At 66.6% G+C, this 115,343-nt stretch carries 83 protein-coding genes and 10 pseudogenes (2 of these 93 cut by a window edge); 37 read left to right on the plus strand and 56 right to left on the minus strand.

Annotated features, from left to right (window positions below; genetic code table 11):
* The 4 genes and pseudogenes from CQW49_RS21495 to CQW49_RS25765 all read left to right on the plus strand — a co-directional run.
* On the plus strand, nucleotides 1–1,981 hold the end of the coding sequence (locus CQW49_RS21495) for an SDR family NAD(P)-dependent oxidoreductase (RefSeq protein ID WP_099831922.1). Its footprint begins 3,779 nt before the window's first position; only the last 1,981 of its 5,760 coding nucleotides appear in the window; its start codon lies off the left edge, out of view; it ends in the stop codon at nucleotides 1,979–1,981.
* 122 nt (nucleotides 1,982–2,103) lie between these two features.
* Entirely contained in the window at nucleotides 2,104–3,540 is a 1,437-nt protein-coding gene (locus tag CQW49_RS21500) for a beta-ketoacyl reductase (RefSeq protein WP_157926096.1), read from the plus strand.
* Nucleotides 3,537–7,289, plus strand: a complete 3,753-nt coding sequence (locus CQW49_RS21505) for a MupA/Atu3671 family FMN-dependent luciferase-like monooxygenase (RefSeq protein ID WP_003614160.1) — start codon at nucleotides 3,537–3,539, stop codon at nucleotides 7,287–7,289. The genes CQW49_RS21500 and CQW49_RS21505 overlap by 4 nt, the downstream gene beginning before the upstream one ends.
* Before the next feature lie 26 nt (nucleotides 7,290–7,315).
* Nucleotides 7,316–12,616 (plus strand): annotated as a pseudogene (locus CQW49_RS25765) (SDR family NAD(P)-dependent oxidoreductase); the annotation flags it as partial.
* Nucleotides 12,617–12,832: 216 nt separating this feature from the next.
* Here CQW49_RS25765 and CQW49_RS25270 read toward each other — a convergent pair.
* On the minus strand, nucleotides 12,833–14,179 hold the full coding sequence (locus tag CQW49_RS25270; protein WP_024749416.1) for an IS4 family transposase: 1,347 nt from the start codon (nucleotides 14,177–14,179) through the stop codon (nucleotides 12,833–12,835).
* 107 nt (nucleotides 14,180–14,286) lie between these two features.
* On the opposite strand from CQW49_RS25270, the gene CQW49_RS21550 reads away from it, so the two are divergent.
* From CQW49_RS21550 to CQW49_RS21595, 10 genes are all read left to right on the plus strand, one after another.
* The gene (locus CQW49_RS21550; RefSeq protein WP_099831924.1) at nucleotides 14,287–23,142 is read left to right on the plus strand and encodes an SDR family NAD(P)-dependent oxidoreductase; all 8,856 of its coding nucleotides are present in this window, start codon (nucleotides 14,287–14,289) and stop codon (nucleotides 23,140–23,142) included.
* Nucleotides 23,139–23,660 (plus strand): acyl carrier protein, encoded by a 522-nt coding sequence (locus CQW49_RS21555; RefSeq protein WP_157926098.1) that lies wholly within the window; start codon nucleotides 23,139–23,141, stop codon nucleotides 23,658–23,660. The genes CQW49_RS21550 and CQW49_RS21555 overlap by 4 nt, the downstream gene beginning before the upstream one ends.
* Nucleotides 23,657–24,466, plus strand: coding sequence for an SDR family oxidoreductase (locus CQW49_RS21560; RefSeq protein ID WP_003614166.1), 810 nt, complete (start codon nucleotides 23,657–23,659; stop codon nucleotides 24,464–24,466). The genes CQW49_RS21555 and CQW49_RS21560 overlap by 4 nt, the downstream gene beginning before the upstream one ends.
* 29 nt (nucleotides 24,467–24,495) lie before the next feature.
* The gene (locus CQW49_RS21565; RefSeq protein ID WP_065083646.1) at nucleotides 24,496–35,403 is read left to right on the plus strand and encodes an SDR family NAD(P)-dependent oxidoreductase; all 10,908 of its coding nucleotides are present in this window, start codon (nucleotides 24,496–24,498) and stop codon (nucleotides 35,401–35,403) included.
* Complete coding sequence (locus tag CQW49_RS21570) at nucleotides 35,396–36,601, plus strand: beta-ketoacyl synthase N-terminal-like domain-containing protein (RefSeq protein ID WP_024750042.1); 1,206 nt, start codon at nucleotides 35,396–35,398, stop codon at nucleotides 36,599–36,601. The genes CQW49_RS21565 and CQW49_RS21570 overlap by 8 nt, the downstream gene beginning before the upstream one ends.
* Nucleotides 36,598–37,815: a hydroxymethylglutaryl-CoA synthase family protein gene (locus CQW49_RS21575; RefSeq protein WP_003614668.1), complete on the plus strand. Its 1,218-nt coding sequence runs from the start codon at nucleotides 36,598–36,600 to the stop codon at nucleotides 37,813–37,815. Before CQW49_RS21570 ends, CQW49_RS21575 begins: the two co-directional genes overlap by 4 nt.
* A complete protein-coding gene (locus CQW49_RS21580; protein WP_003614670.1) occupies nucleotides 37,812–38,585 on the plus strand; it encodes an enoyl-CoA hydratase/isomerase family protein in 774 nt (257 codons plus the stop codon). The genes CQW49_RS21575 and CQW49_RS21580 overlap by 4 nt, the downstream gene beginning before the upstream one ends.
* Complete coding sequence (locus tag CQW49_RS21585) at nucleotides 38,573–39,319, plus strand: polyketide synthase (RefSeq protein WP_003614677.1); 747 nt, start codon at nucleotides 38,573–38,575, stop codon at nucleotides 39,317–39,319. The genes CQW49_RS21580 and CQW49_RS21585 overlap by 13 nt, the downstream gene beginning before the upstream one ends.
* A 153-nt stretch (nucleotides 39,320–39,472) precedes the next feature.
* On the plus strand, nucleotides 39,473–39,727 hold the full coding sequence (locus CQW49_RS21590; protein ID WP_003614678.1) for a type II toxin-antitoxin system Phd/YefM family antitoxin: 255 nt from the start codon (nucleotides 39,473–39,475) through the stop codon (nucleotides 39,725–39,727).
* A gap of 3 nt (nucleotides 39,728–39,730) precedes the next feature.
* On the plus strand, nucleotides 39,731–40,147 hold the full coding sequence (locus tag CQW49_RS21595; protein WP_003614679.1) for a type II toxin-antitoxin system VapC family toxin: 417 nt from the start codon (nucleotides 39,731–39,733) through the stop codon (nucleotides 40,145–40,147).
* Between the two features lie 40 nt (nucleotides 40,148–40,187).
* Here CQW49_RS21595 and CQW49_RS24830 read toward each other — a convergent pair whose 3' ends face one another.
* Nucleotides 40,188–41,522: a cytochrome P450 gene (locus CQW49_RS24830; RefSeq protein WP_003614680.1), complete on the minus strand. Its 1,335-nt coding sequence runs from the start codon at nucleotides 41,520–41,522 to the stop codon at nucleotides 40,188–40,190.
* A gap of 90 nt (nucleotides 41,523–41,612) precedes the next feature.
* Here CQW49_RS24830 and CQW49_RS24835 point away from each other — a divergent pair, with 90 nt between their 5' ends.
* A complete protein-coding gene (locus CQW49_RS24835; protein WP_003614681.1) occupies nucleotides 41,613–42,491 on the plus strand; it encodes a class I SAM-dependent methyltransferase in 879 nt (292 codons plus the stop codon).
* 120 nt (nucleotides 42,492–42,611) lie between these two features.
* Here CQW49_RS24835 and CQW49_RS21610 read toward each other — a convergent pair whose 3' ends face one another.
* From CQW49_RS21610 to CQW49_RS21630, 5 genes are all read right to left on the minus strand, one after another.
* Nucleotides 42,612–43,988, minus strand: coding sequence for a PfaD family polyunsaturated fatty acid/polyketide biosynthesis protein (locus CQW49_RS21610; protein ID WP_003614682.1), 1,377 nt, complete (start codon nucleotides 43,986–43,988; stop codon nucleotides 42,612–42,614).
* Between the two features lie 209 nt (nucleotides 43,989–44,197).
* Nucleotides 44,198–44,515 carry a DUF6200 domain-containing protein gene (locus CQW49_RS21615; RefSeq protein ID WP_003614683.1) on the minus strand — a complete coding sequence of 106 codons (318 nt, stop codon included), beginning with the start codon at nucleotides 44,513–44,515 and terminating at the stop codon, nucleotides 44,198–44,200.
* Nucleotides 44,516–44,659: 144 nt separating this feature from the next.
* Complete coding sequence (locus CQW49_RS21620; protein WP_003614684.1) at nucleotides 44,660–45,079, minus strand: DUF6312 domain-containing protein; 420 nt, start codon at nucleotides 45,077–45,079, stop codon at nucleotides 44,660–44,662.
* 114 nt (nucleotides 45,080–45,193) lie between these two features.
* Complete coding sequence (locus tag CQW49_RS21625) at nucleotides 45,194–47,068, minus strand: ABC1 kinase family protein (protein ID WP_003614686.1); 1,875 nt, start codon at nucleotides 47,066–47,068, stop codon at nucleotides 45,194–45,196.
* A complete protein-coding gene (locus CQW49_RS21630) occupies nucleotides 47,065–47,859 on the minus strand; it encodes a 4'-phosphopantetheinyl transferase family protein (RefSeq protein ID WP_003614687.1) in 795 nt (264 codons plus the stop codon). The genes CQW49_RS21625 and CQW49_RS21630 overlap by 4 nt, the downstream gene beginning before the upstream one ends.
* A 58-nt stretch (nucleotides 47,860–47,917) precedes the next feature.
* On the opposite strand from CQW49_RS21630, the gene CQW49_RS21635 reads away from it, so the two are divergent.
* The 4 genes from CQW49_RS21635 to CQW49_RS21650 all read left to right on the plus strand — a co-directional run bounded on the left by CQW49_RS21635 (nucleotide 47,918) and on the right by CQW49_RS21650 (nucleotide 52,106).
* Nucleotides 47,918–48,862 carry an acyltransferase domain-containing protein gene (locus CQW49_RS21635; protein ID WP_003614688.1) on the plus strand — a complete coding sequence of 315 codons (945 nt, stop codon included), beginning with the start codon at nucleotides 47,918–47,920 and terminating at the stop codon, nucleotides 48,860–48,862.
* A complete protein-coding gene (gene fabD / locus CQW49_RS21640) occupies nucleotides 48,859–49,734 on the plus strand; it encodes an ACP S-malonyltransferase (protein ID WP_003614689.1) in 876 nt (291 codons plus the stop codon). The genes CQW49_RS21635 and fabD overlap by 4 nt, the downstream gene beginning before the upstream one ends.
* A 324-nt stretch (nucleotides 49,735–50,058) precedes the next feature.
* The gene (locus tag CQW49_RS21645) at nucleotides 50,059–51,051 is read left to right on the plus strand and encodes an NADPH:quinone oxidoreductase family protein (RefSeq protein ID WP_003614690.1); all 993 of its coding nucleotides are present in this window, start codon (nucleotides 50,059–50,061) and stop codon (nucleotides 51,049–51,051) included.
* A complete protein-coding gene (locus CQW49_RS21650; RefSeq protein WP_003614691.1) occupies nucleotides 51,048–52,106 on the plus strand; it encodes a zinc-binding dehydrogenase in 1,059 nt (352 codons plus the stop codon). The genes CQW49_RS21645 and CQW49_RS21650 overlap by 4 nt, the downstream gene beginning before the upstream one ends.
* Nucleotides 52,107–52,135: 29 nt before the next feature.
* On the opposite strand, the pseudogene CQW49_RS26370 reads toward CQW49_RS21650, so the two are convergent.
* The 7 genes and pseudogenes from CQW49_RS26370 to soxY all read right to left on the minus strand — a co-directional run.
* Nucleotides 52,136–52,252, minus strand: a pseudogene (locus CQW49_RS26370) (IS200/IS605 family transposase); the annotation flags it as partial.
* Between the two features lie 123 nt (nucleotides 52,253–52,375).
* On the minus strand, nucleotides 52,376–52,954 hold the full coding sequence (locus CQW49_RS21655) for a DUF302 domain-containing protein (RefSeq protein ID WP_003614692.1): 579 nt from the start codon (nucleotides 52,952–52,954) through the stop codon (nucleotides 52,376–52,378).
* A 29-nt stretch (nucleotides 52,955–52,983) separates the two neighbouring features.
* Nucleotides 52,984–53,418, minus strand: a complete 435-nt coding sequence (locus tag CQW49_RS21660; protein ID WP_003614693.1) for a DsrE family protein — start codon at nucleotides 53,416–53,418, stop codon at nucleotides 52,984–52,986.
* Between the two features lie 33 nt (nucleotides 53,419–53,451).
* The gene (locus tag CQW49_RS21665) at nucleotides 53,452–53,865 is read right to left on the minus strand and encodes a DsrE family protein (RefSeq protein ID WP_040567831.1); all 414 of its coding nucleotides are present in this window, start codon (nucleotides 53,863–53,865) and stop codon (nucleotides 53,452–53,454) included.
* A 77-nt stretch (nucleotides 53,866–53,942) separates the two neighbouring features.
* On the minus strand, nucleotides 53,943–55,628 hold the full coding sequence (gene soxB / locus CQW49_RS21670; RefSeq protein ID WP_003614695.1) for a thiosulfohydrolase SoxB: 1,686 nt from the start codon (nucleotides 55,626–55,628) through the stop codon (nucleotides 53,943–53,945).
* 65 nt (nucleotides 55,629–55,693) lie between these two features.
* The gene (gene soxZ / locus CQW49_RS21675; RefSeq protein ID WP_003614696.1) at nucleotides 55,694–56,023 is read right to left on the minus strand and encodes a thiosulfate oxidation carrier complex protein SoxZ; all 330 of its coding nucleotides are present in this window, start codon (nucleotides 56,021–56,023) and stop codon (nucleotides 55,694–55,696) included.
* 49 nt (nucleotides 56,024–56,072) lie between these two features.
* Nucleotides 56,073–56,489 (minus strand): thiosulfate oxidation carrier protein SoxY, encoded by a 417-nt coding sequence (soxY, locus tag CQW49_RS21680; RefSeq protein WP_099831930.1) that lies wholly within the window; start codon nucleotides 56,487–56,489, stop codon nucleotides 56,073–56,075.
* On the opposite strand from soxY, the gene CQW49_RS21685 reads away from it, so the two are divergent.
* From CQW49_RS21685 to CQW49_RS21715, 7 genes and pseudogenes are all read left to right on the plus strand, one after another.
* Nucleotides 56,466–57,137 (plus strand): IS6 family transposase, encoded by a 672-nt coding sequence (locus CQW49_RS21685; RefSeq protein WP_003616345.1) that lies wholly within the window; start codon nucleotides 56,466–56,468, stop codon nucleotides 57,135–57,137. The genes soxY and CQW49_RS21685 overlap by 24 nt on opposite strands.
* A 56-nt stretch (nucleotides 57,138–57,193) precedes the next feature.
* A pseudogene (locus tag CQW49_RS21690) lies at nucleotides 57,194–57,796 on the plus strand (IS6 family transposase); the annotation flags it as partial.
* A 42-nt stretch (nucleotides 57,797–57,838) separates the two neighbouring features.
* The gene (locus CQW49_RS21695; protein WP_003615611.1) at nucleotides 57,839–59,329 is read left to right on the plus strand and encodes a calcium-binding protein; all 1,491 of its coding nucleotides are present in this window, start codon (nucleotides 57,839–57,841) and stop codon (nucleotides 59,327–59,329) included.
* Nucleotides 59,330–59,711: 382 nt separating this feature from the next.
* The gene (locus CQW49_RS24840) at nucleotides 59,712–59,930 is read left to right on the plus strand and encodes a hypothetical protein (protein ID WP_003615613.1); all 219 of its coding nucleotides are present in this window, start codon (nucleotides 59,712–59,714) and stop codon (nucleotides 59,928–59,930) included.
* Between the two features lie 27 nt (nucleotides 59,931–59,957).
* Nucleotides 59,958–60,200, plus strand: coding sequence for a type II toxin-antitoxin system Phd/YefM family antitoxin (locus CQW49_RS21705; RefSeq protein WP_003615615.1), 243 nt, complete (start codon nucleotides 59,958–59,960; stop codon nucleotides 60,198–60,200).
* Nucleotides 60,200–60,616 carry a type II toxin-antitoxin system VapC family toxin gene (locus CQW49_RS21710; protein WP_003615618.1) on the plus strand — a complete coding sequence of 139 codons (417 nt, stop codon included), beginning with the start codon at nucleotides 60,200–60,202 and terminating at the stop codon, nucleotides 60,614–60,616. Before CQW49_RS21705 ends, CQW49_RS21710 begins: the two co-directional genes overlap by 1 nt.
* Complete coding sequence (locus tag CQW49_RS21715; RefSeq protein WP_003615620.1) at nucleotides 60,613–61,746, plus strand: site-specific integrase; 1,134 nt, start codon at nucleotides 60,613–60,615, stop codon at nucleotides 61,744–61,746. Before CQW49_RS21710 ends, CQW49_RS21715 begins: the two co-directional genes overlap by 4 nt.
* A 72-nt stretch (nucleotides 61,747–61,818) precedes the next feature.
* On the opposite strand, the pseudogene CQW49_RS21720 reads toward CQW49_RS21715, so the two are convergent.
* A pseudogene (locus CQW49_RS21720) lies at nucleotides 61,819–64,793 on the minus strand (Tn3 family transposase).
* On the opposite strand from CQW49_RS21720, the gene CQW49_RS21725 reads away from it, so the two are divergent.
* Nucleotides 64,792–65,577 (plus strand): recombinase family protein, encoded by a 786-nt coding sequence (locus CQW49_RS21725; protein WP_338065226.1) that lies wholly within the window; start codon nucleotides 64,792–64,794, stop codon nucleotides 65,575–65,577. The pseudogene CQW49_RS21720 and the gene CQW49_RS21725 sit on opposite strands and share 2 nt — an antisense overlap.
* On the opposite strand, the gene CQW49_RS21730 is transcribed toward CQW49_RS21725, so the two are convergent.
* From CQW49_RS21730 to CQW49_RS21740, 3 genes are all read right to left on the minus strand, one after another.
* Nucleotides 65,559–66,230, minus strand: coding sequence for an IS6 family transposase (locus CQW49_RS21730; RefSeq protein WP_003616345.1), 672 nt, complete (start codon nucleotides 66,228–66,230; stop codon nucleotides 65,559–65,561). The two genes, CQW49_RS21725 and CQW49_RS21730, sit on opposite strands and share 19 nt — an antisense overlap.
* Before the next feature lie 80 nt (nucleotides 66,231–66,310).
* Nucleotides 66,311–66,850 (minus strand): hypothetical protein, encoded by a 540-nt coding sequence (locus tag CQW49_RS21735; protein ID WP_003615675.1) that lies wholly within the window; start codon nucleotides 66,848–66,850, stop codon nucleotides 66,311–66,313.
* Between the two features lie 247 nt (nucleotides 66,851–67,097).
* The gene (locus CQW49_RS21740) at nucleotides 67,098–67,427 is read right to left on the minus strand and encodes a hypothetical protein (protein ID WP_155931332.1); all 330 of its coding nucleotides are present in this window, start codon (nucleotides 67,425–67,427) and stop codon (nucleotides 67,098–67,100) included.
* A 378-nt stretch (nucleotides 67,428–67,805) separates the two neighbouring features.
* Between CQW49_RS21740 and CQW49_RS21745 the strand changes: the two genes are divergently transcribed.
* Together CQW49_RS21745 and CQW49_RS21750 are read left to right on the plus strand one after the other, a co-directional pair.
* Nucleotides 67,806–68,186: a type II toxin-antitoxin system RelE/ParE family toxin gene (locus CQW49_RS21745; RefSeq protein WP_003615680.1), complete on the plus strand. Its 381-nt coding sequence runs from the start codon at nucleotides 67,806–67,808 to the stop codon at nucleotides 68,184–68,186.
* Nucleotides 68,170–68,493, plus strand: coding sequence for a helix-turn-helix domain-containing protein (locus CQW49_RS21750; protein WP_003615682.1), 324 nt, complete (start codon nucleotides 68,170–68,172; stop codon nucleotides 68,491–68,493). The genes CQW49_RS21745 and CQW49_RS21750 overlap by 17 nt, the downstream gene beginning before the upstream one ends.
* 39 nt (nucleotides 68,494–68,532) lie before the next feature.
* Here CQW49_RS21750 and CQW49_RS21755 read toward each other — a convergent pair whose 3' ends face one another.
* Genes CQW49_RS21755 through CQW49_RS21770 form a run of 4 tightly spaced genes read right to left on the minus strand, consistent with a single transcriptional unit; the run spans nucleotide 68,533 to nucleotide 72,771 of the window.
* On the minus strand, nucleotides 68,533–69,069 hold the full coding sequence (locus CQW49_RS21755) for a hypothetical protein (protein ID WP_003615684.1): 537 nt from the start codon (nucleotides 69,067–69,069) through the stop codon (nucleotides 68,533–68,535).
* A gap of 41 nt (nucleotides 69,070–69,110) precedes the next feature.
* Entirely contained in the window at nucleotides 69,111–70,496 is a 1,386-nt protein-coding gene (locus tag CQW49_RS21760) for a hypothetical protein (RefSeq protein ID WP_003615687.1), read from the minus strand.
* 10 nt (nucleotides 70,497–70,506) lie between these two features.
* Nucleotides 70,507–71,814 (minus strand): DotG/IcmE/VirB10 family type IV secretion system protein, encoded by a 1,308-nt coding sequence (locus CQW49_RS21765; RefSeq protein ID WP_003615689.1) that lies wholly within the window; start codon nucleotides 71,812–71,814, stop codon nucleotides 70,507–70,509.
* Nucleotides 71,815–72,771, minus strand: a complete 957-nt coding sequence (locus CQW49_RS21770) for a DotH/IcmK family type IV secretion protein (RefSeq protein WP_003615691.1) — start codon at nucleotides 72,769–72,771, stop codon at nucleotides 71,815–71,817.
* 199 nt (nucleotides 72,772–72,970) lie between these two features.
* Here CQW49_RS21770 and istA point away from each other — a divergent pair.
* Nucleotides 72,971–74,284 (plus strand): annotated as a pseudogene (istA, locus tag CQW49_RS21775) (IS21 family transposase); the annotation flags it as partial.
* Between the two features lie 53 nt (nucleotides 74,285–74,337).
* Here the strand turns inward: istA and CQW49_RS21780 are convergent.
* From CQW49_RS21780 to CQW49_RS26375, 7 genes and pseudogenes are all read right to left on the minus strand, one after another.
* Complete coding sequence (locus tag CQW49_RS21780) at nucleotides 74,338–75,009, minus strand: IS6 family transposase (RefSeq protein WP_003616345.1); 672 nt, start codon at nucleotides 75,007–75,009, stop codon at nucleotides 74,338–74,340.
* A gap of 515 nt (nucleotides 75,010–75,524) precedes the next feature.
* Nucleotides 75,525–78,020: a TonB-dependent siderophore receptor gene (locus CQW49_RS21785; RefSeq protein WP_003615874.1), complete on the minus strand. Its 2,496-nt coding sequence runs from the start codon at nucleotides 78,018–78,020 to the stop codon at nucleotides 75,525–75,527.
* 159 nt (nucleotides 78,021–78,179) lie between these two features.
* Complete coding sequence (locus CQW49_RS21790; RefSeq protein ID WP_003615876.1) at nucleotides 78,180–79,124, minus strand: FecR family protein; 945 nt, start codon at nucleotides 79,122–79,124, stop codon at nucleotides 78,180–78,182.
* A gap of 107 nt (nucleotides 79,125–79,231) precedes the next feature.
* On the minus strand, nucleotides 79,232–79,732 hold the full coding sequence (locus CQW49_RS21795; RefSeq protein ID WP_003615877.1) for an RNA polymerase sigma factor: 501 nt from the start codon (nucleotides 79,730–79,732) through the stop codon (nucleotides 79,232–79,234).
* Between the two features lie 598 nt (nucleotides 79,733–80,330).
* Nucleotides 80,331–81,298 (minus strand): annotated as a pseudogene (locus CQW49_RS21800) (ISAs1 family transposase); the annotation flags it as partial.
* Nucleotides 81,299–81,600: 302 nt separating this feature from the next.
* Nucleotides 81,601–82,221 (minus strand): transposase, encoded by a 621-nt coding sequence (locus CQW49_RS21805; RefSeq protein WP_081735791.1) that lies wholly within the window; start codon nucleotides 82,219–82,221, stop codon nucleotides 81,601–81,603.
* Nucleotides 82,222–82,280: 59 nt separating this feature from the next.
* Complete coding sequence (locus CQW49_RS26375) at nucleotides 82,281–82,484, minus strand: IS110 family transposase (protein WP_420845627.1); 204 nt, start codon at nucleotides 82,482–82,484, stop codon at nucleotides 82,281–82,283.
* 126 nt (nucleotides 82,485–82,610) lie between these two features.
* Between CQW49_RS26375 and CQW49_RS25775 the strand changes: the two genes are divergently transcribed.
* Both CQW49_RS25775 and CQW49_RS21820 read left to right on the plus strand, forming a co-directional pair.
* The gene (locus CQW49_RS25775) at nucleotides 82,611–83,042 is read left to right on the plus strand and encodes a hypothetical protein (RefSeq protein ID WP_003613796.1); all 432 of its coding nucleotides are present in this window, start codon (nucleotides 82,611–82,613) and stop codon (nucleotides 83,040–83,042) included.
* Nucleotides 83,043–83,523: 481 nt separating this feature from the next.
* Complete coding sequence (locus CQW49_RS21820; protein WP_003613797.1) at nucleotides 83,524–83,898, plus strand: response regulator; 375 nt, start codon at nucleotides 83,524–83,526, stop codon at nucleotides 83,896–83,898.
* 43 nt (nucleotides 83,899–83,941) lie between these two features.
* Here the strand turns inward: CQW49_RS21820 and CQW49_RS21825 are convergent, their stop codons facing one another.
* The 10 genes and pseudogenes from CQW49_RS21825 to CQW49_RS26385 form a co-directional block, all read right to left on the minus strand.
* Nucleotides 83,942–84,793: a ParA family protein gene (locus tag CQW49_RS21825; protein WP_003613799.1), complete on the minus strand. Its 852-nt coding sequence runs from the start codon at nucleotides 84,791–84,793 to the stop codon at nucleotides 83,942–83,944.
* A gap of 61 nt (nucleotides 84,794–84,854) precedes the next feature.
* A complete protein-coding gene (locus CQW49_RS21830) occupies nucleotides 84,855–85,091 on the minus strand; it encodes a hypothetical protein (protein ID WP_003613800.1) in 237 nt (78 codons plus the stop codon).
* Nucleotides 85,091–85,675: a chemotaxis protein CheW gene (locus CQW49_RS26195; RefSeq protein ID WP_338065221.1), complete on the minus strand. Its 585-nt coding sequence runs from the start codon at nucleotides 85,673–85,675 to the stop codon at nucleotides 85,091–85,093. Before CQW49_RS26195 ends, CQW49_RS21830 begins: the two co-directional genes overlap by 1 nt.
* Before the next feature lie 225 nt (nucleotides 85,676–85,900).
* A complete protein-coding gene (locus tag CQW49_RS26200; protein ID WP_338065222.1) occupies nucleotides 85,901–86,572 on the minus strand; it encodes a hypothetical protein in 672 nt (223 codons plus the stop codon).
* Nucleotides 86,573–86,852: 280 nt separating this feature from the next.
* Complete coding sequence (locus tag CQW49_RS25780) at nucleotides 86,853–87,080, minus strand: hypothetical protein (RefSeq protein ID WP_244593414.1); 228 nt, start codon at nucleotides 87,078–87,080, stop codon at nucleotides 86,853–86,855.
* A gap of 532 nt (nucleotides 87,081–87,612) precedes the next feature.
* Nucleotides 87,613–87,675 (minus strand): annotated as a pseudogene (locus CQW49_RS26380) (hypothetical protein); the annotation flags it as partial.
* A gap of 49 nt (nucleotides 87,676–87,724) precedes the next feature.
* On the minus strand, nucleotides 87,725–88,081 hold the full coding sequence (locus tag CQW49_RS21845) for a response regulator (protein WP_338065223.1): 357 nt from the start codon (nucleotides 88,079–88,081) through the stop codon (nucleotides 87,725–87,727).
* Nucleotides 88,082–88,106: 25 nt separating this feature from the next.
* Nucleotides 88,107–88,946, minus strand: a pseudogene (locus CQW49_RS21850) (CheR family methyltransferase); the annotation flags it as partial.
* Nucleotides 88,943–89,188, minus strand: a complete 246-nt coding sequence (locus CQW49_RS21855; protein WP_157926099.1) for a HEAT repeat domain-containing protein — start codon at nucleotides 89,186–89,188, stop codon at nucleotides 88,943–88,945. The pseudogene CQW49_RS21850 and the gene CQW49_RS21855, both read right to left, overlap by 4 nt.
* 651 nt (nucleotides 89,189–89,839) lie before the next feature.
* A pseudogene (locus CQW49_RS26385) lies at nucleotides 89,840–90,175 on the minus strand (chemotaxis protein CheB); the annotation flags it as partial.
* On the opposite strand from CQW49_RS26385, the gene CQW49_RS26390 reads away from it, so the two are divergent.
* Nucleotides 90,077–90,385 (plus strand): hypothetical protein, encoded by a 309-nt coding sequence (locus tag CQW49_RS26390; protein ID WP_244593419.1) that lies wholly within the window; start codon nucleotides 90,077–90,079, stop codon nucleotides 90,383–90,385. The pseudogene CQW49_RS26385 and the gene CQW49_RS26390 overlap by 99 nt on opposite strands.
* Nucleotides 90,386–90,496: 111 nt before the next feature.
* On the opposite strand, the gene CQW49_RS26395 is transcribed toward CQW49_RS26390, so the two are convergent.
* From CQW49_RS26395 to CQW49_RS21875, 4 genes and pseudogenes are all read right to left on the minus strand, one after another.
* Nucleotides 90,497–90,682 (minus strand): response regulator, encoded by a 186-nt coding sequence (locus CQW49_RS26395; RefSeq protein ID WP_244593415.1) that lies wholly within the window; start codon nucleotides 90,680–90,682, stop codon nucleotides 90,497–90,499.
* Nucleotides 90,683–90,692: 10 nt separating this feature from the next.
* Nucleotides 90,693–91,256 carry a chemotaxis protein CheW gene (locus CQW49_RS26465; RefSeq protein WP_476738598.1) on the minus strand — a complete coding sequence of 188 codons (564 nt, stop codon included), beginning with the start codon at nucleotides 91,254–91,256 and terminating at the stop codon, nucleotides 90,693–90,695.
* Nucleotides 91,257–91,520: 264 nt separating this feature from the next.
* Complete coding sequence (locus tag CQW49_RS26220; protein ID WP_338065224.1) at nucleotides 91,521–92,222, minus strand: chemotaxis protein CheW; 702 nt, start codon at nucleotides 92,220–92,222, stop codon at nucleotides 91,521–91,523.
* 14 nt (nucleotides 92,223–92,236) lie between these two features.
* Nucleotides 92,237–94,162: pseudogene (locus CQW49_RS21875) on the minus strand (methyl-accepting chemotaxis protein).
* 1,069 nt (nucleotides 94,163–95,231) lie between these two features.
* On the opposite strand from CQW49_RS21875, the gene CQW49_RS21880 reads away from it, so the two are divergent.
* The 3 genes from CQW49_RS21880 (at nucleotide 95,232) to CQW49_RS25810 (ending at nucleotide 98,990) form a co-directional block, all read left to right on the plus strand.
* Nucleotides 95,232–96,263 (plus strand): methyl-accepting chemotaxis protein, encoded by a 1,032-nt coding sequence (locus CQW49_RS21880; protein WP_157926100.1) that lies wholly within the window; start codon nucleotides 95,232–95,234, stop codon nucleotides 96,261–96,263.
* A gap of 125 nt (nucleotides 96,264–96,388) precedes the next feature.
* Nucleotides 96,389–97,090 carry a response regulator transcription factor gene (locus CQW49_RS25805; RefSeq protein WP_003613809.1) on the plus strand — a complete coding sequence of 234 codons (702 nt, stop codon included), beginning with the start codon at nucleotides 96,389–96,391 and terminating at the stop codon, nucleotides 97,088–97,090.
* 1,144 nt (nucleotides 97,091–98,234) lie between these two features.
* The gene (locus CQW49_RS25810; RefSeq protein WP_274541241.1) at nucleotides 98,235–98,990 is read left to right on the plus strand and encodes an ATP-binding protein; all 756 of its coding nucleotides are present in this window, start codon (nucleotides 98,235–98,237) and stop codon (nucleotides 98,988–98,990) included.
* A gap of 545 nt (nucleotides 98,991–99,535) precedes the next feature.
* Here the strand turns inward: CQW49_RS25810 and CQW49_RS21895 are convergent.
* The 8 genes from CQW49_RS21895 to CQW49_RS21935 form a co-directional block, all read right to left on the minus strand.
* Nucleotides 99,536–101,662: a TonB-dependent receptor gene (locus CQW49_RS21895; RefSeq protein WP_099831935.1), complete on the minus strand. Its 2,127-nt coding sequence runs from the start codon at nucleotides 101,660–101,662 to the stop codon at nucleotides 99,536–99,538.
* On the minus strand, nucleotides 101,659–101,967 hold the full coding sequence (locus CQW49_RS21900; protein ID WP_157926102.1) for an STN domain-containing protein: 309 nt from the start codon (nucleotides 101,965–101,967) through the stop codon (nucleotides 101,659–101,661). The genes CQW49_RS21895 and CQW49_RS21900 overlap by 4 nt, the downstream gene beginning before the upstream one ends.
* A gap of 151 nt (nucleotides 101,968–102,118) precedes the next feature.
* Nucleotides 102,119–102,349: a hypothetical protein gene (locus tag CQW49_RS21905; RefSeq protein ID WP_099831937.1), complete on the minus strand. Its 231-nt coding sequence runs from the start codon at nucleotides 102,347–102,349 to the stop codon at nucleotides 102,119–102,121.
* A 489-nt stretch (nucleotides 102,350–102,838) separates the two neighbouring features.
* Entirely contained in the window at nucleotides 102,839–103,093 is a 255-nt protein-coding gene (locus CQW49_RS21915) for a FecR/PupR family sigma factor regulator (protein WP_099831939.1), read from the minus strand.
* A gap of 88 nt (nucleotides 103,094–103,181) precedes the next feature.
* Nucleotides 103,182–103,682, minus strand: a complete 501-nt coding sequence (locus tag CQW49_RS21920) for an RNA polymerase sigma factor (RefSeq protein WP_003613814.1) — start codon at nucleotides 103,680–103,682, stop codon at nucleotides 103,182–103,184.
* A gap of 342 nt (nucleotides 103,683–104,024) precedes the next feature.
* Nucleotides 104,025–106,472: a TonB-dependent receptor gene (locus tag CQW49_RS21925; protein WP_003613815.1), complete on the minus strand. Its 2,448-nt coding sequence runs from the start codon at nucleotides 106,470–106,472 to the stop codon at nucleotides 104,025–104,027.
* A 124-nt stretch (nucleotides 106,473–106,596) separates the two neighbouring features.
* Nucleotides 106,597–107,571, minus strand: coding sequence for a FecR family protein (locus CQW49_RS21930; protein WP_003613816.1), 975 nt, complete (start codon nucleotides 107,569–107,571; stop codon nucleotides 106,597–106,599).
* A gap of 130 nt (nucleotides 107,572–107,701) precedes the next feature.
* Nucleotides 107,702–108,217 carry a sigma-70 family RNA polymerase sigma factor gene (locus CQW49_RS21935; protein ID WP_003613817.1) on the minus strand — a complete coding sequence of 172 codons (516 nt, stop codon included), beginning with the start codon at nucleotides 108,215–108,217 and terminating at the stop codon, nucleotides 107,702–107,704.
* A 309-nt stretch (nucleotides 108,218–108,526) separates the two neighbouring features.
* On the opposite strand from CQW49_RS21935, the gene CQW49_RS21940 reads away from it, so the two are divergent.
* Nucleotides 108,527–109,693: a PepSY-associated TM helix domain-containing protein gene (locus CQW49_RS21940; RefSeq protein WP_003613818.1), complete on the plus strand. Its 1,167-nt coding sequence runs from the start codon at nucleotides 108,527–108,529 to the stop codon at nucleotides 109,691–109,693.
* A 162-nt stretch (nucleotides 109,694–109,855) separates the two neighbouring features.
* On the opposite strand, the gene CQW49_RS21950 is transcribed toward CQW49_RS21940, so the two are convergent.
* The 5 genes from CQW49_RS21950 to CQW49_RS21970 form a co-directional block, all read right to left on the minus strand.
* On the minus strand, nucleotides 109,856–110,233 hold the full coding sequence (locus CQW49_RS21950; protein ID WP_024750031.1) for a hypothetical protein: 378 nt from the start codon (nucleotides 110,231–110,233) through the stop codon (nucleotides 109,856–109,858).
* A 235-nt stretch (nucleotides 110,234–110,468) separates the two neighbouring features.
* Entirely contained in the window at nucleotides 110,469–112,949 is a 2,481-nt protein-coding gene (locus CQW49_RS21955) for a TonB-dependent siderophore receptor (RefSeq protein WP_003613820.1), read from the minus strand.
* A 109-nt stretch (nucleotides 112,950–113,058) separates the two neighbouring features.
* Nucleotides 113,059–114,009 carry a FecR family protein gene (locus CQW49_RS21960; protein ID WP_024750030.1) on the minus strand — a complete coding sequence of 317 codons (951 nt, stop codon included), beginning with the start codon at nucleotides 114,007–114,009 and terminating at the stop codon, nucleotides 113,059–113,061.
* 94 nt (nucleotides 114,010–114,103) lie between these two features.
* Nucleotides 114,104–114,610 (minus strand): RNA polymerase sigma factor, encoded by a 507-nt coding sequence (locus CQW49_RS21965; RefSeq protein WP_003613824.1) that lies wholly within the window; start codon nucleotides 114,608–114,610, stop codon nucleotides 114,104–114,106.
* A gap of 669 nt (nucleotides 114,611–115,279) precedes the next feature.
* On the minus strand, nucleotides 115,280–115,343 hold the 3' portion of the coding sequence (locus tag CQW49_RS21970; RefSeq protein WP_003613825.1) for an NIPSNAP family protein. It continues 254 nt past the right edge of the window; only the last 64 of its 318 coding nucleotides appear in the window; its start codon lies off the right edge, out of view — the gene reads right to left on this strand; the stop codon is at nucleotides 115,280–115,282.

The raw sequence follows: 115,343 nt of genomic DNA on the forward strand, positions 1-115,343 counted from the left end.
CGCCTTCGATCCGCTGTTCTTCTCGCTCTCGCCGCTCGAGGCGGAGGCGATGGACCCGCAGGAGCGGCTCTTCCTCGAAACCGCCTGGACGACACTGGAGCAGGCCGGCTATGCGCCCGATCGCCTGCGCCGCGCCGCCGCGCGGCCGCAGGGCGGCGACGTCGGCGTCTTCGTCGGCGCCATGAATGTTCCCTATCAATGGGTGGCGGCGGAAGCGGTCGCGGCGGGGCACGCCAATGCGGCCTCGACCAATTTCTGGTCGATCGCCAATCGCATTTCCCACCTTCTCGATTTCTCGGGGCCGAGCCTCGTCGTCGACACCGCCTGCTCGGCCTCGCTCACCGCCATTCATCTCGCTTGCGAAAGTCTTCGCCGCGGCGAATGCGGCGCGGCGCTCGCCGGCGGCGTCAATCTCATCCTGCATCCGCGCCAGCTCGTGCATCTGTCGCAGGCGCGCATGGTCTCGCATGGGTCCGAATGCCGCGCCTTCGGGGCGGGGGCGGACGGCTTCGTCGACGGCGAAGGCGTCGGCGCCGTGCTGCTGAAGCCGCTGGAAGCGGCAATCCGCGACGGCGACCGCATCGAGGCCGTCATCCTCGGGAGCGCGATCAATTCGGGCGGCCGCAGCTCCGGCTTCACGGCGCCCAATCCCAAGGCGCAGGCGCAGGTGATCCGCGCCGCGCTGGCGCGCGCCGGCGTCTCGCCCGACACGATCGACGTGGTGGAGGCGCATGGCACCGGCACGGCGCTCGGCGATCCGATCGAGATCGGCGCGCTGCGCGAGGTCTTCGCCGCGCACGAGGGCGCGCCGCGCGCGATCGGCGCGCTGAAAGCCAATATCGGTCATCTCGAATCGGCGGCGGGGATCGCCGGCCTGACCAAGCTGCTGCTGCAATTGCGTCACGAGACGATCGCGCCGCTGCGCCACGCCGAAGAGCCCAATCCGCTGCTCGCTCTCGACGACGCGCGCTTGGTCCTGCCGGCCGCGCCGCTGCCCTGGCCAGCGCGCGAGACGCCGCGACGCGCAGGTGTCAGTTCTTTTGGCGCCGGCGGCGCCAACGCCCATCTCGTCATCGAGGATCATCCCGCCTCGCCGCGCGCGGCGCCGCGGCTGGGCGCGGAGCTCGTCGTCCTGTCGGCGCGCGACGCCGAGCGGCTGCGCGTGATGACGACGGCGCTGGTCGAGCGGCTGCGCTCCGACCCGCCGCGCCTCGACGATGTCGCGCATACGCTGCGGGTCGGCCGGCAGGCGATGGACGCGCGTCTCGCGGTCGTCGCCGCGGATGTCGCCGATCTCTGCGCGCGTCTGTCGGACTGGCTCGCCGGCGCGGCGGAGTCCGGCGTTCTCTTCGCTGCGGCTCCGGAGGCGTCGGGGGCGCGCTGGTCGGAAGGCGAGGAGGGCCGCGCCGAGATCGCGCGCCTCCTCGCCGCGGCCGATCTCCCCGAGCTGGCGCGCCGCTGGGTCGCCGGCGCGGAGGTGGATTGGAGCGATCTGGCGGGCGCGACGGACGCGCGCCTCATCGAGTTGCCGTCCTATCCGTTCCGCCGCGAGCGCCATTGGCTGCCGACGCCGCCGGCGCCCGAGCCGCGCCGCGAGAAGCAGGCCCCGCCGCGCAGCGCCGAGCCGGCGCGCATAGAGCTGCTCACGCGCGAATGGCGGCCGCGTCCAGCCGATCGCAGCGGCGCGGCGCGTCCGGTGGCCGTGCTGGCGCCGGACGGCGCACTGGCCGCGGCGCTCGCGCCGCTGTGGCCGGCGCCCGTCTATGTCCTGCGGCCGGCTTCGGCCTTCGCTGTCATCGACGCGCGGACGATCGAGCTGAATCCGCACGCGCCGGGCGATCTCGAGGCCGCGCTGGACCATCTCGCCCATCGCTGCCCGGACGGCTTCGCGATCGTTCAAGCGTCAGGACTGTCGAAGGCCGTGAACAAGCAGGATGAGGCGCTCCCACCTCCCCCTGGGGGGGGAGGTCGAGCGCCATAGGCGCTCGGGAGGGAGTGCTCCCCGAGTCTCGGGGATTCACCCCACCCCGTCCGGCTTCGCCGGCCGACCCTCCCCCTGAAGGGGAGGGTAGCGCGCTCAATCCTGCGCGCCGAGCAGGAGCTGTGACGACTCTGACGCTCACCCAGGCGGCCCAGCGTAGCGGCCGCGGCGCGCTGCGCATCCTGCATGTCTTCGACGAGGCCGAGGCGCGCCCGCTCGATAGCGCCGTCGGCGCATTGGCGCTCTCGGCGCATCAGGAGAGCCGCGGCGTGCGGCTGCGCGCCATCGGCGTCGCCGGGGCGGTCGAGATCGCCGAAGCGGCGCGCATCTGCCGCGAGGAGCTGCTCGCCGAAGACGACGCCGCCGAAATTCTGCGCGAGGCCGGGCGGCGGCTGCATCCTGTGGTCGCGCCGGCCGCGCCCGACGAAGCCGAGGAGACGATCGGCTTTCGCGTCGGCGGCGCCTATCTGCTCGCCGGCGGGCTCGGAGAAGTCGGCTTTGCGCTCGCCGAGCGGCTGGGGCGCGATTATCGCGCGCGCATCGCCATCCTCGGCCGCAGCGATCCGCGCGGCGCGGCGCGCGAGCGTCTCGAGCGGCTCGAGGCGCAGGGCGTCCGCGTCCATTATGTCGCCTGCGATCTCACCGACCCTGCGCGTCTGCGCGCGGCGCTCGACGAGATCGAGAGCCGCATCGGCCGACTGCATGGCGTCCTGCATCTCGCGCGAACCGTCGAGGACGGCCTGCTCGCGGGCAAATCGCCGGGCAGCGTCGAGCGCGTCCTCTCCGCCAAGGTGGACGGGACTCTGGCGCTCGACGCGGCGCTGGCCGATGCGGAGCTGGACTGGTTCGTCCTCTGCTCCTCGCTCGCCTCCTGGACCGGCCTTCCCGGCGGCGCCGATTACGCCTTCGCCTGCGGCTTCCAGAACGCTTTCGCCCGCCTGCGCGAGAACAAGCGGCGTAGCGGTCTGCGCTCCGGCCGCACCGTCGCGATCTGCTGGCCGCAATGGGAGCATGACCGCTTCCTCGACGACGCGAAGCGCGCGCGGCTCGCGGCCGAGGGACTCGAGACCATCGACGCCCGCGACGGCCTGCGCATTCTGCTGGATGCGGTGCGCAGCGGGTGCGCCGAGGTCGCCGCGCTGAAGGGCGGCGCCGAGGCGATCCGCCGCTTGACCGCCGCGCCGGCCGTCGAACCCGGCGCCGATATTCTCGCGGAGCTGCGCGAGCTGGACGAAGAGACTCTGCGCGCCTTCCTCGCTTATCTCGACACGCCCGCCGCCGAGACGCGGCCCGCGCCGCCGAGCGAGGCCGCGGCGACGCTGATCCGCGAGGCGATCTGCGATTTCCTCAAGCTGCCGCGGGACAAGCTTCTTCCGGAGTCCGCCTTCGCCGATCTCGGCCTCGATTCGATCAAGGCGCTGCATCTCGCCGAGCGCTTGCAGAAGCGGCTCGGCGTCGCCATCGATCCGGTGATGTTCCATGAATCGCCGACGCTGGCGCGTTTTTCCGCGAGCGTCGCGGCGCGTCTCGCGCGGCCCGATGCGAGGGTGGAATCATGAGCGCGCGCCGCGAGCTGGAGCAAAAAGCCTTGGCCCTGTGGCAGGCTCGCCGGGGCGAGGCCCTGCTGCGCCCGAGCGAGTTCGCGCGCCGCCGCGCGAGCGAGGTCCCGCAAGCGCCGGCGCCGCGCGCCCGCCGCGCCGAGGACCTCGACTTCAGCTTGATGTTCTTTTCCGCCACCGCCGGCGAGACGGCGCGGCCGAATCTCTATCGGCTGGTGCAGGAGGCGGCGCGCTTCGCCGATGCACGTGGATTTACCGCAGTGTGGATGCCCGAGCGGCATTTCCACCCCTTCGGCGGCCCCTATCCCAATCCGGCGGTGCTCGCCGCCTCGCTGGCTTCGATCACGCGCCACATTCGCCTGCGCGCCGGCAGCGTCGTGCTGCCGCTGCATCATCCGGCCGAAATCGTCGAAGCCTGGTCGATGGTCGACAATCTCTCGAACGGCCGCGTCGATCTCGGCTTCGCGCCGGGCTGGAGCCCCAATGATTTCGCCCTCGCGCCGCAGAATTTCGCGACCGCCCGCGAGCTGATCTGGAGCCGCTGCGACGAGGTGCGCAAGCTCTGGCGCGGCGACAGCCTCGATTGCGCCAATGGTCTCGGCGCCAGCGTTCCGCTGCGCGTATTCCCGCGGCCGCTTCAGCCGGAGCCGCCCATCTTCATCGCCACCACCGGCAACGCCGAGACCTTCGCCCGCGCCGGCGCGGAAGGCTTCGGCCTGCTGACCATGCTGTTCGGCGGCGTCATCGAGGACATCGCCCCGAAGATCGCGATTTATCGCGACGCGCGCGCGAAGGCGGGGCGCGATCCGGACGGCGGCAAGGTCGCCTTGATGCTGCACAGCTTCGTGCATCCCGACGGCGATCACGCGCGCGCCGTGATCCGCGAGCCCTTCCTCGATTATGTGCGCAATTCGGTGGATGCGCAGCGCCATGGCTCGGAGGAGGGGCGGGCCATGTCCGAGCGCCAGCGCGCGCAGATCGCCGATTACGCCTTCGAGCGCTATGTCCGCTCGGCGGCGCTGTTCGGCTCGCCGTCCGAGTGCCGCGACATGCTGGAGCGCGCCGCCGCGACCGGCGTCGACGAGATCGCCTGCCTCATCGATTTCGGCGTCGACGAGGATCTCGTGCTGCAATCGCTCGAGCACCTCGACGCGCTGCGGCCGCAACGCGCGCGGCGCCCGGCTCCAGCCGCCGCCGCGGCTGTCGACGAACCCATCGCCATCATCGGCATGAGCGGACGTTTCGCCGGCGCCGGCGATCTGGACCGGTTCTGGCGGGCGATCCGCGACGGCGAGGAGCTGCTGTCGCCGCCCCCGCCTGAGCGCGGCGGCGCCGGCCTGCCGCCGCGCGGCGGCTATCTCGCCGATGTCGAGGGCTTCGACGCCGCGCTGTTCGGACTGGCGCCCGCCGAGGCGGCGGCGATGGACCCGCATCAGCGTCTCTTTCTCGAGGAGACGTGGAGCGCGCTCGAGAACGCCGGCCTGCGTCCGAGCGCGCTCCGGGGCAGCCGAACGGGCGTGTTCGCCGCCGCCTATTCCACCGGCTATGAGGGCTTGCTGCGGGCGAAGGGCGAAGCGCTCGACGGGCTCGCGGCGGTCGGCGCCGCGCTCTCCATGGTCCCCAACCGCGCCTCCTTTCTGTTCGATTTCACCGGGCCGAGCGAGGCGGTCAACGCCGCCTGCGCCAGCGGCCTTCTCGCCGTGCATCGCGCCGCCGCGGCGCTGCGCGCCGGCGAATGCGACATGGCGCTCGCCGGCGGCGTCAGCCTGCTGCTCGCGCCGGAGGAGACGGCGGCGCTGGCGCGGCTCGGCGTGCTCTCGTCCGAGGGCGTCTGCCGCGCTTTCGAGGAGGGGGCGAATGGGCAGGCGCGCGGCGAAGGCGTCGGCGTCGTGGTGCTGAAGCGCTTGGCGGACGCCGAGCGCGACGGCGATTTCATCCACGCCGTGCTGCGCGGCTCGGCGGTCAATCACGCCGGCGCCCGCTCCGGCTCCGTCACTCTTCCGAACCCGCGTCTTCAAGCCGCCTGCATGGCCGAGGCGGTGCGCCGCTCCGGGCTCGCCGGCGCCGATATCGATTACATCGAGGCCCATGGCGCCGGCTCCAAGGCCGGCGACATGGCCGAGGTCAGCGCCTTCGCGCAGGCCTTCGACGCGCTGGAGCGGACAGGCGCGCCCTGCGTCGTCGGCAGCGTGAAGCCGCTCATCGGCAGCCTCGACGCGGCGGGCGGCGTCGCGGGGCTGATGAAGGCCATATTGGCGCTGCGCTGCGCCGTCCTGCCCGGCCTGCCGCGCCGGGTCGCGGGTCGTCCGATCGAGGCGGACCTCCGCCTTCGTTTCGTGGACGAAGCCAGCCCCTGGCCGACCGCGCCCGGCCGGCGCCGCGCGGCGAGCGTCCACGCCTATGGGCTCGGCGGGACCAACGCCCATCTCGTGCTCGAGGAAGCGCCCGCGCGCGCCGAGCCGGCGGCGCCCGCCCCGCAGCCGATCCGTATATCGGCGCGCAGCGAAGAGGGGCTGCGCGCGACGATGGCCCGGCTCCTCGCCTTCATCGACGCCAAATCGCCGTCTCTCGCCGACATCGCCGTCACCCTCGCGGAGGGGCGCGACTCCTTCCCCTGCCCCTGGTCGATGAACGCGCGCGACCTCGATCATCTCAGCGAGGCGATGCGCGGCTTCCTCTCGGGCGGACCCGCGCCGGAGCCGGCCGTTGGCGCGCCGACCTCGGGGCGACGCATTCCCATGCCCGGACTGATTTTCGAGCGCGCGGCTTCGAGCAGCGAGCCTGAAGGCTCGCGGCCCAGGAACGCCCTCGGACCGCGAGCCTTCAGGCTCGCCCCGGAAACTTTTCTTTCATCGACTCCCGCCGGCAGCGTCGTCGGGACCTTCTACGACGCCGTCTCTCGCGTCGAGGAGCGCGAGGGCGACATCTTCCTCACCCTCGCGCCTTTGCCCGAAATCGTCCCCGGCTTCTCCTGGCGGCGCACCTTTCAAGACCCGGACCGCCATCCGGCCCATTGGGCGATGGTGCAGGATGCGCAGCGGCAGATGCGCGAGGTCCTGTTCGCCGAGGTGGATTTCTCGCGCGTCGCCCGCGCGCTCGATTTCGGCTGCGGCGTCGGATCGGATCTCGTCGCGCTGGCGCGCCGCCGTCCCGGGCTCGAGGGCGTCGGCTACACCATCTCCGCCCGGCAGGCGCGCATCGCCGCGCGCCGCGTCGCCGCCGCCGGGCTCGAGGATCGCGTCGCCATCCATCATCGCGACAGCGCGAAGGACCCTTTCCCCGGCCTGTTCGATCTCGTCTTCGGCTTCGAGGTCGGCCATCACATCGCCGACAAGCCGAGCCTCTTCGGCAATATTTCGGGCCATCTCGCGGAGGAGGGCTGGCTCGTCCTCGCCGATTGCGCCTCGAGCACTTTGGCGCCGATCGTCCTGCCGGAGGTCGGCTCCTATACGAGCCCCAAGGCGGATTATGCCGAGCTGCTCGCCGCGCAGAATCTCGAGATCGAGGTCTGTGTCGACGTCTCCGCCGAGATCGCCAATTTTCTGCACGACCCCGGCCTCGAGGAGATGCTGGCGCAGGAGGCGGGCGGCGATGCGGCGGCGCTCAACGCCGCCGTGCAGCGCTCCTGGGACGGCTTCGGCAAGGCGCTGGCGAGCGGGCTCGTCTCCTATCTCCTCATCACCGCGCGCAAGCGCAGCGGCGCGTCCGGTCTCGTGACGACCAACCGGCGGCAATTGGGACTCGCATGATCTCCTATCAGCAGAAATTGCGGAATATGGCTGCGCGAAGCGAGGCGCCGGGCCGCGAGCATTCGCGCGTGCTGCGGCTGCTCGCAGAAACGCTGGGCGTCGCCCCGCAAAGCGTCTCGCCCGATGCTCCCTTCGCCGAGCTCGGCCTCAACTCGCTGCTCGGCGTTCGTTTTCTCGACGCGGTCAATCGCGCTTTCGATCTGCGGCTCGGCGTCGAGGCTTTGTTCGCGCATCGAACCGCCGCGGCGCTCGCCCGTCATATTGAGACGCTGGCGCCGCGCCCGGCGATCGTCGCAGCGCCGGAGCCGGCGCCGCTGCGGGACGACGATATCGCCGTCATCGGCATGGCCGGCCGCTTTCCCGGCGCGCCCGACGTCGCGGCCTTCTGGTCGCTGCTCGCGGAGGGACGCAGCGCGGTTGGCGCGGCCCCGGCCGATCGCCGTCCGGCGTTCGGCGACGAGATTCGCGCCGGCTTTCTCGAAGGCGTCGCGCAGTTCGACGCCGCCTTCTTCGGGATTTCGCCGCGCGAGGCGGCGGCGATGGACCCTTGCCATCGGCTGTTCCTCGAGGAGGCTTGGCGCGCCTTCGAGAACGCCGGCCTCTCCGCCGAGCGCCTCGCCGGCGGCGCCGTGGGCGTCTTCGTCGGCGCCTCCGGCTCGGGCTATGAGGCGCTGCTCGATGCGGACAGCAAATCGGCGCAGAGCTACGGCCTCACCGGCAATCTCGCCTCGATGATCGCCGCGCGCGTCGCTTACGCGCTCGATCTCAAAGGCCCGTCGCTCGTCGTCGACACCGCTTGCTCGTCCTCTCTCGTCGCGGTCGCTCTCGCCTGCGACGCACTGCGGCGCGGCGAGATCGATCTCGCGCTCGCGGGCGGCGTCGCTCTGTTCCTCGATCCGCTCGCCTTCGACGCGATGCGCCGCGCCGGAATGCTGTCGCCGAGCGGCGCCTGCCGCGCTTTCGACGCCGCGTCCGACGGCATCGCCGTCGGCGAGGCGGCGGCGGCCGTGGTGTTGAAGCCGCTGCGCCGGGCGCTGGCCGATGGCGACCGTATCGACGCGGTGATCAAGGCGACCGGGACCAATCAGGACGGCCGCAGCAATGGCGTCACCGCGCCCAATCCGCAGGCGCAGACCGATCTCATGCGCGCCGTGCATCGCCGCGCCGGCGTCGCGCCGGAGACGATCACTTTTGTCGAGGCGCATGGGACGGGCACGCCGCTCGGCGATCCGATCGAGGTCGCGGCGCTGCGCGAGGCGCTCGGCCCACGCGATCCCGAGGCTGCGCCCTGCTGGCTCGGCTCGGCCAAGGCCAGCGTCGGCCATACGGCGGAGGCGGCGGGAATCGTCGGGCTGATCAAGACGATCCTCTGTCTGCGCCACGGCGAATTGCCGGCTTCGGCGCATTTTTCGGCGCTCAATCCCAAGATCGACGTCGGGCGCTCTGGCCTTTCGGTGCTGACGGCTCGCCGGCCCTGGCTCGCCGCGTCCGGGGCGCCGCGGCGCGGCGCGGTCAGCGCCTTCGGGCTCAGCGGAACCAACGCCCATGCGGTGCTCGAGGAGGCGCCGGCTCTCGACCGCGCGCGTCCGACGCCGGCGCCGACGCTGCTGCTGCTCTCGGCCCGCGACGCCGAGGCGCTGGCGCGCAAGGTCGCCGATCTCGCCGCCTGGCTGCGCGGTCCGGGCGCCGACGCCGCGCTCGTCGATGTCGGCGCGACGCTGGCGCGCGGGCGGACGCATTTCGCGCATCGCCTCGCGCTCATCGCCGCGACCCCGGCCGAGGCGGCCGAGCGGCTCGCCGCGGGCGACTACCGCATCGCCATCGCCGATGGGGCGGGCGCCGCGCCGGCTTCGAATCGCGGCGATCTCGACGCCTTCGCCGCGCAATATTTGTCTGGCGCGGCGCCGGAGTGGCCTACGCTGTGGCCGGAGGGGCGCCGCGCGCTCGATCTGCCGGGCTATCCTTTCGCGCCGACCGAGCATTGGGCGGTGCGGCCGCCGTCCACGACCGAAAGCGGGCTGCGCGTCCGGCTCCGCCCGGACGATCCGCTGGTTCGCGATCATATCGTCGACGGCGCCGCCATCCTCCACGCCGCCGTCTTCCTCGATCTCGCCTGCCGCGCCGGTGAAGCGATCTTCGGCGCGGCGCCGCGCGGCCTGCGCGACATCGCCTGGGAGCGGACCATCGCCGTCCCCGAGAGCGGGATCGAGCTGCGGATCGACACCGCGCCCGCCGGCGTCGATGTGGCGGCGAATCTCCGCCCGCAGGGCGGAGAGGTCGCGGCCCGCTGCCGGCTCACGCGAGCGGCGGCGCCCGCGCCGTCGCGCCTGGACATAGCGGCGTCGAAAGCGCGCGCCGATCTGCATATGGATCGCGGTGCGCTCGTCGGCCTCGATCGCGGCGCGGCGCGTCTCGGACCGAGCTTTGCCGGGCTCGACGCGCTGTGGCTCGGCGAAGATGTGGCGCTCGGCCGGATCGACAATCTCGAAATCGAGCCTGGGCGTCTGCTGCCCTTGCGCCTTTCGGACGCCATCATCCAGACCGCCGCCGCTCTGCTGGCGCGCGCCGACGGGCCGGCGCCGGCGCTGCGCTATCCGGTCGCTGTCGCGGCGATCGACCTGCACGCGCCACTGCCGCGGCAGGCGTCGATTCTGGCGCGCCGCGCGGGACCGGATCAAATCGATGTGACTGTGGCCGACGACCAGGGCGCGCCCTGTCTGCATTGGTCCGGCCTGACGCTGCGGCGCGCCGGAGCGCCGGCCCCCGTCGCGCGCGCCTTCCGGCCGTTCTTCGCCGAGGCGCCCGCCGCGCTCTTGCCCCGGCGCCGGCTCGACGCCGCGATCGGCGGCCCGGCCTTTGCCGCGGCTTTCGCCGATCTTTCGCCGCTGGCGGCAGATCCGGCGGAGCCGCGCGAGATCGCCGAACTGGTCCGCCGCCTGCCATCCGGCGCGCTGATCCTCTATGGCGCCGCGGAGCGGCCGGCGCCCGAGCATCTGCTCGCCTTGCTGAAGGCTCTCGCCGCCGATGGGCCGGCGCAGATCGAGCTGCGCATCGCCGTCGCCCCGATGCGGCGCGTCGACGGCCGAGAGCGCGCGGTCGATCCGGCCGGCGCCGTGCTCGAAGGCCTCGCCAAGGCGGCCGGGCGCGAGCATCCCGGCTGGACAATGATCATCCTCGATGTCGACGCGCTGGAGCCGAGCCGCGAGCTATTGCTCGCGACGCCGGCCGAGGCGAGCGGCGAGCCCGTGGCGCTGCGCGGCGGGCGCCGATACGCCCGGCGCCTCTCTCCTGTGGAGTCCCTGGGAGCGCAGGCCTCCGGCCTGCGAGAAGGCGGCGCCTATCTCATCACCGGCGGAATGGGCCGCATCGGTCGTGAAATCGCGCGCCATCTCGCCGAACATTGGCGGGGAAAGCTCGTCCTCGTCGGTCGCCGGCCCCTCGACGCCGAGCGCGGCGCCTTTCTGGAGAGCCTGCGCCGCCTCGGCGCCGAAGCCGATTATCACGCGCTCGACATCGCCGAGCCTTCAGCGCTCGACCCCGTCATCGCCGCGATGAAGGCGCGTTTCGGCGCCGTGCATGGCGTCATCCAGGCGGCTGTCGATCCGTTGTTCGCGCGCATTGCGGAGACCGGCGCGGCGGACTTCGCCGCGGCTCTGCGCCCGAAGGTCGCGGGGCTGCGCGAGATCGCGCGCGCGACGCGGAACGAGACGCTGGATTTTCTCGCCGTCTTCTCGTCGATCGGCGCCTATGCGGCCTTTCCGGGCAATGTCGGACAGGCGAGCTATTGCGCCGCCTGCTGTTTCGAGGAGGCCTTCGCGGCGGAGCTGAGCGCGGCCGGGCGGCCCGTCCGGCTCATCCAATGGGGCCTCTGGCGCCATGACGCCTTCGCCGGCGACGGCGTGGCGCGGCTCGCCCGCCAGGGCGTCGAGGCGATGGCTCCGGCCGAGGCGGTGCGCGCCTTCGAGCGCATCGTCGGCGGAGCGGAGAACCGCATCGTCCATGCGGCGCTCGGCGACGCGGTCTGGCAGGCCATGGGTGCGCCTGCCGCGCCGGGTGCGGCCTTCGCCGCGGCCGCGGAGGCCGCGCGCGCGGCGTCTTCGGGGGCGGTCGGGAGCATCGCTTCGATCGAGGCCGTCGACGCCTATGGCCGTCATGCGGCGCGCCGCCGACTGCAGGAGCGCGGCGTTCTCGCCGCGGGCGAGCCGGCGCCCGCGGCCGAAGATCTCGGCCGCCGTCTCGGCGCGCTGCCGCGGCATGCGCGGCTCGTCGCCGCCCTCGCCGAACTGCTCGCGCGCTGCGGGGAGACGGCGCCCGACCGCGCGGCGCTGCTCGCGCTCGAGCCGCGCCTGCGCGACTCGCTCGATCTGCTCGACCATTGCGTCGCCGCTCTGCCGGATGTGGTCGCCGGCGAGCGCCAAGGTCCGGACGTCCTCTTTCCCGAGGGCTCGATGCGGCTCGTCGAGGCGATCCATCGCGACCAGCCCGTGCTCGCCGCCTGCAATGTCGTGATGGCGCGCGCGGCGCAAGCGAGCGGGAGCCTGCGCATTGTCGAGATCGGCGCCGGCGCCGGCGCCACCACCCGAGCCGTGCTCGATGCGCTCGGCGACGCGCCTTTCGACTATTCGTTCACCGATGTCTCGGCGGCTTTCGTGAAGCGCGCGCGCGGCCTCTTCGCCGATCCGCGCCTGCGCTTCGGCGTGCTCGACATCGAGCGCGATCCCGGCTCCCAGGGTTTTGCGGCGGGCGGCTTCGATCTCGTCCTCGCCACCAATGTGCTCCATGCGACGCGCGACATCGCCGAGAGCCTTCGCCACGCGTCCTCGCTGCTGAAGCCGCAAGGGCTGCTGCTGCTCGATGAGATGACGCGCGCCGAGGATTTCGCGACGCTCACCTTCGGCCTGCTAGACGGCTGGTGGCGCGCCGAGGATGCGGCGATCCGGCTGCCGCACAGTCCGCTGCTCGATGTCGCCGGCTGGCGGCGCGCCCTCGAGGCGGCCGGCCTCGCGCATGTCGTCGCCGCGCCGGCGCCGGGATTCAATGCGAGCGCCAGCCCGCAGACCGTGCTGCTCGCCGAAAAGCCGGCGGCCCCGTCGCCGGCGCGCGCCGCTCCGGCTCGTGCGAGCGAGGGAAGCGCCGAGGATTTTATCCGCGCAATGGTCGCCGCCGGGCTCGACATGGCGGCGGAGGCGATCGATCCGGAGCGACCCTTCGGCGAGATCGGCGTCGATTCGATCGTCGCACCGCAGATCACGGAAGATATCAACCGCGCAGCGGGGATCGAGCTCAGGGCGACCGATCTCTACAATTTCCCCAATGTCCGCCGGCTCGCGGCGCATATCGCCGAGCGCTTCCCGCAAGTGAGCTTTTGTCACCCCGGCGAGGAAGTGAACCAGCTACGATCGAGCGCGACTCCTTCTCCCATAGGGAGAAGGTGGCCCGGCGAAGCCGGGTCGGATGAGGGGAACGCCGGCGCGAACATCGGCGAGAAAGAACCCCCTCACCCGGCCGCTCCGCGGCCACCCTCTCCCTTTGGGCTACGGGATTCACGGAAACGCTTTGGCTGTTGCGATGGCGTATCCGGCGAGCATGGAGGCGAGGCGGTTCCATCCGTCTCGCATCGTCTTGGGGCCGGGCGGCTTGTAGTAGCAGTTCCAGCCTCCCAAACGGGCTGTGATCCAAGCGAGCCATGCGAGCGAGCCCTTCTCATGCGGGTTCTTCTGCCGTTCCGTCTTGCCCTCCAAGGTCTTGCCGATCGCCTCGAGCGGCTCGACCAGGGCCTCGTCGACGACGTCGCCACAGGAGCGCGGGCCGCCGTCGCGCGCGTCGACCAGTTGAATGATGCGAGCCGCCGCTCCGAGGGCCACCGCCGAGAGCCGCATCAACCGCTCGGCGTCGACGATCTGGCTGTCCTCGAGCGCGAGCCCGTCGCTTTTGAGGGTGCGGAACAATTGCTCGATCCGCCAGCGCAAGCGATAGCAACGCACGATCTCGCGCGCCTGTTCGGCGGTTTCGGCCGCATGGGTGGTCAGGAGCCGCCACAGCAGCGAAGCGACGCCTTCCGGCGGCTCGATCTCGCGCGCCTCCACCAGCGTCAGCTCGACAGCCGGCGCGCCCGTCTTTTCCTTCGCGGAGAGGGAGGCCGGGGCGAGGAGGCGGACGCGGACCGCGCGCAGCTCGACCCTGGCGAGGCGCCCTTTGTCGCCCGGCCCGCGCGGCGCGACCTTGGTCATTGTCGTCGTCAGCGGCGCGGCCGCGGCGGCCGCCTCGAAGAGAGAGCCGCCTTCGATACGGCGATCCTGGGCGGCGCGCACGACGAGATGGACGCCCTCGGGACGCCGCGCGAAAAGCTGGAAGATGTCGCTCTCGCGGTCGCCGACGACGGTGACTTCGGCGGCCGCGCCGAGCTGCTCTGCGGCGCTCGCGCAGCCTTCGAGCCAGCGCGCCGATTCCTTGTCCTCGAAAGCGCGGCCGCGCCGCGCCGGCGCCTTCGTCTGCGGACGCGTCCAGATCCGCGCGTCGACGAGGCCGACTACGGCCTCGTCATCGGCGTCTATGGCCAGCACCGGATGGATGAAGAAGCCAGGATCGCATCCATTGCCGGCGGGCCCCAGGCCGCGACGCTTGGCCGAGCGGCCGGCGAAATTGATCTCGCTCGTATCCTGTGCGGCCACCACCCGGCGACCGGCGCAGCGCTCCGCGGTGCGCGCGCCCAGCGTCTCCATGATCGCCTCGACCGAGGCGAAGCCGGACGACAGGAAGCGATGGGCGCGCATCTCGCCGCTGCGCGAGGCCCCGACCTTACGCAAGGTCAGCGACCCCGTCGCCGCGATCTGCTCCATCAGCCAGTCGCCGCTGCGCTCGACACGAATGTCGCCGACCCCAAACCCCATGACCCGCCTCCGATCCGATTCGCTCGGACCTGTGAAGCGCAAATGCAACGCTTTGGGAATCGCTTCCGTGAACTCCGTAGCCCTTTGGGAGAGGGGCGCGCCAGTGCTTGCAAGAGATTGGCGACGGCGCCATCGCCATCATCGGCATGGCCGGGCGTTTCCCCGACGCGCGCGATCTCGACGCCTTCTGGGACAATATCGCCGCTGCGCGCTGCTCCGTGCGCGAGATCGACCGTTTCGACATCGCGCCCTTTTTCGACGCGACGCGTGGCCGGCCCGGAAAGACCTACGCCAAATGGGCGGCGACGCTGCCGGATCATGACCGTTTCGATCCGCTGTTCTTCGCCATCTCGCCCGCCGAGGCGGAAGCGATGGACCCGCAGCAGCGCGTGCTGCTCGAGGAGGCCTGGCACGCGCTCGAGGACGCCGGCCTGACGCCGGAAAGCCTCCAGGGAGCGCGTTGTGGCGTCTTTGTCGGCGCCTCGGCGAACTCCTATCGCGCCGACGCCCCGCCGAGCCTGCAATCGCTCGGCGGGTCGATGGCGATCCTCTCGGCGCGGCTCTCGTATCTGCTCGATCTGAAAGGCCCGACCTTTCCGGTCGACACCGGCTGCTCGTCCTCGCTGACAGCGCTGCATCTCGCCCGCCAGAGCCTCGCCGCGGGCGAGAGCGATCTGGCGCTGGCGGCGGGCGTCTCCTGCAATCTGCTGTCGCCGGAGATTTTTCTCTATCTCGCCGACGCCGGCATGGCCTCGCCCGAGGGGCGCTGCAAGAGCTTCGACGACGGCGCCGACGGCTTCGCGCCGGGCGAGGGCGTCGGCGTCCTGGTGCTGAAGCGGCTCGACGACGCGCTGCGCGACGGAGACCGCATCCATGCGTTGATCCGCGGCACGGGGATCAATCAGGACGGCAAGACCAGCGGCCTCACGGCGCCGAGCGCCACGGCGCAGACCGACCTCGAATGCGAGGTCTATCGCGCGGCGAAGGTCGATCCGGCGACGATCGGCCTCGTCGAGGCCCATGGCACCGGGACGAAGCTCGGCGATCCGATCGAGATCGCGGCGCTGACCGACGCCTTCGCCGCCTTCACGGGCGAGAAAGGCTTCTGCGCCATCGGCTCGGTGAAGACCAATATCGGCCATGCGATGGCCGCGGCGGGAATCGCCGGAGCGCTGAAAGCCGTGCTGGCGCTGCGCGAGAAAGTGCTGCCGCCGAGCCTGCATTTTTCGAAGCCGAACCGGCATATCGATTTCGCGAGCAGCCCGTTCTTCGTCAATGTCGCGGCGCGGGTCTGGGCGAGCGCCGGCCCGCGGCGGGCGGCGGTCAGCTCCTTCAGCTTCAGCGGCGCCAATGCGCATATCGTGCTCGAGGAGGCGCCGGCGGCGGACGTCGCACGGGATGTCGGCCCGTGGCTGTTCGCGCTCTCCGCCAAGAGCGAGGCCGCGCTGGCGCGACGGCTCGCCGATCTCGCGCGCTGGCTCGAGCGCCATTCCGACGCGCATCCGGCCGATGTCGCCTTCACGCTCGGCCGCCGCGCGCATTTCCGCTTTCGGCGGGCTTTTGTCGCCGGCTCGCTCGCCGAGCTTGCCGCCGCGCTCGGCGGCGCGCCGGCGCCCGCATCTGCGCCGGGCGATCTCGCGCGGCGCTATGAGGCGGGCGAAACCCTCGATTTTGCGTCGCGCGGCCGGCTGCTGAGCCTGCCCGGCTATCCTTTCGAGCGCGAGCTCTATTGGCGCCCGCAGGCGACCGCCGCGGCGCCGGCGCTCACCGCGCTCGCCGCGCATTGGCTGACGCGCGATCACGTCATTCGCGGCCGCAAGCTGCTCCCTGGCGCCGCCTTCCTCGAACTCGCCCGCGCCGCGGCGGGCCTGGAGACCGGCGTTCTGCGCGATGTCGCGTGGCGCGCCGTCGTGGATGTGACGGAGCGCGACCTGCCGTTGCGGCTCGACGTCGATGGGACGCGCTGCACGCTGCGGGCGGAGGGGACGATTTTCGCGACCGCCGTCGCCGAGGCCGCGTCGCCGGCGCCGCGGAGCCTCGACCTCGCGGCCATTGGCGCGCGCTGCGCAGTGCGGCGCGACGGCGCCGAAATTTATGCGGCGGCGGCGCGCGGCGGCTATGACTATGGCCCGGCCTATCGCGTGATCGCCGATGTGGCGCTCGGCGAGGGCGAGGCGCTGGCGCGGCTCGCGGCGCCGGCCGATGGCGGCTGGCGGCTGCATCCGGCGCTGCTCGATGGCGCTTTCCAGACCGCCGCCTGCATCGGCCTCGCCGACGAAACCGATGGGCGCGCCTATGTGCCCTTCGCGCTCGAGAGCTTCGAAATTCATGCCGCGCGCGCGCCCCGCTTCGTTCATGCGCGGCGCGTCGGCGCCGGCGAGGGGCTGCATCGCTTCGATGTCGCGCTCTGCGATGACGCGGGCGTGACTCTCGCTTTCTGCCGCGGGCTCGAGGCGCGCGCGCTGAAACCCGCCGCAGCCCAAGAGACGCTGCTGCTCGCGCCGGTTTCTCGTCCGCTCGCGCCGCCCGCCGCCGTGAGGCCCGCGGACACGATCCTGGCCTTCGCTTCCGAAGAGATCTGCGCGCGGCTTCGCGCGAGCGGCGCGCGCGTCATCGGCGTGCGGCCCGGCGACGGCTTCTCGAGGCTCGCGCCCGATCGCTTCGCGATCGATCCCGGCGCGGCGGAGGATTACGAGAGGCTGCTCGCGGAGACGGCGCCGCTCGCCGCCCTTGTCGCTCATCTCTGGACGATCGACGCCACGACGGCGCCGGCTTGCGCGCCGAGTCTTTCGGCCGCGCTCGACGCGCTCGGTCCCGAGATCGGCGCGCGATCCCTGTGGCTGACCGCGCGCGCGGCGGTGCGCTCCGATGCTGTCGCGCGTCTCGTGTTCGCGACGCGGCCGGGGCCGATCGCGAGCGCCGCGGCGGGTCTCGCGCGAAGCGTGCTGCGCGAGAGCTCCCGTGTCGCCTGCACGGCGATCGAGAGCGAGGACGGCGATCTCGACGCGCTCGCGCGCGAGCTGACGCTCGATCCGGCGCCGCCCGTCGTCTCGCTGCGCGAGGGACAGCGCTTCGAGATCCGTCTCGAAGAATGGGCGCCGCCGGCGTCTCATGTCGCGCGCGAGGATGGCGCGATTGTCATCACCGGCGGCGCCGGCGCGATCGGCCTGCGCGTGGCAAAGCATCTCGCGAGAAGCGGCTATTCCAAGCTCGCGCTGATCGGCAGACGCGCGCCCGACGCCGCTCTGCAGGAGACGATCGGCGCGATCGAATCCGCCGGCGCCGATGTGCTGCATCTCGTCGCGGATGTCTCCTCCGGCGCCGCTCTGCGCGCCGCGCTCGACAAGGCGCGCCGCCGCTTCGGCTCCATTATCGGAGTCATTCATGCGGCCGGCGTGCTGCACGACGGGCGCATGGCGGAACAGGAAGCGGAGAACTTCGACGCTGTGTGGTCGCCGAAAGCGCGCGGCGCCGTCGCGCTCGATCATCTCACCGCTTCCGATCCGCTCGATTTCTTCCTGCTCTTCTCCTCGACCGCGGCGCGTTTCGGCTCGGCCGGGCAGGGGGCCTATGCGGCGGCCAATGGCTTTTTCGCCGGCTTCGCCGCATGGCGGCGGAGCAGCGGCCGTCCTGGCCGCACGGTCGCGATCGACTGGCCCTTGTGGGAGAATGGCGCGATGGCGCCGGCGCCGGAGGTCGCGGCGGAGCTGGAGCGCGTGATGGGCCTTTCGCCCATGCCGGACGTCGCCGCCTGCGCCGCGCTCGACGCCGCGCTTCACGCCGATGTCACCGAGCTCGTCGTGCTGCATGGGCGCGGCGAGGCGTTGCGCGCCTTCGCCGCCGCGCCGTTTCGCGCGCAGGATGCGCGCGCCCCTTCGGCGCCGGGCGCCCGCGCGCCTGTGGAGGATTATCTCAAGAGCGTCGTCGCCGAGGCCACCAGGCTCGCGCCCGCGCGCATCGACGCAGCCGAACGCTTCGAGGCCTATGGCGTCGATTCGATGATGATCCTGCGCATGAACGCGCGACTCGAGCAGGATCTCGGGGCGCTGCCGAAGACTTTGTTCTTCGAGCATCAGACCATCGCCGATCTTGCCGCGCGCCTCCTCGCAGATCATGGGGCGGCGCTCGTCGCCCGCTTCGGCGAGCCGCTGGTGAATCCGCCGGAGCCCATGCTCGCCGCGGCGCCGATCGCCGCATCCGCCGACGCGCCGATCGCGATCATCGGAATCGCCGGGCTCTATCCGCAGGCGCGAACGCTGGGCGCCTTCTGGCGTAATCTCGCCGAGGGGCGCGACTGCATCGTCGAGATACCGGAAGACCGCTGGCCGCTCGGCGGCTTCTATGATCCCGATCGCCAGCGGCCCGAGACCAGCTACAGCAAATGGGGCGGCTTCATCGACGGGGTCGACGAGTTCGACGCGCCCTTCTTCAACATCTCGCCGCGCGAGGCCGACGCGCTCGACCCGCAAGCGCGCAAATTTCTGGAGATCGCCTGGGCGGCGATGGAGGATTCCGGCCTCACGCGCGAAACCTTGTTCCGCAATGATCCCCAGCGGCGCGGCGGCGTCTTCGTCGGCGTCATGTATGGCGATTATCAGCTGTTCGGCCCACAGGAGGCGGCGCGCGGAAAACTCATCGCGCCCAACGCCGCTTATTGGAACATCGCCAATCGCGTGTCCTTCTGGCTCGACATGCATGGGCCGAGCATGGCGGTGGACACCGCCTGCTCCTCCTCGCTCTCGGCCATTCATCTCGCCTGCGCGGCGCTGCGCAATGGCGAGTGCTCGGTGGCTTTCGCCGGCGGCGTCAATCTGACCATTCATCCGAGCAAACATTGGATCTTGAGCAAATCCGGCTTCGCTTCCAGCGACGGGCGCTGCCGCAGCTTCGGCGCCGGGGGCGACGGCTATGTGCCGGGCGAGGGCGTCGGCGCCGTGCTGCTGAAGCCGCTCGATCGCGCCCTCGCCGATGGCGACCGCGTGCATGCGGTGCTGCGTTCGAGCGCCGTCAATCACGGCGGGCGGACCAATGGCTACACCGTGCCGAATCCGGCGGCGCATGCCGATCTGATCGCCGAGGCGCTGCGTCGCGGCGGCGTGGCGCCGGACAGCGTCTCCTATATCGAGGCGCATGGCACGGGCACGGCGCTCGGCGATCCGGTGGAGGTCGCCGGCCTCGCGCGCGTGTTTGCGGGCGCGCCGAAATCGCTGCCGATCGGCTCGGTGAAATCCAACATCGGCCATCTCGAATCCGCGGCTGGAATCGCGGCGCTCACCAAGGTGGCGCTGCAATTGCGCCATGCGCAGCTCGCGCCGAGCCTGCATGCGCAGACGCTCAATCCCGCGATCGATTTCGCGCGCACGCCTTTCGTCGTGCAGCAGAGCCTCGCGCCCTGGCGGGCCCGCGACGCGGCGCCGCGGCGAGCGGGGATCAGCTCCTTCGGCGCGGGCGGCGCCAATGCGCATCTCGTGGTGGAGGAGGCGCCGGCGGTCGCCGTATCGGCGCCCTGGCGCGGCGGCGCGCTGCTGGCGCCGCTCTCGGCCGCGACGCCGGCGGCGCTGCGCGAGCAGGCGCAGCGTCTCGCCGATTGGCTCGACGGCGAGGGACGCGAGGCCGATCTCGCCGCCGTCGTCCGCACGCTGCAGACCGGCCGCGAGGCGATGCGCCATCGCGCCCTGTTCTCCACCGCCACCATAGCGGAATTGGCGACGGCGCTGCGGCGCTTTGCGGCTGATGGGGCGCCGCCGGTTGCGCCGGAGGCCGGCCGCGCATGGGTCGAAGGCGGGCGCATGGATTGGGAGGCGCTGCCGCCCGGCCCACGCCGGCCGGTTTCCTTGCCGACCTATGCGTTCGAGAAGCGGCGCTGCTGGGTGGAGCTGTCGCCGCGCGCCGGCGCGTCGGCGCAGACTCTGGCGCTGATCGCCGCGCCCGATGATCCACTGGTCGCCGATCATCGGCTCGGCGAGGCCGTGGTTCTGGCCGGCGCCTTCCTGCTCGAGGCGGCGCGGCGCGCGGGGGAGAGGACTCGCCCCATCGTTGCGGCCGAAGATGTCGAATTCCTGCGTCCGGTGCGGCCGCAGATGAATGCGACGATCGCGGTCGAGCCGGACGGACGCTTCGTGATCGCGGTCGGCGACACGCCCCATGCGCGCGGGCGACTCTTCTGCGATTCGCCGGCCGCGGCGCCGGAGCCGGCGCCGCTCGCGGCGGTCGCGCAGCGCTGCGCGGAGACGATCGAGCATGAGTCGATCTATGCCGCGCTCGCCGCCGGCGGCGCGCATTACGGTCCACGCTATCGGCGCCTCGCCCGGCTGCGGCGCGGGGCGGGCGAAATCCTCGCCGATCTCTCCGGCGCGTGGGCGGATGCGGGCTGGCCCGCCGACCTCGTCGACGCGGCCCTGCAGACGAGCTTCGCTCTGGTGAGCGAGCCGGGCGGCTTCGCGCCCTTCTCGATCGAGCGGCTGACGCGCTGGGCCGATGTTTCAGCGGCCGCGCATGTGCATGGCCGGCGCCGCGAGGCCGGGCCCGGCTTCGTGACGCTCGATCTCGACATCACCGACCGCGACGGGCGCGTGCTGCTCGCGATCGCGGGGATGACCGCGCGGCGCGTGAGCGAGACGCTTCCGCTCCGCCGCCTGCGGCCCTTGTGGACGCCCGTGGTGGCCGAGGCCGCATCGACCGCGAGCGGGACGCTCGCGGTCCGGGGCGGCGGCGTTCTCGCCGCCGCTGTGCGCGCGGCCTGGTCGGGCGAGACGCGCGATTTCGTCGAGGATATGAATTGCGAATCGGCATGGTGGTTCGTCGAGACCGATGGCGTCGCCGAGGACGAGGCGGTGATCCGCTTTTCCGCCGCCGTGCGCGCGCTCGCGGCGCGGCCACGCCCGCCGGCGCTCACGGTGGTGACGCGCGGCGCATGGGCCGTGCTGCCGGACGAGCAGCCGGACCCGGCCGGCGCGGCGGTGGCCGCCTTCGCGCAATCGGTGCGCCGCGAGCATCCGGAATTCCGGCTGCGGGTCGTCGACGTCGACGCCGATTGCACGGCCGACGCGCTTCTCCGCCTGCCCGTCGGCGAAGGCGATTTCGCGCTGCGGCGCGGGGCGCTGTGGCGCAAGAGCCTCGTCGAGACGTCGCTTCCCGAGCCGCGAGATCCGTGGCGGCGGGGCGGGCGCTATCTGATCGTCGGCGGCGCCGGCGGCATCGGGCTCGCGCTCGCCGAACATCTCGTCCGCCGCGCCGGCGCGCGAGTCGCGCTGCTCGGCCGCCGTCCGCTGCAGCCGGCGATCGCCGAGCGGCTGGCGGCGATCGGCGGCGAAATCGTCTACGTAGAGGCAGATGTCGCCGATGCGGCGGCGCTGGAGGCCGCGGTCGAGACCATAATAGCGCGCTTCGGCGGGCTCGACGGCGCCTTTCATCTCGCCCTCGCCATGCATGACGCACGCGCCGTCACGCTCACCGGAGAGCAGATCCGCGCGGTGATGGCGCCCAAGGCGCGAGGGACGCGCAATCTCTTCGCGGCGCTGCGCGGCCATGCGCTCGATTTCGTGATGCTGTTCTCCTCGAGCAACGCGCACACGACCAATCCGGGACAGAGCGCCTATGCGGCGGCGAGCGCGGCGCAGGACGCCATCGGCCTTCGCGCGGCGCCCTGGCCAGTGAAGGTGATCGACTGGGGCTTTTGGGGCGAGGTCGGCCGCGTCGCCGCGCCTGAGCATCATGCGGCGCTGGCGCGCGTCGGCGTCTATCCGATCGCGACGAGCGAGGGGTTCGAGACGGTCGAGCGCCTTCTCGCCTCGCCTCTGCCGCAGATCGCGCCGCTGCGCGTCGGCGCCGCGACCGCCGCTGCGCTCGGCCTCCGCGACGCCGGCGGTTTCGAGGCGGCGGTCGACGCCGCGCTGGAGCCGGCGCGGCAGGGGGCGGCGAGCCTTGCCGCGGCGACGCGCGATTTCGCAGGCATCGGCGATTATGCTGCGCAGCATTGCCTACGCGCGCTGCGCGCGCTCGGCGTCGCACGCCGGCCCGGCGAGAGTCTCGACGCGGCGGCGCTCGGCGTCGCGCCACGCCATGCGGGGCTGTTCGCCGCGCTCGTCGACATGCTCGCGCGTGCTGGATTTGCTGCGCAGCAAAATGGCGCCTGGGTCACGACGGAGGCGGTCGCCGCCGCGAAAGAGGACGAGCTGGCGCAAAAGCGCGCGGGCTGGATCGCCGAGCGGCCGGAGGTCGCGCCCTATCTCGATCTGCTCGACGCCTGCGTGATGCGTCTTCCCGACGTGCTGCGCGGAGCAATCGACGCCAATGACGTGCTCTTCCCCGGCGGAAGCGCGCATCTGGTCGAGCCGATCTATCGCGGCAACGCCATCGTCGATCATTTCCAATCGATCGTGGCGACAAGCGTCGCGGCGGCAGTCGAGCGGCGCCTCACGCGGCTCGCCCCGGGCGAGACGCTGCGGATCATCGAGATCGGCGGCGGCACCGGCGGCACCACCGCCTTTCTGCTGCCGGCGCTGACGCGCTTCGCTTCCCGCATCGAATTCACCTTCACCGATGTCGGCCGCATGTTCCTCGACGCCGCGAGGCGGCGCTTCGCCGATTATTCCTTCCTGACCGTGGAGGCGCTCGACATAGAGCGTTCGCCGCAATCGCAGGGCTTTGCGGCGCAGAGCTTCGATATCGTCGTCGCCGCCAATGTGCTGCATGCGACGCGGGAGATTGCCGCGACGCTCGCCCATGTCGGCGCGCTGCTGCGCGAAGGCGGGCTGCTGCTGCTCAATGAGGCGACGAGCCGGCAAGACTTCAACACGCTGACCTTCGGCCTCACCTCCGGCTGGTGGAAATTCGCCGATGGCGAGCGGCGCATAGCGCACAGCCCGCTGCTCGACGCCGCGTCCTGGCGCATTGCGCTCGCCGAGCAGGGGTTCGGGCGCAGCGAGACTCTGGCGGGGGAGAGGGGGCGCTGCAATCGGTGATCGTCGCCGAGCTGGAAAGGGCGCCGGTCGCGGCCGCGACGGCCGCGACTCCGATCGCCGCCGCGCCGGCCGAGCTGGAAGCGCTGCTGCGAGCGACCATCGCGCGCTCGCTGCGGCTCGCGCCGGAGGAGCTGGAGCTCGATCGCAGCTTCGCCGATTATGGCGCGGATTCGATCATCAGCGTCGAGCTGGTGCGCGATCTCAACGCCGCGCTCGGCGTCGAATTGAAGACGACGACGCTGTTCAACTATTCGACCGTGCGCAAGCTCGCGGCCTATATCGGCGCGGAATTTCCCGAGCGCTTCGGCGCGGCGGCGGCGCCCGCAGAGAGCCGGGCGCGACAGCGCAGCGGGCGGCTCAAGGACATCATCCGCCGCAGCCGCGGCGCCGGGCCGGCGCTCGCCGATCCACCGCCCGCGCCACCGGGGGAAAGCGCGGACGAGGCCTTGCTCGCCGTGCTGAAACGCCTGCAAAAGGGCGAGATCGACATCGCCGAAGCGCTGGCGGAGACAAAATGATGATCGGCAAGTGTTTCGCCAAGGATCTCTTTCGCGGCAAGACCGTCTTCGTCACCGGCGGCGGCGGCACCATCAACGCCGGCATCGCGCGCGGCTTCGCGGAATTGGGCGCCAATCTCGCGCTCTGCGGCCGCACGCTCGCCAGCCTCGAGGCCGCCGCCGCTTCCATTCGCGCGCTCTCGGCGCAGGCGCTCGTCGTCGAGGCCGATGTGCAGCGGATCGAGACTCTGGAGGCGGCGCTCGCGGCGACCGAGCGCCGTTTCGGCAAGGTGGATGTGCTCATCTGCGGCGCGGCGGCGAATTTCCCGGCGCCGGCCGAGCAGATGACGGCCGACGGCTTCGCCAAGGTGATCGCGGTCGATCTGATGGGCTCGTTCAACGCCGCCCGCGCCGCCTTTCCGCATCTGAAAGCGACGAAGGGCAACATCATCTTCGTCTCGGCGACCAATGCGCTGATGCCCTTCGCCTTCCAGGCACATGTCGGCGCCGCCAAGGCGGGGATCGACAGTCTCATGCGCGGCCTTGCGCTGGAGTGGGGGAAATATGGGATTCGCTGCAACAGCATCTTGCCCGGGCCGATCGAGCAGACGGAAGGCTTGCGGCGCCTGTTGACCGCCGAGGATATCGCCGAGCTCAGCGCCTATGTGCCGATCGGCCGCTTCGGCACGATCGAGGATTGCGCAGCGGTCTGCTGCTTCCTCGCCTCGCCCGCCGCCTCGCTGCTCACCGGCGTCGCGCTCGTCGCCGATGGCGGCCAATCCTTCTCCGGCTCGGCGATGCTCGCCGAGCTGATGATGAATCCTTGAAGAGAGTCGCGATGAGCGAGAGAGAACAAATGCGACGGCTCGTCCTGACCCTCGTCGCGGAAGGCGCTCTGCCGCCCGAGGCGGCGATGACTCTCATTCGCCGCATGGGCGAGGCGCCGGCGCCCGCCTCCCGCGCTGTCGCGGTCGTCGGCATGGCGGGGCGCTTCGCCGGCGCCGCCGATCTCGAGGCCTATTGGCGCCTCATCGAGGCGGGCGAGAACAGCCTCGTCGACATGCCGGCGCGGCGCTGGCCGAATGTGAAAGGCGCGCGCCGCAAGGGCGGCTTCCTGCCCGACGAGGATCGTTTCGACCCGCTGTTCTTCCGCATCTCGCCGACCGAGGCGGCGATGATGGATCCGCAGCAGCGCATTTTCCTCGAGACGGCGTTTCACGCGATCGAGGACGCGGGTCTCGCGCCCGCGAGCCTCTCCGGCGCGCGCTGCGGCGTCTTCGTCGGCGCCGGCGCCGGGGATTACGCGCAACGCTTCCGGGACGCCGGGCTGCAATCCAATCCGCTCGGGCTGATGGGCAATGTGGCCTCCATTCTCGCGGCGCGGATCAGCTATTTCCTCGATCTCAAAGGGCCGAGCATCGCGCTCGACACCGCCTGCTCCTCCTCGCTCGTCGCCGTGCATCTCGCTTGCGAGAGCCTCTTCAGCGGCGGCTGCGACATGGCGCTCGCCGGCGGCGTCGCTGTGATCAGCACCGAGCAGTTCATCGACGCCATGCTGGAAGGCGGCATGCTGTCGCCGAGCGATCGTTGCGCCAGCTTCGACGCGCGCGCCGACGGCTTCGTCTGTGGCGAGGGCGTCGGCGCCGTGCTGCTGAAGCGGCTCGACGACGCTTTGCGCGACGGCGATTTCATCCATGGAATCATTCGCGCGACCGGCGTCAATCAGGACGGGCGCACCAATGGCGTCACCGCGCCGAGCGCGCCGGCGCAAGCCATGCTCGAAACGGAGGTCTACGCCCGCGCCGGCGTCGATCCGCGCAGCGTCTCTTATGTCGAGACCCATGGCACCGGCACGCCGCTCGGCGATCCGATCGAGATCGAGGCGCTGACCGCGGCCTTTCGCAAATCCACCGACGCCGCTGGCTTCTGCGCGCTCGGCGCGGTGAAGGCCAATATCGGCCATACGCTGACCGCGGCGGGGATCGCGGGACTCTTGAAGCTGCTGCTGATGCTGCGTCATCGCCGCATTCCGCCGCTCGCGGGATTCGGCGAGGTCAATCCGCGCATCGATCTTCCCGCCAGCCCCTTCTATGCGCCGATCGCGGCGACGGACTGGGTCGCGGACGGCCCGCTTCGCGCCGCCGTCAGCTCCTTCGGCTTCAGCGGCACCAACGCCCATGCGGTGGTGGAGGAAGCGCCGGGGCGCGAGCGCGGCGAGGCGCCGGAGGGGCCATTCTGCTTTCCGCTCTCGGCGCCTTCGCCGGAGGCTCTGCGCCAACGGCTCGCGGATCTTCTCGCGGCGCTGCCGACCGTGGGCGCCCTAGGCGACATCGCCTTTACGCTGTCGGTCGGGCGCGACCATCATCGGCATCGCGTCGCGCTTCTCGCGGGGGACGAGCCGGCGCTGCGCGGGGCGTTGCGGGCGGCGCTCGCGGAGGAGCGGCGCCCCGACGTCTTCCGCGGCGAGGCGCGCGCGGAGGGCGGGGGCGCGCTCGGCGCTCTCGCAGCGCGCATGCTGCGCAGCAATCCCGAGGAAGCGGACGCCGCGACGCTCGCCGAGCTCTATTGCTGCGGCGTCGATCTCGCATGGCGCGATCTGCCCGGCCTCACCGGCTGCCGCCGCATTCCTTTGCCGACCACTCCGTTCGAGCGCGAGGCCTATGGCGTCGCGCTCGGCTCCGCCGACGCCGCTGCGCCAAAGTCGCCAGAGGGGGCGGAACCCTCTCCCTTGGGGAGAGCGCAGCAGCGGAGCGGCCGGGTGAGGGGTTTCCCGCTCGCCGATTTTCACGCGGGGCTCCCCTCATCCGACCCCGCTGCGCGGGGCCACCTTCTCCCTAAGGGAGAAGGAATCGCGCTCGATCGTGTCGGGTCGTCTTCTGATGACGAGGATGGTTTCGCCGATCTTCGCGCGGCGCTCCCGCGCCAGAATGCGCCGGCGCAGCGCGAGGCGGCCGATGCCTTTCGCTCGGTCGAGGCTTTCGGCCGGCGCGCGCTCGCCGCCGCCTATGACGCCATGGGCCTCTTCGCCAAGCCGGCGCATACGCCGGCCGGGCTGCGCAAGGCCCTTGGAGTGGTCGCCGCCAAGCAGCGTCTGCACGAGGCTCTGCTCGATATTCTCCTGCGCGACGGCGCGCTGCGACGCGATGGCGATTTGCTGCGTCCCGACCCCGCCCACAGAACGCCGGACGACCTCGAAGCCGAGAAAGAGCGGATCATCCGCGCGGCGCCGGAGCTGGCGCCGTTTCTGACGCTGCTCGAGACTTGCGTCGCCGCTCTGCCGAAGCTGCTCTCGGGCGCCGTCACCGCGACCGAGGTGCTGTTTCCGGCCGGACGCATGGACCTCGTCGAGCCGATCTATCGCGGCCATCCGCTCGCCGAACATTTCAACCGTCTGCTCGCCGAGGCGGCGGCGACGCTGGTTCGTCCACGGACGGCGCCGCTGCGGCTGCTCGAGATCGGCGCCGGCACCGGCGGCGCCACGGCGGGCGTTGTCGAAGCGCTCCACACGCTCGGCGTGGTCGCGGAATATTCTTACACGGACGTGTCGCTCGGCTTCGTCGAGCACGGGCGCCGGCGCTTTGCCGCGCCAAGCATGCGCTTTTCTGTTTTCGACATCGAGAAAGCGCCGGCCGCGCAGGGTTTTCCACCCGGCTGCTTCGACATCGTCATCGCCTCCAATGTGCTGCATGCGACGCGCGACATCGGCGCGACGCTGGCCCATGTCGCCGAGCTGCTCGCGCCGGGCGGCGTGCTGCTGCTGAACGAGGTGACGGCGCTGCAGGACTTCGCGACGATGACCTTCGGCCTCACGGACGGCTGGTGGGCTTTCGAGGATGCGGAAAAGCGCATCGCCAATGCGCCGCTGCTCGATGTCGCCGGCTGGCGCGCGGCGCTCGCGGCGGCGGGCTTTGCGCACGTCGACGCCTTCGGCCTGCCCGGGGAGGCGCAGGATCGGTTCAGCCAGAGCGTCATCGCCGCGCGTTTATCGTCCAGCGTTCGCGAGGGCGAGCCTAAAGGCTCGCGGTCCGAGCCCGCCCCTGGACCGCTCGCGTCCGACGCCGGCGATCATGTGGAAGAGATCGTGACGCGCGAGGTCGCCGCCGCGTTGAGCCTGTCGCCGGCGCGGATCGACCCACGCGGCCGCTTCATGGACTACGGCGTCGATTCGATTCTCGGCGTGCGCGTCGTGGCCCGGCTGAACGAAGCGTTCGGCCTCGACATGCGGCCGACCGTGCTGTTCGACCATCCGAGCATCCAGGATCTCTCGGCTTATCTGCGCGCGGTTTCGCCCCCTCCCTCACCCTCCGCCGCTTCGCGGGAGAGTGAGGCGGCCGAGATTGCGCGAACTCTCGACGACGGGCCGAATCCGCTCCCTCTCCCGCGGAACGGGGGAGAGTCGGGGAGGGGGCTCGAGCATCATCCTTCACGCGATGAGCGCATCGCCGTCATCGGCCTCTCGGCCCGCTTCGCCGATTGTCCCTCGCTCGAAGCCTTTCACGCGATGCTGCGCGCGGGGCGCAGCGCCATCGCCGATGTGCCGTCCGACCGCTGGCCGGCCGAAGCGGAAAACCTGCCCGAGGCGCTGCGCGAGCAGGCGGCCTTTCTGCTGAAGGGCGGCTTCCTCACCGACGCCGCCGATTTCGATCCGCTGTTTTTCCGCATGTCCGGCAAGGAGGCCGAGCTCACCGACCCGCAGCATCGCGTCTTCCTCATCGAGGCCTGGCGGGCGCTGGAGCACGCGGGCTATGGCGAGCGCGAATTGGACGGGCGCCGCTGCGGCGTCTTCGTCGGCGCCCATGGCGGCGACTACACCCATCGCATGACCGAGGTCGGCGTTCTCCCCGAGGCCTTCGCCTTCATGGGCAACGCCGCCTCGATCCTCGCGGCGCGCATCGCCTATGTGCTCAACCTCAAAGGTCCGTGCCTTGCGGTCGACACCGCCTGCTCCTCGTCGCTGACCGCGATTCATCTCGCCTGCCGCAGCCTCGTCGAAGGCGAGTGCGACATGGCGCTAGCCGGCGGCGTGTTCCTCACCACGACGATGGGCTTCAATGTCGCGGCCGCCAAGGCCGGCATGTTGTCGCCAGTCGGCGCCTGCAAGACTTTCGACGCGGAGGCGGATGGCTTCGTCCCCGGCGAGGGCGCCGGCGTCGTCGTGCTGAAGCCCTACGCGCGCGCGCTCGCCGATGGCGATCATATCGAGGCGGTGATTCTGGCGAGCGCCATCAATCAGGATGGCCGCACCAATGGCATCACCGCGCCGAGCCCGGCGTCGCAAGCGGCGCTGGAGCGCGAGGTCTACGCCAAGGCCGGCGTCTCGCCGCGCGCCATCGGCTATGTGGAGGCGCATGGCACCGGCACGCCGCTCGGCGATCCGATCGAGATCGAGGGGCTGACCAGCGCCTTCCGCGGCTGGACCGCGGACAAGGGTTTTTGCGCCATCGGCTCGGTGAAAACCAATATCGGCCATGCGGCGCATGCCGCCGGCGTCGCCGGCTTTCTGAAGCTGGTTCTGTCGCTGCGCCATCGCGAGCTCTATCCCTCGCTGAATTTCGCGCGCGAAAATCCGCAGCTGCGGCTCGCCGAGACACCCTTCGTGGTGAATACCGCGCTGCGGCCGTGGGAGAGCGAGGGCCCGCGCCTCGGCGCCGTCAGCGCCTTCGGCTTCAGCGGCACGAATGTGCATCTTCTGCTCGCCGAGGCCGAACCGCCTGCGCCCCGGCGCCACGAGGCCGAGCGGCGCCTCGTCGTTCTCTCGGCGCGCACGCCCGCGGCGCTGGCGCGGCGCCGGCGCGATCTGTCCGAATGGCTCGCGTCCGAAGCGCCGGCGCTCGCGGATGTGAGCCGCACGCTCATCGCCGGCCGGGCGCATTTCGAGCATCGCTGGGCGGCGGTGGTCTCGACCATCGGCGAGCTGCGCGCGGCGCTGGAGAATAGTCGTTTCGTCGATGCGACGAGCGGACGCTCCGCCCTGCTCGTCGCGGCGGCGTGGGATTATCTGGGCGGCGGAGAGATTGCGGCGGAGGCGGTTCCGACCGCGGCGCGGCGCATCGCTCTGCCGAGCTATCCTTTCGAGATGCAGCGCTATTGGCTCGACGCACCGGCGCCGGCGGCAACGCAGGCGCAGCCGGTCGGCTATTGGGCGCCGCTGTGGGAGGAGCGCGCCGCGGGCGCCGGCGCGCCGCCGCGCTCGCTCTGGCTGATCGCCGAGCCGACGCGAGCCGCCGACGCGCTGGCGCGCTCGCTCGAGCGCTGTGGACTCGCGGCGCGCCGGCTCGCCCCGGCGGAGGTCGATCGCATCGATGCGAGCGCGCCGCCGCAGGCGATCGTCCTCCTGCTCGACGCCGCTCCGAGCGACACATCGGCGCCGCCCGCCGAGCCCGGCCCGGTGGTCGCGCTGCTCCGGAGCTTCTTCTCCAGCCCGATCCCGCTGCTCGTCGTCCATCGCGGCGGCGCGGGCGAAGAATGCCTCGCCGCGCTGCGCCGCTCGGCGCGTTTCGACGGCGCTGAGGTCGATCTGCGGCTCTTGCGCATCGAGCCGGATGTGTCCGCCGCTTCGCTGGCGAAAGCCATCCTCGCCGAATGCGCGCGCCCCGCCGATGGCGAGACCGAGGCGGCGCTCGAAGCCGGCCGCCGGCTGGCGCGGCGCATGGCGCCGGTCGCGCCACCGGCCACGCCCTACGCGCCGCGGCGCGGCGCGCATATTCTGGTGACCGGCGGCGGCGGCGCGCTCGCGGCCCTGTTCGCGCGCCGGCTCGCAACCGATTGGGGCGTCCGGCTCACATTGCTGGGACGCTCCGCGCCGAGCGACGCTGTGCTTGCTCTGCCCGGCGCGCACTATCGCCGCGCCGATGTGACCGACGAGCGCGGCCTTTCAAACGCCCTCGCGGAGGCGCGCGCCGAATATGGGCCGATCGCGGGCGTGCTGCATCTCGCCGGCGCGCCGGGCGGAGCGCCGCTGCGCAACGCCTCGCACGCGGATTTCTCCGCCTGCCTCGCGCCGAAAACCGTCGGAACCCTGCTGCTCGACCGGCTGCTTGCCGAGGATCCGCTCGATTTCTTCGTGATCTTCTCCTCGCTCGCCGGCGAGCTGGGCGATTTCGGCCAGGGCTCCTACGCCCTCGCCAATTCCTTCTGCGACCGCTTCGCCGCCTGGCGCGACGACGAGCGCCGCAGCGGCGCGCGCCGCGGCGTGACCCGCGCCCTCGGTTGGCCCTTGTGGCGGGAGGGCCGCGGCGTGCTCTCGGCCGAGGGCGAGCGCATCTATCTGGCGAGCGCCGGAATGCCCTATCTCGAGAGCGAGCAGGGCTGGCGCGCGTTTCTCGATGCGCTGGCGCTGCCGCACCCGCAGCTCGCCGTCCTGCCGCTCTCCGCGCAAGCGGCGCAGGCGCTGTTCGCGCCGACCCACCGCGCGCCGCCGCCGGCGCGCGTCCCGGCGCTGCCGCTCTCCCCGGCCGGCGATGCGCGCGAGGCAATTCGGCGACAGCTCACCGCGACGGTCGCCGAGCTGATGAAGATCGACGCGAGCCGCATCGGCGGCGGCGTCGGCCTCGCCGATTACGGCTTCGATTCGATCGCGCTGAAGAACTTCGCGGCGCGCATCGGCGCCGACTATGGCGTCACGCTCAGCCCGGCGGTGTTCTTCTCACGCGGCACGATCGACGCGCTCGCCGATCATCTCGTCGAGACCGAGCCGAAGGCGGTCGCCGCTCGCCATGGCGGCGCGGCGCCCGAGCCCGAGCCCGAGCGCGTTGCGGCCGCGCCCATCGCACCCTCGCGCGCGCCGATCGCGGTGATCGGCATGAGCGGGCGCTTCCCCGGCTCGCCGGATCTCGGCGCCTTCTGGCGCAATCTCGAACAGGGCGTCGATCTCGTCGGCCCGCTTCCCGAGGGCCGGCGGCTCGCGGGCGGCGACGCCGCTCGCATCGTCGGCGGCTTTCTCGAGGAGGTCGATCGCTTCGACGCCGCCTTCTTCAAAATCTCGCCGCGCGAAGCCTCTTTCCTCGATCCGCAGCATCGGCTCGCGATCGAGGAGGTCTGGCGCTGCGCCGAGGATGCGGGCGTTCGGATGAGCGCGCTCGAAGGGCGCTCGGTGGGCGTCTTCTTCGGCCAGCAGGTCAATGAATATGGCGCGCTGGCGCAAAATCGCGATGCGGCGCGGGCGCAGCTGGCGCTCGGCAATATCGCCACCATGCTGCCCAACCGCATCTCTTTTCTCTTCGATCTGCGGGGACCGAGCGAGGCCATCGACACCGCCTGCTCCAGCTCGCTGGTCGCGGTCCACCGGGCCGTGCGCGCGCTGCAGGATGGCGAATGCGAGATGGCTTTCGCCGGCGGCGTCAGCCTCATCCTCTCGGCCGAGGGAATCGTCAGCACCGCAGAGTTGGGCGTCCTCTCGGCGCAGGGCCGTTGCCGCAGCTTCGACGCCGGCGCCGACGGCTATGTGAAGGGCGAGGGCGTCGGCGTCGTCCTGCTGAAGCCGCTCGAGCGGGCGCTGGCCGATAATGATTGCGTTCATGGCGTCATTCTCGGCTCGGCCGAAAATCACGGCGGCCGCGGCCATTCGCTGACCGCGCCCAATGGTACGGCGCAGACCGCGCTCGTCGTCGGCGCGCTGCGGCGGGCGGGCGTCTCCTCCGATACGATCGGCTATGTCGAGGCGCATTGCACCGCGACGGAGCTGGGCGATCCTGTAGAAGTGCTGGCGCTGAAGGACGCCTTTGCGGCGACAGCGGGCGCGGCCTCGCCGCGCTGCGGCCTCGGGACGGTGAAGACCAATATCGGCCATCTGGAGCCGGCCTCCGGCATCGCCGGCCTCATCAAGACATTGCTCGCTCTCGAGCATGGCGTGCTGCCGGCGACGCTGCATTTCGAGCGGCTCAATCCGCTGATCGAGCTGTCGCAGTCTCCCTTCTTCATCGTCGATCGCGCGCAACCCTGGCCGGCGCTGCCCGATGCGCAGGGCGCGGCGCTACCGCGTCGCGCCGGCGTCAGCTCCTTCGGGCTCGGCGGCAGCAATGCGCATGTCGTCCTCGAGGAGGCCGCGCGCGCCGCGCCCACCCCGCAGACCCGCGCCGAGCTGCTGGTCGTCTCGGCGCGCGAGCGCGACGCGCTGGTCGCTTCGCTGCGCCGGCTCGCCGCCGTCGCGGCGCATTGCAGCGTCGCCGATATGGCGCACACGCTCGCCACGGGCCGCGAGGCGATGGATGTGCGCGCCGCGCTGCTGCTGACGCCGGGCGAGGCGCCGGCCGCGGCTCTGGCGGCGGCGGCCGAGGCGGTCGCCGAAGGGCGCGCGCGTGCAAATCTCTGGGTCGGAACCGTGTCGCGCTCGCGCCCCGAGGCGTCGGCGCAGACGGATCGCTTCCTGGCCGATCTCGTCGCCGCCGGGCAGATCGAGCGCATCGCGGCTCTTTGGGTCGGCGGCGCGGCCCTGCCGGCGGGACTGACGCGCGGGCTTCGCATCTTCCTGCCCGGCTATCCTTTCGCCGGCGCGCGCTTCTGGTGCGACCGTTCCCCGGAACGTGCGGCGAAAGCGCCGCCCGGGCCGGCGCCGGCGCCACAGAGCGCGCCGCGCGTGTCGCTGGAGACTGTGCGCGAGATCGTGCTGCGGCAGCTCGCCGCCGCGCTCTATCTCGACGTCGCGCAGATCGACGAGCGCGCGCCGCTCGCCGATCTCGGCCTCGACTCCATCCTCGCCGTCGAGCTGGCCGCCTCGCTCAACAAGCAGCTGGGGACGGATCTCCAGGCGATGCGCCTCTATGATCACGCCGACGTCGCCGGCCTCGCCACGCATCTCCACGCGCTGCTCGCGGAGCCGGGCGCCGATGTCGGCGAGGTTTCGCCCGAATGCGCTTTTCTCATCGAGCGCCTGGAAGCGCTCGGCAAGGGCCGGCCAGCGCCGCGCACGCGGCTCGACGCGCTGTCCGTGACGCCGGCGGAGGCCGAGGCGGTGCTGGATGCAATCGCGACGCGTTTCGGCGCGGCGCTGACGCAGGCCGAGATCGGCCGCTGCATCGATCTTCAGGCGGTCGGCGAGCTGATCGCCGAACGCGGCGCGCCGACTCCCCTTCTCGCCCAGGTTCCGCAGGGAAGGGAGGCGGCCGGCGTGTCGCGATCTTTCGATGAAGCGCGGGGCCACCCCCCTCTCCCGCAAAGTGGGGGAGGGTCGGGGAGGGGGCGCGAGCCGCGCGACGTCCTCGCCATCGTGCGCAATCATCTCGCGCAGGCGCTCTATCTCGAGGAGAATGAGATCGACATTTCCGCGCCCTTCTCCGAGCTGGGACTCGATTCGATCCTCGCGGTGGAGCTGGCCAAGAGCCTCAATGACGCGCTCGGAACGCGGCTTCAGGCGACACGGCTCTACGACCATGCCGATGCGGCGGGCCTCGCGTCCTATCTCGAGGCGGAGCTCGCGCGCGGCGGCGAGGAGGATGCGGCCGAGCCGATCGGCGAGACGCTCGCTTTTCTGATGGAGCGCCTCGCCGAGAGCGGCGCGGGCGCGCTCACGCCGCGCAGCCGCATCGACGAGATCGCGCTCGACGCCGCGCGCGCGCGCGCCGCTCTTAACGCCGTGAACGCGCGGTTCCGATGCGATCTCTCAGAGAGCGATATCGGCCGCTGCGTCGATCTTCGCGATCTCGCGCGCCGCATCGAAGAGCGCGCCGGCGCCGCGCCCGATCCGCTGGTTCTCGTCAGGACCGGCTCGGGGCGGCCGAGCTTCTGGGCGCATGGGGGAACGGGCGATGTGAATTGGGTCGGCGAGCTCGCCCGCGCCCTCCCCGAGGGGGAGCCGATCTATGGTCTCGAAGCCGCCGGGCTCGATGGCGAAACCCGGCCGCTCGACAGCGTCGAGGCGATGGCGGACCATTATCTCGCCGCCATTCGCCGCGCGCAGCCCATGGGGCCCTATCGGCTCGGCGGCTATTCGGCGGGCGGCGCCATCGCTTTCGAGATGGCGCGACGGCTCGTCACGCGCGGCGAGAGCGTCGAGCGTCTCGTGCTGCTCGACGCCAATGCGCCGGGGCGGCCGGCGATCGAGGAGATGCAGGCGGATTTCGGTCCCGGCTATGTCTATGTCGTCGTCGCCAATTGGCTGGGGACGCGCTGGGGCATGCGCACGCCGCTGGCGCTGTCCGATCTGGGCGGGCTCGACAAGAGCGCCATGCTCGATCTCGTCGTCGCGCATCTCTATTCGGCCGCCGAGCCGCCGATCCCGGTCGCCGAGCTGCGACGGCGGCTGGAGACTTTCGACAGCTGCGGCCGCGCCATCGGCGACGCGCTGCGAGCCTATCGGCCGCAGCCGCTGGCGGCGCCGATGGAGGTCGTGCTGTTCGAGTGCCGCGACGGCATGGCCGGCGGCGCCAATCCGCTCGGCCTGCCCGACACCGCCGTCGCGCGCGATTATCGCGACGGCTGGGACGCGCTCTTCGCCTCGCCGATCCGGCGCGTTCCCTTGCCCTGCGATCATTTCGGCGTGCTGCGCGCGGAGCCGCTGCGCCGCATCGGCGAGGCGCTCGCGGCGCCCGACCCCGTGGAATCCGTGGTGCTCGCTCTGCTGCGCGAGGTGCTGCCGGACGTTCCGCCCGCAGCGCTCGCTCTCGATCGCTCGATGAGCGAGCTCGGCGCCAATTCCATGGATCGCGTCGAGGTGGCGACGCGGGCGATGGAGACGCTGCACATCGTCGTTCCCCATGCGGAGCTGACGGGGCTCGCGACCATCGGCGCGCTGATCGACGTGCTGCGGCGGCGGCTCGCGCATGGCTAAGCATGTCGTCGTCACCGGCATGGCCGTGATGGCCGGCGGCGCCGAGGATGTCGCCGGCTTCGAGGCGATTCTCCGCGCGTCGCGGCGGCTCGAGGCCGCGCCGCCCTTCGACTGGGAGCGGGGGCTGGCGCGCCTCGCCTCGCGCTGGCCGGAGCGGGAGGCGCGCGCGCGCCGCGCCGGGCGCACCGGCGGCGCGGCTCTGCGCGCCGCGCTCATCGTCGCCGCGGAGGCGATGGCGCGGGCGGACCCGGACGAGCGGCTCGCCGCGGAGGACCTCGGCGTCCTGATCGCCGGCAGCAATCTGCAACAAGGCGAGGCCTTCGCCGCCTATGAGACTTTTCGCACGCAGCCCGCTTATCTTTCGCCGCGTCATGGCTATCAGTTCCTCGACAGCCATGTGATGACAGCCGTCGCCGAGACGGTCGGCGCGCAGGGACCGGGAGCGACGATCGGCGGCGGCATGGCCAGCGGCAATGTCGCCGTGACCATGGCGCTCGATCTCGTCCGCAGCGGGCGGGTCGCCGCCTGTCTCGTCGTCGGGCCGCCGGCCGATCTCTCGCCCGCCGAATGGCGCGCCTTCGCGACGATGGGCGCGCTGGCGCCGACGCCGGCGGAGAGCCGTCCCTTCGACCGCTCGTCGAGAGGCTTCACGCCGGGATGGGGCTGCGCCGCGCTGCTGATCGAGGCGCGCAAGAGCGCCCGCGGCCGCGAGGCGAACATGCTCGCCGAGATCGCCGGCGCCTGCGCGCTCACCGGCGCCGATCAATCTCCCGCCCCGGATTCCGCGACGGCGCTGCGGGCGATGGCGGGCGCATTGCGCGACGCGAAGCTGGCGCCCGCCGACATTGATTGCATCGGCGCTCATGCGACCGGCGCGCCCGCCGGCGACCTCGCCGAAGCCGAGGCGATCCGCCGCCTGCTCGGCGGGAGGGCCGCGCACGCGCCAGTCAATGCGCTGAAGGCGCTCATCGGGCATTCGCTGCAGTCGTCCGGCCTTCTCGGCCTCGCGGCGCTCATCCTGCAGCTGCGCGGCGGCTTCTTGCATGGAACCGCGGGCCTCGTCGACGTGATCGCCGACGATCTTCTGCTGCCGCGCGAGACTCTGTCCGCCCGGCCGCGCATCGTATTGAGCAACGCCTATGGTTTCGGTACGATCGCGGCCAGCGTGCTGCTGCGCCGAGTGGAGGAGCAATCGTGACGGTCGGCGTCGAGCGCTTCGGTTTCTATGGCGGCGTGGCCTGCGTCGACGTCGGGCGGCTGGCGCAGGCGCGCGGGCTCGATCCGCAGCGCTTCAACAATCTGCTGATGCGGCGCAAGAGCCTGCATCTCCCCTTCGAGGACCCGGTCTCCTTCGCCGTCAATGCGGCCAAGCCGCTCGTCGATGCGCTGACCGCGGCCGAGCGGGAGTCGATCGGCCTCCTCATCGTCGCCAGCGAATCGGGAATCGATTGGGGCAAATCGATCACGAGCTATGTTCATCCTCACCTCGGGCTTAGCCGGCGCTGCCGCATGTTCGAGGTCAAGCAGGCCTGTTTCGGCGGCGCAGCCGCCTTCATGAGCGCGGTCGGCGCCGTGTCGTCGGGGCAGGTTCGCCGCGCGCTCGTCATCGCCACCGATCTCGCGCGCTGCGTGCCGCATTCCTACGCCGAGCCGGCGCAGGGCAGCGCCGCCGTCGCTCTGCTCATCGGGCCGGAGGCCGAGATTCTCGCGCTGGAGCCCGGCGCCAGCGGCTCCTATGGCTATGAGGTGATGGACAGCTGTCGGCCGACCGCCGATATCGAGACTGGCGACGTCGATCTCTCGCTGCTCTCCTATCTCGATTGTCTCGAGCACAGCTTTCTCGCCTATCGCGACAAAGTGGGGCCAATCGATTTCCAGGAGCATTTCGCTTATCTCGCCTGGCACACGCCCTTCGGCGGCATGGTGAAGGGCGGCCACCGCACTTTGATGCGCAAGCTGAAGCCGGGTCCGCCGGCGGCGATCGAAGCGGATTTCGAGAAGCGCCTGCGTCCGTCGCTGACCTTCTGCCAGGAGGTCGGCAATATCTATTCGGGGACCATGTTCCTCGCGCTCGCCGGCGTCCTGGCGCGCGGCGATTTTGCGCAGCCGCGCCGCATCGGCCTCTTCGCTTATGGCTCGGGCTGCTGCTCGGAATTCTTCAGCGGCATGGCGACGAAGGTCGGCGCAGCGCGGATCGAAGCGCTGGATATAGACGGCGCGCTCGCCGGGCGCCTCGAGATGAGCATCGCCGATTACGACCTGCTGCTCACCCGCTCGGTCAATTCCTATGTCGGTCAGCGCGACATGACGATCGATCCCGGTCCGTTCGAGCCGCTGCTGCGCAGCCGTCTCGCCGGCCGCCTCGTGCTCGACTCCATCGCCGGCTATCAGCGCCGGTATCGCTGGGCATGAGCGGCTTCGAGACGTTGCGCGTCACGCGCAGGGAGCCGGCGCTCGAAGTGGCGCTGAACCGTCCGGCGCGCGCCAATGCGCTCACCAGAGAGATGATCGCCGAGCTGCACCGCGCGCTCGATGCGGCCGAGGCCGATCCGGCGATCCGCGTCGTCTTTCTCTCGGGCGAGGGAGCCGCCTTCTGCGCGGGAATGGATTTCGTCGAGGCGGCGTCCTGCGGCGGCGACGAAGCGAGCCTGAAGCAGACGGTCGACTCCTTTTATTCCTTGCTCGAGCGCTTCACCGCCTGCTCCGTGCTGATCTGCGCCTCCATCACGGGCCGCGTCACCGCCGGCGGCGTCGGGCTGATCGCGGCGGCCGATCATGCGGTCGCGGCGCCCGGCGCGACGTTCCAATTGTCCGAAGTGGCGTTCGGCCTGCTGCCGGCGACGATCGCCCCTTTCATCATCCGCCGCTGCGGCCTGCATCCGACCTATCGCCTGGCCCTCGGGGCCGAGCGCATCGACGCCGCTCGGGCGCTGTCGCTCGGCCTCGTCGACGAGATCGCCGAAGCGCCGACGGAGGCGTTGCGCCGCTTTCTGATCCGCGCCGCGCGCGTCGATCCCGATTGCGTGTCGGCGCTGAAGGGCCTGTTTCGCGAATTGTGGATCGTGAATGAGGAGACGCGCCGCGTCACCGCGGAGGCGATCAGCCGGCAAATCCTGCGGCCGCAGACGCAAGAGGCGATCCGCGGCTTTCTCGGCCAATCGAGTCCGCCATGGAAGAAATAGTGCGCCTGCGCAAGCATGGCGCGTCGATCGCCGTGATCGAGATGGCGGATCGCGCCGGACGCAACACTTTCACGCCCGCGCTCGTCGGCGGGCTCGGCGTGGCGCTGCAGCGCATCGACGCCGACGCCGATGTGAAGGTGGTGGTGATCCACGGCTTCGACGCGATCTTCTGCGCCGGGGGAACGCTCGAGGAGCTGCTCACCCTCGCCGAGCACAAGACGACATTCGACGCGCATGAATTCTATCGCGCGCTGCTCGACTGCAAATGGCCGGTGGTGGCGGCGATGCAGGGACATGCGCTCGGCGGCGGCCTCGTCTTCGGCCTCTACGCCGATCTCGTGGTGCTGTCGCAGGAATCGATCTATGCGGCCAATTTCATGAAATACGGCTTCACGCCGGGCATGGGGGCGACGCTCGTACTGCCCATGAAGCTCGGCGCCGGCCTCGCGGCCGAGATGATGTTCTCGGCAAAGGGTTTTCATGGCGGCGCGCTGCGCGAGCGCGGCGTCGGCTTTCCGATCACGCCGCGGGCCGAGACCATTCCCGCCGCCTTGAAGCTCGCGGAGGAGCTGGCCGAGAAGCCGGCGGGCGCGCTGCGCATGTTGAAGCAGGCGCTCAATCGCCCGCTCATCGCCGCTCTGCCCGAGGCCGTCGCACAGGAGAAGGCGATGCATGAGGCGAGCTTCGCCGAGCCCGATATTGCGGCGCGCATCGCCAGCCGGTTCGGGCGGTAGGGGAATGACAGCTCCCTTATCCGCCGAGCCGGCCTTCGCCGCCCAGGTTTGGCTATGAGACCGTGCACGCCGAACTGGGGCGCTCGTTTTGCGGGTTGAAATGTCTTCGACACTGCATCAAACTAGTCCGCTGACCAGTTTGGGAGCGCCGCCATGAAATCCTGGCCCGTGCAGGAAGCCAAAGCCCGCTTTTCCGAGCTCTTGAACGCCTGCGAGCGGGAGGGGCCGCAAATCGTCACACGGCGCGGCGCGGAAACCGCCGTGCTCCTTCCGGTCGACGAATGGCGCCGGTTGACCGCCTCCCGGCCCAGTCTCAAAGCTCTCCTGCTCGCGCCGCAAGCGCGTAGCGACGACCTGCCGCTCCCGAAACGGGGGAAAGGAAAACATCGGACGTCGCCGGATTTCTGATCGATGTATCTTCTCGACACCAATGTCGTCTCGGAGCTGCGGCGGGCCAAGCCCCACGGCGCGGTCCTCTCTTGGCTCCAATCCGTCCCCGATTCCAGCTTGCGCCTCTCCGCTCTCACGCTCGGCGAAATCCAGGCGGGCGTCGAGAAGCTGCGCTCACGCAATCGCGAAAAAGCCGAGGAGATCGAAAATTGGGCGGATCAGATCGAGCAGACATTCGCGGTCGTCCCCGTCGACGCCAGGATTTTCCGCCTTCACGCCCGCTGGATGCACGCCCGGCCGGATCACTGCTATGAAGACGCGTTGATCGCCGCCACGGCGAAAATCCACGACCTCGTCGTCGTCACCCGAAACGCCAAGGATTTCGCCTGCTACGACATTGCCTTGCTCGATCCCTTCACCTTCTCGGGCGGAAAATGAATCCCTCGTCCGACCTGGTCGAGCGCGATTCCTCTCACTGTCAGCGCGGCCCGTCATAGCGCAGGCGCACGCCGGTCGCGGGAGTCATCATGCCGCCCATGCGGCGCGGCTTCATCTCGCCGTCGTCGAGCAGAGTGAAGCGCGCGCGCGTCAACAGAGCCGCCAGCACGATCTTCAACTCGAACACCGCGTAATGCGAGCCCGGGCACATGCGCTCGCCGCCGCCGAATGGCATATATTCATGGGTCGCGAAGCGCCGCTCGAGGAAGCGCTCCGGCCGGAAGCTCTCGGCGTCGGGATAGAGATCGGGCTCATAATGCAGCACCGCCGATGTGGCGGCGATATTGGTTCCGGCCGGCAGCTCATAGCCGCCGAGCTCCATCGGCTGCGCCAGCACGCGGTTGATGTCGGTGACGACCGGCCACAGCCGCAACGTCTCCTTCACCACCGCGTCGAGAAAAGGCAGGCGCGTGTAGTCGAGCGGATCGGCGTCGGGGCCGAGCGGCGCCAGCTCGTCGATGAGCAGCTCGAGGCGGCGCGGCTCGCGATGCAGCCAATAGAGGCCCCAGCACAGCGAGACGACAGACGTCTCGTGTCCGGCGATCAGCGCGGTGATCATATTGTCGCGAATGGCGACGTCGCTCATCGGGGCGCCGTCATCATAGCGCGCTGCGATGACGCGATCGAGAATGGCGCAATCGCGCGGCGCATCGGCGTTGCGCGCCCGCTCCATCGCCTCTTGCAGCAGCTGCTCGAGACGGCGGCGAGCGATGGCGAAGCGGCGGAACGGCGGCCAGCGGTCGTCGTCGCAGCCGAGCGCGGCGAGCAGCAGAAAGCTCGGCGCGCCGAACCCCTCGCTGAAGGCCCGCACCGCCTCGCGGAAATCTTGCAGGCGCTGCGGCGTGTCGGCGCCGAACATGGTGCGCAGGATCACGTCGAGCGCGATGGTGAGAGCGATGTCGCGGACGACGAAGCTCTCTCCCGGCGCGAGCGGCCGGAAGGCGTCGAGCGCGCAGTCGCGGATCATGCCGCCGAGCGGGCTCAGCGCGTCGCCCTGAAAATGCGGAACGAGCAGGCGGCGGTCGCGGCGCAATTCGCGTCCCGCGAGCCGCGTCGTGCCGGATGTGCCGAGCACGCGCGCCGGGCCGGGCTCGAAATTGACGCCATATTGATCGACGGGGGCGTTGATGATCTGCCGCACCAGCTCCGGCCGCCCGGTGACGACGCAGAGGCGCGCCGTGCGCACGGTGAAGAGGCTCCCATAGCGCCGCGCGACGCTGCGCAGCATCCGATACGGGTCGCGCAGATAGGAGACGGTTTGCAGCAGGCGCAGCGGCGGTCCGGGCGGCAGCCCTCTGATCGGCGTATCCGGCATGAGGTGATCTTTTCGGTGGAATGGCGTGAGCGTGTCATTATAGGGAAGAGCCGGCGCGAAGAGAATCGCCGCGCGTCGAAGGAGGCAGGCATGACGATGATGCGTGACGAGCCGGCGCGGCCCATGAGCGCCTTCGGTCTGCTGGCGCGGCTCATCGCGGCGAAGCGCCGAGACCGCGCCGATCTCTGCTACGAGTTCATGGGCACGCGCAATTGCCCGGCCGAGGATTGCACCTATTTGAACCTCGGCTTCTGGCGCGACACCGACGATTATCGCACCGCCGCGGAGGCATTGGTCGACGTCCTCGGCGACGCCGCCGGCATTGCGGCGGGCCATGTGGTCGTGGACGCCGGCTGCGGTTTCGGCGATCAGGACCTTCGCCTCGCGACGACGCGCGATCCGGCGCGCATCCATGCGATGAATGTCACGCAGGTTCAGCTCGATCACGCGCGCGCGCGCAACGCCGATCCGCGCATCGATTATGTGAAGGGCTCGGCGACGGCGATGCCCTTCGGCGATGGCGCGATCGACAAGGTCGTGTCGCTCGAGGCGGCCTTTCATTTCGACACACGCGCCGATTTCCTGCGCGAATCTTTTCGCGTGCTGCGGCCGGGCGGACGGCTCGCGGTCATCGATCTCGTGCCGCTCGAGCGAAACGGCAGAGTCGAGACGGGCGGGCTGCGCGGCCGGATGGAGCGCTGGGCCTCGCAGACGCCGGAGGCCAATGTCTATGGCATGACCGGCTATCGGGCGCTGCTCGAGCGAATCGGCTTCGTCGATTGCGAGCTGCGGTCGATCGCCGAGCATGTCGTGCCCGGCTATCTCGCCTTCATGCGCAAGCTGCTCGCAGATCCGATCGCGTCGGCGCGGCTGCATCCGCTGATCCGGCAGGGGATGCAGCGCGCGGGAAACCCGTTCGAGAAGTCGGACTATATATTGGTCGCCGCGACGAAGCCGTCGCTGGGGTGACGGAGCCTCTCCGCTCGCGTCGTCATTGCGAGGAGCGAAGCGACGAAGCAATCCAGGGGCCGCCCCACGGCTCTGGATTGCTTCGCGTTGCTCGCAATGACGGCCCCGGCGTTCGTCGGTTCACATCGTCATCGCGACGAGACGCGTGCGAAAGATGTCGCCCGCCTCGCGCATGAGGCGTTCGGCCAAAATATCGACATGGCGGGCGCGCCAGTCCTCGTGATCGGTTCCGCGCAGCCAACGATTGGCGGCGCCCATGGCGGGGCCGCAGTGGATTTGAAAATTGGCGCGTTCTTCCACGCGCCCCTCGATCGCCGAGCGATTCGAGTGAATGAAATACCAGCGGAACACCATCGCCATTTTCTTGCGCGGATCGGCCTCGGCCTCGGCGAGCTCGCGCGGGGCGACGCGCGCATAATGGCGCGCGGTCTCGTCCCACACCGCCGCGACGCTGCGGCCGAAATTGCGCCGCTCGATCTCGGCGAGGGTTTCGGGCGCCAGCGCATCGAGGCTGCGGTGCGTGCGGTAGAGCTCATACAGCCGATTGGCGCGGCCGGGAAACAGCGTCCCGCGCTTCAGCACTTGCACCTTGGCGCCGATCTCGAACATGTCGCCGGCCGGGGCGATGTCGAAATCGGCGAGGTCGGCCGCGGCGAGCATGTCCTTGGCGGCGTCCGAGGTTCCGGCCTCGGGCGTGCATTGATTGATCGAGCCGGTCATGACGAAATCGGCGCCGAGCATGAAGCTCGCGGCGATCGCGTCCGGCGCGCCTATGCCGCCGGCCGCGCCGATGCGAATGCGCTGGCGCAGATTATTGCGCGCGGCTTCCTCGTCGCGCAGCGCGCGGAAATGGGGAACGAGGGTGAGCGCCACGCGGCGATCGGTGTGGCCGCCGGAATCGGCTTCGGCGCAAATGTCGTCCGCGAGCGGGACGAGGGGCGCGAGCCGCGCCTGTGCTTCTGTGACGGCGCCGGAGGCGCGCAGCGCGGCGACCATTTGCATGTCGGGCGGAGCGAGGAACTGACGCGCGACCTCCGGGCGCGACAGCTTGGCGAGGATTCGGTTGCGGATACGCGGAGACCCGTCGAGGCCGCTTTCGAGGCCGGCGAGCCGATAGCGCACGAGCGCCGGCGTCACGCGGATGAAGGCCGACGCCTCGATGGTTCGGACCTCTTCGGCGATCAGTAGGTCGGCCAGCGCCTCTTCTTGTCCTGGGATAATCTGATTGTGCAGGAAATTGACGCCGAATGGCGCGTCCGGCCCGACGGCGGAGCGTATGGCGGAGATCGCTGCCGCGATGCGCTCCAAGGTCAGGCCGCCAGCGCCGAAGAAGCTCAGAATGCGCGCGCGCGCGAGCGTCGTCACGAAACGCTCGGAGGCGATTCCCTTGCCCATCGCCCCGGCGACATAGGCCAATCGAACGCGGTGATCGGCGCGAAACGCGGCGTCGCCGAGCCCAATTTCAGGCGACTCGCCCAGCGGAGCGGAATGGATCACTGGAGCCGGCTTGCTTCGAGACGCCGGCCTGAACGCTCGCGGTCCAGGAACCCGCTCGGACCGTGAGCCTTCAGACTCGCTCTTCGCAGGCTTTGAATCGGATGACGCGCGCCGCTTCGATCAGGCGTCGCGCCGCCACGTCGAGCCGTGTGGACGACCGAAGGCGTTCGGCGATACGGCGCGCTCACGCGACCGGCGCCGGGCCGCTCTCAATCCTCGTCGTCGTCTTCATCATCGTCGTCTTCATCGTCATAGTCGAGCAGATCGCGCAGGCTCGGCTCTTCACGGACGACGACCACGACGGTCTGCGTCGCGCCGGAGCCGATCACTCCCTCTTCGCGCAGGCCGAGGATCGCATCCTCCACCTTATCCATCAGCTTTCCTTCGCCCTTGCGCAGGCGCTTGACGGCGCGCCGTCCATGCTCGCCGATGTCGATGATGCACATTTCGGACACCGGGCTCGCCTCCGCCGTCTTGGCGCTCGACCCGTTATCGACCTTCCGCTCCATTGTCGCTGCCGCGGCCATTCTCGGCTCTCCTCGGTGACGCGAGCGGTGGAGTGTCGCAACGGACCTCGGCCGCTTCTACGTAAAGCACTGCCCATTCGCATCGCAGCTTCGCTGCGCAGATCTGCACTTCGACCCGCCGGTCCGAACTCTTTCGGCCGGCGCTCAATCGTCGAGACGATAGAGCTTCAGGAGCCGCTTCGGCTTCGAGTCCTTGACCGCGCGAAAAACGTTGCGCGGCATGTCCCGCAGCCAGCCGTCGCGGCGCTTCTCGTTCGATCGCTGATGACGATCGAGATAATTCTCGGCGACGCGCGCCTGCAGCTCGACGAGCGCGCGAATGCCCCGCTCGGACGGTCGCAGATGGCGGGACTGTTTCTTGGTCTTGCGCTCTTCGCCATAGGCTTCGCGCGAGACCACGCGCCCGGCGCCGTCGCGCCGAATGACGGTCACGCGCTTGATCGGGAGCTCCTCGTCTTCCGACCGCGAGCTGTAGATCACCTGCTCGCGACTGCCCCGCCCGGCCCCGGCGCCGGACTTCACGACGGTGATGCGCTTGATGTCGCGGTCCAACTTCAAAGTCATGGAAACGAGCCTCCTTCGAGCGAAGCAATAGGAACTATAGCCGCCGTAAGCTCGGCTTTCAACGACAGCGGAGCCGTCTCGCCGATTTTTTTACGAGGCGCTCGCGCGGCGCGCTCATTTCCTGCCGTCGGGCTGCTGAATCTCCCGCATCACGATGCGGGTGACGAAGAGACCGAGCCCGGCGAGCGCGGTGACGAAGATCGACATCTCGAACGAGAGACGCGGAAGCAGGCTGCTCAATTCATGCAGCACCCACACGCGCACGACCTGCGATTCGTCGACCAGATGGTCGACGAAATGCTTGTAGAGCAGCACGATCACAGCCAGGAAGAACAGCGCCGAGAAGATGTTGGTCACCGTGCCGAGAATGCGGGACGCCTTCGACAGGCTGGCGTTGATGGTGAAGGCGTTCTCGCGCAGCGTCGGGGCCATGAACAGATAATATTCCTCGGCGCTCGCCGCCATGCCGCCGATGAAGCGGGCGAGGTTCGCCGGCTTCACGCCTTTGCTCAACATTTTCTTGGACGCGGACGCGAAGTGCTTTTGCAGCACTGCGATGTAATTCATCTCGACATGCAGATATTCGAGCGAGGCGTCGAGCGTCGACAGCGTTCGCGCGATCTTCAGGAACTCCCATGTCTGCTGCGCGCCGCGGCGCGACAGGATGCGGCCGATGTCGGCGGCGCCGGTGTTGATGCTGCGCTCCTGAAAGGACAGGCTCTTGATCTTCGACTTGTTGCTCCACAGGCGCAGGCAGCGGGCGATCTCGCTGCGCAGCTCGTGAATGCCGCGCGACGGCAGCTCCACGCAGAGGCGCAGTTGCAGATCGGCCGCCTTGCCGAAATCCTGCTCGGCGAGGGCACGCTGCAACCCGCGATAGAGGGTGAGGAACTCCCGGTCCAGCGAGCCGATGCTGCCGAGGTCGATGAGCGCGACGCGGCTGTCGCGCAGCAGGATGATGTTGCCGGGATGGAGGTCGGCGTGAAAGAAATTGTCCTGAAACAGCTGGCGCATGAAGGAGATGAGCAAGCGCGTGCCGACGCGCTTGCGATCGACTCCATTCTCCTCGAGCCAGGCGCGAACCCGCTCGGGATCTTTCTCGCGAACGCGAATGAGATCGCTCATCAGGACGCCGTGGATGCGCTCCAGCACGATGACATTGGCGGTCGTGTAGCGGCCATAGACCTTCGGAATCTTGATCTTGCGGCTGTTGATGTTCTTTCTCAGCTGCTTGGCGTTGGCCGCCTCGTAGCGATAATCGGTCTCCTCGAGGAAGATTTGCTCGAGCTCGGCGACGGCGTCGCGCAGCCGCAGGATGCGCAGGCGCGGCAGCCGGTCGAGACAATTGGCGAGATAGCGCAGGACGGCGAGGTCGCGCTCGAATTTCTTGCGGATGCCGGGACGCAGCACCTTCACGACCACCTCGCGGCCGTTGCTCAGGCGCGCGGCGTGGACCTGCGAGAGCGACGCCGCCGCGAAAGGCAGGGGGTCGAACTCGCTGAAGATGTCGTCGACGCTGGCGCCGAGCTCGGTCTCGATGACGCGTCGCGCCACCTCCGGCGGAAAGCCGATGGCGCGATGCTGCAGATGCGCGAGCTCGTCGCAGAGCGCCGGGGGCAGCACGTCGCGGCGCAGCGACATCAACTGCCCGACCTTCATCCACAGGCCGCCGAGATGCTCGAACGCTCCTCGGATCTCCTCGCCGCTGCGGCGAGGATCATCCCGGCCTCTCAGCTTCATCCACTTCAAACGGAAAAACAGGGAGACGAAAGTCGTCACGACCCGCAGCAGCTCGAAGCGCGGCTCGTCGGCGTCGGCGCGGATCTCGATCGGACGGCGCGGGGCGTCGGGCTCGAGCGGGGTGGGCGCGTCGTCGCCGCTGCGCCGTGCGCCCGCACCGCCGAGCCGGATGACGCGGCGGATCATCGGCGGCCGCGACGCATCGGCGCCATCGGAAGAAGATCGATGCTCAATGGTGACGATATTCACGCGGGCGGCTCCCCGGGGCTGCGTTCGGGATGCGGCGGAGAAGCGGCCGCTGCGTCGACAAAGCTCGGCGATATTTGCCGAATGTGGAACCGAAGGGGTCGCTCCGATCGCGCCGCGACCGACAGGCGACGCTCCCCGGAGAGCAAAACGGAGCGAAATCGCCAGAGGGCGGGCTCCGCCGGAGAGGCGTCGGGAAGGTCGACGCCGATCGGGTCGAGCGAAAAGGCGAATCGGTCGAAAGCCAGAGCGAGGCCGTCGCCTCGAGCCTTCACATAGGCCTCTTTCAAAGTCCAGAGCTGGAAGAAGGCGGCGGCGCGCTCCTCTTCGACGAGCGCTTCGAGCAGCGCCGTTTCCGCCGGCGCGAAATAGGCGCGCGCGAGAGCCAGCAGGTCGATGTCGCGGCTCGCATTCTCTATGTCGACGCCGACCGGGCGACCATGCGTCACCGCGCAGGCGACGGCGCCATGGGTGTGGGAGAGATTGAATTCGAGCGAGGGAAAAGCGAAGGCGGGATCGAGCGCCGGCTTGCCATGCGCCTGGTCGACGAAGCGCCAGAGATGCGGCGGGCCGCCGAGGTCGCGCGACAGCAGCGCGCGCAACAGGGCGTGCGCCGCCGTGAAGGCGAAGCGGTCTCTCGCATGATAAAAGCGGGCGGCGCGCGCGCGCTCCGCCGCGTCGAGGAAATCGAGCCAGCGCCGCTCGTCGGCCGGGACGGCGTCGGCGAGGTCGAGCCAATGGACCTGCACGACGTCGGCGCCGTCACCATCTTCCGGCGAGTCTTCGATTGCCAAGCTGCGCCGTCCCTCGCTAGTGTGCCGTGGAAAGTTTCGCTCCTCCGGCCGGATGTCCATGACGCGCACTCTCATCATGTTCTGCGGTCAAGGCGCGCAATATTACCAGATGGGCCGGGAACTCCACCACGCCGATCCGATCTTTCGCGACGCCATGGATCGCTGCGAGACGATCGCCGCGGATCTCGGCGGGCCGCGAATCGCCGATGTGATCTTCGGCCGACCCATGGCCGAGAGCCAGGGCTTCGATCGGCTCGCCGAGAGCAATGCGGCGCTGCTGGCGATCGGCTTTGCGCTGGCGACGCGGCTCGAGGCGGCCGGGATCGCGCCCGACGCCCTTCTCGGCTACAGCCTCGGCGAGACGATCGCGGCGGTTTTCGCCGGCGCGCTGTCGCTCGAGGACGGCTTCCGGCTCGTGCTCGGACAGGCCGATATTTTTGCGCGCGCGGCGCCTGCGGGGGCGATGATCGCGGTCCTCGTCGAGCCCGAGCGCCTCGCGGCGCTGCCCGAGGCGACGCGGCTCTGTGAGATCGCCGCGATCAACGCGCCGCGCCATTGCGTGCTGTCGCTGCGCGCCGACGACGCGGCCGTGGTCGAAGCGGCGCTCGAGCGCGCCGGCCTCACCTATGCGCGCCTGCCGATCCGCTTCCCGTTCCACGCCTCGGCGATCGCGCCGGTCGAGCCGGACATGATCCGGCTCGCCTCGGGCTGTCGTTTCGCGCCGCCGCGCTGGCCGATCGTCTCGGCGACGACGGGCGGCGTCGCCGAGCCTTTCGACGGCGCGCATTTATGGCGCGTGATGCGCCAGCCGCTGCGCTTTCGCGAGACCATCGAGGCCCTGGCGCGCGAGGGCGACTGGCTGCTGCTCGAGGCCGGCCCTTCCGGCACGCTCGCCTCCTTCGTCCGGCAGATCGGCGCGCCCGGCGTCGCCGCCTTTCCGGCGATCGACCAGTTCGGCAACAACAGCGCCACTCTGGCGCGGCTGCTGGCGGCGGCGCGATGACGCTGGCGGCGATCTTCCCAGGGCAGGGCTCGCAAACCATCGGCATGGGCGCGGATCTCTTCGACCGCTTCCCGGACTGGGTCGAGGCGGCCGATCGCATCCTCGGCTATTCGCTACGCCGCCTCTGCCTCGAGGATCCGCACCGCGAATTGTCCAGCACGGCCTTCACCCAGCCGGCGCTGTACACCGTCAACGCCATGGCCTATCGAAAGCATATCGAAGACGGCGGAGCCGAGCCGGATTTCCTCGCCGGCCACAGCCTCGGCGAGTTCAACGCCCTGCTCGCCGCCGACGCCTTCGACTTCGAGGAGGGTCTGCGCCTCGTGCAGAAGCGCGGCGAGCTGATGGGCGCGGTCGCGGGCGGCGGCATGGCCGCCGTGATCGGTCCGCCCTCTTCGCGCATCCGCGCTCTGCTCGAGGAGGCGGCGCTCGGCTCGACCGACGTCGCCAATTTCAACTCGATCAGCCAGACGGTCCTCTCCGGCCCGGTCGCCGATCTCGAGCGCGCGCGCGCGCGCATCGAAGCCGCAGGCGGACGCTTCGTCCCGCTCAATGTGCGGACCGCCTTCCATTCCCGCTATATGCGAGAGGCAGCGCGGCGGTTCGAGGCGTTTCTGGGGAGCCGGCGCTTCCGGCCGCTGCTCATTCCGGTGATGTCGAACTTCACCGCTCTGCCTTACCGGGACGACGAGATCGCGCATAATCTCGTCAAGCAGATCGATCATTCGGTGCGCTGGGTCGAGACGGTGCAATATCTCGTCGACGAATTCGACGCGCAATTCGTTGAACTCGGCCCCGGCGCCGTGCTGACGCGGCTGATCGAGGATATTCGTCGCCATCCGGCGCCAGTGAATATCGCGCGCCGCTATTAGGTCTACGGCGTCTCACTATGAGAAAACAATGCAAACGCAGCCGGGGCCGTCATTGCGAGCGGAGCGAAGCAATCTAGTGGCGTGCTGCATCGAAATTGATGGGGCTCTAGAGCGAGCCTGGAGGCTCGCGGTCCAGGATCCGCGCTTGGACCGCGCTTGGACCGCGAGCCTCCAGGCTCGCTTTTTCAGCCCTTCAAATCGGCTGAATCACGCCACTAGAGCCGCGGGGCGGCCCCGTTGTCGCCTCGTCGCTTCGCTCCTCGCAAGACGCCGGCCCGATCGTTGCGGTTTCAAGTGATGCAGTCGAATAAGGAGGCCTCGCTCTTGGAATCGGTTCCGCATGGGTCCATGCGCGCCATCGTCTGCCGGCGATGGGGAGATCCGGACGATCTTCGCCTCGAGTCCGTCCCCGAGCCTGCGCTGCGCCCCGGCGGCGTCCGCGTCGCCGTCCGCGCCGCCGGGGTGAATTACGCCGATCTGCTGACCATCGCCGGCCGTTATCAAGAGAATCCTCCGCTGCCCTTCGTCCCCGGATTCGAGGTGGCGGGCGAGATCGTCGAAATGGCGGCAGATGTGCGCGGCGCGCGAATCGGCGACCGGGTGATGGGCATGCTGCCCCATGGCGGCTATGCGCAGACGGCCGTGCTGCCCGCCGCCGGCGCCTTGCCGATTCCGCCGTCGCTCGACTTCGCTCGGGCCGCGGGCTTTCCCGTCGCCTATGGGACCGCCTATGGCGCGCTGGTGTGGCGGGCGCGGCTGCGTCCGCGCGAGCGGCTGCTCGTGCTCGGCGCCGCCGGCGGCGTCGGCCTCGCGGCGGTCGAGATCGGCCGGGCGCTCGGCGCGACGGTGATCGCCGTCGCCGCCGGCGACGAACGTCTGGCCTTGGCGCGCGCCCATGGCGCCGATCACCTCATCGACCGGCTGCGCGAGGATGTGGCGGAACGGGTCGGCGAGATCGCCTCCGGCGCCGGCGCCGATGTCGTGTTCGATCCCGTCGGCGGCGAGGCCTTCGAGGCGGGCCTGCGCTGCATTGCTTCGGAAGGGCGGCTCGTCGTCGTCGGTTTCGCCAGCGGGCGCGTCGGCCAGCTTTCCGCCGGCGTCGCGCTCGGCAAGAACATCGATCTCATCGGCTGCTATTGGGGCGCCTATCGTAACGATGACCGCGTGCGAAAGGCCTATGAGGAGCTGTCGCGCTGGCTCGAGGCGGGGCGGCTCGCCCCGCATGTCGGGGCCTCCTTTCCGCTCGCGGAGGCGGCGCGCGCCTTGCGCGCGCTGCGAGACCGCGAGGTCGGCGGCAAGATCGTGCTGACGCCATGACGAAGACGATGACGGCGATCTATTTCGAGGCTCATGGCGGGCCCGAGCAATTGCGGCTGGCGCAGCGGCCGATCCCGGAGGCGCGCGGCGACCTCGCGCTGGTGCGGGTCGGCGCCTTCTCGCTCAACGGCTTCGATCCGATGGTGCTGCGCGGCATTCCCGAATTGCCGATCCCGCTGCCGATGATCCCCTGCGCCGATTGCGCCGGCGAGATCGTCGCGCTCGGCGAGACCGAGCGCGACGCGTGGAAGATCGGCGATCGTGTCAGCGTCGTGCCGTTGCAGCCGGGGCGCGGGATGATGGGAGAGACTTTGCCCGGCGTCGCCGCGCAATATTGCCTCGCGCCGCTGTCGGCGCTGCTGCCGTTGCCGGCGAACCTCTCCTTCGTCGACGCCGCGGCGCTGCCCACCGCCTATGGCACGGCGATGCGGATGATGACGCATCGGGCCGAGGTCATGCGTGGCGAGCGGGTTCTGGTGCTCGGGGCCGGCGGCGGCGTCGGGGTCGCCTGCGTGCAGATCGCCAAGCTGCGGGGCGCCGAGGTCATCGCCTGCGCGGAGGACGAGGCGGCGCTGACGAAGCTGCGCGCGCTCGGAGCCGACCATGTGATCGACGCCCGGACCGATGTGCTCGGCGAGATCATTCGGCTGTTCGGCAAGCCGTCGATCTGGGGCGGCGGCGGCGTCGATGTGGTCGTTGATTTTCTCGGCGGCGCCGATTGGCGGCGCTCGATCGCCTGTCTGACGCGCGGCGGGCGGCTGGTGACCTGCGGCGCCAGCGCCGGCGCGCAAGTGGCGACGGATCTGCGTTATGTCTGGTCCTTCGAGCTCGACATCCGCGGCTCGAACGGCTGGACGATCGAGGATCAGCGAGACGTCATCGCTCTCGCCGCCGAGCGGCGCCTCGAGCCGGTGATCCACGCCGTGCGGCCGATGTCGTCCTACGGCGAGGCGCTGAGCGAATTGATGGCGCGCCGCGTGGTGGGGAAGTCGGTGATCGTGGTGGACGAGGCCGGCGCCGCCTCCCGGTCCGATTGCCCGCCGACGCGGCTCTGAATTTCCATCTCTTCGCCTTTTGGCGCGTCGCCCTTAATAGCGCCAATGCAATGAATGTTCGGCGGGGTCGCGATCATCATTTGCACGTGGCCGGGCGTCAAATGCCCCTCCTCGATCCGGCTCTCCTTACTGGGCGGCCGGTTTCTTGAACATTGGACTATTCCGCCTGCCCCACGCCCGGCGATCATAGCTCCAACCGACCAGCGGGAAAAAATTGCGACGAGCCAGAACATTCATGAACGCGATGGTGAAATAGCGGACGGCCGCCCTCAGAACTCACCATTCGCGCCACGCTGGAGGATTGCTTGCATGATGTGCTTCACTTTCAGGGCCTCATCCGCGAGCGCCGGCGGCAACGGCTTGCCTCCATAAATCATCATGTCCATGTTCAGCGTGTAGATCCAGAGCTTTCCGGTCTTATCCTCGACCAGCGCGACGCGGCAGGGCAGGAAGGCGGAGAAAGCCTCCGCGTAATCGATCATATGCGCCGCGGTCAGTGGATTGCAGTACAGATAGATTTTCAGCTTGCGCCAGGGCTTCCCCTCCATCGTGCTGATTTGATCGCCGAGCGGAAGCTCGCCGACGCTTTTGATGTTCATGGTCGTGGCGATGGATTTGATCGCCTCGTCCACGTCGTCGAAGCCGAGCCCCTCCTTGACCTCGGCCTTCCAAACCATCGCCTCGATCGGATCGCCTGCTTCGAGAAGAAGCTTCGCGATATGGGCATAGGTCGCGCACGCCCATGGATCGAAACCGGCCATCGAGCGTCCTGCCTCCATGAGGACGGCGACGCTCACGATGATCGTGATCGAGCCGATCAGGGCGAGAATATTTTTTACGAACCGCATTCGGCAGCCTCCAGTCGAACCATTCGGCTTCATGGCCGCAGATAGACGTAGCCTTGCTGCTGCAACTCGCCGAGCCGGACGACCGCGCCTTTCTCAGCGACGGCGAAGCCCGGAAGCAGGTCGCTGAGCGCCACTTTCTGCGCCTTCATCGTGATCGCGCAGGCGATGGGATCGACGCCGTCGCCTTTCAGCCTCGCGAGGCTCTTCTCGACATCCGCGTCCGCATCGATTGCGTGGAAAGCTCGCAGCGCCGGGCCATGCACGACGAGCGCAACCGTTATGCCGCCAGGACCTCCGCAACCGGCGATATGGTTTGAAATATTGCCGAGAACGAAGCGCGCCTTGTCCAGATCGGACAGATGATAGGCGACTTTAGATGCAGAGGCGCCTTTCGCCGCTGCGCCGAGCGCCAGGAGGCCGGCCCCGCTCGCGAACAATGAACCGAAGAATTTCCGCCATTTCATGCCATCACCTTTCTCCTATTCGCCCGAATAGCCTCACGGCTGGACGACCGTGTATCCCTTTTCCGACAGCGTCAGCAGTTCGGCGACGCCGGACTCGACCGTCGATACGTCCTCGAGCACGGCCGGACGCTTGTGCTCCCGCTTCTCGATCGCCTCGATGGAGTTCGCGCAGGCCTCGAACCGCACGTTGGGCATGGATTTCTCGAAGCCCTTCACTCGCTCCGCCACCGGCGAGCGATCGGCCAGAAGCATAGAAACGCCCGGGCCGAATCCGACGATCACAATGTCCACCTCCTCGCCGGCGCCGGTGAAATGGCGGGAGACATTGGCGGCATTGTCGAGAATGGAGCTCATCTTCGCGGGATCGCTCACGGTGACGTAGAGCGCGAGCTTATGCGCGTCTGCGGCCTCGCTCGCCGACACGGACAGCGCGCAAGCGAGGGCCATCGCGCTTTTCGCTGAAAAGCGGCATTTGAAATTCGGCGCTGTTTCTCTCATGGAGCTCCCCAAGCGGCAGTGAGCGGTCAGGCGCCAATCACCTCGACGGCGCGATTTTGTTCCAGCTTCACGGTTCCAGTCGTGGCGAGATATTCCGACACTACATCCCAGATCGGCGGTCCCTCGACATTCTGATTGACGCTCGCCCACCCTGCGACCTGATAATCGCGGCTCGGCTCTATCGCGGCGCCTGTTCGGGTCAGCGCCATGTTCGAGATGCGCCGGCTGCGCTCTTTGGTCACATCGATGGTATAGGAGAGGCCGCCGACACGAACCATGTCGCCGCCTTGCTGATAATAGGGATCGGCATTGAACAGATTGTCAGCCACATCTTCGAGCACGGCTTTCAACTGAGCGCCGGTCATAGCGCTTCGATAGACATTCGGATAGGTGATCGCGGTGACGTTGGTCACGTCCTCGAATGTGATGTTCTGGCCGGGTAGAAGGCTCGCGCCCCATCGGAAACCGGGCGACAGCGCAATTTCGGCGTCTCGCTCCTGCAGAATTGCATTGCAGAGGAGATCGTCGAAGGTGCCGTTGAAATTGCCGCGCCGGTAGAGCGTCGATTCCGTCACGCCGAGCACGCGCGCCAGATCGGCGGCGTAAGGCTTGCGCACATGCTCGATCTCGGCCGCCATCGCCCCGTCGGGCGCGATGACGTCGGAAAGCACAGGGATCAGTTTGTGGCGATAGGCTTTCACCTCACCGCCGCGTACGTCGAGATCGAGACGCGAGACGAATTTGCCCGACGATCCTGAGGCGACGATCAGAGTCTTGCCGACGAGGATCGGTTCGGGCGCCGCGTCATGAGTGTGGCCCGACAGGATCACATCAACGCCGCGCACGCGATGCGCCATTTTGCGATCGACGTCGAAGCCATTGTGCGACAGCAGGACGACGAGCGCGGCGCCGGCCGCGCGCGCCCCGTCGACCTCGGCCTGAACCTCCTCCTCCCGAATGCCGAAGGACCAGTCCGGAATCATCCAGCGGGGATTGGCGATCGGCGTGTAGGGGAAGGCCTGGCCCAGCACCGCGATCTTGACGCCGCCGCGTTCGATCATGACGATAGGATCGAACACACGCTCATTCCATTCGGAGTCGCGCAGGTTGAGCGCCAGAAATGGAAAGCCGAGCGCGGCGACCGCCTCCTTCACGCGATCGGTGCCATAAGTGAACTCCCAATGCCCGGTCATCGCGTCCGGCTTCAATAGCGCCATGCAGTCGATGACATCGCGTCCTTTGGTCGCGAGCGCGGTCCATGAGCCCTGCCACGTATCGCCGCCATCCAGCAGCGCGACCTTGTCTCCGCGTTCGGCGCGGATCGCGGCGACGATGGTGGCGATGCGATCGAGTCCCCCGACGCGCCCATAGGTTTTCGCCAGCGCCTCGAAATTCTCGTCGCTCATCGCATAAGCGGCCGCCGAACCTCGGGCGATGCCGAAACGTCTGAGGTAATTCGCGCCGGTGAGATGCGGAACATGGCCACGCGCCTCGCCGACGCCGATATTGATGGAAGGCTCGCGAAAATAGAGCGGCCTCAATTGCGCGTGAAGGTCCGTCAGATGCACGAGCGTGACATTGCCGAGCGGCTCGAAAGCGAGCAGATCGGCCTGCGTCAGCTTTTGCTGCGCGATCGCGCGCCCGGACGTCGCGCCCGGTCCTATGGCCGCCGTGGCGGCGGCGACCTGAAAGAACTCTCGCCTGGATATCATTCCGCTTCCTTCGAATCTCAATGGGCGGCGTGCGCGCAGCGTCATGAGTCGGAACCGCGCCTGCGTCAGCCTGCGAGCGCGATGTGTTGCGTCACGGTGGCGATGACGCCGTCGTCATCCACCCAGGTGAAGACGAAGTCGCCGTCTTCCGTCACCTTCGCCGGGAACTCGAGATACGGATTGGCGGAAATCGCAGTTTCGAGCTTGGCCTCGAACAAAAGCCTGCCATTGAACTCACAGGTGAAGCGGTTGATGATCCTGCGCGGAATCGGATTGCCGGCGGCGTCCTTGCGCTGCCCCGACTCCATCGGGTGCTTGATCAGCGTCTTGATCTCGATGATCTCGCCCTTGGCGGCTGTCTTCGGCAGTTTGACGCGGGGTTGCTCGGTCGCCATCGTCGCTTCCTCATGATGTTCGATTGCGGGGCTCGATCTTCTTCGTCGGTCAGCCGCCGCAGCCGCCAGCGGTCACCTTGACCGTTTTCTTGTCCATCTCGATTGAACCGTCGCTCATCTCGGCGATTGCGGAGACGGTTTGTGTCTGCGCGAGGCGGATGCGGGTCGACACTTCGGCCCTGCCGGAGAGAGGCGTGAGTGAGAAGGTGGCGGCTGTCGGCGTGGGATTGGCTTCCGCGATGATGACGATCCGCGCGACATAGAGCTGCTCTGTCATCGGGCTCGTCACCTTGACGGTGATGGGCACGGAATTCCCGTTTTCGGCGATCTCGGGAAGGTCGAGCGTCACCGCGCTCCGACCCGGCCGGGTTCTGTCGCGAATTTTTGTCGCAGGTCGGTTTGGGGCTATAATTGCCGGTAGTGGAGCTGGCGGACGAGTGCGATGATTGATTTCAAGGGCAGCCATTTTGAACGCGACGTGATTCTGTGGGGCGTCCGCTGGTATGTGGCGTATCCGATGAGCTATCGTCAACTCGAGGAAATGATGGAAGAGCGAGGTGTCGAAGTCGACCATTCGACGCTCAACCGCTGGGTCGTCAAGTATGCTCCTTTGCTGGAGAAACAGTTCCACACTCGCAAGCGCTCGATCGGATCCAGCTGGCGTCTCGATGAGACCTACGTGAAAGTCAAAGGCTGCTGGAAATATCTGTATCGGGCGGTCGACAAGGCAGGCGGGACGGTGGATTTCCTGCTGACGGCCAAGAGGGACTGCAAAGCCGCGTTGCGCTTCTTGCGCAAGGCGATCGGCCAGCATGGCGAGCCGGAGAAGATCACGATCGACAAGAGCGGCGCCAACACGGCCGCGATCGAACGCTACAATGCGGAGCATGAAGCGGACATCGAAATCCGCCGCATCAAATATCTCAACAATATTGTCGAACAGGACCATCGAGCGGTGAAGCGAGTGACGCGGCCGATGTTGGGTTTCAAATCATTTCGATCGGCTGCCGCGACACTTTCCGGGATCGAGCTCATGCATATGATCCGCAAGGGGCAGCTGCGAACGACAGGCGAATTGCGTCCAGCGCAGCAGTTCTATGCCCTCGTGGCGTGAGCCGCGTCACTCTCAGACGCCGGTGTCGCGTCCGTAGACAAAATTTGCGACACAACCATCCGATGAGCTATCGCCAACTCGAAGAAATGATGGAAGAACGCGGCGTCGATGTCGACCATTCGACGCTCAACCGTTGGGTCGTCAAATATGCCCCTTTGCTGGAGAAGCGGTTTCGTGCTGGCAAGCGCACGGTCGGTTCGAGCTGGCGGCTCGATGAGACCTACGTGAAAGTCAAAGGTTGCTGGAAATAGCTGTATCGGGCGGTCGACAAGGCAGGCGCGACGGTGGATTTCCTGCTGACGGCCAAGAGGGACTGCAAAGCTGCGTTGCGCTTTTTGCGCAAGGCGATCGGCCAGCATGGCGAGCCGGAGAAGATCACGATCGACAAGAGCGGCGCCAACACGGCAGCGATCGAACGCTACAATGCGGAGCATGAAGCGGATATCGAAATCCGCCGCATCAAATATCTCAATAATATCGTTGAGCAGGACCATCGAGCGGTGAAGCGAGTGACGCGGCCGATGTTGGGTTTCAAATCATTTCGATCCGCTGCTGCGACGCTTTCCGGCATCGAGCTCATGCATATGATCCGAAAGGACCAGTTGCGGACCAGGGGCGAATTGCGTCCAGCACAGCAGTTCTATGCCCTCGCGGCGTGAGCTGAAACACTCTCATACGCTCGTCGCGTCCATAGTCAAAATTTGCGACGGAACCGCGCGTCGACTCCGCAGCAATGGATCTTCACCGACGAATATGCGGGCGGCAAGACGATCACACCCGTGACGCCGAGCGACCGCTTCAACGCCGCGGCGGCGACCGGCAATAATGTCGTCGATTTGCGCGCGGGCACGACTGATTCGTCGATCAATGGCAAGACCGTGACGGTTAGCGGCGACCTCGCCAAAGGTTTCGGCGGCGACGGCAATGACACGCTGATCGGAAATGGCGCCGGAAATCTTCTGAAGGGCGGGCGGGGCAACGACCTTCTGATCGGAGGCGCCGGCGCCGACACGCTCGACGGCGGCGCCGGGGTCGACACGGCCGACTATGGCGACAAGACCAGCGCCGTGGCGGTGACATTGAACGGCGCGATCAATGCGACAGTGACGGTCGGCGGCGTCGCCGAGGATACGATCCGCAATATCGAAAATGTCACTGGTGGGGCCGCTTCAGATACTCTGACCGGCGACGACGCAGCCAATCTGCTGTCCGGGGGCAATGGAAACGACCTTTTGAAAGGCGCCGGCGGGGCGGATATTCTCGACGGCGGCGCCGGTTCCGACACGGTCGACTATCGGGACAAGACAGCCGCCGTGGCGGTGACATTGAACGGCGCGACCAATGCGAGCGTGAAAGTCGGCGGCGTCGCCGAGGACACGATCCGCAACATCGAGAACATCTACGGCGGCTCTGGAGCCGACACATTGATCGGCGACGGATCGTCGAATCTTCTTCGAGGCGGCGCCGGCGCCGATGTTTTGGACGGGGGCGCCGGCGTCGACACGGCCGACTATCGGGACAAGACGGCCTCCGTGGCGGTGACGCTGAACGGCGCGACCAATGCGAGCGTGAAAGTCGGCGGCGTCGCCGAGGACACGATCCGCAACATCGAGAACATCTACGGCGGCTCTGGAGCCGACACGCTGATCGGCGACGGATCGTCGAATCTTCTTCGAGGCGGCGCCGGCGCCGATGTTTTGGATGGCGGCGCCGGCGTCGACACGGCCGACTACAGCGACAAGACGTCGTCGGTGGCGGTGACGCTGAATGGGGCGACGAACGCGACGGTGATGGTCGGCGGCGTCGTGGAAGATACGGTCCGAAACATTGAAAATGTCACTGGCGGCGCCGGAGCAGACACGCTTGTCGGCGACAGCTCGGCCAATCTGCTCTCCGGTGGCGGTGGAGACGATGTATTGACCGGCGCCGGCGGCGCGGATCGCCTCACCGGCGGCTCCGGCTCGGACACCTTCGTGTTTGCGCCCGCGTTCGGGCAGGACATCATTACCGACTTCTCGTCGACTGACCGCTTACGTATCGATGACACCATATTCGCAAATTGGTCGGCGCTATCGAGCCATGCGCAGCAGGTGGGGACGGACACGGTCATCACGGCGAGCGTGGGCAATACGATCACTCTCCAGAATGTCACGATCTCGAGCTTGACTGCGAGCCAGATGGAATTCGTTTGATGTAGCCGACGCGACTTGGCTCCCGCCTCATAGCACGATGCGGTTGGCATCGTGCACGGGGCGGGGTCGAGGATCGCCTCAGACTACGATGGCCGGGTTAGCCCGCTCGCGCCGGGGATTGAAGCCGGAGGGGCTCGGTTTTCAGTTAACTGTCTTCACCCCAACAATCCACTCTATCTGTTGCAGCCGGGGCGATGACGACGCCGAGCGATCTCGCCAATCGCAAAGCCTCAAAAGTGATAACAATCGATAAGTACCCCTTATCGATGGTCAGTGAACCAATTCTTGACCAAATGAAGGGAATAGCCGAAACTGCCTGAAACCAGCGACGGCGCGTCGCCGCGCCGCAAGCAGCGCCGGCCTTCCCTTTCAAGAGGTCCTCATGTCACCCGCGTCCGATGACGAGAACTCCGCCTCGAGGAAAATCCCCTCGGCCGACCGAACGCCCGCCTGCTCCTCGGCGCGAGACATCTCCGCCGAGGAGCAGGCGCGTCGTCGCGCGGCCATCGATGCGATATTGGCGCTGCGCGACAGCGGCGAGATCAAACCCGTCACCCGCGAGGAAATCCTCGCTTGGCGCCACGAAGGTCATCGCTGCTGACCATGGGAAATCGGTAAGGGGTCGAACATGTCGCTCACCGTCAAAGTCGGCGAAGCCAAAACTCGGCTCTCCGAACTGCTCGCGAAGGTCGAAGCCGGCGAAGAGGTGGTCATCGCCCGCGGGCACGAGCCGATCGCGCGCCTCACGCGCGTTCATAAGGCCGGGGATTTTGCCGCGCTCGTCGCCGAGGTGAAAGCCGCCCGCGCCACACGCGCCAAAACAACGGCAGAGGAATTGCTCGCCTGGCGTGATGAGGGGCGCCGGTTCTGATGGCGCTCGTCGTCGACGCTTCGCTCGCAGCGGCGTGGTTCCTGCCGGACGAGCAGAATGACGCAGCCGACCGCGTCATGGCGGAACTCGACAAGAACCCAGGCCGGGCGCCGTCGCTGTTCTGGTTCGAAACGCGCAATCTGTTCGTCATGGCCGAACGGCGTGGTCGTCTCGCGCCCGGCGAAGCGACGGCGACGATGGCGCAGCTGCGCGGCTTTCCGATCATCGACGAGGGGACGTGCAATGATCGGCTCGTCATCACGCTCGCCGGGCGGCATGGGCTGTCCGGTTACGACGCGAGCTATCTCGCGCTCGCCGTCGTCGAGAAGCTGCCGCTGGCGACTCTCGACAAAAAACTCGCGGCCGCCGCGCGCGCCGAGAGTGTCATCATCCTCGGGCCGCTGGGGGCGTCATGACGATCGGCGACGATTTCGCGATCGACGCGCTCGCCGGCTTTCTGCCGCTCTCGGCGCGGGATCGTCTGGCCGAGACGCTGACCGCGGCAGAGATCGACACGCTGACGCATCTGGCCAAAGCCGGGACGGGGCCGCATTCGCTGCGCGCGCTCGCCTCCGATCTCGGCTACCTCGAGGCCTGGGCGCGCGCTTCGACCGGCGCGCCGCTCGCCTGGCCGATGTCGGAGGCGACAGTGCTGCGCTTCATCGCCCATCATCTCTTTGACGCGGCGGAGCGCGAGAGAAACCCCGAGCACGGGATGCCGGCGGCGGTCGCCGCGATGCTGCGCGCCGACGGGCGCCTGAGAACCGAGGGGCCGCACGCGCCGGCGACGGTGCGGCGGCGCCTCGCGCTGTGGTCGAGCCTGCATCGCTGGCGCGGCCTCGAAGGGCCGTTCGCGAGCCCGTCGGTTCGCAACGCGCTGCGTCTCGCCGTCCGCGCCGCCGATCGGCCGCGGGCGCGCAAGAGCCGTTCGGCGATCACGCGCGATGTTCTCGACCGGCTGCTCGCGACCTGCGGACGCGGCACGGCGCTCGACGTCCGCGACCGCGCGCTGCTGCTGCTCGCCTTCGGGTCGGGCGGGCGCCGCCGCTCGGAAATAGCAACGCTCGAGGTCGACGATCTCGAGAACCTCGAGCCGGTTCCCGCCGATCCAAATGCGCCGAGCGGCGACAAGCTCCCGGTCATGGCGATCCGACTGCGTCGCACGAAAACCGCCTCGGCCGACGCTGGCGAGAGCGCGCTGGTCGTCGGCCGGCCGGTCGAAGCGCTCCGCGCCTGGCTCGCCTTCGCGAAGATCGCTGCGGGCCCGGTGTTTCGCCCGATCGACAAATGGGGAAACATCGGCGCCGCCGCGCTCGATCCGCAGAGCGTCAACGCGATGATCAAGAGCCGCTGCGCTGCGGCCGGCCTCGATCCGAGGGAATTCTCGGCGCACGGGCTGAGGTCGGGATATCTCACCGAGGCGGCGCGCGCCGGCGTGCCGCTGCAGGAGGCCATGCAGCAGTCGCGGCATCGTTCCGTGCAGCAGGCCGCGCGCTACTACAAAGAGGGCGACATCGCGCGAGGCAGAGCGGCGCGACTCGGGTGATATCGGATCGAGCGTAGAAAGTCGGGAGGAAGGCGTCTAGGGGTCATCGTGGAATCTTCCATAAAACGCACTCTAAGCCGCATCGAGAAAGTCTGTGCGGGGGCTTCGTAGGGGTCGGAAGGTGTTTTGAAGGGGCTCGGCCGGCCAGACGTAATCGCCGTTGAAGGCAATGTGCTCCCATCCGAGCGGAGCGATACGGGCGACGAGCTCATCGGGAATGGTTTCGCCGCGGGAACGCAGCTCGTCGACGGCGCGTCCCAGGTACACGGTGTTCCAAAGAATGATGGCGGCGACCGCGAGATTGAGGCCGGAGGCGCGGTAGCTTTGATTCTCGAAAGTCCGATCGCGGATTTCGCCGAGGCGATGAAAGAACACTGCCCGCTTGAGAGCGTGGTGCGCCTCCCCCTTGTTGAGGCCGGCGTTGGCGCGGCGGCGCAAGGCGGGGTCGCTGATCCAGTCGAGCGTGAACAGCGTGCGCTCCAGGCGTCCAATTTCCCGCAGCGCCTTTGCGATGGCGTTCTGCCGCGGATAGGCGGCGAGACGGCGCATAAGCGCCGAAGGCGCGACGGTTCCGGCTCTGATCGACGCGCCCGAGCGCAGGATTTCATCCCAGTTGTCGCCGACGACACGCATGTCGATGGCGCCGCCGATGATCGGCGTGAGCGCCTTGTATTCCGCGCGGGCGTCCAGGACATAGATCCTTCGATCGGCGAGATCGCGAATGCGTGGCGCGAAGCGGAAGCCCAAAAGGCTGCACAGGCCGAACACGTGGTCGATGGCGCCGGCGGTGTCGGTGTAGTGCTCGCGAATGTCGAGCGCGCTCTCATGATGCAGCAGACCGTCGAGAACATGCGCCGCCTCGCTGGCGTTGGCGGCGATCACCTTGGTGTTGTAAGGCGCGTAGCGATCGGAGACGTGGGTGTAGAACTTCACGCCCGGCTCCGAGCCGTATTTGGCGTTGTGGTCGGCGCGCGCTTCGCCGTGGCCTCCGGCCCTGAAAAACTGGCCGTCCGATGAGGAGGTGTCGCCGTCGCCCCAGAGCTTTGTGAAGGGATGCGCGTGAATCGCATCGACAAGACAGGCGAGCGCCGCCTGATAGGTTTCGTCCCGCACATGCCATTCGGCGGTCCAGAGCAGCTTGGAATGCGTGGACACGGTGGAGCTGCGCGCCATCCGTGCGAGGCCGAGATTGGTCGCGTCGGCGAGCAAGGCGGTCATCAGCGCGAGAATGTCCTGCGGCGGCGCGCCGCTGCGCAGATGGAGAAAACGTTCCGAGAAGCCCGTCCAGCCGTGCACTTCCGCGAGGACCTCGGTGATGCGCAGATGCGGCAGCATGCCGTAGAGCCGGCGTGTCATGGCGTCCGCTTCTGCGTTCTCGTTCTTGCGGATGGGGCTGATCGACAATCCTTCTGTGGTGAGCGTCGCTTCGGGCAGCTCGCCAGCCGCTGCGAGCGCGTCGATCTCACGAATGCGGGCTTTCAAAAACTTGGTCTTCTCGTCACGCCAATCCTCGAAACGATCGGCGACGGCAAGGCCCAGCTCGCCGTCGCGACGCCACGTCGCGAACACGTCGGGCGGCAAGAGAAAGTCGTCGAAAGCACGAAACGCCCGGCTGCCTTCGACCCATACGTCGCCTGCTTGCAGGCGGTCGCGCAACGTCATCATGACCGCGACCTCGTAGGCCTTGCGATCGACGCCGGAGTCGCCTCTCACGAGCTTGCGCCATGTCGGTGACAAGAACGCCATCGGCGGATGCGCCGGAAATTTCCTCGGGCCCTTCGCATGAATCTCGCGTAGCACGTCCAACGCGTCGAGCAGAGCGTCGCCGGATTTCCAGGAGCGGAACGTGAACGCGCCGAGCAGAACAGAGGAAACGTGCCGCACCGTGGCATGGCGCTCCACGACCTCCTGCAGATTGTCCGTGCGCGCATTCGCGACCGTCTTGTCGGCTTCCTCGACGATGGCTTCCAGGCGCTTCCAGCCGAGCGCACGCTCCACTGCCGCAACCTGGTCCTCTCCCTTCTCCTTGGCCGCCAGCATGGCTTTCGCCATGCCGAGCAACGCCCGTGTCGGAGCATCGAGCGCCTTCGCGCGCGCGACGAGATTTTCCTTGTGCTTGTTTTCGGCGCGGCGGAACACGGAGCCGAGCATCTTGGCAAACATGGCGAGAGCGGCGTCGGTGAGGATCGCTTCCATCTCGCGCGCGAACACGACGAGCGTCGCCAAGCGGCGATGCGTGTCGAATCGCGAGACGTCGCGCGGAACGAGGATAGCGATTTCTCGGGCGATCGCCGCGTAACGTGCACGGTGAATGCGCTTCTCGCGATCTGTGCCGACGCCGAGCCGACGCACGGCTTGCAGCCGTTCGATGATCCAGGAGAGGTTTTTCTGCATCGGCTTCTCCGGCCATTCGCGCAGCCAGACGAGCAGTGTGCGTCCCTGTTCGTCGTCCACGGCGAGCATGGCCTCGAGCTTCGCGATCGTCTCCGGCGAGAGACCATCGGCAAGACTCTTGTACGCGCGCTTGCGAGCGAGAGCACGCGCCGCCAAGGCGATCTTTTCCAAGGTGACGGCCGCGGGGAGCAGAATGCGCCCTCGCCGCAGATGTTCGATCATCGCGGAAACGATCACGTCGCCACGATCGGCTCCCGTAGCCTGCTCGATCGCGACATGCGCAACGGCACGGTAATCCTCGCGCCGGAACGCTCGAACGTCGAGGTAGGCTTGCAGTTCGCCAAGGTGCGCTCTGCGGGTTTGCTGCCGGTGCGCATATTCCTCGAACGCCTTGGGTTGTCTCCAATCTGCGCCGAGACGAAAGCGAGCATGTCGGCGGGCGGCGTCTCATCGACGCCGATGACTCGACCAGGGAAACGCAGGTAGGCGAGATGCAAGGCAAAGCCGAGCCGATTGGCGGGGCGGCGCCGCTCGCGGATCAGCGCCAGGTCTTCCGGAGAGAAGGTGTAGTGGCGGACGATCGCCGCCGGCTCGGTCGGCGGATCGAACAGCGCCGCGCGTGATTGCGGTGAGAGGATTTCGTGCTTCTTCATGGCCGGCCCTTTCGGTTGCGCAAACAGTCGTTTGCGCAACGACGCGGCGCTCGGCCACGGCACACCTATAAATCAACGGCTTGCGCTTTACTCAATTCTGTTGCCAAATAGACGGCGTTTGGCAACAGAAAAAGCGACGATCATGCTGCTCGGCTACGCCCGTGTCTCCAAGTCCGAAGACCAGGAAGCCGCGCCGCAAATCCGCGAGCTGAAAAAGGCCGGCTGCAAAAAGGTCTTCGAGGAAACGGCGTCCGGCGGAAGATGGGATCGGCCGGAGCTGCATCAGCTGCTCGATCAGATGCGCGCCGGCGACACTCTCGTCGTTTGGAAGCTCGATCGGCTGTCGCGCTCGCTCAAGGACCTGCTGGTCATTCTCGAACGCATCGACGCCATGGGAGCAAGGTTCCGCTCTCTTACCGAGTCGATCGACACGTCAGGCCCCGCCGGCCGCATGATGATGCAGATGCTCGGCTCCTTCGCCGAGTTCGAGCGTGAGATGATCCGCGAGCGCACCCGTGCCGGCCTGCGCGAAGCCCGCGAGAAAGGCCGCGTTCCCGGCCGAAAGCCTCGGATAACTGCGGAGCAGAAGAAAGAAATCGTCGAAGCCGTCGCCTCCGGGCGCAAATCCGGCGCCGAAATGGCCTGGCTGTTCAATGTCCACAGAGGGACGATCTCACGCTTCGTCTCCCAGGCCCGCGCCACACCAACGGTTGTGTCGCAAATTTTGTCTACGGACGCGACACCGGCGTCTGAGAGTGACGCGGCTCACGCCACGAGGGCATAGAACTGCTGCGCTGGACGCAATTCGCCTGTCGTTCGCAGCTGCCCCTTGCGGATCATATGCATGAGCTCGATCCCGGAAAGTGTCGCGGCAGCCGATCGAAATGATTTGAAACCCAACATCGGCCGCGTCACTCGCTTCACCGCTCGATGGTCCTGTTCGACAATATTGTTGAGATATTTGATGCGGCGGATTTCGATGTCCGCTTCATGCTCCGCATTGTAGCGTTCGATCGCGGCCGTGTTGGCGCCGCTCTTGTCGATCGTGATCTTCTCCGGCTCGCCATGCTGGCCGATCGCCTTGCGCAAGAAGCGCAACGCGGCTTTGCAGTCCCTCTTGGCCGTCAGCAGGAAATCCACCGTCCCGCCTGCCTTGTCGACCGCCCGATACAGATATTTCCAGCAGCCTTTGACTTTCACGTAGGTCTCATCGAGACGCCAGCTGGATCCGATCGAGCGCTTGCGAGTGTGGAACTGTTTCTCCAGCAAAGGAGCATACTTGACGACCCAGCGGTTGAGCGTCGAATGGTCGACTTCGACACCTCGCTCTTCCATCATTTCCTCGAGTTGACGATAGCTCATCGGATACGCCACATACCAGCGGACGCCCCACAGAATCACGTCGCGTTCAAAATGGCTGCCCTTGAAATCAATCATCGCACTCGTCCGCCAGCTCCACTACCGGCAATTATAGCCCCAAACCGACCTGCGACAAAAATTCGCGACAGAACCATCTTCTATCTCCCTATCGTCGGGCCGCGGCGCGAATTGATCGACGAATTGGATGGGATTCCGGTGGCGGCGAGCAAGCGCGGATAGACATCGCGGCCGTCGACAAAAAATCGTCCGAGCGGCAGCAAGCGAACGCCGCTGAGCAGCTCGTGACGACGGGCGTAGGTGCTCGGCGAGACGAACGACAGAGCTTCGGCGAGATCGCGTGGCGACGACGCGCCGAGGCGCTGCTTTGCGGTCACACTGCGCTCGGCGAGAGCGGCATAGGCCGAGCTCGCGGCGAACAGATCTTCGGGACTGTTCGCGGGAGGCGGGTCGGGCGACCAGAATGCGGGCTTCCCATGGGCCGCGGCGATCCGATGGATGCGATGCACGAGCGCGTTGAGCGCGCCTTGCGTGAATTCCGGCGCCCAAATCAGAATCGCCTCGCGATCGATCTCGCAGCGTTCGAGGTTTTGCGCGAGGTGACAAAGAGCGCAACACGGTCGCTGGTCAGACAGCGGGTCCATCGGCGAGGCAGCCGGCCCTTCTTCCGACCAGCTCACGATTACGCATCCACAATGCGGGCAGCGATCGACGAATTTTCTTGCGCGCGGCCCCATCGCTGCGAACGCGGGCAACGTCCTATGGCGCATAGCCGATAGCGACAGGATGAGCATTGCGGCGTGCCGATCTTAGAGGCTGATGCGCCCTCGCCGGCCTTCGGTTCTGCGACCGAACAACCGGCGAGGGCCATCTTTCTCCTGCGCCTCCGTTGCGTTACGCCAACGAAGGACAGGAGAGCGCTGGGCGTCACTGGAAGGTGATGACGCCCGCCTGGTCGGTCACTTTCGCGCCCGCGCCAGTGGTCGTGTAGGAGGCCTTCTGGATCCACGAGCCGCCCGCGACGAACAGGCCGGTCAGCACGAGACCCGTGAGCCCGGCGGCCACCTTTCCGCTCTCGCGGTTTTCCGGCTGACGCGACTGCCACAGGAACCAGACGCCGGCGACGAACGTCACCAGAGCGGCGACATACATGGCGGTCGAGCCCGCGAAGCCGCCCGCGGTCGAAAACTCCTTCGCGATGCTCTGCACCTGCGAGCCGAGGGTCTGGCCGGCGGCCTGCGCGTGAGCTTCCGACATTCCGAGCGCGACCATCGCCGCGATCGTGCAACATGGGAGAGTTATGGATTTGAGTTTGGAAGACGTGAAATGCAACGTTCATCTCCTCTGATTGCGAGAGCCGTGACGCCCTCGACCAGAGGTTCGGATAAGCGCGCGCGAATGTTGACGGCGCTTTTTTTCGGTGCGCGCTATTTGTTCGCAGCGGATTTGCTTTCTCGCCCAGCGATATTCGTCGGCGGCGTTTTGCCCGCCTCGGTGTGGCGTTTCGGGTGAATGCTGCGCCGAAGCTTGGAGCGCGCAAAGGTGACAGCACAGATCACGATGGCGTTTCCCCCATAGGGGTGTGCGTTCCGATCTCCACTTGATAGTAATAGCACCCAGTGCTACACATTGGCCATGGTCGACGATGAGGAAACTGCGCGGGCCTTCAAAACCGCCTGGTTCTCCAAGGCGGCACGCAAGGCTCGTATCGAGGATGATGAACTTTGTGAGGCGCTTCGAGAGGTGATGAAGGGCCAGGCCGATGATTTGGGCGGAGGGGTCTTCAAGAAGCGCCTGAACAAAAACAGGCATAGGAGCATCATTCTTGCGAAGGGCGGTCGATACTGGATTTACGAATATCTGTTCGCAAAGAAGGATCGGGCAAACGTCGAGGATGATGAGCTAGAGGATTTCCGCATCCTTGCAAAGAGCTACGCCACGCTGACGGAGAAGCAGGTCTCGCAGCTCCTGGAAGACAAAGACCTGACGGAGATTTGCCATGGCAAGGAAAAGTAGATTTAAGAGCGATGCTTCGGAAGCGCTCCACACGTCTGCAGCCATGCTCCATAAGGTCGGTGCGCTCGATAAGGCGACGATGCGCGATTTCGACGCGCGTCACTTGATTGTTCCGACCCAGATCGAGCCTGCGCAGATCAAGCAGCTCCGCGAGGCCAATAATGTCAGTCAGCCGGTGTTCGCCCGGTATCTCAACACGAGCGAAAGCACGGTCGAGAAATGGGAAACGGGCGCCAAGCGGCCGAGCGGTATGGCGCTCAAGCTGCTCACCATTGTCCAGAAGCACGGACTACAGATTCTCTCGTAAGCACGCGCGGTCCGCCCGAGTATCGTCCGAGCATGGCTATCACGTCCGAAAGACGGAGACGAGCCATGTGGAAATCGTCACGACGTTGATCAGCATGACCCCGAACACGAACTGCACTCCGCAACCGCCTGCGCTTCGATTGCTCCGGCCGGCGATCACCGCGTTCCAGGTCAGCATGGCGAAAAAGCAGCACATTGCGCCGAAGGCTTGGAAGAACCCTTGGAACAGCTTCACGATGTTGACGACGGCGTCGCCCGGGGTCTGCCCCAACAGGCTCCCGTCGACCGTGGGCGGCGTGTAGCTCGTCAGCGCCGACACCGACACTTGCAGATTGGTTCCCGCCGTGTTGTTCGCCATTGTCAGAATGGACGGGAACGAGGCGAAGGCGCCCGAGAGGACGAGCGCCACGAACGGAACCCAAGGGCGTCCTCGATAGGGATTGTGGCTCTGCGCCTGCGACCAGAATCCCCATCCTGCAGACATGAACAGTCCGAGCGCCGAGAGATAACAAAAGGTCGGCAACAGGATTGCGATCGCGTTGCCGATCGCTCCTGCGAAATTGACCAATCCTTGCACGTTCAGCCCCCCATTCGCCGAATGCCTCGAAGCCGATCCGCTCAGCGGATCGGCCCCTTCTCCGTCTGCACGACCCATTCGGTCCCGCGCTGGCTGATCTTCGTGACCCGTCCGTAGCCCGGCACATGCGCGCCTACGGCGATCTGCAGTGGGGCGACTTCCTCGCCACTCCGGTCGAGCTCGGACAGCATGGCGAGGCCCGGAGAGGCCGCCTGCACGCGATAACGGGCCGGCGGCGCAGCGGCGTCGGCGCCGCTCTGTGTCGACAGGGACGCCGGGACGACGCCTTTCATCCCTGTCGTCGGCCGAGCGGCCGGAGTGGCGGCGGGCGGGCTTGCCGGTTCCGGTGGAGACGTCGGAGTGGCCTTCGCCGCGTCGAGCGAGCGTTGCGCCTCGCCGAGGTTCAAGCGGCGCTCGAAATCGGTCAGCTTCGCTTCGATCGCTCTCGCGGTCCTCTTGTCGCTCTCCTGCAGAGCGGCGATCTCCTCCCTGGTGCGGCGCACCAGCGTGGAGAGCTCGGTGATCATGCCGAAGAGTCTCGTTTCCATCTCGAGCGGCTTCTCGTCTGGCTTCGTGACCGCTTCCGGCGGCAAAGAAGCGACGCGCCTGGTTCCCTCCTCTCTCGCCTTCGCGAGCGGCTCGCTAGCTGTGGCGGGCGCCGCGGCGGGGACCGGCACGGCTGTCGCCTTTATGGCGACGACAGGGGAGACGCTTAAGGCTTCGGGAGCCGCCGTCGGAGGCCTTACGCCGACTTCTCCGACGACAACCGGCGAGGCGGGAATGGACGCGGCGGCAGCGATCGGCCCAGTCGACGCCTTTCGGCTCTCCCCATTGGGACTCCAGAACGCCTGGACCTCCTCTGCGATCTTCTGAGGCGGGGAGGCCGCTGGAATTTCCAAGGTCGGCTCGCCGCGCTCATTAAGTGGCACGGATGCGAGCTTCGACGCCGGAGCCATCAGGCCGGCGTCGACGCCCTTCTCCGTCACCCCGACCTCGACGCCTCCGCCATTCGGCCAAAGAGCGACCGCGGCGATGGTCGCGACCCCGAGAGCCACGAGGGAAGCCGACGTCACGAGCTTGTAGCGTTCGAATGGATCCCAGGCGTTCGACCGCGACTTCCGTTCGTCGGCTCGCGGAGCCGGATCGTTCTCGGCGACGCGGGGAGCATTCGGATCGGCGTCCATATCGGAGAATGGCTCCTTCGCCGCCGTCTCAGCGGGCTGTCCTCGGGGACCGAGGAATTCCGCGCGGATGCGCGCGAAGCTGGTCGCGATCGACGCGGCCAGCGCCTTCTTGCGGGAGCCTTGGTCCTCCTCGGAAGTGGGCTTGCTCGGCGCCGTTTCGGCGTCCGGTTCGGGAAGGTCGAGGGCGATCTCTCGGGTTTCGTCGCTGTCGACGAAATTCAGATTGGCGGCAGCATCGCTCATCGCTGTTCTCCTATTTCGTGTCGAGGCTCGCGGGATCGACGCTCGCCGTCTCCGGAGTCGCGGCAACATTGGATAAAAAGATGACGCCGACGTTCGCATTGGCGGCGAGGAAGACGGTTGCGCCCTTCGGCGTTTGCTGTTGCAGCGTCTGTCCGATCTGCGCGGCCGCCGCGCCGCCGGCAATGCCGGCCTGTTGTCGGAAATCCAGCTTGCCATAGCTCTGGATCATGCCGCCGAAGGGCGTATAGCCGATCGTCGAATTCGACAGCGCGATCGCCTGTCCGAGACCGGCGACGAAAGCGGCCGCGGTCGGAAGAGCGAAGCGTTCGATGTAATGCTGATCGACGCTGGTCGCGACCGCGGTCTCCATGCTGTCCGGCGCGATCACCAGGCCTTGCACGTTTATCGTCTGCCCATGGTGCTCGACCGAATTCACCCGCACCACCAGCCGCTCGGTGTCCCCGAACAGCGCGCCGACGGCTTGGTTCTTGGAGAAAGTTCCGATCATTCGATCGCCCGCCAGCGGTCCCGTGTCCGCCTGCAGGACGATCGGGCCTCCGGTGTTGGAATTGACCGAGAGCACGGTATGGGCGTAGACGCCGCGTCCCGCCGGGACCAGCACCGTCTCGGCCGTAGGACGCTGCTGTCGTTGTGTCGGCGGCGCCGGGCTCGTGGCGCGCTGCTCGACGCGAGCGCCCTGCCCCGGCGCGAGATCGTCTCGAACATCCGTCGCAGGCGTCAGCACCAGATCCGTGCGCGGCGGCCGTCCTTCCCACTGCTTGAACAGATCGGCGACCGCCTGCTTGAATTGCTCGTCGCTAGCTCCCGCGCTCGCGGGCTCGCTGGCGGCCACCTGTTCGACGCGTGCTTCCTCTTGCGGTCTTTCGGGAGGGACGTAGAGCGGCGCAGGCTCGGGGATCGGAACCACCGTGGGCGCCGGCGGCGGCTCCGCCGCTGCGACCTCCTCGGGATCGCGCCGATCGACGAGCCGCAGCGGCGCGGCCGCAGGCAAGGGCGGCGTATAGGACGCCCCCGATGCGAGCGCTTTGTCCGCCTGCGTCTGCGCATGACGCTTCAGCAGCGCGTCCTGCGCCGGATTGCTGTGTATGCCGCCCGGCAGCGGATCGACCTCCGGCATTTTGGCGACCGACGACTCGGGGAGAGTTGGATGCGAGATCGACGAGACGGCGACGAGAAGCGCGGCCATCGACACGCCGACGGCGGCGATCGTGACGATCCGAGCCGGGCCGCCGCGCCCGCCTTGATTGAATTCACGAAGCTGCGACAGCAGCGGGATTTTGGAATAAAGGTCGGACATTCAATCCTCCGTCAAAGAGGCCGAAACCGTGCGTCCCTGATGGGAAAGCAGCACGACCGGCGTCGAGGGAAGCTGGTAGACGGTGAGGCCCCCTTCGGCGGCCTCGGACGCCGTCCATTCCGGGGAGATCAATGTGAGGCGCGTGCGCAGATAGACGCGATCGCCGAGCCGCCAGGCGCGCAGCTCGTCCGGGGAGACTCCTCGGACCGACAGAGGCGTCGCCTCGGCGGGTGGAACGCCGTCGAGCATGGCGGTGAGGAAAGGGGCGGCCGTGTCCGGCGCGCTCGCGCGCACGGTCCCCGCCTTCGCATTCGGGCCGCGCTCCGCCACCTGGATCGAAATATCGGCGTCATAGCGGCCGCCGCCGCCGATCAACAGGAAGCTGATCGGCTTCGGAGCGCCTTGGAGCGTCACCACGAGACCGCCGCGCGGCTGCAGCGACATCGGCGTGATCTCCAGGACATTCGATCCCTTGGCCGGCGTGCAGACGTAAAAGCCCGTAGCGGCGACCGCCGGGCCGCTGGCATTCTGTCCCGTGTTGCAATTGCCTCCATCCGTCACGGCCGCGGGATTTGAGTTCGTGTCCCATTGGATGGGCCATGGCTCGCCGGTCCGGTCGAAGAAGGAGATCGCCGTCGGATAGCCTTTGACGGTCTGGATGATGTTGACCGCCTGTCCCGGCGCGAAGGAGACGTTGACGCGCCGGCTCGCGGGCGCCGCGAACTCCGTCGTCGCCTGCTCCTGCGCGCGCTTGTTGTCGCCGAAGCGCTTGCCGAGATCCCGGATCATTCCCGGTGTCAGGGGAATGATGCTCGCGGCTCGGTCGGCCGATCCCGCTCCCTGAACGCCGCCGCCGTCCGCAGATCCAGGAAGGCTCGCCGATTGTTGCGCCGGACAGAGCGAAGCCGTCGCCAGCAGGACGACCGCCGCGCCGAATAATGTTTTTCTGTGCTGCATCTTTTTGTCCTCATCGCTATTGGCGAACCGCCACGAGTTCGTCGATCTCCAATCCGTCCGGGCGATCCTCGGCGTTCGTTCTTGTTATTCGGCGTGCAAAATTGACCCCCATACGAGGGGAATCGGCGTCGAAAATTGACCCCCTCTGGTGAAGGCCGGACAGTCCTCCCGCTTTGGTTGCAAGGGCGGGTGGAGGGGGATGTTGATTGTGGAGACGATCGGGCGAATCCGTCGCGAGCATTTCATCAAGGGCAAGACGATCAAGGAGATCGTCCGCGATCTGGGCATTTCACGGAACACGGTCCGCAAGGCGTTGCGCTCGGAGGCGACCTCCTTCGCCTATGAGCGCGACAATCAGCCTTTGCCCAAGCTCGGACCTTGGTCGGAGAAGCTCGACGGGCTGCTGGCGGAGAATGAGAAGAAGGCGGCGCGCGAGCGGCTGACCCTGATCCGCGTTTTCGAGGACTTACGCGGGCTGGGCTATTCGGGCGGCTATGACGCCGTGCGTCGCTACGCGCGCAAATGGCGCAGCGAGCAAGGCGCGGCGACGGCCGCCGCCTATGTGCCGCTGAGCTTTGCGCCGGGCGAAGCCTATCAGTTCGACTGGAGCCACGAGATCGTTGTGCTCGACGGCGTGACGACGACCGTGAAGGTCGCGCACATGCGTCTGTGCCACAGCCGCATGCTGTTCGTTCGCGTCTATCCGCGCGAGACGCAGGAGATGGTTTTCGACGCGCATGATCGCGCCTTTACCTTCTTCAGGGGCGCCTGCACGCGCGGCATCTACGACAATATGAAGACGGCGGTGGCGGCGATCTTCGTCGGCAAGGAGCGCAAGTTCAATCGACGCTTCGCACAAATGTGCAGCCATCATCTCGTCGAGCCGGTCGCCTGCACGCCGGCCTCCGGCTGGGAGAAAGGCCAGGTCGAAAATCAGGTCGGCCTGGCGCGGGAACGGTTCTTCACGCCGCGCCTGCGGTTCAAGACCTATGAGGATATGAACGCGTGGCTTCTCGATAAATGCGTCGGCTACGCCAAGGCGCATCCGCATCCCGAGATGCCGGACAAGACGATTTGGCAGGTTTTCGAGGAAGAGCGGCCGAAGCTCGTCCCGCTGCGCGGACGGTTCGACGGGTTCCACGAGCTGACCGCGTCGGTGTCGAAGACCTGCCTCGTGCGCTTCGACAACAATAAATATTCGGTCAATGCGAGCGCCGTCGGCGCCCCGGTCGAGATCCACGCCTACGCCGACCGCATCGTCTTCCGTCAAAAAGGGCGCGTCGTCGCCGAACATGCGCGCGCTTTCGGGCGCGGCGCGACGATCTTCGATCCCTGGCATTACGTGCCGGTTCTCGCGCGCAAGCCCGGCGCGCTGCGGAACGGCGCGCCATTCAAGGATTGGGTGCTGCCGGGCGCGATCGAACGCGTGCGACGCAAGCTCACCGGCGACGACGGCGATCGACAAATGGTCAAGATTCTGGCCGCCGTCGTCGACGATGGATTGACCGCGGTTGTGTCGCAAATTTTGTCTACGGACGCGACACCGGCGTCTGAGAGTGACGCGGCTCACGCCACGAGGGCATAGAACTGCTGCGCTGGACGCAATTCGCCTGTCGTTCGCAGCTGCCCCTTGCGGATCATATGCATGAGCTCGATCCCGGAAAGTGTCGCGGCAGCCGATCGAAATGATTTGAAACCCAACATCGGCCGCGTCACTCGCTTCACCGCTCGATGGTCCTGTTCGACAATATTGTTGAGATATTTGATGCGGCGGATTTCGATGTCCGCTTCATGCTCCGCATTGTAGCGTTCGATCGCGGCCGTGTTGGCGCCGCTCTTGTCGATCGTGATCTTCTCCGGCTCGCCATGCTGGCCGATCGCCTTGCGCAAGAAGCGCAACGCGGCTTTGCAGTCCCTCTTGGCCGTCAGCAGGAAATCCACCGTCCCGCCTGCCTTGTCGACCGCCCGATACAGATATTTCCAGCAGCCTTTGACTTTCACGTAGGTCTCATCGAGACGCCAGCTGGATCCGATCGAGCGCTTGCGAGTGTGGAACTGTTTCTCCAGCAAAGGAGCATACTTGACGACCCAGCGGTTGAGCGTCGAATGGTCGACTTCGACACCTCGCTCTTCCATCATTTCCTCGAGTTGACGATAGCTCATCGGATACGCCACATACCAGCGGACGCCCCACAGAATCACGTCGCGTTCAAAATGGCTGCCCTTGAAATCAATCATCGCACTCGTCCGCCAGCTCCACTACCGGCAATTATAGCCCCAAACCGACCTGCGACAAAAATTCGCGACAGAACCCTTCTTGGAGATCTTGATAGCCATAACTTCCTCCTGAAGACGTTTGTGTTGAATTAATCCAATAGCAGCCGTTTCTATTGGTTAGTCGCATGCAACGTCTATCATTCAACAAGTCAAACATAAAATAAAACTCTAAATGTGTAAATAGATTACGAATAATTTTTTGATGTATACGTATTAATACGATATGTTATATTTGTAGTATGTATAAATTAGATGCGCTATGTTTCTGCATCTGGCGCCGACGCCGTCATCTGCGACGCATTTCCGTGCCCATAAGCTTGCATATGATGCCGAATTCATCCGAAATCTGGCTCTGCGCCACGGATCAGGAGCGCCCCTCGCACGCGCCCCGCCGTGGGCGAGAGCGCGCATGTCCCGAATATCGAGATTGTGCGAGCCTGCTCGACTGATCATCGGCTCGAAACGATGCATGGCGCTCAGAACTCCACCCGCATCGAACCCAAAAAGGTGCGGGGCGTTCCGGTCAGGATCGTGTAGCGATCGGCCGCTGTCTGGTAATAAGTCGTATCGCCGATATTCTTGATGTTCAGCTGGCCCGTCACGGTGTAGCCGGCGATATTGGTGCTATAGGCGACCATGCCGTTGACCAGCGTATATGCGGGCAGGACGAAAGAGTTCGCATTATCGCCGAACGCGCTATCGACGACGGTGACGCCGCCGCCGAGGCTCCAGCCGCTGAACTCGCCGTCAGCGTCATATTTCACCCAGAGATTGCCATAGTTGCGCGGACTGCCCGGCAGCTTGGACCCGGCGATGGCGAGCTGCGTGGTGATGAGCGTCGCCGGATTATAGGAGCTCGCGCCCTGCACGGTTCGCACGTCGTCATGCGTGTAATTGGCGATAATGCTCCAATTGTCGTCTACGCGGCCAGTGAGATCGAATTCGAAACCCTGGCTGCGCGCCTTGCCGATCAGCAGCGTGTTGTTCGCATTGGTCGGGTCCGTATAGGGAATATTGGTCTTGAAAATGTCGAAATAGGACGTAGTCAAGGTGAGCCGCTTGTCGAGTAGCTCCGCCTTCAGCCCGCCTTCGAACATCTCGCCTTTCTGAGGCTCCAGCGTGGCGCCGAGGCGTGTCGAATTGCCGACGCCGAAAGATCGTGTGAAATTGCCATAGAGCGAAAGCCACGGCTGCGGCTGATACACCACGCCGACTCGCGGGCTGAATGCGGTGTTGTATGTGGTCACATAGCTCGCCTCCGCGTCCACATAGGACTTGCTGACCTTGTTGTTGCTCGTCTCGGCCCAATCATATCGTCCTCCGACTAGCACGCGAACCGTGTCGTCGAAGAAAGACGCCATATCCTGGCCATATATGCCGGTCCATTTCTGTCCGGACTTGAGAAAATAGGGATTGCTGTAGGGAGTTTCGACCTGCCAGGAGTTCGGAGCGTAGATATTGATCGAGCTGAGCGTAGGCCGATATTGGAGGTTGTTGGGGAGATAATTCTTGAGCGCGTCGAGCCCGAGCAATATCGAATGGCCGATTGGGCCCGTGTTGAATTTGCCTTTCAGATCGAGATTGGTCGCGAAGGTCCGATCCGTCGTGCCGGGAACGAGGAAGGCGTAGCGGCTGAGCACGCCCGTCGATTGATCGAAGCCCAGGGCCGCCATATTCACGTTTCTGGTCGCCATGCTGGTGTAGCTGAGCCGATTGGTCAGGCTCCAGCCGGGCAGGAATTCGTAGCTCATGTCGTAGGCGATGCGCCGACGGTCGACGTGATCGGGCATGCTGGTCATCAGCGAAGCCGAAGACAGATAGCGGCTGACGGGAATATTAGCCGGGCCGCCACCGACGGCCGGCAAGATGAAATAGTCGTCGACCCAGGTCCGATTCTGATATTCGAAATCGACATTTATGCGAAACTGCTCGACAGGATGATAGCTGATCGTCGGAGCGATGAAGAAATTTCGATCCGTCACGAAATTGCGATAGGAATCGGTTCGATAAAAGTCGCCGTTGATGCGGTACAGCAGCGATTTGTCCGCCGTCAGCGGTCCTGTGGCGTCGATCGTCGTCCGGGTCCCGCTATAGGACGTCACCTGCTCCTGAATGGAGAAGTATCGCGTCTCCAGAGGCCGCTTGACCACGAGATTGACGATGCCGCCCGGCTCGCCTCTGCCGAACTCCATCGCCGCGGGGCCTTTCAGCACCTCGATCGATTGGAGATTGCTCGTGTCGAGGTTGCGCACCCGATATTCCATCAGGCCGTTCTTGTACATATTGCCGAGCACGTTGAAGAAGCCGCGAACCTTGAACACGTCGAGCTGCGCGGTCGAGGGCGTGACGCCGCTGACATTGGTGAGGAGCGCATCCCCGACGGAAATCGCCTGCTGATCATCCATCGCCTGGCGCGTCACCACGCCAATGGAAATCGGCGTCTTCATCAGCGGCGCGTCCATTTTCAATGTGGTCGGCGCGCTGTCGGCGCTATAGCCGGTACGCCTGTCTCCGGGCCCCAGGCCAGATCCCGGTCGTCCGGCTCCTCGCGGCCGGTCTCTTTCGGAGCCGATGTCGATCGTCGGCAGCGGCGTAGCGCCGACCTCGTTCGCATCGGTGCGCGTTCCGCCGGCCTGCGCCAGAACGATCAGCACCGATTTTCCGTTCGGGGACAACTCGAAGCTCAGCCCGGTGCCCGACAGCACTTCCGAGAGCGCCTCCGCGAGGTTATGAGGTCCGGAGAGCCCCCCGGTCCGATGCGAGCGAGTCAATCGCGAATCATAGACGATGCGCACGCCGCTCGCGTCGGCGATGCTGTTGAGCGCGGTCGAAATCGGACCGGCTGGAATGTCATAGCGGCGGACGATCTCGGCGATCTCTCTCTGCGACATCTGCGCATGCGCTTCCGCGCGCTCCGCATTCGATCCGAATGCGAGAGCGCTCATCGCGGTCACGATGGCCGTCGCGCCCATCTTCCCACCCCTCGCCGACTTGCTTCCGTTACGAATCCGATCCGACATCTGTTTTGGTCCCGTCCCGTCGCTTGGCGGCAGACATCGCGCCTCCCACTTTGACAAGGACGGAACTCCCCCTCCTCCGGGGAGGTCGAAGAGTAAAAAATTTTCTTCTTTTTATCCCGTGAGCACGATGAGATAGCCGAGATCGAGCGCACGCAGGCCGAGAGCCTTCTCGATCGCGGAAATCGCGGCCATCGGCTCCGCCGCGTCGAACACGCCGCTGACGCGACGCTCTCGGATCGAGGGATCGAGAATCACAATGTATCCGCGCAGATAATGACCGAGGACGGAGACGACCTCCGTGAGCGGTCTGTCGTCGAAAATCAGCTTTCCGCGCCGCCATGCGGTCACATGGGCGACCTGGACCCGATATGGATCCACCGCGGCGACGCCCGGCCCAAAAGCGCTCTGTTCGCCTTCATCGACGATGATCGCCGGACCGCCCGCCATGACTCGCACCCGATGCTGCGCAACCGTGACCTCCGTTCGTTCCCCCGTGGTCGAGATGTCGAAACTGGTGCCGAGAGACGTCACCGAGCCGCGGGCGACCAGAACGGAGAAGGGCCTGTCAGCGTCCGGCGCGACGTCGAACCAAGCCTCTCCCCTCAGGAGCGTGACATTTCGCCTGCCTTCGTCGAAATCCAGCGAGATGGCCGAGCGAGGGCCGAGCTCGATCCGCGATCCGTCCGCGAGCCGAACCATCCGCGTCTCCGCGACGCCGGTGCGGGTCTGCGCCCATATCATGATCCAGGCGTCGTCGAAGCAGACATAGGACAACAGGGCGAAGGCGAGCCCCGCGAGGCCGGCGGTGACACGAACGCGCCGCATCCGGCGCGGCGGTCGCACCTCGAATTCGTCGATGAGCGGCCGCAGGCCTTCGAGATCTCCCCAGATGCGGCAAACCTTCTCGAACGCCTCGCGGTTGGCCGGATCACGTGTCAGCCACAGGACGAACGCCTCGCGCTCCTGTGGCGTCGGGGCTCGGCAATCGAGGCGCGTCCACCATTCTATGGCCGCAGTGCGGCGGCTCGCCCGATCAAAGGAAGCGTCATCACCCATATGTCGCGCCAATCTCCCTCTTGTAGGGCGTCACTGCAGCCGCTGATCCCTTACTGTAACAGGACGTCTGTCGACAGCGGTAAAGGCGATCGTCACGAGGAAAAAGTTCAGTCGAGCGCCGCATGGCACCGCTCTAGCGCCAGCCGGAGATGTTTGAGGACCATGTTTCGGGAAATACCCAGCCTTTGAGCGATCTCGTCCGGCGAGAGATCGTGGAAACGACGCAAGATGAAAACCTCCCGACACTTGGGAGGTAGGCTCTTCAACGCGGCGTAGAATAAGCGGACACTTTCCTTCGCCTCGCAAATCTGTGACGGATCGAGCCCGGCCTCGGCGATCTCGGTCGGAATGTCGCCTGGTGTGACATGCTTGGCCATGCTCTTGGACTGACGGGAGAAGTCGCGCGCGAGATTGATCGCCGTCGTTCGCAGATAGGCGTCCTCGTCGAGGATCGGCCCGATCTCCCGACGCCGCAGGAGTCGCACAAAGGTCTCTTGTAGAAGATCGACAGCGTCCTCGTGGCCCACGCGCCGCGTCAGACAGCCGAGAAGATCGCGCTTGTTGCGCTCGAAAAGTTGGCCGATCAAGCGGCCTTTGGTCTTGGACATGGGCGGGCTTCCGCTGCAGCCGCGAACTCGCAATGACAGCAAAGCGAGAGGCCCCTCGGAGAGGAACTCCCGCCTCGAACGATCTCCCCTCTCTAGGTCAGGGAGAGCGTGTTCAGGACAGATGCGGCGGAGCGCGAGCGAAGTGAGCGCTCGCACAAGATTCCCTCTCGCGGTCGAAGTCGTCGACCCAATTGGGACCGATGCCGGTCGAACTCGGACGAGCGAAAAAAGCGCAAGCAAAGGCGAGAAGCGAAAACAGAGCAGGCGAATCGTCGCGTCCGCCTGCCCCACAGAGAATGCAGCATTGATCGGTCGCGTGGCGCTCCTGGATAGGCGCTCCTCGATCCGACTCGGAGTCGATCCGACAAATCTCATAATCTGAAGTCGCGGAAGAGGTAGAGGCATGAAATCGAAACGCTGCCGCACTTCGTACGGAGGCAATAATACCCTGCAATGCGACCAAGCAAATCAGAGCGCCGATAAGGGCGCTCGCTGCCAGTTTCTTCCGGGATCCCCAATCCGCCATGCGCGATTTGTAAGCTCGGTCTGCGTCATCGGTCAAGGCTGGGACAGGCGACGGCAGGGCTCCGAATCCGGGTTAACGGGCTGAGGTGCCCAATGCGATGGCGAGATAATCCTCGCGCCAGCTGGCGATTTTTCTGCGGAGCTTGATGCTGGTGCGTGTGGGCTTTGTGGCCTTGCGCTGCGGTTTCATCGGCGGCGGGGCCTCGGGCTCGGGGGCGGTGCGGATCATATTGATGGCGAAATGCCTGACGACGGCCATGTTCCGCGCGCCATGGCCCTTGCGCAGACGCGATTGGTCCTCGGCGAAGACGACGTCGAGCACCCAGTGCAGCTGGTTCTCTATGCCCCAATGGCCGCGCACGGCCTCGCCCGCCCGCTTCGCCGGGAGAAGGGCCGAGGAGATGTAATAGCGCGTCTCGAAGCGGCCGCGGTCGGCAAGCTCGGCCTGCGATTTGACGCGTATGATCGTCGCGGCGTTCGGCAGGCGCAGATCGCCCGGAAAGCGCCGTTCGCCGTTCAGCCAGTCGACCTCGGTGATGACGCTCACGCTGCGCTGCTCGATGCGGCCATGGCCCTTGTCGAAATCGACGCATGTGTCGATCCGCGTCGCGGCGGAAAAAGCGCTCTCGATCTCGGCGCGCAGGGTCGGCTGATTGGCTTTGACCGCCAGCAGATAATCGGCGCCCTTGTCCACGATCGCTTGCGCGATCCTGGCGTTGGTGGCGATGGCGTCGATGGAGACGAGCGCGCCTTTCAGCGCGCCGCCTTCGGAAAGGCGATCGAGCAGGACGGGAATGGCCGATAGTTCATTGCTCTTGCCCTCGACCGCCTCCTGGCCGAGCACGAGGCGGCTGGTGGTGGCGAAGCGGAGACGAGATGCAGCGGGGCCTTGTCCTCGGCGCGATCATGACTGCGACGCGAGGTCTTCCCATCGATGGCGATGAGCTCGGGTCGCTCCGGCCAGGTCTCGCGCACCCAGCCAGTGAAGGCCGCCGAGAACAGCGCCGGATCGACGCGGTTCATGAGCAGGGTGAGCCAGCGTCTGTCAATCGGCATCCAAAATTCTTATGACCTTTTTTGCAAGCGGAATCTGCGTGCGCGATCCACCCCGTCTCTTGTGAAGCGAGGGCGAGCATATTCGGCGAGGCAGAGGTCAGGACGCCGGCGTGATTTCGACGGTTGAGCCGTTTCTCATTCGCGGGTTGGATACCGCATACGGAGCTTTCGTCGTAGGGGAGCCTCGGTCTGACCCGCGGAGATCGGTCGTGCCGCTCCTAATTTTGGCGGAGGATCCCTTGACCGGCGCCGACGCCCTGGCCGCTGCCTCGATGTCGTCGCGCGCGTTACGCGCCGATCGTCTTCGGCTCGACCTCCCGCGCGATCGCCCACATGAAGCCGACGAGCTCGCGCGCGATGGCGGTGATCACGATCGGCGCCTTCTTGCCGCGCGCCAGCATGCGACGATATCGCCCGCACAAGCGGATCTGCGCCTTCCAGGCAATTTCACGGAGCGAGACCGCGATCGACTGCTGTCGCAGCATGATCGCCTGACCGACCTTCGCCGGCATGCGATAGGACCAAGAAGCCTCGACGATCAGTCGCCGCGCGACGGTGCTGCCGGCTTTGGTGATGCCGGTCAATTTCCGCTTGCTTCCGCTCGAATGCTCGCCAGGAACAAGCCCGATGAAGGCCATGAGCTGGCGGGGATTGTCGAAGCGCCGCATGTCGCCGATTTCCGCCACTACGCCGGCGGCGACCACGAGCGCGACGCCGCGTAGCGCCTGGAGAGCCTCGACGACGGGGCCGAGAGACCATTCCGGCACGAGCGTTTCGATCTGCGCTTCGATGAGATCCTTGCGGGCGATCGCCTGATCCAGGCGTTGAGATAGGTCTGAAAGGCTATCTGCTGCGCCGGATGATCGAAGCTCTGATTGGCGAGCCAGACTCGATGCTTCTTTTTCCATACCGCGTCGGCATAACGACGACCATGACGGAGAAGGAAGCCCTGGATGCGCTGCCGAGCCTAGCGCAGGTCCTTCGTCGCGGCCTCTCGAGCGCGAATGAGATCGCGCATGGCCTCATGCGCTTCGTCTGGCACCCACACCGATGTGAGCTCTCCGGCGCGGGACAAGCGCGCCAACATGACAGCGTCGCGTCGATCGGTTTTGACGTGATCGCCAGCGCGCCTCGGCGTGTGCGCCGGCGAGACGACTTCAGGGCTCCGAATTCGGGTTAACGGCGGTTAACGGATTGGGTCAGGCGTGATTCCCTATCGGCGGAGTGATTCTGGAGGGCGCTGGCGCAGCTCGGGATCGAGCACATCGCCTCCTACAGCCCGCAGGGGCGCGGGCGGATGGAGCGGCTGTGGGGCACGCTGCAGAAGCGGCTGCCGCCGCTGCTGCGCCAGGAGGGCTTCGGCGCCGATGTGGCGGCGGCGAACCGGTGGCTGGCGAGCGTCTACATGGCGCAGCACAATGAACGCTTCGCCGTGAAGGCGGCGGAAGACGGCAGCGCCTTCGTGCCCTATGCGACGCCGCTCGACGACATTCTGTGCGTCGAGGAGGAGCGCATCGTCGGCCATGACAACACGGTTCGCTACGAGGGGCGCGTGCTGCAAATTCCCGAGGCGCGCCACCGGCATCATTTCGTGAAGGCGAAGGTGAAGGTGCACGAATATGCCGACGGCTCGCTGGCGCTGTTCCACGGCCCGCGCCGGATCGCCGATTACGACGCGGCGGGAACTCTGCTACAAGACAATGCAAGCAAAGAGAAAAGCGCTGCGTAACTCCGCTCCGCGGCGCGACCTGTGGACAGCGTGGACGGCGTGGACGAGCGAAACCGCCCGCCCTGCCCACAGGGACTACAGAAACAGAAGCGGACATTTGATGTGCTACCTAATCCGGACATCTTCAGAAGCTATCGACAGTCCGCGATGTCGCGCGCGACCCAATATTGTCTCTGACAAGGGGGCGCGCATCGACGCGCACGGCGGTCCTCGAGTGACTTTTGAAACCGACTCTCAGCGCCCATCGCTTACGGATTGCATGTCGTCCACGGTAGATCGATGTTCGAAAATCCCATCCCTCGAAGCAGCGCGCTCCCTTCTCCGCCTCGACCGGAAACGGCGCCCCCGGCGTTCGATTGTCGAAACGGTCGACGATCACATACAGAATTTCTTAAGTCCCACCCTTTACGCTGAAGCTAGAGAAGATGCTTTACCAACAGCAGCTTTCGCGCGCAGACACAGGCCGTTCGCGAGGACCCCAATGAAGCCCATTCTCCTGGTCGACGATTCCACCACGATGCTCGCGAGCCTGACCGGCATCCTTTCGAAGGTCGGCTACGCCTTCGCGACGGCCCCCGACGGCCCGACTGCGATCGCCAAGGTGCAGAGCGGCCTGTCGCCGAGCCTCATCATCACCGATTACCACATGCCGGGCATGAATGGCGTCGAGCTCATCGCGCAGCTTCGTCGTCTCGCCCCGACCCGCTTCACGCCGATATTGGTGCTGACCACCGATTCGCAGCAGGAAAAACGCGGCGCCGCGAAAGCGGCGGGAGCCACCGGCTGGCTCGTGAAGCCAGTCGATGCGCTCGCCCTCGTCCAAGTCGTCAAGCAGGTTGTGGTGAACGCCGCCTGAAGGCGGCGAAAGACAGCCACGCCGGAGCACTTCGCCCGTCGCGTCAATCGGCGCGGCGCCCGCCTACTCCATCGAATTCCTCCGCCTTGGCCGAAGCGGCGGCGCCATTCGGTCGCCAGAGCGACAACAGCCGTTCAATGAGCGCATCGTAATCCTGCGCGCCACGGCTCGACGGCGCGTGATCGAATATCGGCCGTCCGATCTCGAACGCTTCGGCGAGACGAATATCCGAACGGATGTGGCCGACGATGCGGCGCTCACCGAACTCCTGCGTCAAAGCGTCGATCATGCGCCGGTGAAGCAGAAATTGCGCATTGGCCATCACCGGCAGCAGCGCGAGATGACGAAGCCGCCGATTGCTGCTCAGGCGCACTTTGAAGAAGATCGAGGTGAACTGCCGCACGCCCTCGACGGCGAGCGGATGCGGCACGAACGGGATCAGCACCGCATGGGCGGCCGCGAGAGCGGTCACCATCAGAGCGTCGAGGGATGGCGGCGTGTCGACGACGACCACATCATAGCGTCCACGGATCGCATCGCTCGACAAGGCCTGCGCGAGAAGGTCGGGCGGCGCGTCCGACGGATGCGGGCGGCGCGTGTCGGCGACGATGAGGTCGGGCCAGGCCGACGGCCCCGACAGCCGCCTTATGGCCGATGCAATCGCCCCGGGGCCCTCCGTGAAAATCTGATGGACATTGGCCTCGCCAGCCGCCGCAACTGCGCCGAACGCCAATCCCGCATGGCCTTGACTGTCCAGGTCGACGAGCAGAGTCGCCAAATTCCGGCGCGCGAGGCCCGCGGCGAGATTGACCGCCGTCGTCGTCTTGCCGGCCCCGCCTTTCCGGTTGGCGACCGCTATCACGAAGGCTCCGCCGTCGGCATCGTCGCTGGTCATGAACGCCTCGCTCCGAAGTGCAGCGCGGACTCACGGTCCCGCATCTCGTCCGGCGATCACATCAAGTCCTGCCGAGCCGCGCCAGCGCCTTCGCGCAGAAGGCGTCTTCCGGCGCGCTCGCGATACGGTTTCTCGACGCAGCGATCGCCTGTAGCGCCGCGGCGTGAAGATGCGTCACGCCGCCCATATGCAGCTCCGCCTTCGGATGCTCGATCATCCATTGCAGCAGCGACGCGGCCGCCTCCACCGTGACATGCCCGCTGAGCACCGCCTTGGCTTTCATCAGACGTTGAGTCATCAGATCAGCTCCTTCAGATCGAGCACCAGCAGCACGCTTCCGTCGCCCAGCAGCGCGCTGCCCGAAAAGCCCGTCAAATGCGTCAGCGGCCCTTCGAGGGGCTTCAGGATCACATCGATCGTCTGGGCGAAGCCGTCGACGATGACGCCGACGGTGTGGCCCGCGACGCGCGCGACCAGCACCGCGAACTCATCGTCGTCATTGGGCGCGGGATCGCCGACGGAGCCGAGCAGATCATAGGCGCTGTAGAGCGGAACGATGCGCCCTCTGAGAACCGCCGTGCGATGCTGCTTGATGATATGAGTGTTCTTGCGCGCCACCCGCACGGTCTCGACCACCACATCGATCGGCACGCCGTAACGCTGGCCGCCGATGTCCACCATCATGACGTTGGAGACGCTGATCGACAGCGGCAGCGACAGGAGAATGCGCGCGCCCTTGCCCTTCTCGCTGGTCAGCTGCACCTGTCCGCCGACCTTCTCGAGGCTCGACTTGACGACATCCATTCCGACGCCGCGCCCCGAGAGGCGGGAGATCTGTTCCGCGGTCGAGAAGCCCGCCGCGAAGACCAGGGATCGCGTCATTGTCGGAGAGCGTCTCCAGCCGCTGCTCGTCGATCAGCCCCTTCGCCAGCGCCTTTGCGCTTGATCACCTCGGGTCTATCCCTTTGCCGTCGTCCCTCCACTCGATCCGAACGCGGTCGCCTTCCTGGAAGGCGCGGACCGTGAGCCGGCCCTCTCGGGCTGCCGGCGGCGCGACGAACGTCGGGGGGCTCGAGCCGTGATCGAGACTGTTGCGAAGGATATGGATCATCGATCGGCGAGCGATTCGACGATGTCTTGTCGGCTTCGGTCTCCTCGCCTTCGATGGTCAGCCGGACCGATTTGCCGAGCTGCCGCGCCACGTCGCGCCGAGGGGGGAAGCGCTGAAAGATCGCGCCGACCGGCAACATGCGCACCTGCATGATGCCGTCCTGCATCTCCTCGGCGATGCGGTTGATGATCGCATATTGCGCCTTGATTCTCGCGGCTGAGCTCGCGTGAGCCGTAATGGGCCTCCGCGCGTCCGGCGAGATAGGGAAGCGCATTCTTGGCGACCACCATCTCACCGATCAGATCCATGAGTCGGTCGACCTTCTCCTGACCCACCTTCAGAACGCGCACGCCGCGTCCGCCGGGAGCTTCGGCGGCGAGCCGCTTGGCCGAAGGAGGGGCCGCCTCGCGCGCATCGAGCAGCTCCGATGCATGTCTGCCCCCACGACAACGAGCGCCGGCGCAACGCGCCGCCTCCACGTTCAGCACGACAGAACGGATGAAAGCGATCAGCCCGCTCGCATCCGCATGTTCGTCACATTCGGCCCGTCCTGTCGAGCTCATCGAGCGCGTCCATCCTGCCGCGGAGATCAGCAGGCCGCAAAGCGCATTGCGGACCGAGGCGATGCGCCCCGGCTGCTCCGCCGTCGTCGACGACAGCGACAGCATTTCGATTCTGCGCGGAGCGCGAGCGCGCGATAGCTCGGGACACTCTCATCGGAGCCGTTCGCGGTCGAGGTCGTGCGTTCCGCCGGCCGGCCCGCCGCCACGCGCTCCCCCGACGGAAACGGCGCGCCAATCGGCCGCGCCGGCCGCCGACGGCTGCGGCGATCAAGGGCCGACGATCTCAGCGCGATCCGTCGAGCCGGCAATCTTCATGATCCAGCGTAGCGCCGATACGCAGGCGCGGGTGGGGTTGATCACGTCTAAAGCGGCTCCGCCGCCGCGCTCAGCCCTCGCCAATCGGCTCGGCGGTGAGCCTGCGCGCTTCGTCCAGGAACGCCGCGGCGATCATATCGGTCGCGTCGATGGCGATGACGCCTCGGGAAGCGCCAGCGCGTAGCGGCGGTATCTCGTAGATCGCCGTTTGATCCCGCACATAGCGGAAGTGGCTCTCGATCTCCTCGAGGCTTGCGTTGGTCAATGCGTCGATGACGAGAATTGGCGCGATAGACATCGAGACTGTCAGGCTCCATGGCTCGGCGGGCCGACGTCGAACAGGAGAAGCCCCGGGTCGTCCGCAGCAGCTGCAACGGATCTTCGCCTTTGAAGAAGCAGTCGGGCGCTGGCCGATAGCGCACCGCGACGGCGTATTCGTCCGGCGCGAGCCGTCGAAAGCCTCGAGACGTTCGAGGTCGGGAATGGCGCTCAGCCAGAACAGTCCTCAGGCGGATCGAGCGGCGCGCACGCCGGCCCCGCTCGCATCGTTTTCCGGACGCGCTTCGCTCGGGCAGCCAGTCGCGCAAGGCGCCCGCGAGCTTCGCCGCGTCGTCCGCGTAGCGGGCGGGAACGGCGTCGGTCGTATCGACGTCGTCTAGCACGCGATTGACGAAGTCCAGGGCCGCGAGCAGTGCATCGGTCAGCTCGGAGTCGATCAGGAGCGTGTGATCGCGCACCCGGTCGAGCACATCTCGGCCGCATGCAGAACGCTCGTCAGCTCGCATGTCGAAGAGGCCGGAATTGCCTTTGAGCGTATGAACCAATCGAAAAATCTCTCCGATGATCGTGTCGTCCTCGGGAGTCTCCTCGAGCAGCAGGAGCTTGTGATCGATCTGATCGAGATAGTCGCGGGCCTCGACGAGAAATTGCTGGAGAAGCGATTCACTGGACCTCCCCCGTCAAAGAGCGGCGGCGCGCAAACAACGCGCCTGTATGCCGCGGCTTGGTGAGATAGATATTGGCGCCGGCTACATAAGCGGCGTGGCGATCTCGGGCTCCGATTCGGTCGACACCATGATCGCCGGCCTGGTGGACGTCGCGGCGCCGGCGCAACTTCTTCAGGAAGCGGTATCCATCCATCACCGGCATGTTCACGTCCACGACGAGGAGATCATAGCGCGTCTGCAGCGCCTTCTCGATCGCCTCGACGCCATTGAAGCACTCGTCGACCTCGAAGCCGAGGGTCGATGAGAATTCGGCGGTGATACATGCGCATGGTCGTGGCGTCGTCGATAACAAGAGCCTTCTTCATATCACAGCGCCTCCCGAGAAGCGGCTTCTGGTAGACGATCGTCGAGCCGAAACGACGCGCTTTGAACAGGCTCGAAATGCGGCTCATCGATTCGGAATGCCCGAGGCAGATGAAAGCGCCGGGGTTCATGGCCTCGTAGAACGCCTCGGCCGCCGCCCGCCGCGACATTGTCGTCGAAATAGATGAGCAGTTGCGGCAGAAAATGACGTCCATCTTCGCGAATCGCGACATGTCCGGCGATCGATGACATTGGCCCGGATGAACTCGACCGAGTCGCGAAGATCCGCGCTGATCTGCCAGCGCCCTGTCCCTGGCGCGAGAAGTAGCGTGCGAGCTGATCGGCGGAGATGCTCTGCACGGAGCGCTGCGAGTAGACCCCTTTGCGCGCTTGCTCGAGCACTTGCGTGTCGATGTCCGAAGCGAGCACCTCGACATCGTAGCTGTCGATGGCGCCCCAGCGCTCCATCAGATGAATGACGATGGAATAGGCCTCCTCGCCGGTCGAGCACGGCATCGACCAGATGCGGATCGGCTCCGCCGAGCGCTTGTTGCGGATGATCTCGCCCAGCAGATGATCGGCAGGCAGAAAACTGATAGGCCTCGCGGAAGAAGTAGGTCTCGTTGACCGTCATCAGATTGGTCAGCGCCTGCGCTTCCCGGCCCGAAATGTCGAGCCGAAGCAGCCGGAGATAGGTGGGGACATCGGCGCTGTCGGTCGCCTTGATGCGATCGGCGAGCGCTCGGTCGACGAAATAGCGCTTGCTGTCGTCGAACAGGATGCCGGTCCTTCGATAAGAAGAACTCCGCAAAGCGGGCGAAATCCTCGGAGCTGATCGTGGTCGTGGCCCTCATGCGCGGCTGCTGATGTGATGGAGAGCGCTTTCGGCGGAAAAGACGATGAAGGGCTCGTGGGAGAAGCGGTCGGCCGCTCGTGATAGCGCGCCTCGAGCGCCCGCGCCGCCGATCTCGACGAGCGCCTCGATGGCCGCCGCGACCACATTGACGTGCTCGTCGCGGTCGACGACGCCGATCAGCCATTGTTCGACCTTGGCGTGACGAAGAACCGAGCACATTGACCAAGAGGATGCGGACATCCGCGTCCGGATCGGCGAGGAGCGTCTCCAAGAGCGGCGCCACGTCATGCGGCAGCTCTTCAATATATCGACGGCGATGTTGCGATGGCGGGTCGTCGGAGCGGAGCATCGGCGGCCCCCCGATCACGACGTTGCGTCCGCCGACACGTGCGAGAGAGACGGCGATGGCGTCGCGAAGCGCGTCGTCCGCCTCGTTCACAGAGCGGCGCAGAGCGCTCCGCCGCGACTTCGCCGAAGCCACGAGACTATGCGCGGCGTCGAGCCGTTGCGCATCGCCCCCTTCTGGATCAGACGGATCAATTCGCCGAGCTCGCGAGACGGACGCACCGTCTCATCGCGGCTCGTCGAGCATTTCGTGTGTCGCCTTGCGATCGGCATGCGTTGTTCCCTCGAGCAAATGTGCGCGCCGCTTTGTCGTCGCGACCGCCTCAATGGGTGAGCCACAATCTGATCTGATCGGCGATCCGGCCGCTCGGCAGAACGCAGGAGGCTCCGCCGCGTTTGATCAGCTCCGCCGGCATGCCGAACACACGGCCGTCTCCTCGCTTTCGGCGATCGTCCTGCCGCCGGCGGCTTTGAGCTCGGCCATCGCTTCAACCCGTCGTTTCCCATTCCGGTGAGCTGGACGGCGACGAGGCTCCTCGGCGGCACGTTGTCGAGCGCGGTCGACACCAGAATGTCCACCGACGGATGCCAATTATGGTCGGGGACTCCGGTTGATTGAGCATGACGAGGCGACCGCCTCGCCGCGCACGGCGAGGTCCGATCCGCCTCGGCCGATATAGACATTGCCAGGGGACTCTCTTTCATATTGGTCGCCTCCTCGACATTGAGCGGGCAGACGCCATTCAAGCGATTGGCCAGCGACGCGGTGAAGGCCGCCGGAAGATGCTGGGCGATCAGCACGGGCCATGGCAGGGTCGCCGGCAGTCGCGACAAGATTTCCTCGAGCGTGCGCGGGCCGCCCGTGGATACGCCCACGAGCACCAGGCCGAACGCTGGCGGTCGGGTCGCATAGGCGCGCGCGCGAAGGGCGCCACATGCGCCGCGAGCGCACGCTCCGTCGCGGGCGCATCCGCGAGCCTGCGCGCGATGCGGCCTTTGACGCGCGCGCTCGCGGCGATGTTCCTTCTCGACGAGCTTGCGCGCGATGTCGTCGATCGAGAGCGAGATCGTGCCGCCGGTTTCGCGATATAATCGACCGCCCCGAGCGCGAGCGCTTCGAAGGTCGCGAGCGCGCCTTCTTGGTCAGCGAGGACACCATGACGGTCGGCGTAGGCCGTTCCGTCATGATGTGGGATAGGGTGGTCAGTCCGTCCATCTCGGCATGTTGATGTCGAGTGTGATCACGTCGGGCTGAAAAGCGCCGAGCTCAGAGAGAGCCTCCCGCCCGTTGCGGGCGGCGCGAATCTCGAACCCCTCCGAGGTGAGAAGCGAGGTCAGATGCTTGCGCATCAGCGCCGAGTCGTCGACGACGAGAACTTTCAGTCCCATGTGCCGATTCTCACGCAGCGAGCTCGCCGAGTTCCGTGTCCGAGAGCAGAGCGTCGGGATCCATCAGCATGATCACGCGCTTCTGTTTCTCGAGATTGGCCACGCGTCCGAGAATCCGGTGCTGATCGCGGACAGCTTCGGTGCGGGCTCGATGGTCGCGCGCGGGATCTTCAGGACCTCGGTCACCGAATCGACGATGAAGCCGGTCCGCCGTCCACTGATCGCATAGACCATGATCCGCTGGCGGTCGTTGCGCTCGATCGTGGTCAGATCGAGGCGGCGGCGCTGATCGATGCGGCAGCACCGCTCCGCGCAGATTGATCACGCCTTCGACGAAGGACGGCGCTTTCGGCACATGGGTGAGCGCCTCGGGCACGCGCACGATTTCCTGAACGGTGGCGATCGGAACTCCGAACTCCTCGCCGCCGAGCCGGAAGACGACGACCTGCTCCTCGTCTTCGATCGTGTCCTGCTCTTCTGTGTCACCGTCGGCCAAGTCCGTCTCCATTTCGTTGATCGCAGCGAGCGTCTGACGCATCTCGGCGTCGGTGAACATGCGGGCGGTGTCGAGCACGGACACCAGCCTCTGCCGCCGTCGAGGCGGCAGACGGCGGATATTTCCTCGAGTCGGCCTTTCTGCGAGAGAATCGACGGCAGGAGCTCCGTTTGCTCGCGCGGCACGCGCAGCACCTCGTCGACAGAATCGGCCACCACGCCGACCGCATGGCCTCCCGCAGACCGAGAACAACGATGCGCTGCGTATCGGTGGCGCTCATCTCGGAGAGCCCGAGCAGGGCTCTCAGCGAGACCAGCGGCAACAGCCGTTCGCGCAGTGTCATCAGCCGAGAACATGCGATGGTGCGTTGGGGACCGCCGCCATCCGCTCGGGCATCTGCACGATCTCCTGCACGGCGACGATGTCCGCGGCGTATTCCTGCCCGTCGATGTGGAAGGAGACGAGCTGGATTTCGTCCACATTGGCGTCGTCGTCCTTGGTCTCCCGATCGTCCGCCGTCTCGCCCGCCATGTCCAGGCCGATCGTCCGACGCGCCATCCCGCTGGAAAACTCCCGTTCGATCAGGGCGGAAAAGTCGATGATCATGATCAGCTCGCCATTGGCGTTCTTGACGACCCCGGTGAGGAATTTGGAATCGCCGATGGCGCCAATCGAGTTGGCCGGTTCGATGCTGGCCATGTCGACCGCGATCACGCTCGCCACGCGATCGACCACGAAGCCGAGAGGCGAGCCGAGATTGATGACCAGGGCTCGCGTCGCTTCGTTCTCCTCGACATCGGAGAGGCCGAAGATTCGCCGTAGATTGACGATCGGCAGTATGCGGCCCCGCAAATTCGCGAGGCCGAGCAGCGACGGCGGCGCGAGCGGCACCTGCGCCAGCCCCGGCACCCGTATGATCTCCTGCACCGGCGCCATGGGCGCGGCGAAAATTTCGCCGGCCACCTGGAAGGTGACGAACTGATTGTCGTTCGTCTCGATCTCGGGCGAGTCTTCCTCGTCGAGGACCATGTCGTCTGAAGACATTCGAAGCGCTCCCGTCAGGCGGCCGTCTGCAATTCGTCGGCGAGAGAGGCGACCTGCTCGACCGCGTTGGTGAGATTTTCGGCGCCCTGCGACTGTTGGCGGGCGGCGCGGCGGCTTCGTCGGCGGCGCGCTCCGCCTGCTGGGCGGCGGCGGAGATTTGCTCCACCCCGCTTCGCCTGACCGATCGCGGCGGCGATCTCGTTGGCGGTCGCCGATATATCGATGGCGCCGCGCTCGACGTCCGAGATGTCGTTCTCGATCGTCACGAGATTGGCGGTCGTCGCCTTGGCTTTTTCAACCTCGACGAGCGCAGCTTCGACGATTTCGTCGAGATCACGGCTGACGGCCTGGATCTGATCCTGGACATTCTTGACGAGGTCCTTGATGCGATCTGCGTTCTCGGCCGAGTCGCGGGCGAGATTGCGGATGTCCGTCGCCACAACGGCGAAGCCCTTGCCGTATTCGCCGGCGCGCGCGGCTTCGATCGAGCCGTTGACGGCCAGCATGTTGGTCTGGATCGACACATTGGCGATCGCTTCGACGATCTTGTCGATCCTTCGGGAGACGACGCCGAGATCCTTGACCTGATCGATCGAGGAGCGCGTGGCCGTAGCCGAGGCCTGAATCCCGGAGATCAGCTGATCGACGGCGACCTTGTTGGCGCCGAGCACAGACTTGATGGTTCCGAGCTTGTCGACGCTCGCCTGGGATCGCGCCTGCGCGATCTCGAGACCACGCTCGATCTGTCCCATGGCGGCGGCGCTCTCGGCGGTGGCGGAGGCCGCCGTCTGCGCGCCGCGGCGAATCTCGTCGAGCGCCGACAGGATTTGCGTCGCGGAGCGATTGATCTCCTGAATAGCGGTCGAAAGCTCTTCGGAGGAGGAGGCGACCTCTTCGGAGCTCTTGGCTATGTCGGTCGAATTGCGCAGTTCCTCGGAGAGCTCGGTCAGCGCCTGCGCGGTCTGCTCGCATTCGGCGAGAGCCTGCGCCTGCTCCTGCACCGACTTCGCCGATTCCTCGGCGGCGGCCGATTGCTGCTCGGCGGCCGCCGCGATTTCCTCCGAGCCCTTCAAGGCCTGGAGGGCGGCGGCGTTCGACTGCGTCGCGCCGGTGGCGATCTCGCGCGCTCCATCGACGATCTCGAGGGCGTTGCCGCGGATTTGCTCGAGCTGCTCGGTAATGGTCTTTCCCTTCTCGACCTCACCGTTGATCGTTGCGGCGGAGGTGTTGATCCCCTGGGTGATCGCCTTCACGTCGACCTGGATCTGCCCGACGAGATCGGCGATCTGCTTGGCGGATTTCTCTGAGGTTTCCGCCAGTGTGCGCACCTCGTCGGCGACGACCGCGAAGCCTTTGCCATGCTTGCCGGCGCGGGCGGCCTCGATGGCGGCGTTGAGGGCCAGCAGATTGGTCTGATCGGCGATGCGGCCGACGGCCTTGACGATGTCGCCGATATTGGCGGCCTGTCGCTCTAGCTCGGCGATGAGCTTCACGGAACCGGCCTGCCGTTCCGCGGCGATCGACACATTGGAGATGACCGTGGCGATCTCGGCGCCGGTGCGCTGAACCAGCGCCGTCGTGGCCTCCGCCTTGGTCTGGCTCATCTCGGTGGCGCGGAGCTGGCGGGAAATCGCTTCGCCCATCGTGCGGCAGGCCCCCAGCGATTCTTGCGCGGCGCCGGCTGCTTCGGCGGCGCCCGAGGCGATCTGATCGGTCGCCCGTTTCAACTCCTCGGAGGAAGAAGCTGCGTCCTTGACGCCGCTTGAGATCTCCGTCGTCGCCGCGGCGATGCGCTCGGCGGCCTGCTGCTGCTTGGCGAGCGTGCGCGCCCGCTTGCGTTGCTGATCGGCGTCGCGCGCTCCGGCTCCAGCCGCGCGCGCCTGAACGACCTCGGTCATCGCGTCGTTTATCTGCCTCTGGTATTTTTTGACGATCGTCATCCTCTCCGCTCCTCGATCGGGCGCCAAATCAAGACGGATCGAATAACTATTATGCATTGCTTGCGTGAGGATGGAGTATCAGTAGTATATATGTAAAATGTATTTCATTTTAAGAAAATTTACTATTTATTATTATAATAAATATGTCGTTTTACTTCGTTTTACATTTTGATCGTTTTGTAGGCGGGCATGCGTCGTACAAAGCAAATAGCGGCGTTGTTTCGATCGATCTCGCGAGCCTCTGTCGATGAGGTCCTTGTAGATCGTGCTTTCGATCGCAAATTAAGGAGTAAATATTTCTACGTCCGCCGAGTGATTTCATCGCGTCGAGACAGATCTGGCGTTCTCGTAAGCTATTGCTATCCTTGCCTTCGTTCCATCAGGTCCGATCATGACGGCGAGCGGAATCGGCGAGGCTCGTACGACCGGCCGCGGCCGTGGAAGCGTTTCGCCGATATTGCTGCAACGGCAGGAATTTACCCATTTTTACAATCGGAAGAGCTTTATTTAAGAGCGCATAGCTCAATCTGCCCGCAGACCATTCGGGAATGCGATCCCGGAAAAGCCACGCGCCGCTTTCGGCAACGGCTGAAAGCCGTCTCGGAAGCCCGAAGGCGCTCGCTGGCGATCTTTCGTGGCTGCAATCGGCCTCGACCTCTTCGTCGCGACGATGCTCGGCGCGCGCGATCGACTGGACGCTCGAGAGCGCGCCAGCCGATCTCGAGAAGCGGCGAGTCGAACGAGGAGGGAAGACGAGATGAACCAGATCGATCGAACGCCGTCGCTCGGCGCGAGCCTGCCTGGGGGCGCCCTGACCGCGGCCGTGTTGTCGGCCGCCGCCGCGATCAGCGTCGACCTGTCGCTCTGGGCGTCGCCGAACGGCGCGACGTCGCTCATCGCTTTCGGCGCTCTGCTCGCCGGCTATCGCCTGGCGAAGGACGCCGCCATCGAGAACAGCGGGACGGCTCTCGCCCGGGCCGAAAAAAGACCGCAGGCGGCTTTCGACCAGACCGTCCCCGCGGGCGAAGCCGCATCGACCGCGTCCCTTGCCACCGCGCCGCCTGTGGCCATGGCCGTCGTGGAACGAACCGATTTCGAGACTCTCGTCACGACCTTCGATGGCTTTCCGCTATATGTAGATATATTGAATCGTCAGCTCCGGGCCATCAGCGACACCAGTAGCGAAGCCGCCGAGGCGCTCCTCTCCGATCTGTCCGCAGTCGACCGACGGCTCGAGACACTTCTCGATCTCATTCGACAACGTCAGGGCCAGTCCGAACATCATATCAATGCGGCTCTGTGCGATATCGAGCAGAGCCTGTCCGCCTACAAATCTCTCCTCGCCGATTTCGGCGCAAGCGAACGGACAAGGGCCGGGAGCGAGGCGGAGAACGCGGAGAGGTTCCGATGTAAGATCGCTGACGAAACAAAAGATTTGCTCGGCGCCCTCCATGACGTGCGTAGAATCGCCAAACAGACGACCATGCTTTCTTTCAATGTGTCGATCGAGGCCGCGCGCGCCGGCGAGCTAGGACCGGGCTTTTCCATTATCGGCATGGAAATTCGTACGCTCGCCGAGGAGGTGCAGCAGTTGGCGAACAATTTGCATGCGCGCGTAACCGCGCTGATGACGTCGATCAGCGACAGCCTGCTGGCACAATCCGAGGCTCGCGAGAAGCATCATCGGGAAGCAATGGAAAGGATCGCGTCCTTTCTTGACGGACTCTCGGGAAATCTCGCCCGAGTTCTGCAGCAGCAAGTTCGCGGATATCATGCCGACCTCATCAAGCAGATGGCCAACGAGAACGAGCGTCTCGCCGAGCCCATCATGGCCATGATGGGCAGCATCCAGTTCCAGGATATCGTCCGTCAGCAAGTCGAGCAGCTCGTCGAAATGTCCTCGGCGGTGGGTGCGCATATCGCCACGCTCCGCGGTAGGCTGGACGAAACCGGCCGACCGTCGCCGGGCGAGCAGAGCCTCGCCGATCTGCTGGATGGCCTGTCGTCCGACTATGTGACCGAGGAGCAGCGCAACGTCCATCGGCTCGCGAGCCGCGGTAGGGGTATCGTCGATGTCGCTCCGCGGATCGAGCTGTTCTGACGGCGGCCGGTCCCGATGGTCCACGCTTTTTCCCTCCGACGATCAGCGATGGCGAGAGTCGCGAGCTTCATTCATCGGTCGCGCCGTCGCGCATCGAACAAAGGAGAGACCAGGTCGAGGGCGACATGGACATATTGATCATCGAAGACGATCCAGCGGTCTGCCAGACGATCCGCAACGCTTGGCCCAGTCCCGGCGACGTTCTTCGTTTCGTGTCGGGCTACAACCAATCGCTCGGCCTGATTCTCGGTCCGGAGCTCGCCTTCTTCGATGCGATCGTCGTCGACATCCATCTTCCGGACGGCGACGGTCTCAGCATTCTGCGGTCGATTCGGCGCACATCCTCCCTGCCGATCGTGATGATCTCGGGCTGGGGAACCGCCGAGTCGCGCGCCGACGTTTTCGACGTCGGGGCCGACGATTATCTGATGAAACCCTTGTCGGTGCGCGAGCTTCAGGCGCGTATCGCCCGGCTGGTCTCGGTGCGGGCGAGCACGTCCCGCGCCGCCGCTCCCGCCATCTTTCAGATCGGGAAAATCGTCTGCGATTTACAGATGCGGCGGCTGCGCCGACACGACCGAATGGTGGGGCTCACCGACACCGAGGGCCGCATTCTCGGCTATCTTCACGAGAACGCCGGACGCAGCTGCAGCAAGTCGGCGATCTACAAGCATGCGTTCTTTCGCGAGTATCTCTCCGGCGACAAGACCCTGGACGTGTATATCGGACGCTTGCGCGCAAAGCTTGCCAGCCTCGACAAGGACAGTGTCGCGCTGCTCCAGACGGTTCGCGGCTCCGGATACAAGCTCGAAAGCTCCGGGTCATAGGTCCTCGCGCCCGAGCCGGCGCGCCGCGTCGACCGCAGCGCGACGCGAATATGGGCGTTGCCTCGACTCCACCTGCGCTATCAACCGGCGTGTCGTCGGCGCTCTTGGCGACGTGTCGATGTCGTTCGACATGCTCATATTACGCGGCGAGCCCGATGTGACGTCAGAAGACAGCCCCGAACATGATGCGCGTGACGAGCTGGCCCGGCTGATCGATGTCCTGCACGCGACGCAGCAGCGCATCCTCGATCTGACCGAAGCGGATGCCGACGTGCTGGCGCAGGCCTCCGGCTCTCTGCTGCGGCTGCCTGTCGTTCAGGCGCATCTTCGTGATCCGGCGATCGCCCGCCGAAGCGCCGAGGCGGAACGGGACGCTATTCTCGACGCGATTCCGATGCATGCGGCGCTGCTCGGCGCCGAAGGCGACATTCGCGTCGTCAACGCCGCTTGGCGAGCCGGCGTCGCCGAAACGGGAGACGATCGAGGCTGTCGCGTCGGGGACGACTATCTCGATTTCTGGCGGTGGGAGAACTCATGCGGCTGCGCCGATGCGGCCGAGGCGATTACGGCGATCGAGGCCGTTCTCGATCGCCGGCGCGGGAGCTTCAGCCAGGATTGCCACATCGCATCGCTCTCCTCGCGCGTCTGGCTTCGACTGATCGTCGCGCCTCTGACAGACGACGTATCCGGGGGCGCGCTCGTCCTTCATATCGACATCACCGACGACAGGCTGACGCGAGAGGGTCGGCAGGAGATCGGGGAGGCTCTCGAGACCTTGATCGACCGATCGCCGCTCGCGATCCTCGTCTATAAGAATTTCGCGCCCATCGCCGCCAACAAGGCGCTGGCGGATCTCCTCGGCTATGCCGACGAGCGCGGGATCCTCGCCTGGACCGATCTGCGCGTCGCGCTGCTTCGACATCTGACGCCCGACACCCATCAGCGCTTGACGGTCCATCTGACCACTCTCGCGCATGCGCGGCCCGCGCCGGCGCGATTCGATTTCACGGCGCGGAAGCTCGGCGGCGCGCGGCTCGACCTCGAGCTGCGGGTCGCCGCTATAAAATGGCGCGATCAGCGCGCCTTTTGCGCGATGATCACCGATGTGACGCAGCAGCGAGCCGCCGATGAACGGCTTCAACACATGCAGCGTCTCGACGCGCTCGGCCAGCTCACCGGCGGCGTCGCCCACGACTTCAACAATCTACTGACGGTCATCATGGGCAATGCCGAAGCGCTCGAGGCGGGCCTCGTGGCGGACGATCCGCGTCGCAGCTGGGCCGAGCTGGTGCGCGTCACCGCGCAGAAGGCCGCCGCCGTCACGAGCCGGCTGCTCGCGTTCGCGAGGCGGCGGCCGCTCGAACCGAGCGTGATCGACGTGGCGGAAGTCGTCGCCGGATTGACATCTTTCCTCGACCGCGTGATCGGGAGCCGCATCGCCATTTGCTCCATCAGCACCGGCGCGCCGCTCTATATTCAGGCGGACGTCTCACAATTCGAGAACGCAATTCTCAACCTCTGCCTCAACTCCCGTGACGCCATGCCGAATGGCGGCTCGATCATCATAGAGGCGGCGGATGTCGAGATCGGCTCCGCGCAACCATCCGAGCCCGCCGATCTGCCTCCCGGCCGCTATGTGTCGATCACCGTCGCCGACACCGGCCACGGCATGGATCGCGAGACGCTGTCCCGGGCCGTGGAGCCATTCTTCACGACGAAGGAGACCGAGAACGGAACCGGGCTCGGCCTCAGCATGGTCGTCGACTTCGTCGAGCAGTGCATGGGCGCCGTGTCGATCGCCTCCGAGCCCGGAAAGGGCACGAATGTGCAGCTCTGGTTTCCCCGGCAGAAGATCGATGTCCGCGAGCAATGCTTCGACGCGGACGACGATGTGCAATAGCAGACTTCACCGCAGCCGCGTCGAAACCGTTCCTTCGCCGCCGAAATGCGGCCTCGGCCTGTCCTCGATAGCGCGATTACCGCTCTGCGAACGCGATAGCGGCGGCTTCATCCGACTGTCGATAACGCAAGCGACACTATTCGGAAACGCCAGCCCGATCGATGAAGCGACAGCGCCGCAACGATCGCCGCCGACGCCGCATAGCCGCCGACGATCGATAGGACGATGCGCGGGACGACGACGGCTGCGAGCGCTTTTGCTCGGCGCGCCGTCGAGGCTCCACCATCGACGAGCGCGCCGGCTCGATCCGCATCAAGAGCTCACCGTCGTCGACAGCAGGAAGGATCCGGCGCGAAGGGAAGGATTCATTTTGCGTCGAACGCGCGTGCGAGGTTGGCGCGCCGATCAGGCGCTTGCTCTCGATCGAACACTCTGGCCAATGTTCGCGACGACCATCCCTCGACTTGGTTCGGCGGTCGAGTGGACGGCGTCATGCTTGCCGAACGAAACAGTCGGGAGGCGCCTCGTCGATAATCGAACCGTTTTCAAAAGTCGACGCTGGTCGACAGCAGAAAGCGGCGCGGCGCGCCCGAGGACAGATAAGCGCCGCCGGCCGGGGCGGCGGCCTGCCAATAGCTCCTGTCGAATGCGTTCTCCACATTGAGGCGGATGACGATCGGCACGCCATATGATTCGAATTTGTAGCGCATGCCGAAATCGAAGCGCGCCCAATCCGGGATTTGTTGAGTGTTGGCGATGTCGACATATTGGCTGCCAGTATAGATGACGCGCCCCGACAGGGTCAGGCCGCCGACGAAGGGCGTGTCCCATTCCCCGCCGAGATTGAGCTGCACATGGGGCGCGCCCGTCGCCACATTGCCGTCATAGGCGCCTTTGGCCGTCTTGGTGAGCACGCCGTCGAGCAGGGTCAGGCCGCCGATGAAGCGCACCGCATCGGTCAATTGCCCATAGCTGTTGAGCTCGACGCCGCGATTGCGCTGCGCGCCGTCGGCGGAATAAGTGTTGGTCGCGCTATTGGCCAAGCCGCTCGGCTGCGTGATCTCGAACCAGGAGACAGTGCTGATGATGCGGCCCCAATCCACCTTGACGCCCAGTTCATATTGCGTCGAGATGTAGGGCGGCAAAATCTCCCCGGCGTTGACGTAATTCGACGCGACGACCGCGCCCTGCTGCAATCCCTGGATATAATTGCCGTAAAAAGAAATGTTCTGCTCGGGCTTGAGCACCAGTCCTACCGCTGGGCTGAGAGCGCTCTTCTGGTATCGCGACGTGATCGCTCCAGTGGCGGTGTTGTAGTTGCGCGCCTCGATCTGCTGCTCTCGCAGCCCTGCGATAATCTGCACGCGCTCGTCCAGCACGGACATGACATCGGCGAAAGCCAAGCTCGAGAGAACGCCGTCGCTGTTTCTCGGCACGGAAATATCCGGGATCGCCGGGCGCGACACGAATGTTGGATAATAGAGGTTCGACGAGATCGAGGCCACGGTCGAGAGAGCGCCTCCCAGCTCGGAATAGAAGCGAGTGCCGGTCGCCGTCACTTCATGATCGATGAATCCCGTGGCGAAGCGGCCGTGCAGGCGAAGCTCTTGCGAGGACGCATCCGCATAGGACGGATAGGTCCAGACATTGTCGACGAAGTTGCCGTTATTGTTGGCGATCAGAGGGTTGGACCAGAGGTATTTCGCGTCATAGCCCCGTCCCCCGACGGCGAACGAAGCGGTCCAATCCGGGGAGAGATCATATTCGCCGCGCATCATGCCGAAAAATTCGGTGACATCGGCATAGCTCCACGGCTGCGACCAGTTCGACGTCGATTTCGGCGCCGCCGGAACCGGAAGACCGCTGCTCAGTCCGACGATGCGGATCGGCGAGTCCATATGCTGGCGCTGATAGCCGAGATCGGCGGAAAGGCGCATCCGGTCGCCGCGATAATCGAGACCGAGAAAAGTCCCCACTAGCTCCTGCTTCTGCCGATCGACGGCGGTGTCGCCTTTGCGGTAGACGCCGTTGAAGCGCACGCCGAATTGCTTGTCCTCGCCGAAGCGACGGCCGATGTCCACCGTTACCCCCGGCTGAAGGTTCGAATAATAGCTCGCGGTCAGGCGCGTCAGCGGCTCGTCGCCTGCGCGCTTTGGAACCACATTGACCGCGCCGCCGACACTGCCGAACGGCGGCACGCCATTGAGCAGAGCGCTCGGACCTTTGAGAATTTCGATGCGCTCCGCGAACTCCACGGCCGGGTTCTGCGTCGGCACGACTCCGTAGAGACCGTTCATGGATATATCCCAAGGGTTGATCGAAAAGCCACGTATATTGAATCCCGTATTGAAGGTCGCACTCGGCCAGTTGGGCCGCACGGATGCATCATTCGCGGTCACATCGGCGATGGTGCGCGCCTGCTGATCCATGATTGTCTGCGCCGTATAGCTCGTCTGGTTGAACGGCGTGTCCATCACATCGCGATTGCCGAGCATGCCGAGTTGACCGCCGGTCGCCACCAGTCCGCCCGCATAGGGCGCGGGAACAGCGCCGATCATCGCGTTGCGGTTCGGCGCCGGTTTCGGCGCGGCGATGTCGATCGGGTCGAGCGGCGTCGCGCCCTCCTCGGTTTTCTCGATCTCCGCGGCGCTCGCGCGGAACATGCGCATCATGCGTTCATTCGACAGCCGTGCGGCGAGGCCGGTGCGGCGAGAAGCCGCGCGAGTCCGTTCTGCGCCGTGAATGAGCCGTCGACCCCTTGCGTGCGCATTCCGCTCGCTATGGCGCCGTCGAAGATCAGATCGCAGCCCGTGGCGCGCGAGAAGGCCACAATTGCGCTCGACAGCGGTTGTGGCGCAATGGCGAAGCGAATGAGCGTCGCGCTCGTCGCCGGATCGGGAAGCGGCACGACGTCCTTCACTTGCGCGCGCGACGCTGTGGCGTGCAACGTCGACGACGCCAGAACAATGATCGTCACTGCTTTCGACGCAGAATTGCGCAGCCCCGATGTCCTCATCTCTCGAACCCTCGAACAGGTGACGGCGGCATGGCGCCGGCCGTCCTCGGGGATTGAGACGAGGGCCGGCGCGACATATCTGAAAAAGCGTCGGATGTTTCTTCTGGAATCGTTACAAGGCGCGCGTCAGGCGGCGAAGATCAGCGTCAGATAGTGCGTCAGCCTCACGGTCCGGATCGGCAGGGCGTCTTCCAGCCGCCTCGACGATCGCGGCGGATCGCGCGACATCGACGATGAGCGTGACAGGACGATCGGCGATCTCTGCGCTTGCGAGGACGAGCTTGCCCGGCCGCCAGCGATCGAGCGCGGCGATCACGCGTCGCAGCGGCTGCGAGACGAACACCAGCCGCCCGTCCCGCCAGGCCGTTTCGACGGCCGGTCGACATCCTCACGGGTCGATGCGCCTTCCATAGGCGACCCGCCGCCCCGGGCCGAGCAGCGTCCGCTGCGCGCCGAGACGGACGGCGGCGTCGCGCTCGGCGACGGTCACGCGCACGTCGTCGTCCGCAATATAGTCGACATTGAACGCGGCCTCGCGCGTCTCGATGCGGCCGGCCGCGGCCTCGACATCGAAGCCACGCGCCTCGTCGCGGGCGACGGAAAAAAAAACGCCTCGCCGTAATGGAGCCTGACGCGCCGCAGGCTCGCGCCGAATTCGATCGACATCGCCGTCGACGCGGAGAGTTCCACTGTGGATGGTCCGGGAGCGCGACGCTCTTGCTTCGCCGGCGCCGGTCCGATGATCGGCGAGCCAATGCTGGCGATGCGCGAGCCAGCCTCCGCCGCCGCCCGCCGCGACGAGCAGCGCGGTCTTGCCGAAGCGCGCGGCGGGTCAGCTTTGCGCGCGCCGCGCGACGGGCGCCCGCGACGAGGGGAGATCGGCGGCGCCGGACCACAGCCGCTCGACATCGGCGTAGGCCGCGCGACGACGCGGATCGCTCTCCAGCCAGCGCCGGAACGTCGCGTCGTCGGCGCCCGCCGCGCCGTCGGCGTGCCGGATCATGAACCAGTCGACCGCTTCGCGCGATATCGGATCGAGGTCGTCCTCGAAACCATCGCCGTCGCTTCGATCCGCCGAGTCACCCATGCGCGCGCGCTCCTCGGGCGACGCCCGATCCTGTCGCCGATAGAGAAGACGAAGCGCGGCGGAAAAATTCTGATCGCATCGGCAAAAATCACACGCGCGCGCGATCGAGCGCGGCTTTGAGACGCATCATCACCCGCGCCATCTGGCTGAAGGCCGTTTGCGGCGGAATGTTCAAGCTGCGGCCGATCTCCTCGAAGGTCTTCCCCTCGAGCCGCGCGAGGAACACATTGCGCGGCGTCTCGGGCGTTCGGCTCAGCGCCTCCTGCAAGATCGCCAGCTCCTGGCGCGACAGCACCACACGCTCGGGCGAAGGCGCGTCGTCGGCGAGGCGGCCGAGCGCCTCCTCGCCGTCGTCGACGAAGCGCAACGCGCGACGCCGACGCGCATGGTCGATCGAGAGATTGCCCGCGGTGCGGAAAAGATAGGCCTGAGGATTGGCGATCGGCGCGTTCGGGCCCAGCGACAGGAGACGAAGAAAGGCCTCTTGCGTCAGATCGGCGGCGCTGTCCGGCGACGCCCCGCGGCGGCGCAGAAAGCGTCGCAGCTCCTCGCTGTGCCGCCGAAACAGGTCTTGAACATCGAACGCCACGGCGAACCTTTTCCCGGCCGCGGGAAAGGAAGCCCGCTCCCTCGCGCCCCCGGACTGGCCGAGCTTAAGTCAATGATGCGTCGCGGACAATGTCGCCTGTTTGGAAGTATTATAAACGCTGCTCCGTGTCGCGATCGCGCATGTGCGAGAAGAGGCCTCGAGGCATGGACTCCGCACGCAGCGATCTCGGCTGCCGGTGGCGGCGCGATCGCTCGGCCACAAAGCGGCCGGTGTGGAATCGTAGCCGCCGCCCTGGTGCATCGCGTCATCCCATTCGACATCTCCCAAGAGCGAGCCTTCAGGCTCGCTATTCCGCCCACCGGCTCGAAAAATCGTAAGCCGTCAGAACTGGACGGCAGCCGAGAATGCGACCGTGCGCGGCGCGCCGAGGTAATAGGCATTGGCCCAATACGCATTGTTGGTGACATTGCTCGCATTCACGCGGAAGGTCACCGGCAGCTCCATGACCGTCGTCTCATAGCGCGCGCCGAGGTCGAGCGTGGTGTAGCTGGGCAGACGATCGGTGTTGGCGTCGTCGCCCCATTGCTCGCCGGTGTGGAAGACTCCGGCGACGAAGGTCAGGCCCGGGATGGGCAGCGAATATTCGGAATAGAGCTTGGCCGTGAAATTGGCCACGTTGATCGGGTCCTTGCCGTCGTAGGAGCCGCCGCTGATCTTGGCGTCGAGCACAGTGAGGCCGCCATAGATCGCCAGCTCGGGGATCGGCTTGCCGCTGACGGCGAGCTCGAAGCCCTTGTGGCGCTCGCGTCCGTCCTGAGTGTAGATGTTGCTGCTATTGGTGAGCTCATAGGCTTTCTCGATATCGAAGAGAGCCGTGGTCAGCAGCACGCCGCCGACTTCCGCCTTCACGCCCAGCTCCTTCTGCTTGCTGATCATGGGCGGCATGATGGCATAGGCGTTGGCCGCGGTGGCGGGCGCCTGCCCGCCCGTTTCCAGCCCTTCGATATACGAACCGTAGAAGGTGACCGAAGGAATGGGCTTGAACATCAAGGACGCGGACGGCGCGTTGTACGATCGGTCGTAATCCGGCTGCGTCCTCACGCCCGAGGCGTTGAAGCTCTGCGTTTTGATCGTGCTGCGGTTGATCCCCAGCAGAGCCGACCATTGCGAGCCGAATTGGATCTCATCGCCGATCAGTAGATTCTCATTCGTCATCTGATCGCTGTAGTATGATGAGACATTGTACGGCGCCGTGGTGAGAAGCTGGAACGCCGGCTCGGATACGAAAGTCGGACCCATCATGGAATAGGGACCCTGATAGCCCGTGTGTGGGGCATAGGTCGTGGTCCAGTTCGTGGTCGAATAGGTGTAGTAACCGGCCGTCACCTTATGCGCCAGCGGCCCGGTGTCGAAGCCGACATCGGCGAGCAGCTGGCCGCCCTCGTCGTTAAATCTCGTCGCGCCGGAGCGCTGCCGGAGCTGCTCGTAGACGCCCGCTGCGGGCACGTAATTCATCGTATGGTCCTGCACGGGACGGTCGATGTCGCTGAGCGCGCCGGCCGCGCGCAGGGTCACATTGTCGAAGGGCGTATAGGTCAGCTTGGCGATCAGATTGGCGGAAGAGAACTCGTCCTTGATCCACGTCTGCGACCAGTTCTTGGACGGGTTCGGGACCACGCTGTGCGGCACGTCGTGGTACCAATAGGAATTCGGGCTGGTCGTTTTGTAATGGTTATGAACCCCGTTGAACTCGAACAGCAGTTTGTCGGCGATTTGCCAATCGAGCGCGCCGCTGACCAGGAAACGGTCGATCTTCTGGTAATCGATCGGCGTGCCGCCGTCCTGCTTGACGATATTGAGGCGATAGCCGAGGCTCCCGGCGTCGTCGACGCGTCCGCCGAAATCGCCATGCACGTAATATTGATCGCCACCATAATTGCCCAGGGTCAATTGATTGAAGCGCTCGATCGTCGGACGCTTGTAGACGTAGTTGATCATGCCGGCCGGAGACGCCGCGCCATACATGAATCCGGAGAGCCCGCTCAGGACCTCGACACGTTCCTTGTCTTCCAGCACCTGGGCGAAATTGGTCGCGCGGCGCAAGCCGTCCTCGGCGCGTTCGCTGGTGTTGAAGCCGCGGATCGTCACCACCGGCGTCCAACCGGCGCCCTGCGGGGTGAGGGTGCGGGTGAAGGGATTGAGCTTGAAGACATCGTCAGGCGACATGGCCTGAATGTTGCGGATCAGCTCCTGCGACGTCACAGAGACTGCGAAGGGCGTGTCCAGCAAGGAACGGCGGCCGAGCGCTCCCAGCGAGGACACCGATTTGACCCGATAGCCGTCGGCGGCCTTGCCCTCGGACGCCAGAGAGTGGTTCGCCGTCGCTTCGGCGCCCACATCGATCGGATCGAGCGGCACCGCGCCATCCGGCGCTTCGGTCGCGAGCGCGAGCGGGCTCGGCCGTTCTATCGTCACCATGTTGGCCGCTGTCACATGATACGAGACGCTCGAGCCGGCGAGAATCCGCGCGAGCGCTTGCAGCGGCGTCGCCGGGCCTTTGACGCCGGGCGATTTGAGTCCGCGCAGCTCGCTCGTGCGATAGGCGAGCTGCATTCCGGATTGGTCGGCGAATTGCCGTAGCGCAGTCGAGAGGGATTGCGGCGCGATGTCGAAGTCTCGTGATTGCGCGGCGGATTGGGCGACGGCCGACGCGATGCCTGCGGCGTCGACTATTCCCGCGCTCAGCATCGTCGTCGCCAGCAGCGTCGCGGCGCGTCCTGCGCGAGCGCTTCGGCGCGTCTCTCCACGCCATTCATTGCCTGCCGACATGATTGCCCCCATTGTCGTTCTTCATGCGGGCGGCGGCTTCGCGCGCCCTTCACAGGAGAGACGCGCGAGGGGGCGATCCACCTTAAGATGAAGCGCGCGATCTTTTCGGCAGATGAGAAGTCTTCTAACCGACGAGGATCATCACGCCGGGAATGCGCCGCGCCGTGAGGCCCTGCGTCCGTGCGAGCGCTGCGACGGCGGCGCCCGCCTGACGGATCGAGACGATCGCGCTGACTGGATCCTGCGCGCGGCTGCGATTGGTCAGCACGATCGACTCGGGCACATAGCGTCCGAGCTCGGCCAGCGCGTCGGCGAAAGGCCGGCCGTCGAAAATCACCCGGCCGGACCGCCAGGCGAGTGTCTGCTCGACATCGACGACGACGGGCGGACCAGGCGCGCGGCCGCGAACATAGCGCGTCTGCCGGCCTTCTCCGATCTCGAGCGCGGACATCCGCGACATCGGCGGCGCATCGGCGACGGCCGGACAGAACACCAGCGCCGCGCCGCGCGCGACGGTGACGGTCGCCGCATCGCCGAGCGCCCGCATGGCGAAAGCGGCGTCGACGGCGTCGGCGCCCCCGTCCAGAGCCGCGACGCGAAACGGCGCGTCGCCGCCCGGAGCGATGTCGAACAGAGCTTCCCCTCGCAACAATTCGACGAGGCGCAGGCCCGGACGAAAGCAAAGCGCCAAAGCGCTGTCGGTGTCGAGCGTGACGCGCGTGCCGTCGGGAAGCGAAAGCTCCGCCTGCTCGCCGACCGCGGTCCGATAATCCGCCGTCAGCAACAGCGCGATTTTCGGTGCGGCGACCGCCGCGATGGATGCGGCGGCGGCGCCCGTCAGCACGGCGCGCCGTCCCAAGCGTCTTTGCGCCGGCGGGGTCGGAAGGCGATCCGCGCGCGGATCGACGGCGTCGAGCCGTCGCCAGAACTCCCGCTCGCGGGAAAAAGCGCGCGCATGCTCGTGGGAGGCTTCGCGCCACGCCTTGAAACGCGCCAGCTCGGCGTCGGTCGTGTTTCCGGAGGCGAGACGGACGACCCAATCCCGCGCGTCCTTCGCGGCGCGATCGCCGACGGCCTTTTCTTTTCCGCTCTCGTCCATGATCTCGCGATTCGCAGTCGGGGGGCGATCACAGTCGCGAGCCGAGACCGCCCATTGGAGCGTTTCTACCCTAAAGACGCGCGAGACGGCGTCCGCTCCGACCTCCGAAGGAGAATATTTTTAAAAAAAGTCAGTCCGGAAGGTGGTGGCGCATGCCGGACAAATGCTCGAGCGCGCGACGGATGTGATAATAGACGGACGAGTCGGAGATGCGCAGCTCCGCCGCGATCTCGCGATGCGTCTTGCCCTCGAACCGATTCATCAGAAAGACGCGCCGCGTCTGGTCGGGCAGGGCGTCGATCGCCGCGGCGAGCATATCGGCCGCCTCGCGTCCGATCAATATGCGCTCGGGCGAAAGCTCGTCTTCCGTGTCGAACAGAAGCTCGCGAATTTCCGCGTCGATTGAACGGCGCCGGCGATCCTTGCGCAGATAATCGAGCGCCGTGTTGCGGGCGACGCTGCGAACGAAGGCGGCCGGATCGTCGATGGCGCCCTCGGCGCCACGCTGCGCCAGCTTCAGCCAGGTGTCCTGTAGGACATCTGCCGCCTCGGCGGTCTTCATGCGGCTTTGGATGGTCGCCTCGATCCGCGACCGCTCGGCGCCGAAAACGCTCAGGAGCCGCGTGAGGGGAAGCCGCTTGACCATGACGGAAGACGCCGGACGCCGACATGCCAACGCCAGGCGCTCTCTCGCAAACGACAGGCTGACGCTTCATTTCGTATTCCCTCGCAAATCGACCGACAAGCCGTAATGATTGGATCTCTTCCAATGTGATCCGCCGGTGTGCGCTCGCGTCGCAAGCGAACGCGCTGAATTTTTTTTGGCGGTCGAATGAGAAAGTTCGTCGCTTCGAACGTCTAATGTCAGGGAACGATCCCGCGTTATCGCAGTAGGCGGCGCGCCGATCGCCGGATTTTTCGTCGAGAGCGCTCGAACGCGCGCCATGAGGTCGACATGACCCCGAAGACTTTGCGGTTCTGGTCCGGCACGCACAAATGGACGAGCCTCATCTGCACGCTTTTCCTTCTCGTCATCTGCCTAACCGGCCTGCCGCTGATATTTCACGAGGAGATCGGCGATTGGCTTTCGGACGATCCGCCCTATGCGGTCCTGCCCGCCGATGCGCCGCGCGCGAATCTCGACACGCTGGTCGACGCCGCGCTCGCCCGTTACCGCGGCGAGATTGTCCGCTCGATGTTCATCGACGACGACGAGCCCAAGGTCGTCGTCACGCTGGCGCCCTCCATGGACGCGGAGCCGCGAGAGAATCATTGGCTGAGATTCGACGCCCGCACAGGCGAGCTGCTGAAGGATGGAATCGCGACGCGCGACCAGCTGACCTTCATGCGTGTGATGCTGCGCTTGCACGTCGATCTCTTCGCGGATCTTCCCGGCGGGCTGTTCCTCGGCTTCATGGGGCTGCTGTTCGTCGTCGCCCTCGTGTCGGGCGTCGTGCTCTATGCGCCGTTCATGAGCAAGCTCGAGTTCGGCGCGCTGCGGTGGCGACGAAATTCGCGCATCCTCTGGCTCGACATGCACAACCTTCTCGGCGTGGCGACGCTCGCATGGGCGCTCGCGATCGGCGCCACCGGGGTCGTCAACGAGCTGTCCCGGCCTTTGTTCCTGCTCTGGCAGGCGACCGATGTCGCGGCGATATTGGCTCCCTATCAGGGCACGGCGCCGCCCGTCCGGCTGAGTCCGGTCCAGGCGGCCTTCGACACGGTTCGTGAGGCCGTGCCGAACCGAACGCTCACCAGCATCATCTTTCCGACCACGCGCCTCGGCAGCCCGCATCATTACGTGATCTGGACCAAAGGCGACACGCCTTTGACCTCGCGCCTTTTTCAGCCGGCGATGATCGACGCCGCGACCGGGGAGCTCACCCTCGTCGCCGAGCTGCCCTGGTACCTGAAGGCGCTCGAGGTCTCACGCCCGCTGCATTTCGGCGACTACGCCGGCATGCCGCTCAAGATCATCTGGGCCATCCTCGACGTGGCGACAATCTTCGTCATCGGCGGCGGGCTCTATCTCTGGGCGGCGCGCCGCCGGACGCCGGTCTCCTCGCGCCTCGCCGAAGCGCAGCCGGACGCATTGGACACAAGGTCGGAGGCCGCCGAATGAAGCGGACGAATTTTTCCTCGCGCGAGAAAAGCTTGCGCGACATTTTCGCCATCCCGCTCGTTCTCGCGGCGCTGACCGTCTTTGGTCTGCTCGCGGCTCTGCTTGGCGATGGAGACGGCTGGCGCGTTCTCTCGTGGGTGGCGCTCGCAGCGCCGATCGGCGTCATCCTTCGTCAGGCGGCCTTCGGCGGCGCGCGACGAGAGCGAGCCGTTCGCAGGCGTCCGACAGAGCGGGCGTGAGCTCGCAGAACAGCCGATGGCTCGCCGAGGCGACCTGGCCTTCAGCGTCCGCATCTTGCGAATCTGCGCGGCGTCGACCTTCGCAGTGATGGCGCGCGTCGAAAGAGGACTTGGAGATTGCGTTCTGCGGCCGCGATTGCGTGTTGGGGTCGCGCTGCGTGAACGTGAATTCCGCCATCGGCTGCTGCTGGGCGAGCTGGGCGTTCAATCGTGACAAAGGCGCGAAAGGACGCGGCGCGGCGTCGGACGAGGCGCAGGGCGCGAGGCCGACGCCTTTGCGGTCTGCGAAGGGGCGCGCCATTGTCGTGACTGAACGAAGGCGCGCGCCGATGAAGAGAAGTTCGCATGAGACTCGAAATCGAAAGTCCTCGCGCCGGCCATCAATCGTTAGAAGCGATTGCTATGATTTTTAACGCGTCCAAGATGCGCTCCGGGCGCCAGCGTCGGATGTGACGCTGGACGCCGTCACGGCGTCTCGCAGAGATCCGAGGCCGACGAGCGCCCCATAATGTGATCGCGCGAGGGGTTCGTACGCGTCACCATCGATATTTCAGTGTCGCGAGAACAGTGCGCCCCATGCCGTAATAGCAAACGCCGATCGAGCTGCAGCCCCCTACATAGGTCCGATCGAACAGATTGCTGGCGTTGACCTGTAGCTCCATGTTCTTCAAATCGGGGTGAAGCCTGTCGAGCCGGTAGCGAACCATCGCATCTGCGACGGCGTAGCCGGGCGCCTTGAACGTGTTGGACGTGTCGCCATAGGTCCAGCCGACATAGCGCACGCCACCGCCCAGTGTGAGACCCGACAATGCATCGGCGCCGAACGTGTAATCGAGCCATCCCGAAGCCGCGTCGCGCGGTGCGTACAGCGGCGTCTTTCCGAGTGTCTTGTCGGTCGCTTTGGTCACTTCCACGTTGTTGTGCGTGTACGACACGATTGCGTTGAGCCCTTCCGTCAGGCTCATGACGCCCGTCACCTCGATTCCGCGGGATCGAATCTGGCCTGTCTGCACATTCGCGAACAGATGCGTCGGATCGGGATCGGGAGTAAGCACATTGTTTTTTTCGATATCGAAAGCCGATACAGTGACGTAGGCATTGTAGCCGGGCGGCTTGTATTTGACGCCCGCCTCATATTGCTCACCGGTGGTCGGGTCGAATGGCTTTCCGCCGAAATCGACGCCGGTCGTCGGGAAAAACGAGGTCGAATAGCTGAAATATGGCGAGACGCCGTTCAGAAACTCATACAGCGCTCCCGCACGCCATGTGAGCGCGCGGTCCCATTTGTGCGTAACCTTATTGTCCGAGAGATGGTTGGTCGTGTCCAGATCGGCCCAGTCGCGCCGAAGACCAGCCATCACATGGAGTCCGGCCCAGCTCATTTGATCCTGGACGTATAGGCCCGTCTGATTCAGAATTTGGGTCTGGTCCTGATAAAAAGTGGGAACGGGAATGCTTTGATAATAGACAGGGGCATAGGCGTCGAGCGAAGGCGCGGAGCCGACGCCGACCCGATTCGTATCGGCGACATGCTGATAGTCTAATCCGAGCAACGCGTGATGCGCGATCACCCCGGTGGTGAATGTGGCCTCGATCTGGTTGTCGTTCGTCAGCGCCCCGAGCGACTCGAGATTGTATCGTGTGTAGCGGTTGATGATTCTGTCGGAGCCAGCCGCATAGCCTATGCCGAAAACGTCCTTATAAGTCCCTGCGATTTCGAAGAAGCGCATATTCTGCCGGACTGTCCAAACGTCGTCAAAACGATGCTCGAACGCGTAGCCGATGTAATATTGCGTGCGATCAAAAGTATTGAACGTCGGGTCGCCGTCGAAGAAGCTCCGCGGAAGCTTCCCATTTTGATTGAGGAACAGTGACCCAGACGCTGGCACGATATTATAGAAGCGTCCCCCGGGATCATCGCTCTGGTAGCTTCCATAGACGGTGAGTTTGGTGTCGGCGTCCGGACGCCACGTGAATGACGGTGCGATGGCGGCGCGTCTATTATGCACAAAATCGACTTGGGAATCCGAATCTCGCATGGCCCCTGTGAGACGATAGATGAATTGACCGTCATGATCGAGGCGTCCGCCGATGTCGAAAGCGCCGAGCAGCCCTTTGTAGCTGCCGCCTTGCAGCTGAATTTCGCCGAACGAGCGGTCGATTGGCGTCTTGCTGGTCATGTTCACGATTCCACCCGGGCTACTCTGACCGTACAGAACCGAGGCGGGTCCCTTCAGGACGTCGATGCGTTCGAGCAGATAAGGGTCGAGCCGGACGTTTGCGAACCCGACGCCATAGGGGAGTTTCAATCCGTCGAGATATTGGATGCCTCCGCCATCGGCGTCGCTGAAGCCACGGATATATATGGCGTCGTGATTCTGGATGCCGAGCGCCTCGGAAACGACCCCCGAGGTGTATCTGAGGGCTTGCGACATCGACTGTGGCTGCTGATCCTCGATCTGCTCCCGCGTGATGACAGAGATCGACTGCGGCGTCTCGATGATCGGTGTGTCTGTCTTGGTGGCCGTCGCGCTGCCGCGCGCGACATAGCCGTCGACTGGGCCCCGGGCGCTCTCGGGCGCCGCCGCCCCGACGTCGATCGGTTCGAGCGCGGTCGCGCCATCCGCCGCCGCCTCATCGCCGCCGCCCAGCCGCTCGATCGTCACCGCGCCGGCGCCTGAGAAGCGATAGGAAAGACCCGTGCCGCTCAACAGACGACCGAGCGCCGCCCCGGGCGAAAGCTCCCCCGAGGCGCCCGGCGAGCGCAGGCCGGCGGCGATCGCCGGGCGATAGGCGACCTGCAATCCCGCTTGCCGGCCGAAGGCGGCGAGCGCGCGCGATAATGAGCCGGCGGGAATGTCGAAGCGCCGGCTCGCGCTCGATTGCGCGCACGCGATCTGCACACCGGCCATCATCGCCGACGAGGCGCATGTCGCCGACAAGAGCACCAAGGCGATCTTCGTCGTTTTATTCTTACGCGTCCGACGCGCCGCCGTCCCGGCATTCATCGTGCTCATCACACCCGTTCTCCCGCTCGCTTCGCCGGGCGGCGCTATCTTGCGCGCGTCGCCTCTTGCGAGGAGAAACGTGAACGGAGCTGCAAATTCCTGCGCCTTTGGAAGCCTTCTAAAAGCGCGAGATCACGGTGAGATAGGGGGTGAGCATGCGCACCACGCCGCCGAAGGGGGACACGACGGCCTCGAGCGCCGCGCGCGGATCGCGCAGATCGAAGGCGCCGCTCACCCGCTCGCCGCCGAAGTAAGGATCCGCGAGAAGAATGCGGCCCGGACGCCAACGCGATATGCGCGCGACGAGCGCCGAGACGGTCTCGTCATTGGCGAACATCCATCCGTCACGCCAGGCGGCGATCTGCACGCTCTCCCGGCGTCCGCTCTCGATCGCCGAACGGCCGGCGTCGAAGGTCAGCCAATCGCCGGCGGCAAGCCGCGCCGACCGCGTCGCCGCCTCGGCGAGATCGATGCGGACGAGACCATGGTCGACGCAAACGGACAGGCGTCCCGCATCATTGCTCATTTCGAACGCCGTGCCGAGCGCCGTCGCGGCCAGTTGCTCCGAGGCGACGCGGAACGGACGGCGCGCGTCGGGGGCGATCTCGAAGAACGCCATTCCCGCGAGCAGCTCGACGTCGCGCGCGTCGGCGGTGAAAGCGAGGCGGATGGCGCTCGCGGGGCCGAGCGTCGCCGCGCTGCCGTCGGCGAGCATGACGCGGCGCGTCTCGCCCGCCTCGGTGATGTGATCGGCCTTCGCCCGCAGCAGCAGCTGAGGCGCGGCGAGCCCGCCGACCGCCGCCGCCGCGGCGCCGCCCGCCAGCAGCAGACGCCGCGAGACGAGGCCGCGCGCCGCCGGCTCCGCCTCCCGGCGCGCGGCGAGGACCTGTCCGCTCAATCCGTGAATCTCGCACGCCTCGGACCAGGCGGCGGCATGCACAGGACTGCGCCGCCGCCACCCCCGGATCATGTCGAGCGTGACGGGATTGAGCGGATCGTTCTGCAGCCGTATGACGAGATCGAGCGCCTCGTCCCACAGCCTGTCGTCCTGATGCGAGGAGCGTTCCATCCTGCTCTGAGCCCACCGGCGCCGCCGGGCCCGGCGGCTCGCTCATATATTCATAATGCAAGAGACGCGGCAATTTCCCGCGAATGTCGTCCGCTCAATCCTCGTCGGCGCGCAGGCGGCCGCGAATATGATGGTAGGCGTCCTTGATCAGCACCGCCGTGCGCGAGGTGGAGAGGCCGAGCTCCACCCCGATCTCGGCGATGGTCCGTTCGCCGAGCCGGTGCATCTCGAAAGCGCGCCGCGTGCGCTCGGGCAATTCGTCGAGCGCGGCGGCGACCGCCGCGAGCTTCTGGCGGTCCGACAGCCGCGTCTCCTGCGACGGCGCCGGATCGGGCGTCGCTTCGAACCTCTCGATCTCCCCGCCGACGAAAGGCGAATGGCCCTCGCGCCGGCCGAGGTCGATGGACAGATTGCGAGCGACGCGCAGCAGATAGCCGCGCGGATTGTCGACGACAGCCTCCGAGCGCATTCCCAGCGCCAGAACGCGTAGAAATGTCTCCTGCGCAATGTCCGCGGCCGCCTCCGACGACAGCCCGCGGCGGCGGAGAGCCTTCGTCACATCGGCGTTGTAGCGCCGGAACAAGATCGACAGATCCCGCATCACCCTTGGTCCGCTCGATCGGCGAGCGCGCGTCCGCCGCGGATCGTCGCATCGACGGAATCAGCGACGGCGTGAGCCGCGGCAGAACTCATGAGCGCCACTCGCTTCACTGCGCCGCCGACCATTCGGACGGCTCGGACTGAACGTTAGGCCGCAGGGAATTGCTTGGCAAATGCAATAGTTTGCAGAGCTTCCAAAGTCGGACCGGCTCGATCGGCGGTTATCGTTCCACTCCTCGGCGCGGGGTCTCATCCTCGGCCGCGGCGAGACTCGAGCGATGCGCGAGCGCTCTCTGCAGAGCACACGGAAAGTGAGGAAGACCCCGCTAAAGGCAATTCAATTGCTCCGCTTCATCCATCAGATCACAGCTCACGCCCTGTATCGCCGCGGCGCTTTTTCGACACGGCCGTCTGGCGGCAGTTTTCCGATCTGCACACGGACCTTTGGATCTATTTCGAGCAGACGACGGAGCGGCTGATCAAAGAGTCGATCTGCTCCGATACGAGGGACGCGGAGACGGCGAGCGAGCCGAGCCTGTTGGCTTGATCGTCGCGCGGAGGGCGGCGGCGCAGCTCTGGACGACACATTCGGTTCAGTCGCCGTCAGTGGAACCCTTGCGCGGATCGTGAACGACAGACGGCTCGTCGGGAAGCGCTCCAGAGACTTCCGCTACCGGAGAGGAGAGAATGTCTCGGGGTTGAGCAATATCGTCTCCACGGAGGAGAGCCAGGCG

This window comes from Methylosinus trichosporium OB3b, from assembly GCF_002752655.1.
Taxonomy (GTDB): Bacteria; Pseudomonadota; Alphaproteobacteria; order Rhizobiales; family Beijerinckiaceae; genus Methylosinus; species Methylosinus trichosporium.

Coding starts and splice junctions, on each gene's coding strand:
- CQW49_RS21925 (WP_003613815.1), bottom strand. CDS start 106,472: ATGTCGGCAGGCAATGAATGGCGTGGAGAGACGCGCCGAAGCGCTCGC.
- CQW49_RS21685 (WP_003616345.1), top strand. CDS start 56,466: ATGATTGATTTCAAGGGCAGCCATTTTGAACGCGACGTGATTCTGTGG.
- CQW49_RS21805 (WP_081735791.1), bottom strand. CDS start 82,221: ATGGAAAAAGAAGCATCGAGTCTGGCTCGCCAATCAGAGCTTCGATCA.
- CQW49_RS26390 (WP_244593419.1), top strand. CDS start 90,077: ATGCTGGGCGATCAGCACGGGCCATGGCAGGGTCGCCGGCAGTCGCGA.
- CQW49_RS21560 (WP_003614166.1), top strand. CDS start 23,657: ATGATGATCGGCAAGTGTTTCGCCAAGGATCTCTTTCGCGGCAAGACC.
- CQW49_RS21665 (WP_040567831.1), bottom strand. CDS start 53,865: ATGGCCCTCGCTTGCGCGCTGTCCGTGTCGGCGAGCGAGGCCGCAGAC.
- CQW49_RS26395 (WP_244593415.1), bottom strand. CDS start 90,682: ATGGGACTGAAAGTTCTCGTCGTCGACGACTCGGCGCTGATGCGCAAG.
- CQW49_RS21620 (WP_003614684.1), bottom strand. CDS start 45,079: ATGACTTTGAAGTTGGACCGCGACATCAAGCGCATCACCGTCGTGAAG.
- CQW49_RS21660 (WP_003614693.1), bottom strand. CDS start 53,418: ATGAAATGGCGGAAATTCTTCGGTTCATTGTTCGCGAGCGGGGCCGGC.
- CQW49_RS21930 (WP_003613816.1), bottom strand. CDS start 107,571: ATGGACGAGAGCGGAAAAGAAAAGGCCGTCGGCGATCGCGCCGCGAAG.
- CQW49_RS21710 (WP_003615618.1), top strand. CDS start 60,200: ATGGCGCTCGTCGTCGACGCTTCGCTCGCAGCGGCGTGGTTCCTGCCG.
- CQW49_RS21795 (WP_003615877.1), bottom strand. CDS start 79,732: ATGTCCAAGACCAAAGGCCGCTTGATCGGCCAACTTTTCGAGCGCAAC.
- CQW49_RS21635 (WP_003614688.1), top strand. CDS start 47,918: ATGACGCGCACTCTCATCATGTTCTGCGGTCAAGGCGCGCAATATTAC.
- CQW49_RS21825 (WP_003613799.1), bottom strand. CDS start 84,793: ATGACCAGCGACGATGCCGACGGCGGAGCCTTCGTGATAGCGGTCGCC.
- CQW49_RS21940 (WP_003613818.1), top strand. CDS start 108,527: ATGACCCCGAAGACTTTGCGGTTCTGGTCCGGCACGCACAAATGGACG.
- CQW49_RS21895 (WP_099831935.1), bottom strand. CDS start 101,662: ATGATGCGCATGTTCCGCGCGAGCGCCGCGGAGATCGAGAAAACCGAG.
- CQW49_RS25270 (WP_024749416.1), bottom strand. CDS start 14,179: ATGGGGTTTGGGGTCGGCGACATTCGTGTCGAGCGCAGCGGCGACTGG.
- soxZ (WP_003614696.1), bottom strand. CDS start 56,023: ATGGCGACCGAGCAACCCCGCGTCAAACTGCCGAAGACAGCCGCCAAG.
- CQW49_RS24840 (WP_003615613.1), top strand. CDS start 59,712: ATGTCACCCGCGTCCGATGACGAGAACTCCGCCTCGAGGAAAATCCCC.
- CQW49_RS21570 (WP_024750042.1), top strand. CDS start 35,396: ATGGCTAAGCATGTCGTCGTCACCGGCATGGCCGTGATGGCCGGCGGC.
- CQW49_RS21580 (WP_003614670.1), top strand. CDS start 37,812: ATGAGCGGCTTCGAGACGTTGCGCGTCACGCGCAGGGAGCCGGCGCTC.
- fabD (WP_003614689.1), top strand. CDS start 48,859: ATGACGCTGGCGGCGATCTTCCCAGGGCAGGGCTCGCAAACCATCGGC.
- CQW49_RS21765 (WP_003615689.1), bottom strand. CDS start 71,814: ATGTCCGACCTTTATTCCAAAATCCCGCTGCTGTCGCAGCTTCGTGAA.
- CQW49_RS25805 (WP_003613809.1), top strand. CDS start 96,389: ATGGACATATTGATCATCGAAGACGATCCAGCGGTCTGCCAGACGATC.
- CQW49_RS26200 (WP_338065222.1), bottom strand. CDS start 86,572: ATGCTGTCGCTGTCGTCGACGACGGCGGAGCAGCCGGGGCGCATCGCC.
- CQW49_RS21585 (WP_003614677.1), top strand. CDS start 38,573: ATGGAAGAAATAGTGCGCCTGCGCAAGCATGGCGCGTCGATCGCCGTG.
- soxB (WP_003614695.1), bottom strand. CDS start 55,628: ATGATATCCAGGCGAGAGTTCTTTCAGGTCGCCGCCGCCACGGCGGCC.
- CQW49_RS21960 (WP_024750030.1), bottom strand. CDS start 114,009: ATGGAACGCTCCTCGCATCAGGACGACAGGCTGTGGGACGAGGCGCTC.
- CQW49_RS21965 (WP_003613824.1), bottom strand. CDS start 114,610: ATGCGGGATCTGTCGATCTTGTTCCGGCGCTACAACGCCGATGTGACG.
- CQW49_RS21855 (WP_157926099.1), bottom strand. CDS start 89,188: ATGTCCGCATCCTCTTGGTCAATGTGCTCGGTTCTTCGTCACGCCAAG.
- CQW49_RS21770 (WP_003615691.1), bottom strand. CDS start 72,771: ATGCAGCACAGAAAAACATTATTCGGCGCGGCGGTCGTCCTGCTGGCG.
- CQW49_RS21745 (WP_003615680.1), top strand. CDS start 67,806: ATGGTCGACGATGAGGAAACTGCGCGGGCCTTCAAAACCGCCTGGTTC.
- CQW49_RS21760 (WP_003615687.1), bottom strand. CDS start 70,496: ATGAGCGATGCTGCCGCCAATCTGAATTTCGTCGACAGCGACGAAACC.
- CQW49_RS21935 (WP_003613817.1), bottom strand. CDS start 108,217: ATGGTCAAGCGGCTTCCCCTCACGCGGCTCCTGAGCGTTTTCGGCGCC.
- CQW49_RS21740 (WP_155931332.1), bottom strand. CDS start 67,427: ATGTCGGAAGCTCACGCGCAGGCCGCCGGCCAGACCCTCGGCTCGCAG.
- CQW49_RS21750 (WP_003615682.1), top strand. CDS start 68,170: ATGGCAAGGAAAAGTAGATTTAAGAGCGATGCTTCGGAAGCGCTCCAC.
- CQW49_RS21880 (WP_157926100.1), top strand. CDS start 95,232: ATGGCCGTCGTGGAACGAACCGATTTCGAGACTCTCGTCACGACCTTC.
- CQW49_RS24835 (WP_003614681.1), top strand. CDS start 41,613: ATGACGATGATGCGTGACGAGCCGGCGCGGCCCATGAGCGCCTTCGGT.
- CQW49_RS21505 (WP_003614160.1), top strand. CDS start 3,537: ATGAGCGCGCGCCGCGAGCTGGAGCAAAAAGCCTTGGCCCTGTGGCAG.
- CQW49_RS21830 (WP_003613800.1), bottom strand. CDS start 85,091: ATGACTCAACGTCTGATGAAAGCCAAGGCGGTGCTCAGCGGGCATGTC.
- CQW49_RS21915 (WP_099831939.1), bottom strand. CDS start 103,093: ATGGGTGACTCGGCGGATCGAAGCGACGGCGATGGTTTCGAGGACGAC.
- CQW49_RS25775 (WP_003613796.1), top strand. CDS start 82,611: ATGGAGCGGCTGTGGGGCACGCTGCAGAAGCGGCTGCCGCCGCTGCTG.
- CQW49_RS21615 (WP_003614683.1), bottom strand. CDS start 44,515: ATGGCCGCGGCAGCGACAATGGAGCGGAAGGTCGATAACGGGTCGAGC.
- CQW49_RS21725 (WP_338065226.1), top strand. CDS start 64,792: ATGGCCGGCCCTTTCGGTTGCGCAAACAGTCGTTTGCGCAACGACGCG.
- CQW49_RS21655 (WP_003614692.1), bottom strand. CDS start 52,954: ATGCGGTTCGTAAAAAATATTCTCGCCCTGATCGGCTCGATCACGATC.
- soxY (WP_099831930.1), bottom strand. CDS start 56,489: ATGGCTGCCCTTGAAATCAATCATCGCACTCGTCCGCCAGCTCCACTA.
- CQW49_RS21730 (WP_003616345.1), bottom strand. CDS start 66,230: ATGATTGATTTCAAGGGCAGCCATTTTGAACGCGACGTGATTCTGTGG.
- CQW49_RS21790 (WP_003615876.1), bottom strand. CDS start 79,124: ATGGGTGATGACGCTTCCTTTGATCGGGCGAGCCGCCGCACTGCGGCC.
- CQW49_RS25780 (WP_244593414.1), bottom strand. CDS start 87,080: ATGTCTATCGCGCCAATTCTCGTCATCGACGCATTGACCAACGCAAGC.
- CQW49_RS25810 (WP_274541241.1), top strand. CDS start 98,235: ATGCAGCGTCTCGACGCGCTCGGCCAGCTCACCGGCGGCGTCGCCCAC.
- CQW49_RS21705 (WP_003615615.1), top strand. CDS start 59,958: ATGTCGCTCACCGTCAAAGTCGGCGAAGCCAAAACTCGGCTCTCCGAA.
- CQW49_RS21785 (WP_003615874.1), bottom strand. CDS start 78,020: ATGGGCGCGACGGCCATCGTGACCGCGATGAGCGCTCTCGCATTCGGA.
- CQW49_RS21780 (WP_003616345.1), bottom strand. CDS start 75,009: ATGATTGATTTCAAGGGCAGCCATTTTGAACGCGACGTGATTCTGTGG.
- CQW49_RS26220 (WP_338065224.1), bottom strand. CDS start 92,222: ATGTCTTCAGACGACATGGTCCTCGACGAGGAAGACTCGCCCGAGATC.
- CQW49_RS21820 (WP_003613797.1), top strand. CDS start 83,524: ATGAAGCCCATTCTCCTGGTCGACGATTCCACCACGATGCTCGCGAGC.
- CQW49_RS21590 (WP_003614678.1), top strand. CDS start 39,473: ATGAAATCCTGGCCCGTGCAGGAAGCCAAAGCCCGCTTTTCCGAGCTC.
- CQW49_RS21595 (WP_003614679.1), top strand. CDS start 39,731: ATGTATCTTCTCGACACCAATGTCGTCTCGGAGCTGCGGCGGGCCAAG.
- CQW49_RS26195 (WP_338065221.1), bottom strand. CDS start 85,675: ATGACGCGATCCCTGGTCTTCGCGGCGGGCTTCTCGACCGCGGAACAG.
- CQW49_RS21715 (WP_003615620.1), top strand. CDS start 60,613: ATGACGATCGGCGACGATTTCGCGATCGACGCGCTCGCCGGCTTTCTG.
- CQW49_RS21955 (WP_003613820.1), bottom strand. CDS start 112,949: ATGAGCACGATGAATGCCGGGACGGCGGCGCGTCGGACGCGTAAGAAT.
- CQW49_RS21650 (WP_003614691.1), top strand. CDS start 51,048: ATGACGAAGACGATGACGGCGATCTATTTCGAGGCTCATGGCGGGCCC.
- CQW49_RS21565 (WP_065083646.1), top strand. CDS start 24,496: ATGCGACGGCTCGTCCTGACCCTCGTCGCGGAAGGCGCTCTGCCGCCC.
- CQW49_RS21950 (WP_024750031.1), bottom strand. CDS start 110,233: ATGGCGCGCCCCTTCGCAGACCGCAAAGGCGTCGGCCTCGCGCCCTGC.
- CQW49_RS24830 (WP_003614680.1), bottom strand. CDS start 41,522: ATGCCGGATACGCCGATCAGAGGGCTGCCGCCCGGACCGCCGCTGCGC.